The sequence below is a fragment of the Filimonas zeae genome (assembly GCF_014641615.1).
GTDB classification, from domain to species: domain Bacteria; phylum Bacteroidota; class Bacteroidia; order Chitinophagales; family Chitinophagaceae; genus Filimonas; species Filimonas zeae.
Genome location: NZ_BMIB01000002.1, coordinates 1,440,806 through 1,536,671, shown reverse-complemented (window position 1 = coordinate 1,536,671; position 95,866 = coordinate 1,440,806). Strand labels below are relative to the sequence as shown.

Here is a 95,866-nt window from a genome sequence, read left to right as displayed (position 1 = left end):
TTTCTGAGTTTTCCTGTTCCATCTTACTGTGTTTAAAGGTATTTCATATAGAAAACCTGTGACACAGTTTATTAAACAGACCCATTTCTGGGTAAAACAGAAAGCTTTCTATACAAACCAGAAATATTTCCGTTAAATCCAGAAAACTTTCCAGAATAATCAGAAATATTTCCAGCTTGATTATAAACATTTCTGGTTGAGACAGAAAACTTTCTAATTGAATCAGAAAGTTTTCCGGCTAATACAGAAATTTTTCTGACTCAGTTAGAAGTATATTTCTTGTAAAAAAAGAAGCTCCGCTCTCCTGTTTTCTCTCAAAACAGAAGGGCGGAGCCATAAATTATAGGAAAAATCAGGGACGCTGTACGGCTACCCGAAGCATTTTTAACCCGGAAATGCCCTGGAGGTCTTCAATTTCATACTGTTCTATTTCTGTAGCCAGCTGGTTGCGGGCCTGGAGAATTTGCAGGTATTGACGGTATTCCGCTTCCTCAGAGTCGTTCAGATACACAATCGTTATTTTACCGGTTTGGGTAATGCGCTCCGTGGTGTTTTTAATGCAGGCCTTATCAATTCGTTTTTTCACAATTTCAAAGCGGGCATTGTAGCTGCCATCTACGTCAAACCGTTTTTCATCCATTCTAAAGCGTATATCAATGGCAGAATGGTACACCAGAATCAGGCTGGTTACATCCAGCGGGCAGGGAAGGGAAGGTTTTAGCTGGTGGTGCAGCGCTTCCATTTCGCACAGTACCTCCAGCTGCCATAAACGCAGCTGATATAACCGGAGATGGTCGTACACTTTGTCCGGACATATAGAGCGACCCAGGTAAAGATTATGTTCTATACCGTCGGTTTTAAACCGCTCAAAGTAATGCGGATGTGCTTCCTGCGCCTCTGTTTGCCGGTTATCCAGGTGGGCAGCCAACTGGTCGTTTACCATGGCAATACTGGCCTCATACTTTCTGCGCTCCTGATGAAAGGAACCGGTTTCTTTTTCATTGGCCGTAAAATAGCTGCTGATAGCGGCACGCAACTGCGGGTGGTTGATGTTTTGCAAACGTGGGTGCACCTCTCTGGTAAGCCAGGTTACAATATATTGTTCTGTAGCTGCTTTAAGCGGTGTATGTAACTGCTGCAGGTAGTTGCTGATGGCTGCTGTTTCTCCGCTAAAATCTTCTTCCGGTAAATACTGAGCTATCTGTTGCAGCAAGCCGGCCAGTTGGTTTAACTGATATTCCATATCCAGCTGAATGCTGTTGTTGCGTGCTTCGGATGAGCCTTTGATGTCTATTTGCCCGTACAGCGGGTGTACATCTTTAAACACCACTTCCTGTAACTGATAGCTACGCCCCAGCTGCGATGCTAAAATGTAACGCTGCGCCTCTTCCTGAAAACGCCAGCGTACGCTGTTGTGTACTGTTGTGTATTTGGCTTGTATAACCGCCTGCACCTGGTTTTGTAGTTCTGCTGCAAGCCTTTCTGTGGTATCGGTAATAAATGGCAGCACCACCTCCAGCTTATTGGCGTTAATGCTGTTGAGGGCTTTGCTTCTGGTACTCACAACCTCCAGAATGCCAAACAGCTGCCCGTTTTTAACTATGGGGCATAGTATAAAGCTTTTAATACCCTGCTTTACAAAACGTGGCCCCAGTTCATTTTCAGGAAAAGCTGCGCGGTACTCGTCTATATCCGATACGGCAAAAGGTGTTTTTTTATGTAGCAGGCATTCGTTGGCGCGTGGGCACAGCAGCTTGCCTGCATCTTCGGTTTCGCGCTGCTCCAGTATAAAACTGGGCAGTTGCTGGCCAAACATATCAAAGCTGAGCGTATTTTCTTTTTTGTTGTATACGGTAAAGCCTACATCAATGTCTTTAATGCGGTATATAGATTGAAAGATAGAAGCAATACTGTCCCGGAAGCCTGAGGCATTAATACCTAATAATTTTTCTTTCAGAATAGATACTGCATTTTCTACCGTAGCATCGTACAACGTCATAATGGCAAACCCTTTCAGCACCCAGCTGTCTTTCGGAAACTTCTCTTTCCAAAGGGCCAGGTTATCATAACTGTTCCGCAGTTCATCAATATCTTCCGGGGTAAGCGGTACTGATTTTTCGGTAGGGTATATTTCTAAAAAGTCAGCATTGTATAAAATGCGGTAATGTTTGGTAATGCCGTCTGATGTAGGAATATCAAAAAACAGCGGCTTGCCAAAATCCAGCTGCGTGTTATAAAACTCGTTTAGTATAATACAGCAGCTTAGCACATAATACTGGTGATAATCAAAATCGCGGATGTTAATGTGAAACTCTTTACCTGCTGCTGCCAGAATATTTTTAAAGCGCTCTGAGTGGTTAAACACCACATCCAGAAAAGGAATGCTTATCGCTTTTATCTCGTTCAGGGTAAGTGCTTCCGGAAAATAGTCGGCCAGCAACCGGCGTATCAGTGGCTCGTTCTGTGTAATCTGCTGCACATCGGTAATACCGTTACGCAACTCCGGAAAAGGGGCTGCATCCTGTAACAGCTGCCGGGCGCGTGCGTTTGCTTCTGCATGCGGGTCTGCTGCCAGTTTTTCCAAACGGTCAAATACTTCCGGAAAACAAAGTTCTAAACGGAAAGGCGTATCAGTAAGCGAAGACAGCGGCATAGATTGATTGAGTTACGGGCATAAAATTAATCATTCTTTGCAGGTATGTTATCAGTTAACTGCTAACCGGTGCAGGAGGGTTACAAATGGTTGCGGGTGGCTACGGTTTAGGCAACAATTACTGGTGATTGTACAATAAAAAAAGTCCGGAGCATGTAAGGTTACGGCTCCGGACAAGATATATAAATGCTGTTGAAAGGGTAACGGTAAATCAGAATGTTCCTTTTCTTCCTGTATGCGGGGTAATATCCATGCTGAAATTGTAATGCAATACTTCTCCCTGGCGCATGCTGCGTTTGCCGCTGTAGTTATCTGCCAGTACAGATTTTCCTTTTATGCCAACCCATACACCACCTTTACCATTGTTGCTCCACGAAGCAGGAGTACTATTGCTGTTACGCTGGTCATCTTCCAGCAAATACCACATGCCTGCATTGGAGCTGCCTATCCAGGCACCACGGCCGTAGGCAACGGGGCCATCCCATTTCCAGTTAACCGTATCGGGGCGCACACCGCCTGCATAACCCAGCCCGGTAAAGTATTCACCGGTGGCAAAGGTGAAAGGCAGGTGCATTCTTATCTCATCCAGCTCTACGTTTTGCAGGGCGGTGAGGGTAACGTTAAACGATAGCTGGCTGTTGGCATATATTTTACCGGTAACGTCCATCTGTAAAAGCGGAGAGGTGTTAACAGCAGTCCAGATAGAAGAATCTGTTTTTTGCCGTAGGAAGGTGATGCCTTTGCTGGTAAAAGCAATGTCTTTATGTGTGGCGGCATTTACAATGTGAAAATGCACCTGCTCTGTCAGCATCGGATAAGGCGTAGTGTCTACACGGCTCAGATCCGGGCTTATGTAAGAAGTGATTTGTGCTGGAAAGCCGGATTTGTGCAGTTGTATTTTGCGGCCGCTGATGGTGAAGGTGGTACTGTCTGTCTGTACCATTTCAGAGAACGGAGTGGTAGCCTTTTCCTGCTTTTTTTTACGCTTTGCAGAAGGCTGTTCTTTAAAAGGCGTAAAGTCTGCCTGCGTCCAGGGCTGTGCTACTGCGCGGTATACAGAAGTATCTTTCTTTGAATGCTTACCTGCGGGGTGGGGGGACTGCCCGTAAGCTGCGGTAAATAAACCGGAAACAGCAAACGCTGCAATGTAAAGGCCTGGGTATTTTGGCAACATGAATCGGAAATATTAGTGGCTACAAATATAATAGCCCACCCATACTTTTCGGGCGTAATATTCGGTGTACGGCAAACAGGGGTTGCTTTTGCAGGCTGGTGCTGATTGAAGTGATACACAGCCGGCTGCTTTTTAATAGCCTGGCGATGAAAAGGTGGAATTGGCCGACGCTTTACTGCAGTAAACTACCAGAGCTGCTGCAACCGTTTACCTTTATTGCCTGCAATGCAGTTGCAGACATGAGAAAAACAAAAGGCCTGCTTTTTAGCTGCGGCCAATGCCATTCTATTGCTGCGCTGCTATTATTTATCTAAAACAACAAACAATGAAACTGCTGCTTTTAGGTGTGGCATTCATCAGCATTTTACCCGCGTATTCCCAGCAAACGCCTGTAGCTAAGGCTAATTATAAACTGGCTGCACGCTTTTCGCCCAAACGGCAGGATAAAATGGTGTTCTCCACTACAGTTACCCCTCACTGGTTAAAAAAGGATAACAGATTCTGGTACGAGTACGAAACCACCGAAGGAAAAAACTGGTACATAGTAAATGCGGCCATACCCGAAAAGAAGTTTTTGTTTGATAACGTAAAGCTGGCTACAGAGCTTACGAAAATTATTAAAGATCCGTTTGATGCGCAGCATTTACCTATTGATAGTTTACAGGTAAGTAAAGATGAAAAAAGCATCCGCTTTGAAGTAAGAAGCTCCGTAGATACCAGCGCTACCAAAAAAGGCAAAAAGGTTTTTTATTTCCGCTATAGTATAGATAGTAACACCCTTACGGTGTTAAACGATTTTACCAAGCCTAAGCATAAACCTTCCTGGGCATCTATATCGCCCGATGGCAAAACCATCCTTTTTTCAAAGCATTTTAACCTGTACTATATGGACAGGGCTAACTATGAAAAGGCGTTGAAAAAAGAAGAAGACAGCACCATTGTAGAAACGGCATTAACTACAGATGGCGTTGAGTTTAACGCCTATGGTGGCAGCATGGAAAATGAAAACAATGTAGAAAAAGAAAAGAATAAAAATAAGCGCAAACCTGTTCGCGTATATTGGTCGCCCGATTCAAAACACTTCGCGTATGTACGTACCGATTCGCGCAATGTAAAAGACTTTTGGGTTATCAACAGCATTGCAGACCCCAGACCTACACTGGAAACCTATAAGTACCAGATGCCCGGCGAAAAAGAAGCGCCGCAGGATGCTTTGTGTTTGTTTGATATGACTACGCATACCCAGCAAAAGGTGAATGTAGCTGCCTTTAAAGATCAGGATGTAACGCTCTGGTCTGCCCCTATAATAAAAGAAGAACGGGAGGAGGAAGAACGCCCCAACCGCTGGCTGGGTAACAACAGCCGCTTTTATATGGCCCGCCAGAGCCGCGACCTGAAAAAGGTAGATGTTTTACTGGTGGATGTAGCAAAGGCTTCTGTTACCACGCTTATAGAAGAGCGTTCTAACACCTATATCGACTTTCAGAGACTGGGCCTTGTGAATGATGGAAAGGAACTGGTGTTCTGGAGCGAAAGAGATGGCTGGGGACATTTTTATTTGTATGATGAAAAAGGAACCCTGAAAAACCAGATTACTTCCGGCCCATTTCATTGCAACGATATAGAAGGTATAGACGATGCCAGCCGCACTATTTATTTTACGGCCAATGGCAAAGAGAAAAATGAAGATCCTTATTACCGCCATATGTACCGGGTAAACCTGGATGGCAGTGGTTTTAAACTGCTGAACGATGGCAATTTTGAACATGCGGTAAATCTGAACGATAACAATGCGTTCTTTATTGATAACTATTCCCGCGTAAACACTATACCTGCTTCTGCATTATACAGTGTAGCGGGTAAAAAAGTACTGGACCTGGAAACGGCCGATCTGCGTTCGCTGTTTGGTGCCGGTTATAAATTCCCGGAAATATTTACCGTAAAAGCAGATGATGGTATTACCGATTTATACGGCGTAATGTACAAGCCATACGATTTTGACAGCACCCGTAAATACCCCATAGTGGAGTATGTATATCCCGGCCCGCAAACGGAAGCGGTAAATAAAGCGTTTGCCCGTGTTGCAGACAGAACAGACAGGCTGGCGCAGATTGGTTTTATTGTAGTTACCGTGGGCAACAGGGGAGGTAACCCCGGCCGCTCTAAATGGTACCATAACTATGGCTATGGCAACCTGCGTGATTATGGCCTGGCCGATAAAAAAACAGCTGCCGAACAGCTGGCCAACCGCCACAGCTATATTGATATTGATAAAGTAGGCATTCACGGCCATTCCGGCGGTGGCTTTATGTCTACCGCTGCTATGCTGGTATACCCTGACTTTTTTAAAGTAGCGGTTTCCTCTTCCGGCAACCACGATAACAGTATTTACAACCGCTGGTGGAGTGAAAAGCACCACGGGTTAAAGGAAATAATTGGCGATAAAGGCGATACCTCCTTTGTATACAGTATTGAAAAAAATGCCGATCTGGCAAAACAGTTGAAAGGGCATTTAATGATTACCACCGGTGATATTGATAATAATGTAAACCCGGCCAACAGTATACGCGTAATGAATGCTTTAATTAAGGCCAACAAACGCTTTGATGTAATGCTGTTACCTGGTCAGCGCCACGCTTACGGTAATATGCAGGAGTGGTTTTTCTGGGGCCTGGCAGATTATTACAGCCGCTGGCTACTGGGCGATTTTTCGCAACCGGTGGATATAGAGGAAATGAACAGGGATATGCCGCTTACCGGCAAATAAATCCTGCTGAATAGTAGTAAAAGCCCCCTGAATGGCCGCCTTTTTCTGGCAGCTGTTTCAGGGGGCTTTGCCTTTCATCCGTTCCAGCCGCCACCCGCTCATTTTTAAAATACGCTAACAAAAACAGTTCTAATTTAGCGTAACGGCACAAAAAAATGCAGGCAAAGTGATGAAAACGAAATGGCGCACCACAGAAGAATCAAAGAATTTCAGAGATAAAAAGTTTCAGAATTTATCGCCCACACCCGCTTTGGCAGAGGGCGTTTCTTATTCAACCGTATTACGTGAATACTGGAAAAAGCCCCCAACAGTAAACCCTGCGGCTCCTGTACCACATGTTGTTACCAATTTACGGCAGTTGAATACAGATGTGCCGGTGGTGGTATGGTTCGGGCACTCTTCTTACCTTATCCGTTATAAACAACTCAGCTTTCTGATAGACCCGGTTTTTAGTGGTCATGCATCGCCCATGCGCAGTATGGTAAAGGCTTTTGCCGGTGCAGATGTATACAAGCCGGAGCATATGCCGGATATTGATGTAATGATTATCACGCATAACCACTACGATCATCTGGATAAGCATACGATAGCCGCTTTACAGCACCGCACTAAAAAATATTATACCTCTCTGGGGGTAGGAAAAAACATAGCCTGCTTTGTAACAGGGGAGAAGCCTATACAGGAAATGGATTGGTGGGAAACCGAAACCATTGCACCGGGCATAACCATTACCGCCACACCGGCACGCCATTTTTCGGGCCGCGGGCTGGTAAGGAATGAATCGTTATGGTCGTCCTTTGTATTGCAACTGGATGAATACAAATTATACCTGGGTGGCGATTCCGGTTACGATACCCACTTCCGCGAAATAGGCGAAAAGTATGGTCCCTTTGATATGGCCCTGCTGGAGTGCGGGCAGTATAATACTGCCTGGCCGTACATTCATATGATGCCGGAGCAAACCGCGCAGGCGGCGATGGATGTAAAGGCGAAGGTGCTGATGCCCGTACACTGGGCTAAGTTCCGGTTAGCCATTCATCCCTGGAACGAACCGATACAGCGGGTAACTGCCGCAGCTGCCCAACTGAACCTGCCGCTTGCCACACCTATGATTGGTGAGCCGGTGTATGTGGGCAAAAGCTATCCCACAGGCCAGTGGTGGAAGTAAACATGCGTTAGCGGTATTTGTACCAGGCACCGGTGTTAAACAACAGCACGGTTTCCTCCGGTTGTATCCAGTCTTTTTCAATCAGTTTTTTCAAACCTACATAGGTGGCACTTCCTTCGGGTGACAGCAGCAGGCCTTCTGTTGCTGCCACTTCTTTCATACCCTGTTCCATTTCTTCTTCTGTTACGGTAAGGGCTATACCATCGCTGTGGTGCAGCACTTCCAGCATCAGGTCTTTCGCAAACGGTTCGGGTACCGCCAGGCCATAAGCCATAGAAGCACCTGCTTCAAAATCAGGGGCAATTTTGCCCTGCTCAAATAATTGTATCATGGGTGCGCAATTTTGTGTTTGTACTACTACCATGCGGGGCAGCTTACCGGAAATCCAGCCCATCTGCTGCATTTCTTCAAAAGCCTTCCACATGCCTACCAGGCCGGTGCCACCGCCTGTGGGGTATATAATTACATCTGGCAGTTGCCAGTTTAATTGTTCTGCTATTTCGTAGCCCAGTGTTTTCTTGCCTTCCAACCGGTAAGGCTCTTTCAGGGTAGACATATCAAAGGCACCGGTTTCCTGTACCCGCTGGCGGGCCAGGTTGCCACAGGCATTAATAAGGCCGTTTACCAGCATCAGTTCTGCGCCATACATACGGCACTCCTGCTGTAAAGTGGCAGGTGTATGGGCAGGCATAATTACTGTGGCTTTTATACCGGCTTTGGCGCAGTACGCACTTAAGGCACCGCCTGCGTTACCGGCAGTAGGTATAATGCAATGGGTAATACCTGCTTCTTTTGCTTTAGATACTGCCGCGCTTATACCACGGGCTTTAAAGGAGCCGGTGGGGTTAACGCTTTCATCCTTGAGTAATACGGTATGCTCAACGGAGGTTTTGGCCAGGTGATGAATAGGCGTCCATCCTTCACCCAGGCTTACTATATTGTTGGCATCAAATACCGGCAGCAGCGGCGCATAACGCCACATGCTGTATTCGTGTGTGTTAATGTCTGATTTATGAAATGTATAATTGTAGCGGGTTACCAGTGGCTGGTTGCAGCAGGTGGCATATGATTGCAGTGCCTCTATTGCATAAGGTTTTCCGCACTTTGGGCACTCCAGTGTGGTTGCCAGCGACAGATGTTTTACTGCTGTTTCCATAGCATAAAAGTAATCTGTGCCTATAACCTGGCAGATACCGTTAAGTTATAACCTATAACTATTTGTTATAGACTTTGCGCGCCTGTGCAATGAATTTTTTATTGAGTTCGCTGGTTTCGCCCTTGCGTTGTATAAAGTAAAAGCTGCGTTCAATATGCAGCCCTTCAAAGTGTACCTCTGTTAACTCTCCGTATTTCAACTCTTTAATTACAGAGCGTTGCGGAAGAAAGCCTACACAGTCCGATTCTATTAAGAAATTCTTCAATGCTTCCGTACCACCCAGGCGGGCTTTTACCTGCAGATCGTTCAAGCCTATTTTATTTTTTTCTAAAGCATATTTTAAGGCTTCCAGTGTACCGCTGCCACGCTCGCGCAGCGCTATAGACATATTTATTACTTCTTTTAAAGGATAGCTTTTTTTACGTGCAATGGCATTTTTTTTACTGCATACGGCTATAACACGGTCATTCATAAATGGGTGATACACCACGTTGGTAAGCTTTTCGCGGCCTTCTATAATGCCCAGGTTAATTTCCTGGTTCAGCAGGGCCTGCAATACAATTTCAGAGTTGCGGTTAAGCAGGTTTACTTCCATTTGCGGATAGTGCTCCAGGAACACAGACAACACTTTAGGGAGTATATACAACGCAATAGTAGTGCTGGCGCCTAGCTTTAATACACCTTTGCCCATGCTCTGGTGGCTCATAATACTCAAATCAAACTCCGTTTCTTCCTGTATGGTTTTTACCTGCAGCAGCCTTTGCAGTAACAGTTTACCGGCAGGGGTAAGTTCAATATGAATGCCCTTACGGTCGAACAATCTGGTATTGTAATATTCTTCCAGCGATTTTATATGCTTACTAATGGCAGGCTGCGATATAAACAGGGTATCGCTGGCTTTGGAGAAGCTTTTTTCCTTCGCCACTTCAATGAATACCTGGTGGTGAGTTGACAGCATAGGCTAACAAATATCACCTAAAAAAGGGAGATTTGTGCACTGTAACAGAAAAGGGAACACATACCATGGAGCAGCCGGAAGAAAGGGAACAGGTGTATATGATATATAACTTTGATGCAGCACAACTGGATAGCAGCTTTGTGCAGAAGCATTGTGCCTGCACTGTACCGTCGGAAGACCGTTCTTATACCGCTTTACAACCGGTGGATATAACTGTAGATACAGCCACTTTTGTAATAGCAGAAACTGCACACCTGGTATCTGTAGCCCGGCGGGATACTATACTGGCTGTATCCTGTACCTGCACAGAAACCAAAGCCAAACTATGTACCCACGGGGCACAGGTACTGGTAAATATTGCTGCAAGGGAAAGCCTGCTGATATTTTTTGATGATCAGCTGCGCGTGCAGAAAATGAAACAGTTTGCGGTAGCGTATGGCTTACAGCAGGAAGCCTTTCCCGACCGTTTTTTTAAGGTGGAATACCATAGCGGTAAAGCAGAGATAAAACCCCGTTCGCCAGAATTGTTTCCCATTACAGCCGATAGCACGCGCTACCTGCAGCAGCAGTTACTGGCCGCAGGTACCACACCGGGGTTGCTTCGCATAAAGCCTGACGAAAAAGAAGTGGTGGCAGTGGTGCTGCGGCAACACAGGTATTACCGGCATCTGGTGGTAGAGTTATATAAATCGGAAATGACCAAAGCCGGTAAGCTGAAAAATCCTATGCAGGCTGTAAACCCGCTGGATTATCTGTGGCGTACCGATCATGCACAGGAGGTAAAGTTTTTTACAGGGTTAAGCCGGTTTTTGAACCAGGCAAAGGATAGCGAAGCGGCAACAGATTTTAACGCGCTGCGGGCTATTGTTAAAAATCCTGCCGGATATCCTTTTTACCGGCATAACAGTGAGGCTGGTGATAACGTAACCGCCTCCAGCGTAGAGCCGGTTACTATAGGCGAACTGATACATCACATAACCGTAGTGGTAGATAAAAAGGGCAACTTTTACGAGCTGGCTTTACAGGTTACCATAGAAGGCCATGCGCTGGATTTTAAGGTCCTGCCTATGCAGTTTGATGCGTTTATAGTGGTAGCCAATACTTACTATTTGCCTGCTACGTATCAGCTGTTAAAGCTGCTGTTGTTTTTTAAACAGCATCACTACTGCCTTATGCTGCACGAAAGCAAATTCCCGGCTTTTCAGCGGGAGATACTGGAGCAGCTGGAAGATGCCGTTTCTGTTTTCTATACCTATATGAAGCCTGCTACCAGAGAGCAGTTGCAGGAGCAGGGAATGGATAAGCCGTATGAGAAAATGATTTACCTGAGCGAATCGGAGAACTATGTACTGGTTAACCCTGTAATGCGGTATGGAGAGGTAGAGATTGCTATACGCACCAAAAAACAGATTTATGCAGCCGATAATAAAGGCCATTTGTTTACGGTGCAGCGCGATGATGCCGCCGAACTGGCATTTACCGCTTTACTGATAAAGCAACATCCTGATTTTTTTGAACAGGTAGATAATGAGCTTACCTGGTTTTACCTGCACAAATCGCAGTTTTTACAGGAAGAATGGTTTTTAAATGTATTTGAACACTGGCGGGCAGAAGGGATTACCATTTATGGTTTTAACGATCTGCAGAACAACCGCCTTAACCCGTATAAAGTAAATATTCAGATACATGTGCTCAGTGGCGCCAACTGGTTTAATGCCAATATTGAGGCGGTGTTTGGTAAAAGAAAGGCTTCGCTGAAAAAGCTGCATAAAGCGGTAAAGAACAAAAGCCGGTATGTAGAGCTGGATGATGGTACCCTGGGTATATTACCCGAAGCGTGGATGCACAAAATGGCGGAGTACTTTAACGCCGGTGAAATAGATGGCGAAATATTGACCATACCTAAAATATGCTTTTCTGCCGTAAACCAGTTGTTTGATGAAAGCATGCTGGATGCGGAAGTACAGGAGGAGCTGAAGAACTACGCCCTGCGTTTTGCCCGCTTTGAGTCCATTGAAGAAATTCCGGTGCCGGAGGCCTTACAGGGCACGTTGCGGCATTACCAATGGCAGGGGCTTAACTGGTTAAACTTTCTGGACTCTTTTAATTTTGGTGGTTGCCTGGCAGATGACATGGGCCTGGGCAAATCTATACAGCTGATAGCTTTTATACTATCGCAACGCGAAAAGGTAACCAACAACACCAACCTGATAGTAGTACCTGCATCGCTGGTGTTTAACTGGCGGGAAGAGCTGGAAAAGTTTGCCCCTTCCGTAAAACTATACATACACCATGGTACAGACCGCGAAACAGACAGCAGTACGTTTGCTGCGTACGAAGTAGTTATTACCACCTACAGTACACTGGTATCGGATATTAAATGCCTGAAGTCTTTTACGTTTAACTATGTAATAGCCGATGAATCGCAGAATATAAAAAATGCAGAGTCGCAGCGTTACAAAGCCATGTGCCTGTTGCAATGCCGTAACCGCATTGCTGTTTCGGGCACACCGGTAGAGAACAATACGTTTGACCTGTACGGGCAGCTTTCTTTTGCCTGCCCCGGCCTGCTGGGTGGTAAACAGTATTTCCGCGACATATTTGCTATACCTATTGACAGGTTTAAAGACAATAAACGGGCAGCAGCCTTACAGAATATTATCAATCCATTTTTACTGCGCCGCAGCAAGCAGCAGGTTGCTACAGAATTACCGGAGAAAACGGAAATGGTGGTGTACTGCCCCATGGGCCCTGAGCAGCGCAAAGCGTATGATGCCAGCGAAAAAGAACTGCGCGATTATATTGAAGGCAAGGATGATGACGACATGCCTAAAGCAGCTATGTATGTGCTGAAAGGTATTACCCGGTTGCGGCAGATTTGCAACTCACCCGCACTATTGCCGGAAGATAATCTGTGGGGCAATGCTTCTTCCAAAATTGAAATACTGACACAGCAGCTGAAAGAGAAAACGGGCAGGCATAAAGTGCTGGTGTTTTCGCAGTTTGTATCTATGCTGGAACTGATAAAGACAGAACTGGAAAAAGAGAACATTGCCTTCAGCTACCTTACCGGCAGTACGGTAAACAGAGAGGCGGTGGTGAATGAATTCAGAGAGAAAGAAGAAATACGTGTATTTCTGATAAGCCTGAAAGCGGGAGGCACCGGCCTTAACCTTACAGAGGCTGATTATGTGTATCTGGTTGATCCGTGGTGGAATCCGGCGGTGGAAGATCAGGCAATTGACCGCAGCTACCGTATAGGGCAAAAGAAGAAAGTAATTGCTATTCGCCTTATTTGCCCCGATACGGTGGAGGAGAAAATACAAAAACTACAGGCCACCAAAAAAGAGTTGGTTGGCGACCTGGTAAAAACTGATGCTTCTTATTTTAAAGAGCTGGGCAAAAAAGACCTGCTGGCCCTGCTTAGTTAAATACAGTAATTCATTAATCGTAACCGGGTAAGGAGTATTCTCTGATATAGTCTCTGGGCGATTTGCCGGTAACCGTTTTAAACACGCGGTTAAAGTTGGTGATACTGTTAAAGCCACAATGGTAGGCTACGGTAGAAATACTATCGTACGTACCATCTGCCAGTTTTTTGCAGGCCTCGTTAATACGCACCTCATTCAGAAAAGCCACAAAAGTAAGGCGGGTATGTTTTTTAAAATAACGGCAGAATGCCTGTGGTGTCATGTGGGCATGTTTGGCAATATCTTCCAGCATAATATCGGTATCGTAATGCTGCATAATGTAGTTGTAAATATGCCCTATACGCAGCCCTTCGTGGTCGCTTACAGAAGACAGTCTGGAACCAGACACCAGCGGTTCCAGTTGCGTGGCACCCTGCAGCTGTTTCAGCAATTCAATAAAATGAATAAACTGATCTACCGGTTTGCTTTGCTGTATACGCAGCATACAGGCAGCTACTTCCGCCACCATAGTTTCGGGTAACTTAAAGCCGTGCTGATACTTGCTTAAAAAGGAACGTATGTTTTTCAGTTCTTCCAGGTTAAACACCGGCCCCAGCTTGCCATCGGGGTTAAAGAAGATGGTGAGCGACTGAATGGTTTTCTTACTTCTGCCGGTAAAGTAAGAAGGATCGTTTTTAAACAAATGCGGCTGATTGGCACCCAGCCAGAAAATTTCATTATGCCCAAAAGCATGCATGTTGTTTTCTGCTATTAATGTGCCTTCTCCTTTTTGTACCCAGGTAAGCTGTATCTCTTCATGCCTGTGTAAATGCGGATAGAAATGTGGCAGAATGTCTTTCTGCACAATGATGGTTTTATCATGTGCTACAGGTATGGTAAACTGAAGAACTTTCATAACTCATTTTTTTGTTGGCGGAACAGAAGCAGTTTTATAAGCAGAAATTAACCCCGTAAATGAATAGGTAACCGTTATGGGTTAAAATATGAAAGTAAATTACTAATAAATGCGAATAGCTGCCGGGTGCTGCCGTTTAATTTTGAAAAAAACATTTATGAGTCTACAGTGGAAGGGAGTGTTCCCGGCAATTACAACCAAATTTACTGCTGAGGGAGAATTGGACCTGGAAGGATTTTCAGCCAACCTTAAAGAACAACTGGCCGCAGGCGTTGATGGTATTGTGTTAGGCGGAAGCCTGGGCGAGGCCAGCGTAATAACTACAGCCGAAAAAGAACTGCTGGTAAAAACGGCTATTAGCCTTGCAGGCAACATTCCGGTGGTGTTAAACATTGCCGAAAGTGTTACCACAGAAGCAATACGGCAGGCTAAGCTGGCCGCAGAATGGGGAGCAAAAGGTTTAATGCTGTTACCGCCTATGCGTTACAAGGCAGATGACCGCGAAACCGTTACTTACTTTAAAGCCGTGGCAGCTGCTACCAGCCTGCCGGTAATGATATATAATAACCCTGTAGACTATAAAATAGAAGTTACACTGGATATGTTTGCTGAACTGGCAGAGATACCCAACATTCAGGCGGTAAAAGAATCGAGCAGAGACGTTACCAACGTTACCAGAATGATTAATCGTTTTGGCGACAGATTCGCTATTCTATGTGGTGTAGATACCATTGCTATGGAAGAATTGCTGCTGGGTGCAAATGGCTGGGTGGCTGGTCTGGTATGCGCTTTCCCCCGCGAAACCGTGGCTATTTACCGTTTAACCAAAGCCGGCAGAACAGAAGAGGCTACCAGAATATACCGTTGGTTTATGCCTTTGCTGGAATTAGATATTCATCCTAAATTAGTGCAGTATATTAAACTGGCTGAAGCCCAGGCGGGTATAGGTACCGAGTTTGTAAGAGCACCAAGACTAACATTGGTTGGAGAAGAGAGAGAACGCATTCTGAACGTTATCAATACCGCATTGGCTAAACGCCCGCAATTGCCCGATTACTTATCTATTACCATAAACTAATTGCTTAACAGCAACCGAACCGCATGGCAAACGAAGTATTGACAGATTATGTGGCTGCCGCTGCTGCAGTAATGCAGCAAGCGCAGCAGGCTTTTGAGGCATATAAGAAAGTAGATGCCCATGCAAGAGCGGTATTTCTGCAGCAGATAAGTGCTGCAATTGAGGCAGCCAGGGAAGAACTGGTTGCCGCCGCGCATGAAGAAACCCATTTGCCACTGCCCAGGCTGAACGGCGAAATATCGCGCACCACCGGGCAGTTACAATTGTTTGCCAACCTGCTGCAGGAAGGCAGCTGGGTGGAAGCGGCTATTGATACGGCAGACGATACGCGTACGCCTGCCAGGCCCGATATACGCAAAATGCTGGTACCTATGGGGCCGGTAATTGTATTCGGCGCCAGCAATTTTCCTTTTGCTTTTTCTACCGCCGGTGGCGATACTGCCAGTGCGCTGGCAGCGGGCTGCAGCGTAGTGGTAAAAGCGCACCCTGCGCATGAAAAAACTTCGCAAAGAATGTTTGAAGCTATACAGCAGGCAATTGCTACCTGTAAACTGCCTCAGCATCTGGTGCAGCATGTATCTGATACCGGCATACACCTGGCCAAAGCGCTGGTACAGCAGGAACTGACTACCGCTGTAGGCTTTACCGGCTCACTGGCAGGTGGCAAAGCTATATGGCGTTATGCCAACGAAAGGGAGCGCCCTATTCCGGTATTTGCAGAAATGAGCAGCATCAACCCCGTGGTTTTGTTTCCCGGTAAACTCAGGCAACAGCCACAGCAGCTGGCACAACAGTATGCGGCTTCTATCACGCTGGGCATGGGGCAGTTCTGTACCAACCCTGGCTTGCTACTGGCTATTAAAGGCGAGGGACTGAATGAATTTCTGCAATCGTTAAGCGATGAAATAAAAAGGGTAGCGCCCCAGTCTATGTTGCACGAGGGTATTTATAAGGCATGGCAGCGTAATGTAAACACCTTGCTGGAGCAGCAGGATGCAGAGTTACTGGTACAATCTGCCCAGGAAGCAGGTGCTATTGCGCCGTTACCGGTCATTGCCAGAGTGCAGGCACAGGCATTTATAGCCAACCCTGTTTTCAAAGAGGAAGTGTTTGGTCCGTTTTCACTGGTAGTGGAATGTGCAGACAAAGAGGAGTTGAAAGAAGTACTGGCGCAGGTAAAAGGCCAGCTGACTACCACCTTAATGGCTACAGAAGAAGATCTGGCTGCACATCAGGATATTGTAGAAATACAACAGTCACTGGCAGGCCGTATCATCATCAACAGCGCCCCTACCGGTGTGGAAGTTTGTGCTGCTATGGTACATGGCGGGCCTTATCCGGCTACTACCGATGCGCGTTTTACTTCGGTAGGCAGCACTGCTATTCAGCGCTGGGTACGCCCGCTGTGTTATCAGGGCTTTCCTGATGCACTGCTGCCCGATGCACTTAAAAATGCCAATCCGCTGAAGATATGGCGTACTGTAAACAATCAACTCACCAACGCCGCCCTGTAAATGAAAAAAACATTCTTCTGTGTAGATGCGCATACGTGTGGTAACCCGGTAAGGTTGGTAGCGGGCGGTGGCCCACTGCTGGAAGGGAATAACATGAGTGAAAAACGACAGCACTTTCTGGCACAGTACGACTGGATTAGAAAGGGGCTGATGTTTGAACCCAGGGGCCACGATATGATGAGCGGAAGTATTTTATATCCGCCGCATGATAAAGCCAACGATGTGGCAGTATTGTTTATAGAAACCAGTGGTTGCCTGCCCATGTGTGGCCACGGCACCATAGGTACTATTACCGCTGCTATTGAAGAAGGCCTGATTGTACCAAAGGTGCCAGGCATTGTGCGTATGGAAGCGCCTGCCGGCCTGGTAATGATTGAGTACAAACAGGAAGGCCCTAAAGTAAAAAGCGTAAAGCTTACCAATGTACCTGCTTATCTGGATAAGGCAGAACTTACCATAGACTGCCCCGACCTGGGCGAGCTGGTATTTGATGTGGCTTACGGTGGTAACTTTTATGCTATTGTAGATGTACAGAAGAACTTTAAGGGACTGGAACATTACAGTGCAGATAAACTGATTGCCTGGGCGCGCGAAATGCGTACCCGCATTAATGCGAAATATCACTTTGAACATCCTGATAATGCTACCATTAATGGCTGCTCGCATGTGTTGTGGACAGGCGCGGTACTAAACCCTGCTTCTACAGCGCGCAATGCCGTGTTTTATGGCGATAAGGCGATTGACCGCAGCCCCTGCGGCACTGGTACCTCTGCCCGTATGGCGCAGTGGTATACCAAAGGGCTACTGAAAAAGGGCGATGTATTTATACATGAAAGCATTATCGGTTCCACCTTTAACGGTACCATAGAAGAAGAAACTTCTGTAGCCGGTAAGCCTGCCATAAGGCCGGGTATAGAAGGATGGGCAAAAGTATATGGTTACAATACCATCACCATTGACCCAGAAGATGATCCGTATGCTTACGGATTTCAGGTATTATAACCAGTAAAACAATTCAACAGATGAAAGCTATTGTTGTTGGCGGTGGTATTATAGGTTTAAGCTCAGCGTGGTTTTTACGCGAAAGCGGCTGGGAAGTAACGGTGATAGATAAAGGCGATTTACTGGATAACTGCTCTTATGGCAATGCGGGTTATGTATGCCCCAGCCACTTTGTTCCCATGGCTACGCCGGGTATTGTAAAACAGGGCTTTAAATGGATGCTCAATTCGCAAAGTCCCTTTTACGTAAAACCCCGTTTGAACGCGGCCCTTATTCAATGGGGCCTGCAGTTTATGAAAAGTGCCAACGCACAGCATGTGGAAAAGAGCGCCGTTCCTTTGCGTGACATTGCATTACTAAGTAAATCTTTATACGATAGCTGGGCAGCAACGCCCGGCTTTGACTTTGCTTACGAAAAAAGCGGTTTGCTGGAAATGTTTCAGACCGAAGAAAATGCAGAACATGCGCATCATACGGTAGAGCAGGCAAAACAACTGGGGTTAGATGTTACGTTACTGAACAAAGAAGAAGTAAGCAGCATGGAACCCGGTACAGAACTGAACATCCGTGGCGCTATACATTTTAAGTGTGATGCGCATTTATATCCCGGCAAACTGATGCATAACCTGCTGGATAACCTGCAGCAGCAACAGGTGCAACTGGTAAAGAACCAGGAGGTAACCGGCTTTGAGAAAAAAGGCGATACTTTAAGTGCGGTACGCACCACCACGGGACGTTATGAAGCAGACCTGGTGGTAATAGCAGCAGGCTCGTGGAGTAAAGGCCTGGCAGATATGCTGCAAACAACGATACCTATGGTAGGTGGCCGTGGTTATTCTGTTACACTGGAAAGCTCAGGTTATCAACTGAAACACCCAGCTATATTAACAGAAGGCCGGGTGGCTATTACACCTATGGATGGTAATAAGCTGCGCTTTGGGGGTACTATGGAAATAACCTCTTTAAACGCGCCGCCTAACCTTAACCGGGTAAAAGGTATTCTTGCTTCGGTTAAAAACTTTCTGCCTCAGTTTACTATACCCATGCCAGATGCAAGCGCAGTATGGTATGGCTACCGCCCCTGTTCAGCAGATGGGTTGCCGTATATTGGCAGGCTGAAGAAAACCCCTAACTGCATTGTGGCAACAGGCCATTCTATGCTGGGTTTAAGTCTGGGGCCTGCTACCGGTAAGCTGGTAAGCGAGCTGGCTAACAACACGTCTACCTCTATGCCGGTAGATGCGTTTAACGCGGAGCGCTTTGCAAAATAAAATGTTTCTTTATTTTCAGAAAATATTGAAAGTTTGGAAAGTTTGCGGATATTTGTGGTGTAATCATAAACGCTACAAGTATGAGAACGTTAAAAGATCACCTCATTTTATACGATGCCGAATGCCCCATGTGCAACCTGTACACAGGGGCATTTGTAAAAGCCGGAATGCTGGACAGGAATGGCAGAGCAGCCTATCAGCAGGCGGTAACCACCTGCCCGCAGATAGATATTCAGCGTGCCGTAAACGAGATAGCTCTGGTAAACCGCAACACGGGTGAGGTTACCTATGGCGTAAAAAGCCTGTTTACTATTCTGGGCAATGCTTTTCCTGTAGCAAAGCCACTTTTTGCCTCACGCTTTTTTACGGCCTGCATGCGCCGCCTGTATGCTTTCATCTCTTATAACAGAAGAGTAATTATTCCCGCCGGAGAAAACGCACACACTTTTGCCTGGCAGCCCGCATTTCATAAAAAATATCGTATTGCTTATCTGATAGTAACCTGGTTGGTAACCGCTACTATTCTGGCTGCGTACTCCGGCACCATCGCTGCCCATATACCACAATCAGGCTTTTACCGGGAGTTTGCTTTTTGCGGTGGTCAGATATTGTTTCAGGGCCTGGTGCTGCTGAAAGTGCGTAAAGAGGCGGTATGGGATTATCTGGGTAATATGATGACGATTTCTCTGGCCGGAGGCCTGTTGCTGTTACCCGCGCTGCTATTGCATGCCAACGGAATTTTATCTGCTGCTGGTTGTGTAGGCTGGTTTTTAGCAGTAGCTGCCTGTATGTTGCTGGAACATGTACGCCGTACCAGCCTGTTAAAAGTGGGATACATACCCACGCTTACCTGGGTGCTTTATCGCATCTTACTTCTTCTTACACTAATTCTTTAACACATGCTACATCGTAAAATAGTACTGGCAGGTGGCAATGGCTACCTGGGGGGCGTGCTTGCGCATTACTATAGCACACGTGCAGAAAAAGTGATTATTCTGAGCCGGAAAGCTGCACCACCGCAGGGGAATATACATACCGTAGCGTGGGATGGCTGTAATGGGGGCGAATGGCAGGAAGCGCTGGAGAAGGCTGACCTGCTGATTAACCTGTGCGGTAAAAATGTAAACTGCCGCTATAACCCGCGTAACCGGGAAGAGATATTACAATCCAGAATAATACCCACGCGGGCATTAAGTAAAGCAGCACTGGCATGTAAACAGCCGCCGCAGTTGTGGATTAACGTAACTTCAGCTACTATATACCGGCATGCAGAAGACCGGCCGCAGGATGAGTATACGGGAGAGGAAGGTTATGGCTTTTCTGTGGACATTTGTAAAGCCTGGGAGCAGGCGTTTTTTGAAACGCCTTTGCCCGCCACCCGCAGAGTAGCTTTGCGTATGGGCATAGTGCTGGGCAGAAATGGCGGCGTGTTTCCCCGTTTACTCAATCTGGTAAAAGCGGGCATGGGCGGGCGTCAGGGCAATGGAGCACAATATGTTTCGTGGGTGCACGAGCAGGATGTGGCGGCCTGTACAGAATGGCTGTTACAGCGTAGTGATATGGAAGGCGTTATTAACTGCACAGCACCGGAGCCTGTTGCCAACCACACGTTGATGGAGACTTTCAGAACTGCGTGGGGTACGCCACTGGGGCTACCTGCACCTTTGTGGTTGTTACAATGCGGCGCCTGGTTGATAGGTACCGAAACCGAACTGATTGTAAAAAGCCGTTGGGTAACGCCTGCCAGGCTGCTGGCCGCAGGTTTCTCATTCCGCTTTCGTGTGGCAGCACACGCCATCAATGATATCCTTAGTATTCGCCTATAACTGTATTCTATGGCTTACATACAACTGAAAACGTTTATACAGGCTCCTGCGCAGCTTTGCTTTGATTTATCAAGAAGTATTGATCTGCATACACAAGGCATGCAGCACACAGAAGAAAAGGCGGTGGCCGGCGTTACCTCCGGCTTAATAGGCCCCGGTGAAAGCGTTACCTGGCAGGCGCGCCATTTTGGAATAAGCATGCGGCTGGCCAGCAAAATTACCGCCATGCGTTTTTCTGATTACTTCCGCGATGAAATGCAGGAAGGACCTTTTAAAAGCATGACGCACGACCATGTTTTTATGGAAGAAAGAGGCGGTACGTTGATGATTGACGACTTTGAATTTTACTCCCCCTGCGGCCTGGCAGGCAAACTGGTTGACTTTTTGATACTAAAGGGATACATGAAACGCCTGCTGAAAAAGCGTAACCACCTGATTCAAAGGGTGGCCGAAGAGCAGGCAAAGGCAGGTTAAGAGGTGAATTACTGCCTGAAAACGAGTATGTTTGTGCGTGTCAAAAACAATAGACTATAGCAGAGAATTCAGAAAGTTTATTACAGGGCAATACCTGCACTCCGGCGCGCGTGTAACCGCCGGTGTGGTTATACCCGCTATGGTATTGTACCATTTTGATCTGCTGGCTTTGTGGATGGCTATGCCATTAGGCGCACTTTGCGTGGGCCTTACTGATAACCCCGGCCCGCCGCACCACCGTAAAAATGGTTTAATAGCCAGTATCGCCATCAACTTTGTGGTGGCTATTATTACCGGATACAGCAGAGGCATTCCCTGGCTGCTGGGCGTAGAGATAATATTGTTTGGGATGTTCTTTACGCTGATAGGGGTATACGGTACCCGCATCAGCAGTATTGGCCTGATAGCTTTACTGGTATTTATTTTCAATATAGATAGTCACCTTGAAACGCATTCCATCTGGCAGGATGCACTGCTGTTTGCGGCAGGTGGTGTGTGGTATGCTTTCCTGAGCATGGTGTTGTACAACCTGCGCCCCTTTCTGCATATTCAGCAGTTGATGGGGGAGTGTATGATTGATACCGCCACCTACCTGCGTATTAAAGCAGCCTTTTATAAAGAAGAACCTGATTATACCGAACTGAATACAGAACTGATGCGTTATCAGGTACTGATTCAGCAGCACCATACTGATCTGCGGGAAATGTTGTTCAAAACCCGGCTGATGGTGAACGAGTCCACTACCAAAAGCCGCACGTTGATGATGATGTTTATGGACAGCATCGACCTGCTGGAAAGGGTGATGACCTCGCAGCAGGATTATGTGGCTTTGCATGAGGAGTTTGACGGGAAGGATATTCTGGATGACTATGCCTGGATGATTACCGCACTGGCAGATGAACTGCATGAGATAGGCTTGGCCGTACAAAGCGGCACCGGTTCCAGAAGCACTACCGACCTCACCGCTATGCTCAATGTAACCATGGAACATTTTTTTGAGTTGCGGAAAAAGTACCTGAACCCCAATACTATTGAAGGCGTAATTAAACTGCGCCAGATACTCTACAGCATTCAGGACATTACTGAGCGTATTAAAAGGCTGCATAGCCTTACCTTTTTTGATAAGCGCCTGGCCCGGCAGTTTAAGCTACAGGAAGACATCAGCCAGTTTATCACTCATTCTGAGCTGGACCCGAAAATACTCCTGGCTAACCTGTCGCTGAAATCGGCCAGCTTTCGCCATGCAGCCCGCGTAACTGTGGCGCTGATTATAGGGTACGTTATATCGCTGCTGTATCCACTGGGGCATGGCTACTGGATATTGCTCACTATTGTAACTATTATTAAGCCCGCATACAGCGTAAGCCGCCGCCGGAATATTCAGCGTTTATTTGGTACGCTGATAGGTGGGGTGCTAGGGCTTGCCATGCTGATGTTTATTAAAGACAGAACTGTGCTGCTGGTATTAATGCTGGTGGCCATGGTAATCTCTTATAGCTTTCTGAAACTGCAATACCTGGTAAGCAGTGCCTGTATAACGATATACGTATTACTAAGCTTTGCGTTTCTCAACCCTACGGGCTGGGAAGATGTATTAACAGACAGGTTTATTGATACCGGTATAGGTTCCGTAGTGGCTTTTGTGGTAGCACAGTTTGTATTGCCTACCTGGGAGCATGAGCAGGTAACACAGTTAATGCTGGATGCACTACAGAATAACCGTGCTTATTTTGATACTGCTGCAGCGTGCTTTACGGGCTCGCAGCCCGATGTAACTACGTTTAAGCTGGCGCGTAAAAATGCTTTTGTAGCGCTGGCCAACCTGAGCGATAACTTACAGCGTATGTTGAGTGAGCCTAAGGATAAGCGTCCTAAGTTAAAGCACTACCACCAGTTTGTAGCCACCAGTCATATGCTTACCTCGCATATTGCCGCCTTGTCTTACTACGCACAGCGCAATGCCAGTCAGTATGCTTCCAACGATTTTCTGCCGCTGGTGCAACAGGTAGATTTACAGTTTCGCCAAGCTACAGAAGTGCTGCAACATCATCGTTCAGTAGAAGTATTAAGTGTATCTGCCAAGCTGCCTATCAGTGATAAGATACAGCAGCTGTTAGATATACGCCGTAAGGAACTGGAGAATGGGAGAGACGATGAAATTATGAACACACGCAAAACCCTGTCGGATATGAAAACCATTACCGACCAGTTTGAACTGATCAGTACCATGACGGTGGATCAGATCAGAATTATTCAAAAAATAGTAGAGGTAGAGGAAGTGCCGGCTTAAGATTTCCAGCGGTAGCTGCTGATGTTAAGTCCTGCTAGGTCCAGTACACGATCGGTTACAGTAGCTGCCAGTTCTTCAATGGTTTTTGGAAGACTATAGAAGGAAGGTGTAGCAGGGCATATAATGCCACCTGCCAGTGTAACCGCTTCCATGTTACGGATATGTATCAGGTTATAAGGGGTTTCTCTGGCCAGTAATAGTAGCTTTCTTCTTTCTTTCAGCACCACATCTGCCGCACGGGTAATTACATCATCGCTGATGCCGTTGGCTATACGTCCCAGGGTGCCCATGCTACACGGGGCAACAATCATAATGTTATAACGGGCAGATCCGGACGCAAAAGGCGCATTAAAATCATACTTGTCGTAAAATTTTACCGGGTAGTTCTGGTAACTGGTATTGTTTAACTCCGTTTGCCATACCACCTGTGCATTCTTGCTCATAACCACACTTAACTCTTCCCACTGCTCAGGAATACTCAACAGCTTTTCAATAAGCAGTTTGGGATAAATGGCCCCACTGGCTCCGGTAATCGCTATCACAATTTTATTGGGCATAAGCAAAAGTACAATGAACAGTTCAATAGGGAAGGGGTATAAAAGAGAATCCCGCCACAAAGCGGGATTCATAAACAGACCTTCTCATGTGTGTTATAAAACTATTTGTACAGGAGTGCGTAGTACTCATCCGCCATACGGTTGCTCTCAAACTTCAGCACCACATCACGCATGCCGTTTTGTACCACCTGCCTCCAGGTATGGTAGTTATCGTAATACAACGGCAGTATTTCCTGCTCCAGTATTTCGTACAGTTTATCCAGATCGTACTGGTCCTGCTCTTCTGTACTCATTTTGGCATAGTTGCCTTTGGGTACCACAAAGCTGTTGTTGCCGTGGTCGGCAAACTCCGGAATCCAGCCATCATCGGTTGAAAAGTTAACAGCGCCGTTCATAGCAGCCGTCATACCACTGGTGCCGGAAGCCTCACGCGGTACACGCGGGTTGTTTAACCATACGTCTGCCGCCTGCTTCAGGCGTTTGCTCAATGCCAGCTCATAGCCGGTAAGTACCGCTACGTTTTTATAATTTTTGCTAAGGTTTACAAGGTTGTTAAACTGCGTAATAGCAGCGTAATCGCTTGGGTAAGGCTTACCAGCCCAGATAATCTGAACAGGGTGTTTGGTGTTAGATAACAGCTTTTCAAAACGCTCCATATTGGTGGTCAGAAAATCTGCGCGCTTATAGCCTGCAAAGCGGCGTGCCCACACAATGGTAAGTACATTGGGATCGAACACCTTGCCGCTTTGGTCGGCAACTATTTCAAAAGCTCTTCTTTTTAACCAGTGTTTACGGTCGTCAAAGGCAGCCTCATCATTATCATCAGAAAAACGATACAACTGCTTATCGGCCCAGTAGCGCAGGTTTTGTGCGTTGGTGATGGAGATGATTTCGCAGATGCCCGGATACTTAGCCCACATTTCGCGCGATACATGGCCGTGCAGTTGTGATACACCATTGGCCAGCTTTGCAAAACGCAATGCAGCCAGGGAGTGGTTAAACTGATCGTCCTGTATGCCTGTTAACTTACGCACCTCATCAATGCTGAGGCCGCAGAAATAACTCATTTTATGGCACAGGTAAATATCATGCTTTTCGTTGCCTGCTTCTTCGGGTGTATGGGTGGTAAACACCAGTCGCTCACGCAGCTTGTCTACACTCTTAAACTTGTTCAACAGATAAAAAGCGGCAGATAAACCATGTGCTTCGTTCAGGTGATAGCGGTCGGGGTTAAAGCCCAGCTCGTCAATAAGTTTAGCTCCACCCACTCCCAGTAATATAAACTGGGCCAGCTTGGTTGCTACGTTGGCATCATACAAACGATGCGTAATGGTTTGCGACACATAATCGTTCTCCGGCACATCTGTACTCAGCAGAAACATAGGTGCCGTGTTAAAGGTTTCTGGCGCCAGGTACAGGGCTTTTACCCAAACCGGTGCGTCGTGTATCATAATCTGGAAGCGGATGCCGGTATCTTCCAGGAAGTTGTAGATTTTTTCGGTCCAGGTAACCTGCAGGGTCTGATCCTGATTACGTGCCTGGTCGTAATAACCGAACTTCCATAAGATGCCAATGCCTATCAGGTTCTGGCGCAGTTCGTAAGCGCTACGCATGTGCGAACCGGATAAAAAGCCAAGGCCACCGCTATAGATTTTCAGGGGCTGGTGAACAGCAAACTCCATGGAGAAATAGGCTATCTTTTGGGCATAGCGTTCATTAACCTGGTAAGGAACCTGGAAATTTTTAAAATTCATTTATTACGGATTTAATAAAAAATCGGAGCGAATATAAAGGAAAATGACAAAGTGTGTTTTTGACACAATGTTTTCCCGGTGTTATTTTTTCTTTTTCTCTTTTTTCTTATCATAGCTGTCGTTAAACAGGCAGCGTATTCCACGGTGGTTGCCACAGCTGCCCTGCTCTTTTACAGTTATACGTGTATTGGTAAAAGCAAAATCAATAACGCAGGGGTCGCCATTTTGTTTGTATACGGCTTTTCCGTTGGCCGCTACTGTAAACTCGCCCTTTAACTCACCTGTGCAGGCGCCGTTGTTTTTTTCGAAGTGTATAAAAAACAGGTATTCCTGTGCATTGCGGCCATCGCGTACCGCAATAAAATTTTTCTTGTCCTCTACATAATCGCCACTGAACTTGTTTTTACGTGCCATTGTATCAATGGGATTGTAAATTTCGTTCACCTTTTTCTGCTCATCATTCGTTTCGTTAATCACGGTTAAAAAATCCGCAGAAGCATCTATATAGGCATAGCCGGTGCGTGTATACAGCAGTTGATTGGCAGAGGCAAATCTTTCTTTGTTTACGGTAAAAGTGGGTTCGCGGTTAATGCCAACCGTGTAGGTATAATCGTTGTTATGTCTGGCGGGAAGCAATTCCAGCGCTGCTTTAAACTCATTCTTTTTATCAAAAAAGAAGGCCGCCAGCGAGGTGTGTTTGTTATAGGTAAAAGTGGTAAGCAGATAGTTACCGTTGTCTTTTTCAATACGTCCCAGCGGGTGTATACGTGTTTTGGCTTTGGCCTTGCTGCCCCCTTCCAGTTTTTCCAGTATGCTATCGGGTATAAACTGCTGAATGGCTTTGTAAGGTATGGTGGTGGTATCTTTTAAACGGTTTATGTTGGTGTCTGCTACCGTATAAGGAAGGTTAATTGCAGGATATACGGCCAGCAGTTCTTTTGCGGTAACCGGTTTATCGCCACTCAGGCCGCCTTTTTTGTCTTTACAGGCAGTAACTAATAAAAGCAAAGAAAGAATAGCCAGGGTGGTTTTATGCATGATATTGAGTTATTTAAAGTTGTCCGGGGGATGGTTATTCTCCAAATATGATGATTTTTTTATTGCAATGCTGCATTTTTTGGGATAAGGTGTTTCGTATAAATAACTTAGATTTGTCTAACTATGAGTAGGCTTCCCTTAGGCAACAGCAATCAATCGTTAGGAGAGGTACATGAAAGCGTGGATGTAACGGCAGGAAAAAAAGGCTGGAAACGTTTTCTGGCTTTTATTGGCCCGGCTTATCTGGTAAGCGTGGGGTATATGGACCCCGGTAACTGGGCTACCGACCTGCAGGGAGGGGCGCAGTTTGGTTATAAGCTGATATGGGTACTGCTGATGAGTAACCTGATGGCACTGCTGTTGCAGGGCCTGGCAGCCCGCCTGGGCATTGTACGGCGGCGCGATCTGGCGCAGGCGAACCGTGAAGAGTATCCCCCCTTTGTTAACTTTTGTTTATATCTGCTGGCAGAGTTGGCTATTGCTGCCTGCGACCTGGCAGAAGTGCTGGGTATGGCCATAGGTATTCAACTGCTTACAGGCCTGCCGGTATTATATGGTGTGCTGTTTACCCTGTTTGATACTTTTCTGCTGCTGTACCTGCAAAAGCTGGGCATGCGCAAAATGGAAGCGTTTATTGTAGCGCTGATTGCCGTAATTGGTATTTCTTTTCTGGTGCAGGTGGTAATAGCCAAACCCGATATGGGGCAGTTGGTACAAGGCTTTGTACCTACCCGGCTTAATTCTGAAGCTTTATATATAGCAGTAGGTATTATTGGTGCAACGGTTATGCCGCATAACTTATACCTGCACAGTGCACTGGTACAAACGCGAAAGATTAAAAGTGATTCTGAAAGCATTAAGCTGGCGCTGAAGTTTAATATGATAGACAGCACCATTGCGCTTAACCTGGCTTTTCTGGTAAACACCGCTATTCTGGTACTGGCGGCTGCCGTATTTTTTACCACCGGCAACACACAGGTTGCCAAAATTGAAGATGCCCACCGCCTGATGGAGCCGATGCTGGGCAGCAAACTGGCTCCGCTGCTGTTTGCCGTGGCGCTGATTGCTGCAGGCCAGAGCAGTACGGTAACCGGTACCCTTGCCGGGCAGATTGTAATGGAAGGTTACCTGCGCCTGCGTATTAACCCGCTGTTACGTCGCCTGCTTACCCGCATGATAGCTATTGTGCCTGCGGTGGTAGTGATATTGATTTATGGCGATCAGGAGCTGGATGCGTTACTGGTGTTTAGCCAGGTGATACTAAGTCTGCAACTGGGATTTGCTATTATTCCGCTGATTCATTTTGTAAGCGATAAAAATACTATGGGCGCCTTCGCCATCCGCTGGCATGTAAAGGTGCTGGCCTGGCTGGTAGCTGCGGTACTTATTTTTCTGAATGTGAAACTGGTGGCCGATTCCAGCGTGGAGGTTTTTACTCAGCAGGGGCATTGGGGAATGAAAATACTGGTAGGGGCTGCCTGGCTGGCTTTTGCGTGGTTGTTTCTGGTAATGACCTTTTTGCCGCTGGTACACCGCCGCCGGCAAAGGGCCAGTGTAAACATGCACAGTGAGGTAACGCCGTTGGTAAACCTCTCCATTCCTGAAGTAAACACCATAGCCGTAGCGCTGGATTTTGGCCCGGCAGATGAAAAGGTAATTGCACACGCACTATCGCAGGGGCATGAACATGCTACCTATTTATTATTACATATAGTAGAAACCGTATCGGCCAGGTACCTGGAATCAGCGGCAGACGACTACGAAACCCGTAAAGATACCGAGCGGCTGAACTGGTACGCCTCTCAGCTGGAGGGAATGGGGCATAAGGTGCAGATTGCGCTGGGCTACAAAAACAGGATTCATGAAATTGTGCGTATTGTAAAAGATGCCAATGCAGATATGTTAATTATGGGCGCACACCGCCACACGGCTATAAAAGATTTTCTCTATGGAGCCACGGTTGACCAGGTAAGGCATAAATTAGCAATTCCTGTGCTGATTGTGAATTAATAACATGAGAGAGAACTTACATACACAACCTCTGGTGAGGGAGATTGCGCCGGCTGACAATGCTACCCTGGCGCAGATTATACGGCAGGTGCTTACAGAGTTTAAAGCCAATAAGCCCGGTACGGTTTACTATGATCCCACTACAGATGATCTGTTTCAGCTGTTTCAAACACCCGGTTCCCGCTATTGGGTGCTGGAAGAAAACGGGGTAATAAAAGGTGGCGGCGGCATTTTTCCCACCGAAGGGTTGCCGCAGGGCTGCTGCGAACTGGTGAAACTCTATCTTACCAACGACAGCCGGGGCAGGGGATGGGGCAGGTTGCTGATTGAGCAATGTGCCACGGGAGCGCAGCAGCTGGGTTTTACAGAGCTGTACCTGGAAACCATGCCCGAACTGAGTAATGCAGTAGCCTTATACCACAAATGCGGGTTTGAGCCGCTGGAAGGCCCGCTGGGGCAATCCGGCCATTTTGGATGCGATATCTGGATGCTCAAAAAACTGTAAAAAAGCACCGGTAACGTTTGCGGAAATGTATCTGAGTGCCGAATGGTACAAACCCCTACTTTTGTACCCGCTTTTAGTAACCAAAATCTTTTGAAATGGCTGAAAAAATCAAAGTGGCCAATCCGGTGGTGGAACTGGATGGCGATGAAATGACAAGAATCATCTGGAAATTTATCAAAGACAAACTGATACTTCCTTACCTCGAGTTAGATATTAAATATTATGACCTGGGCATGGAGTATCGCGATGAAACTAACGACCAGGTTACTATTGACGCAGCCAATGCTATTAAACAATATGGCGTAGGTATTAAATGTGCTACCATTACACCTGACGAAGCCCGTGTGGAAGAATTTAAGCTGAAGCAGATGTGGAAAAGCCCTAACGGAACTATCCGTAACATCCTGGATGGTACTGTATTCCGCGAGCCGATTGTTTGTAATAACGTTCCCCGTCTGGTACCTAACTGGACTGCTCCTATCTGTATTGGCCGTCACGCTTTTGGTGATCAGTACCGCGCTACTGACTTCGTTACCAAAGGCAAGGGTAAACTGACTATTAAGTTTGAAGGTGAGAATGGTGATGTACAGGAATTTGAAGTGTACAATTTTAAAGGTGATGGCGTTGCGCTGGCAATGTACAATACCGACGAAAGCATCAAAGGCTTTGCACGTGCATGTTTCAACCAGGCATTAAGCAAAAAATGGCCTTTATACTTAAGTACTAAAAACACCATCCTGAAAAAATACGATGGTCGTTTCAAAGATATCTTCGAAGACATTTATCAGAACGAATTCAAAGCCGCATTTACTGAAGCAGGTATCGTTTACGAACACCGCCTGATTGATGACATGGTTGCCAGCGCTCTGAAATGGAACGGTAACTTTGTTTGGGCTTGTAAAAACTACGATGGTGACGTACAAAGCGACACCGTAGCGCAAGGCTTTGGTTCTTTAGGTTTAATGACTTCTACTTTAATTACCCCGGATGGTAAGGTAATGGAAGCAGAAGCTGCGCACGGTACCGTAACCCGCCACTACCGCGAGCACCAGAAAGGTAAACCCACTTCTACCAACCCCATCGCGTCTATCTTTGCATGGACAAGAGGTCTGGAATTCCGCGGCAAACTGGATAACAACCAGCCGCTGATCGATTTCTGTCATGCACTGGAAGCAGTATGTGTGGAAACTGTAGAAAGCGGTAAAATGACCAAAGATCTGGCTGTTTGCGTACACGGTAACAAAGTAGAACATGGTAAACACTACCTGTATACGGAAGAGTTCCTGGAAGCTTTAGATCAGAATCTGAAAGTGAAACTGGGTAAATAACCCACTGTTTTATAAAGTAAAAAGGCCCGCAATTGCGGGCCTTTTTTATGCGGTGGTATGTAAAGTACATAGGAATTTTAAGGAGGCTGTGATAATATTTTTAGTATTTTGTAGTTATGTATACAAACTATGAAAACGAAGAAGATAATATTGCGCAGATTATGCTGCGTGAACCAGCAGCCATATATGGCATGCGCACTTATACCGAAAAAGAGTATCTGCAGCTAGAGCGTAGTTCCGATGTACGCCACGAATATTATCATGGAGAAGTGTTTGCCATGGCAGGTTCAGGCCTTGTTCACAACATCATTTTCAGCAATGTATTTACGGGCATAGGCGTGCAGTTAAAAGGCAGCGGCTGCAGGCCATTTGGCAGTGATATGCGTATTCATATACCTCAGAACTCGTTATTTACCTATCCCGACATTTCTGTTTTCTGCAATCATATAAAGCCTTCCAGCTTTGATGCTGATACGGCAACAGGCCCATCGGTAATATTTGAAATATTATCGCCTTCCACCAAATCATACGATAAAGGGCCTAAGTATAAACTGTACCAGGCTATTCCGGAATTGTTGCATTATGTTATGATTGATTCAGAAGCTATCAGCGTAACTGTTTGCAGCCGTGGTGGCAACCATTCCTGGTCAATGGTGCATTTCAACCATCCTTTGCAGGCTGCTTTTATCTCTTCTTTACAACTTTCCCTGCCGTTGAAAGAAATTTATGAAGGAACTTTACTGCATGAGCAACTATGATGTGGTAATTGTAGGTGGTGGGCCCATTGGTATGGCCTGCGGCATTGCGGCAAAAAAGGCAGGATTAAGTTATGTAATTATAGAAAAGGGGTGCCTGGTAAACAGTTTATATAACTATCCCCTGTTCATGACCTTTTTTTCAACCAGTGAACGGTTGGAAATTGGGGGCGCGCCTTTTATGAGCCTGGCACCCAAGCCCGGCAGGCAGGAGGCTATTGAATACTACCGCCGTGTAAAACAAATGCACGATCTCAATATCCATTTGTTTGAAAAGGTAGAAGCAGTGCAGTCCGCAGCAACAAACGGGGCGCGTTATACCATTACTACGTCAAAAGCTACTTACCATGCCAATAACGTGGTAATAGCTACCGGCTTTTACGATTTTCCTATTTACATGGATGTACCGGGCGAAGAATTGCCTAAAGTACACCATTACTATAAAGAGCCGCATTATTATGCATACCAGAAAGTGTTGGTGATAGGTGCCAACAACTCAGCAGTAGATGCAGCACTGGAAACCTGGCGTAAAGGGGCAGAGGTAACGATGGTAATACGGCAGCAGGAGATAGGAGCACGTGTGAAATATTGGGTAAAACCGGATATTGAAAACCGCATTGCAGAAGGAAGCATCAAAGCATATTTTCAATCTTCTATAGCAGCCGTTCGCGATAAAGAAGTGGATATTATTACGCCCGAAGGTATAGTTACCATAGAGAACGATCATGTACTGGCTATGACTGGTTACCGGCCTGATTTTACGATGCTGGAACGTTTTGGGGTGGAATTGTCAGCCGACTGGAAAAGGTGCCCGGTGTATCATCCGGATACTATGGAAACAAACCTGCCAGGCGTATACCTGGCAGGAGTGGTGTGTGGTGGTATGGAAACGCATAAATGGTTTATCGAAAACTCACGCGACCACGCGGATAAAATTATAAAACATATTACTATTTCATCACCTCTTCAATAACATGTCCTACACTGCCGTTGGGCATTTGAATGTGCAGTAACGCAGATACCGTAGGGGCAATATCGGTCATATAGGTTTCGCGGTTGGTAGCGCCGTGCTTAATACCCCAGCCATACCATACCAACGGAATATGCGAATCGTACGGGTTCCATAATCCGTGTGTGGTGCCGGTGCTGCCTACATCCATATAACCCGGCTTCAGCACATACATAATATCGCCGCAACGGGTAGGGTAGTAGCCGTTGGTAATTCTTTCTTTCAGGGTAGCATTCAGCGTGGTTTGTGCCAGCTTGCTGTATTCAAAAGCATTGGCTACACCATCCTGCTTCAACAGATAATCTATAATAAAGCTTTTAACATCATCACCATTCAGGTCAGAGCTGTCAATCAATCCGTGGTTCAGTACCAGTTGATAGTTGAATCTGCCCTTTACAATATTGCTTTTACCAAATTTGGTTTTCAGCGCTTCATTGATGTCTTTTATCAGCGATTCGCCAAAGCTGCCGCCGGGCAGGTTGTTCTCTTTAGAAAAACCGGGTACGTGTGCTACACCATGGTCAGCAGTTAAAAACACGGTATACTGGTTTTTACCCACCTGCGCATCTAAGTATTCAAACAGTTTGCCCAGTGTTTCGTCCAGTTTAATGTAACCATCGAGCTGCTCCCACGAGTTAGGGCCAAAAGTGTGGCCAATATAATCAGGAGAAGAAAAGCTTACAGTAAGAAAATCGGTGTTAGTGCCTTTGCCTAAGCGCTCAGCAGCAATGGCAGCTTTGGCCAGCTCTGCAGTAATGGTGTTGCCATGTGGGGTGGTAGCCAGTTTACCATAGTCTTTACCGGCAAATTGCGATAACGTATAAGGAAAGCTTATCGCATCTTTACCAAAAGGCTTGCCCTCATAATTCTTGATATCATCGGTACAGTACTGGGTGTATACTTCTTTGTTTAAAGAGAGGTTCCAGTTGAGGTTGTATAAAGAATCGGGCAGTTTGCGTTCGTTAAAGTTGCTCACCCATTCCGGCAGTTCCTGGGTATACCAGGTGCTGGTAATAAAGTTTCCGCTTTTGCTATCGTACCAGAAAGCGCCGTTGGCAGAGTGGCCAGCTGGCATAATAGCACCCCTGTCTTTCAGGGCTATACCAATTACCTTGCTGCTGAAATTGGTAGCAATGCGTAATTCGTCAGTTACAGTAGTAGTGAGCATATTACGCGGGCTCATCTGGCCTGCTGCAACGGTACTGCTACCTACGGTAGATACAGTAGCGTCATCTGCACAATACACATCTTTATTCAGCAGGTTATCGTACCAGTTGTTACCCACAACGCCGTTAATGGCAGGCACACTTCCGGTAAATACACTGGCGTGGCCGGCAGCGGTATACGTAGGTGTATAAGGAATAAATGTGTTTTCGCAGGAATATCCTTCATTCAAAAAACGCTTGAATCCGCCATTTGCTTTAAATACCGGATTAAAACGGTACAGGTAGTCCCACCGCATCTGATCCACCACAATTCCTACCACCAGTTTAGGTCTGGCAACACCCGTTGCAGGTTTAGCTGCCGATGCCACCGGCTTCTTCTGGCCAAACACGCCTGATCCGGCGGCCAGCAGAGAAAACGCTATAAGTACACTTTTTTTCATCAGGATGATTGTTTTTGGTTTCAGGGGCAAATGTATAGATAACCCGCCTGTTAATTCCGTTAACAAAAGGTGAATGCTTTATTTAGCCCGAATAAGTTATTTTTGCGCCAATTCTCAAACATAACCCCACAAACCTGACAACAAATCAGAAAACGTAAATACGTATGGCAGATATTTTTGAAAGATTGATTAAAAATTACGGCCCCATTGGTCAGCACCGTGAAAGAGCGCATGGATACTTTGCTTTCCCCAAGTTAGAAGGTGAAATCGGTAGCCGCATGAAGTTCCGCGGTAAGGAAATGGTGGTATGGAGCCTTAATAACTACCTGGGTCTTGCCAATCACCCCGAAATACGCAAAGCAGATGCCGATGGTGCTGCGCAGTACGGTCTGGCTTTGCCAATGGGTGCACGTATGATGAGCGGTAACAGTAATTTTCACGAGCAACTGGAAAGAGAACTGGCCGAGTTTGAAGAAAAAGAAGATGCCATTCTGATGAACTTTGGTTATCAGGGAATTATGAGTGCTATTGACGCAGTTTGCGGCAGGCACGATGTAATTGTGTACGATGCAGAAAGCCATGCCTGTATTATTGATGGTTTGCGTTTACACCCCGGTCACCGTTACGTGTTCAAACACAACGATATAGAAGATTTTGATAAGCAAATGGAGCGCGCCACACTCCTTATTCAAAAACAGGGTACCGGTGGTATACTGGTAATTACTGAGGGAGTATTTGGTATGGCGGGCGACCAGGGCAAACTGAAAGAAATAGTGGACCTGAAAAGCAAATATGAATTCCGTTTACTGGTAGATGACGCGCACGGTTTTGGTACCCTGGGCGAGCGTGGTGCCGGTGCGGGCGAATTACAGAACTGCCAGGCCGGAATTGACCTGTACTTTTCTACTTTCGCTAAGTCTATGGCTTCTATCGGCGCTTTTCTGGCCGGTCCGCGTGTAATTATCGATTATATCCGCTACAACATCCGCTCTCAGATATTTGCAAAAAGTCTTCCTATGCCTATTGTAACAGGCAACCTGAAAAGGCTGGAAATGCTGCGCACTATGCCTGAATTAAGAGCAAAACTGTGGGAAAACGCACTGAAACTGCAGAAAGGTTTAAAAGAGCGTGGTTTTGACACAGGCAATACCAACACCATGGTAACCCCTATCTATATGAAAGGTGGTGTGGAAGAAGCAACCGCTATGGTAATGGACCTGCGCGAAAACTATGGTATCTTCTGTTCTATTGTGGTGTATCCTGTTATTCCTAAAGGCCATATTATCTATCGCCTTATTCCAACCGCTGCCCACAGCGATGAGGATATACAGCGTACACTGGAAGCTTTCAGCGAAACCAAAGCGCGCCTGGATGCAGGAGCTTATAAAGTAGAAGCCATTCCTGATATGGCTGATGCCAGAAAATAGAAGCTGTTACAGCCATTATCTATAAAAGAAAATCCCGCCGGTAGTACATCAGCGGGATTTTCTTTTATGCGTTTATCTGCAAAGCGGAATTCTTATTCAGCCACTGCTTCCTGCGCTTCTGCGGGCGCAGCTGCTGCCTTCTCTTTGCTGGCTTTGGCAGGTTTGGGCGCAGGTTCTGCTGCCGCTTCACCAGTAGTAAATTTAACGTTCAGGTTCAACTCGCTCTCTGGCTCCTCAAAGCTGAATACCTGAGGTATATTCTGTGTGTTCAGTTGATACAATTCTTTGTAGCTGCTGGGGGCCAGTATGTCCAGTTTCACCAGTTCTTCAATAGCTGCTTCAATAGCCGCAGCGTCCAAACCGGTTTTTTCTTTTAATTCCTCTGCAGGCATACCGCTGTATTTGCCTACTTTTTCTGCCCTGGTGGCAAATTCCAGTACGGCCGAGCCGTTAGCAGAAAGAGGGTTTAATGTTTCCTTGATGAAGGAGTAAAGGCTCTTCAATTGTTCAGGGGTGACGCTAAAATTACCTTTCAATGAGGCTGCTTTCATACTAAATATTTTGGTATTGTAAAAGTATCGCTTTTATTCATTTGGCAAAATTGTAGCCGGAGTATTATTCCCGTTTTTGCGGTTGATTTTTGATTTAATAACATAGGCCAGCGTACCCGCTGCCGCTACCGCAACGCCAGACAGCATCATATACGGCCTGGTAGAATAAAATATACCCGCCCATATAAGTATAGCCAGTATTACCGGTATAGGATACAAAGGCATACGCCATTTAAAAAACGACCTGCCTTTGCGCTTGCTCAGCGCTATTAAGCCTATTGCCTGGGCTATAAACTGCACCAGAATACGCATAGCCAGTATAGCATCTATTACTTCTTTAATTTTAAACAGCAGGCTGAACACAAAAGCCACTCCACCCAGTACCAGTAACGACACATAGGGAAAGTTTTTGGTAGGATGCAATTTGGCAAACACAGAAAAGAAGGCACCATCTTTTGCCGCTGCATATGGGATACGGCTGTACCCCAACGTAGCTGAGAACACCGAAGCAAAAGCCACCCACAAAATCAGCATCGTGGCCAGGGTAGCTGCGCCTGGCCCGGCAATCTGCTGCACAAACTCGCTTACCACAAACTTGCTCTGGGTAATTTGCTTCAAAGGCAGCACCGATGCCACACTGATATTCATGAGTAAATACAGCACGGCAATACCCACAATGGAAATGAACATGCTGCGGGGAATGTTTTTCTCAGGCTGCTGTATCTCTCCGCCTAAATGGCATACGTTATAATACCCCAGATAACTATATACAGATTTAACGCTGGCAAAACCCAGTGCCAGCAAAAAGGCGCTGTTCAGTTCCAGCCCATCATTCATATGCTTTACCGGTTCCAGAAAACTGCCGTGCATTACGCCGCCACTGATAATCCATACCAGGGTAATTAAAACCCCCACCCATAATAACACACTTATTTTTCCAATGGTTTCTATTTTACGGTACAGCAGCAGTATAATGAATATTACCACTGTGCCGCTTAATGCCTTGCTGCCCCAGAAACCCAGTGGAAATATATAACCGGAATACTGCGAAAACCCTATGGCTGCAGAAGCTATTACCAGTGGGGCCTGTATCATGGTTTGCCATACAAACAAAAAGCTCATAAACTTACCCGCTTTAGGGCCAAAGCCTTCTTTAAGAAAGTTGTAGCTGCCACCCGCCAGTGGAAAAGTAGAGCCCAGTTCGCTCCATATCATACCATCTATAAACGACAGCACAGCACCCGCTATCCATGCGTACAAAAACCAGGGGCCATTCATTGTTTCAGCAACCACGCTTAATACTACAAAGGGGCCAATCCCCACCATATCGGTCATATTAATAGCAGTGGCCTGTAACAGACTTATTCTTCGGGAAAGTTGAGGTTCGGACATCAGACTGTAAAAGTAAACCGGAAAAATTAAAAAATTAAAACCTGAAAATGGTGCATATTTTGAGCATTCCCTGGTAACTTTTTACTTTTTAAGGCTATGAACAGACTATTTGATACAGTAGCGTGGAGCAACGGTGCTAATATTTACGAGGTGAATGTAAGGCAGTATACGAAAGAAGGCACCTTTACAGCCTTTGCCCAACACCTGCCCCGCCTGCGGGATATGGGGGTAGATATACTCTGGCTGATGCCTGTTACACCCATTGCAACAGAAATGCGGTTGGGCAGCCTGGGCAGTTACTACGCCTGCAGCAGTTATGTACAGATTAACCCGGAATATGGTACGCTGGAAGATTTTAAAGCATTGGTGAAAAAAGCCCATGAACTTGGTTTTAAACTCATCATAGACTGGGTAGCCAACCATACAGGCTTTGGCCACGAGTGGGTAAAAGATCATAAAGACTGGTACGTACTGGACGAAGCAGGCAACTTTACCGAGAAATACGGCTGGAAAGATGTGATTGATCTTAACTATAGTAACAATCACCTGCGTGAGGCGATGATTAACGCTATGCAGTTCTGGATAAACGAATGTGATATAGACGGTTTCCGTTGTGATATGGCGCACCTGGTGCCGCTGGATTTTTGGCTGGAAGCCCGCAAACGCTGCGATAAAGTAAAACACCTGTTCTGGCTGGCAGAATGTGAGGTGCCGGAGTATCATCAGGTGTTTGATGTAAGCTATGCCTGGCAGTGGATGCATGTAACGGAAAAGCTGATGCAGCAACATGCTGTATTGGCTGATGTGTTGCAGGTGCAGGAGCAATATGCGCATTATCCTGCCGGTTCACAAAAACTATTTTTTACTACCAATCATGACGAAAACAGCTGGAATGGTACGGAGTATGAAAAATACCGCGAAGCCGCAAAAGCCTTTGCAGTATTAACCTGTACCTGGCCAGGTATACCGCTTGTTTACAGCGGGCAGGAAATACCCAATAAAAAACGCCTGAAGTTTTTTGAAAAAGACGAATTGGAATGGACAGCACAGCCAGCGTTACATTCCTTTTACCAGACACTGCTGCAACTGCGTAAATACAATACTGCTTTACATAAAGAAGCAAGGCTGATAAAACTGCTTACCAATGCCGACGAACAGGTACTGGCTTTTTTATTGGTGAACGGCGCAGACAAGCTGCTGGTGGTTATTAACCTGTCAGCTGCCAGCCGCCTGAAAATAAAAGCGGAACATGTGGAGTTGCCTGGTAAGTATAAAAACGTATTCTCGGGCATAACACATACACTGGCAAATGAAGCAGGCTTTGAACTGCAACCCTGGGAATTTATTGTATACACTACTTAATACACGACTACAAATAACCATTATGCAAAAACTGCTACTGCTTATTACTGCCCTGTGCTGGGGCATAGGCTTGTCATGGGCGCAACCCAACGTAAAAATTAAAAAACGCGACCGCAAAAGGGATATAGAAATGGTAACCACAGAAGGCACCATCATTCTCCGTTTATCAGACTCTACACCATTGCATCGCGATAACTTTTTGCGACTGGTTAAAACGCACTACTATGATAGCCTGCTTTTTCACCGCGTAATACAGCGCTTTATGATTCAGGGTGGAGACCCGGATAGCAAACGCGCGCCCGCTGGTAAATCACTGGGAGATGGTGGACCGACATATACCATTCCTGCGGAGTTCAACCCCGCACTGTTTCATAAAAAAGGAGTACTGGCAGCAGCCCGGGAAGGCGATGATGTAAACCCGCAAAAAGCCAGCAGCGCCAGCCAGTTTTACATTGTACAGGGAAAAACATTTACAGATGGCGCACTGGACACCGTGGAGGTAAAACGCCTGAAAAGAAAAATTCCACCTGCTTACCGCGAAGTATATAAAACCACCGGCGGTGCTCCACACCTTGACATGAACTACACCATTTTTGGAGAAGTAATACAAGGCCTGGACGTGGTTGATAAAATTGCCGCAGTACCCACCAGCAAGGGAGCAGATGCAGACAGACCTTTGAAAGATGTAAGAATTATCAGCGTAAAGCTGATTAAAAGGAAGAAGTAACTGCGCCGCATTATCTCCACCTATAAGACTCAAAAACGGGTGTATCAAAAGCTGATACACCCGTTTTCAATTTATTAAGTAAAGGAAGCGATTATTGCTCTGGACCTTCACCTTCTTCCGCACTCAGGTTTAAAGGATAACCGTAAGTGCCTTCATAACCAGGATAAATACCTTCCAGTTGTACCTGGCCACCAGCTGCTTTTAGCAGATTGGTCAGATCTTCCAGGCTTTTTACTTCCTGACCGTTTACACGGGTGATAATGAAGCCGGCTTCCATGCGGGTGTTCTTTAATAAGCCACCGTTAATCTTCTTCACCTGAACACCACCTGCAATATCATTTTTCTGAGCAGTAGCCTTATCAATAGTTACCAGTTCTGCACCCAGTTTATTCACAATATTGGCGGGCTCATTTTTTACCACATCGTAGTTACCTTTCTGGTTTTTAAGGGTAACATTGGTGGTAATTTCTTTACCGTTGCGCACGTAAGTAACGCTTACTTTATCACCGGGTTTAAAGCGGGCAACCTGCTCTTGTAATTGCGGGCCGGTTTGTACAGCAACGCCGTTTACTTTAGTAATAAAGTCGCCTTTTTGTATACCTGCAGCTTTGGCAGCACCTTCCGGAGCAACGCCGCTTACAAATATGCCGTCTCCTTCTTTTACACCCTGTTGTTTCTTCTGCTCATCACTTAAACCTTCAGGCAGGAAGCTGATACCTATATAACCTCTCTGAACCGCACCAAACTTAATGATGTCGTTTACTATTTTCTTGGCAATATTTACCGGAATAGCGTAGGAATAACCTGCATAAGAACCGGTAGGAGAGGCAATGGCACTGTTAATACCAATCAGTTCGCCATTAGTATTAATAAGGGCACCGCCACTGTTACCGGGGTTAACCGCAGCATCGGTTTGAATAAAAGATTCAACCGGAGAATCGCCTTTGTTAATGTTAATAGACCGGGCTTTAGCGCTCACAATACCTGCAGTAACGGTTACATCCAGGTTTAAAGGATAACCTACTGCCAGTACCCACTGACCTAAACGGGTTTCATCGCTGTTGCCATATACCAGATAAGGGAAACGGGAACCTTCAATTTTTATAACCGCCAGATCGCTGTTGTTATCGCGGCCTACCACAGTAGCCTTGTAGCTTTTTTTGTTGGCCAGGGTAACGTTAATTTCATCGGCACCTTCCACCACGTGGTTGTTGGTTACTATATAACCATCATCGCTGATGAGTACACCGCTACCACTGGCTCTTTGCTCAGGAATCATTTGTACACGCGGACCGCCAAAAAAGTCGCTGAACGGATCGTCGTCGCCAAAAAAGTCAGACAACGGGCTTCTGCGTTTGGGAATGTTGTTGGTAACCTGCTTTGCTTTGGTGCGTGTTTTAATGTGTACCACTGCCGGAGTGGCAGAGGTGGAGGCTGCTGTAAAGTCAACAGGTCCGGCAGGTGCGTTTTTATCAAAGAAACCGGCATAGTTAACAGGCAGTTTGCCCGATTCCTGCGTACCGGCGTATTGTTTCTGCATCCACTTGCTATAACCCCAAACACTCAAAACCGATGTAAGTGCGCTGATAGTCACGATTAAAATAATGCTTTTGAGTTTCATTGCGTCTTTCAATTTAAGTGAGTCAAATAGAAATCTAATTTATTCAAATACTATACCTTTTCAATAGCAAATAAACGAATCTGTTTAATAGTCAGTTGGTTCTGATGGGGCTTTTAACAAAGAATTGACGAAGGTTGTCGTAGATGTGCTGTTATGTCAGTTTTTCCAGAAAAGCCATCGTGTCAACTCCGTCAGCATAGTCAGTCAGCGTTGGACGCTGTGCAGCGCCAAAACCGGTGTAACCATGTCCCACAATACACTGAATATCGTCAGAATTTGTGAGTTTTTCCCCTACCTCGCCTATGTTACTGTAATATTGGTAGTGTACCTGGCTTACAGGTGAAAACGGAGATATGTTTTCAGCAAGTATTACCGTACCATTATTCATATAGTATTTGCTGTTCATAATCAGCAATGCCAGGTGGTAATCGAAATTATGCTTGTATTTGTGGTTCTCTATCACAAAATCGTAGGCCTTCAGCGCTTCCAGCAAAGGAATAAAATCGTACTGCTCCGGCACATATAACTGGGTAATATTCCGGCAACCGAGGCCAAAATAGGTTTGGATATCGCCTGCCAGCAACGTTAGCTCCTGTGCTGTTTCCGTTCCATCCAGTACGGCTACCGAAGTTCGGTTGCGGCGGATAATATGCGGGTATTTGCTGAAATAATACTCAAAATAGCGGCCCGTATTATTGCTTCCAGTGGCAATGTAGGCGTCGCAGCCTTTAATAATTTCCGAAAAAACAAAGCGGTCTGCCAAACGGTCATCCCATTCCTGCAGTTTGTTCACCAGGTGGGGTATCAGTACATCATCTTTAGAAGAAAGTTTAATGTGCGCAGTATGCCCGAAAATAAAAACACTCAACAGATCATGAAACCCTACCAGCGGAATATTCCCCGCCATTACAATACCCACTTTTTTAGGGGCTTTATTTTCGGCAGGTACCTGGTACCGGGCTATCCACTTTTCCAGTTTTTCCGGTTGCAAAAACTCCTGTACAATATTATCGGTAGCCAGGGCTATATAATCCAGTGTAAACCAAGCGTTATTGCGCGATGCACGCTCTTTCGTCAACTGCCATTCTCCGGTGTTCGCCTGGAGGTATTCCCCCAGTTTGGCCAATAATTCTATTCTATTATGTATGTTCATTGCCAGTTATTTAAGTGTCATAACTCCTCCACATAGGAGGAGATTATCCTATTTCCCCGTATTTTTACACGCGCAAAAATATTCCTATTAAAATAACAAATACGGTTTTATATGTCGATTAAGATAACGGAAGAGTGCATTAACTGCGGAGCCTGTGAGCCGGAATGCCCCAACAACGCCATTTACGAAGGCGGTGTGGAGTGGGCAATTGCCGATGGCACCAGCGTTAAGGGCGCTTTTACTACTTCCGAAGGCACAGTGATTGATGCAAATGAGCGTTTTTCTCCTGTTAGTGTGGATGTTTATTATATTGTTCCTAATAAATGTACTGAGTGTCAGGGCTTTCATGAAGAACCACAGTGTGCGGCTGTTTGCCCGGTAGACTGCTGTGTACCTGATGAAATGTACAAAGAAACGGTAGAGGAACTGATGGCGAAAAAAGACAGATTGCACGTATAAGCAGGTTTTGCCTGTAAAGGATACGCACACATATGAAAGGCTAAGAGAAAATCGGTAAAACGAAGTCCTCTTAGCCTTTCTTGACTGTTGTAACAACGAAATTTTAATTGGAAACCGCTGTTCAATAGTTGTACCTTAGCCTTAATTGATTGTTGCTGTATGGCGACAAAAGTAACAGCGGGTGATATGTCCCGTTCAGAATGAAAGGTGAAGGGTGGGTGTGAGTATTCCCTTCACCTTTTTTTGTTATATTCTCCATTTCTTTTATTTCTTTGCCCAAAATCATCCATCCGGGAAAAACCCATCATTCTGTATGCAGAAGAAAATAGCATTAGTAACCGGCGGCTTTAGTGGTGAAGCCGAAGTAAGCTATAAAAGCGCCGTAACAGTTGAAAACAATATCGACCGTTCCAGATACGAGGTATACAAAATAGATATCAATCCGGAAGGCTGGTTTTACCTGCCTGCTACCGGCGAAAAGTCGCCTGTTAACAAAGCCGATTTTACCATTACCCATAACGGCGCTACCGTAAAATTTGATGCGGTGCTGATGTGCATACACGGCACACCCGGCGAAGATGGCAAGCTGCAGGGCTATTTTGATATGCTGAAGCTGCCTTATACCTGCTGTGATGCGGCTACCTCTGCCTTAACCTTCAACAAGCGTTATACCGTAGCTGTAGCTGCTTTTGGTGGCATTAATGTGGCTAAAAGTGTATTGCTGATTAAAGGCCGGATGGATAAACAGGAAGAAGCAGCGCAACTGCGCTTTCCCGTGTTTGTAAAACCCAACAACGGTGGCAGCAGCATTGGTATGAGCAAGGTAAGTGCGAAAGAAGAACTGCCTGCCGCCATTGAAAAAGCTTTTAAAGAAGATACGCAGGTATTGGTGGAAGAATTTATTCAGGGCCGTGAGTTTACCATTGGGGTGTTCCGCACCAAAGGGGAGATTATTACCCTGCCTATGACGGAAATACGTACGCAGAACGACTTTTTTGACTATAAAGCCAAATACCTGGGCCAGAGCGAAGAAATTACGCCTGCCGTGGTAGAAGAAGCCAAAGCGGAGCAGATAAGAGAAGCTGCCCGTAATATTTACAGCCTGCTGAACTGCAAAGGCGTAGTACGCATAGACTTTATTTATAATGAAGCCGCAGGTGTTCCGTTTATGCTGGAGGTAAATACTGTACCCGGCCAGAGCGATGCCAGCCTGATTCCGCAGCAGGTAAAAGCCATGGGCCGCACGCTTACCGACTTTTATACGGATGTAATAGAAGAGGCCTTTTTATAATAAGTGTTAACTTGTGATTGAAAACCGAAAATTAATACAGTGTTCAAATTTATAACGCATAAGCCCTTTTGGGTAAACTTACTGGTGGCGATTGGCATAGTAGTATTACTGCTGGTAATCGTTTTCAGCTCGCTCAGCTTTATTACCAAACATAACAAGTACGTTAAAGTACCTCATGTAATGGGCCGTAATGTGGATGAGGCGGAGCGTCTGCTGAAGCTACAGGGCTTTGATGTAGAGATTCAGGATTCTGTATATCTGGATGCTTCCCCACGCCTGTCGGTTATTAAACAACAGCCTGAAGGAGAAGTTACCGTAAAAACAGGCCGTACTGTATACCTTACTATTAACCGTGCGGTAGCGCCGCTGGTAGATATGCCGGATTTACGCGGTTTTTCTTACACCAGCGCCAGGCTGTATCTGCAAAGTCTGGGATTGAAAATGGGCGATACTTCTTACATGCCGGATATTGCTAAAAATGCTGTAAAAGAACAAAAGATTAACGGCAAGCCGGTAAACCCCGGCACCAAGGTTAATATGGGTACTTCTGTTGATTTTGTGTTAGGCAGCGGCGTAGGCAGCACAGAGGTAAACGTGCCTGATATGGTAGGTATGACGGTTTCTCAGGCTCGCGATTACGCAAGCTCATTAAGTATTACCATCAGTACTATTATACCGGAAGCGGATGGTGCTGTAACAGATCAGGAAAATGCATTTATTACCCGTCAGAAACCAGCGCCGTTTGAGTTGCTGCCGGATGGTTCGCGCAGTTATAATAAAATAAGGGCAGGGCAAATGATAGATATCTGGATCAGCAGCAAACCGGCTGCGGCAGATACCACGGTGCCTCATTAAATCTGATTATTTATTAATACCTAATATTTAATACAAGTATGAATACAATTACATTTGAAGAACTCAAACCACGGTTGGATGGTGGGGAGCAGGTAAATCTGCTGGATGTTCGTGAAGACCATGAGAGAGCAGAATACAACATCGGCGGCGCTCATATTCCACTTGGCAAAGTACAGATGATGCAGTTGGATGAGATTGATGGCTGGAAAGATCAGGAAGTAATTGTTTACTGTCGCAGCGGTAACAGAAGTGTGGTGGCTGCGATGTTTATGGAGCAGATTGGCTTTAAAAACGTGGTAAACCTTACAGGTGGTATGCTTAACTGGAAAGAAAAAGCTCAGCAACTGGAGCAACTGGGATAGAAGCGCTTACTGGGAGAAATTATAAAGGGTTGGATGTATCTGTTTTAAACAGTAACATCCAACCCTTCTTCTTTTAGCCTGAATTAAAACTTAATATTCACACCCAGCATGTAGTTAATACCTGCCATGGTAGCGTAAGAAACACCGTTGCCTACCGTACCATCATAAATACCCGGATAAGAAGAGCCATTGGCTGCATACTTTCTGTCGAATACATTATATACCTGTGCAATAAAATTCCACTCGTTAAACAGCAGGTGTTTTACGGTGTAAATAGCACGTGCGTCCTGTGTGTAATAATCAGCCAGTTTGCGGCTTTCGTTCTGCGTGTTATCCAGGTATTGCTTACCCACATATTTGCTCAGCAGGCTTATCTCCAGGTTCTTTACAGGCGTAAGGTTTATGCTGCCCGCTGCAATAACAGCAGGAGAGAAGGAGATGTTGGTGTTATTGAATGATTCGGCTTTCTGGCCAATCCATTCATCACCTGTATACTCATCGGTATAAGAAGTAAACTCTTTTATTCTATTACGGCTGAATGTAGCGTTGGCCTGTACGTTTAACCACTTGTTGATTACATAACCACCCTGCAACTCAATACCCGATCGGTAGCTGTTGGGGGTGTTAACGCGGGTATAAGCACCCACATCGTTCATTGAGCCGGTAAGTACCAGCTGATTTTTGTACAGCATGTAATAGAATGTGGCACCTACGTTGTAGCGGCTGCCTTTCTTTTCAAAGCCCAGCTCAAAATCGTGCAGGGTTTCTCTTTTAGGTTGCTGCTGTTGCTGTGCTTCAAAATCATCCCGGTTAGGCTCTTTGTTGGCCAGTGCATAGCTGAAGTAAGCATTCAAACCATTGTTGTTGTAGCTGATGCCTGCTTTGGGGTTAATAAAGTTGAAGGTTCTTTTGGTAAGTAAAGTGGGGTTGTCTTTAAAGCCATCCATATTGTACTGTACATGGCGGTATTGTATATCGCCAAATATGCTCAGGTGTTTGCCTACTTGCTGTAACAGCTTTACATAACTGTTCAGGTCTGTTTTACGGGCGGTAAGGTAATAGTAGCGATAGTCTTTAGGAAAGCCGATTGCTGACCAGATAACATCGCCATAGTGCTTGCCATCGTAAATAGTCCAGCTGCCACCGAAAGTAAACTCCGTTGCTGCTTTTTTAGATTGCAGCGAAAAGGTTTGGCCGTAAAAGTAGTTGTCCAGCCATCTGTCTCTTACCAGGTCTGTTCTGGTAATGGTGCCGGTATCTGCCCCAAAATTGGGCAGACCATAAGAAGAGAACTTCTGAGCGGCTTTATACTCTTCATAATAACCTCTGCCTCTGGTTAAAAAGGAAGCTACGTTTAACGTCCACAGATTGCCCAGGTTCTGATTGATAAACAGTTGATAATGATCCTGCTGATAGTTGTCGGTCTGGTTATCGTAAGGGGTGCCGGGCTTTTCCATACCAGCGGGGTTATAGGTTCTGTTGCCGGTAACCAGTACATCTTCCGGTACGCCATACCAGGCCTGATAGGTTTTTTCTTTGCCGGTAATAAGGTTAAAACGTACGGAGGTGTTTTTGCTTACGTAAGCACCGGTTAGGTATAACGCCTTCAGGTCAGAGCTGGCGCGGTCGATAAAACCGTCACTTTTCAGCCGGCTGATGCGTGCGTCCAGCGTAAAGTGATCGTTAATTAAACCGCTACCTACTTTAATGGTATTCTTCCAGGTATTGAAAGAGCCGTAGCTGTTGTTGCTTTCTGCATACACTTTATCTGAAAACTCGTTGGTGGCAATGTTTACCGTGGCGCCGAAAGCGCCGGCACCATTGGTGGAGGTACCTACGCCACGCTGAATTTGTATAGAGCTGGCGGAAGAAACCAGGTCGGGCATGTTTACAAAAAAGGTACCCTGACTTTCCGCATCATTATAAGGAATGCCGTTGAGTGTAACGTTAATGCGCGAACCATCGGTACCGCGTATGCGCATACCGGTATAACCTACGCCATTACCCGCATCGGAATTTACAATTACCGAAGGGGTCTGGTTCAGCAGCATAGGCAGGTCCTGCCCCAGGTTTTGTTTGGCTATATCGGCCTTGTCTATATTGGTTTTGGTAAATGGAGCACGGTCAGAGGCGCGTATGGCCCTTACTTCCAGTGGTTCCAGTAAATAATCCATTTCTTCCAGCAGTACCGTAAGCTGGCTGGTAGCGGCAGTAAGGGTAATAGTCTGGCGGATTGTTTTTTTACCTACGCTTTCCAGTAACAGCTGGTAGTTGCCGGGCTGGCCGGGGGTAAAAACAATACTGCCGTTGCTGTTGCTGATCAGCGTCCATTTTTTGCCGTCCTTGCTAATAGTAGCAGTAGCCCCGGCAAGGGGTTGGTTACGGGCAGTGGTAACTTTTAAGTCAAGGGTTTGTGCATGGGTAAAAGCGGCGGCCATTACAGCAGCCAGTGTTCCCGCAAATCGCTTCATGTTCCTGTTGGTTTGTTATGAATAAATCAGGGAACAGAATAGTACATACAGAGGAGAGAGGACATATACAACGGAAGCTGGCCTTTCCCTTCGCAGGCATTACCCTGTTCAGGTTCTACGGGTATTATCTCAGCCTTTTGTCTTGCAGACGCAAAGCACCCCGAGGAATGTTGTTTCCTTTTATCTGGTGGAACAACGCCGCAAAGTAAACGCAGAAATTTTAAAATACCTGTAACATTATTTTTTAATCGCCGTTACACCTATAAATTCGTAAGCATGAAACGCAAGTATATACCCCTCGTTTTTTTGTTCAGTTTTCTGACAGTTTCGCTTTTACACGCCCAAACCCTGGTGTACGATGCCAATGCAGAAGTACGGAAAGTGGAATCTTTTACCGGCATAGAAGCCAGCGGTGGTGTAACCGTATACATTATTCAGGGTAAGGAACAGGCAGTTGCCGTAAGCACCGGCGATGAGAAAAATCTCAGCCGTATAAAAACCGAAGTAAGAAACGGTGTGTTAAGAATACGCCCCGAATCCGGCGCTTGGAACAGCTGGAACTGGGGTAACAAAGGGGTAAAAGCCTATGTTACGGTAACTACACTGGAAACCATCGATTTTAGTGGCGCCTCTGCCGCCCGTGTAACCGGCGATTTGCAGGTGGGTACCCTTAAAATGGAATTATCCGGTGCCAGCTCTTTTAAAGGATCTGTAAAAGGCGGTACGCTTAAAATAGACGCTACCGGTGCTTCCAGCGCTACCCTGGCAGGTACGGTGCAGACTTTTAATGCTGAGGCTTCCGGTGCCAGCAGTCTGAAAGGGTACGACCTTACTGCGGTTACCTGTACCGTGGAGGCATCCGGCGCATCCAGCATTAGCATTACCGCCACCAAAGAAATTAATGCCGAGGCTTCCGGTGCCAGCAGTATTGGTTATAAAGGCGATGCGGTAATCAAACATATTGATGTAAGTGGCGCTTCTTCCATCAAGAGAAAAGACTAGAAAATATATTTTACTAAAAAGTTTTGCTGGTGTAAGATATTGATTTACATTTGCATCAGATCGCGAAGTAGAGCAGCGGTAGCTCGTCGGGCTCATAACCCGAAGGTCGGGGGTTCGAACCCTCCCTTCGCAACTCAGAAAAAGGTTTCCATTTGGAAGCCTTTTTTTATGCCCCTGCTTATAAGCTTATAAATTGCACCGCCCAGCTGGGCGGTGAGAAAAAGAAGTGGCCGTTTTTCGGGCTTTTTGAAATTATTCTTGGTGGTATGAAAAATAATCCTACATTTGCAATCCAAATCGCGAAGTAGAGCAGCGGTAGCTCGTCGGGCTCATAACCCGAAGGTCGGGGGTTCGAACCCTCCCTTCGCAACTCAGAAAAAAGGCCTCTTTGGGGGCCTTATTCATTTATAGCCACTGCAGGTGTAGCTCTTAAAAGTATGAAGGCAGGTTTTGTTAACATATTCGGTAAGCCCAATGCGGGAAAAAGCACCTTGTTAAATGCACTGCTCGGTGAAAAACTGGCTATTGTTTCTCCCAAAGTACAAACTACGCGTCATCGTATTAAAGGTTTTTTGACAGAGCCCGGTGAATACCAGATAATTTTCTCAGATACCCCCGGCATTATAGAGCCTAAGTATAAGCTGCACGAAAAAATGATGGGGTCTGTAAAAAGCGCGCTGGAAGATGCAGATCTGGCAGTGTTGCTGGTAGATGCGGGCGATAACCGGGAAGAAAATCATGAATTATTTGATTCGCTGCGTTTGAAGGTGCCTGCTATTGTGGTAATAAACAAAACAGATACCGTAAAACCGGGAACATTAGAAACCGTGAAAACGTTTTTTGCTGCCCAGCGTTATGCAAAGAAGGTAATTACCGTTTCGGCATTAAAACAGAGTAACCTGGATGAGCTGAAAAGCAGTATTATAGAATTGCTGCCGGAAGGTGATCCGTTTTACAGTGAAGATGACCTGACCGACCTGCCTACTAAGTTTTTTGTGGCAGAGATGGTGCGGGAAAAGGTTTTCCATTTGTTTGGCGATGAAATACCTTACCATACCGCAGTGCTGGTAAATGAATTCAAGGAAAAAGAAACATTAATAAAAATACAGGCAGATATAATTGTTCAACGCGAATCGCAGAAAGCGATTCTGCTAGGCGGGAAAGGGAGTATGATTAAAAAGATTGGTACCATGGCCCGGGAGGATATTGAACAGTTTCTGCAACAGAAAGTATTTTTGCAGTTGTTTATTAAAGTGCGCCCCAAATGGCGCGATAACGATCAGCAGCTGAAAGAATACGGATATCATTAATCGGTGAATATTAATTAAGAGTTTATGTCATTTACTGTAGCGATAGTTGGAAGACCAAACGTGGGAAAAAGTACATTCTTCAACCGCCTGCTGGAACAGCGTAAGGCCATTGTTGATGATGTAAGCGGCGTAACACGCGACCGCCAGTATGGTGTTACAGACTGGAACGGTAAAACATTTAACGTAATTGATACCGGTGGTTTTGTTGCCGGCTCTGATGATGTTTTTGAATCTGAAATACGCAAGCAGGTTAAAATTGCCATTGATGAAGCAGACGCCCTGATATTTATGACCGATGTGGCGGTAGGTATTACCGAGCTGGATGAAGCTATGGCCGATATGCTGCGCCGGTATAAAACGCCTGTTTTTATGGCGGTGAATAAGGTAGATAACAGCGAGCGTCAACTGGCTGCTACCGAGTTTTACAGCATGGGCTTTGATGAAATCTTTTTTCTCAGCAGTATGACCGGTAGCGGTACCGGTGAATTGCTGGATGCCATTACTGCACTGATTCCTGAGGATAAGGAAGATGCAGTGAATACAGATGCTGCCATACCTCGTTTTGCCATTATAGGGCAACCTAACGTGGGTAAATCTTCCTTGCTGAATGCCCTGATTGGCGAAGAACGTACTATTGTAAGTGATATAGCAGGTACTACCCGCGATACCATTCACACCCATTATAACTTATACCAGAAAGAGTTTGTACTGATTGATACTGCGGGTATACGTAAAAAGAGCAAAGAGAAAGACGATCTGGAATTTTATTCCATCATCCGCGCCATTAAAGCTATGGATGAAGCGGACATTTGCCTGCTGGTACTGGATGCTGAAAAAGGAATTACCGCTCAGGATATAAACATTTACTCGCTGGCTGCCCGCAAGGGGAAGGGGATTGTAGTACTGGTGAATAAGTGGGATGCTATTGAAGGCAAGGAAACCAATACCGCCCGCGATTACGAACAAAACCTGAAAAAGCGTCTGGCACCATTTAACGATATTCCGATACTGTTTATTTCAGCCAAAGAGAAGACGCGTATTTTTAAGGCTATTGAACTGGCCATGGAAGTGTACGAAAACAAGCAGCGCAAAATAACAACCAGCCAGCTGAACGAAATTATGCTGAAGGCGGTGCAGGCTTACCGTGCGCCGGTGGTACGTGGCCATGCTATTACTATTAAGTATGTAACACAGCTGCCTACACACACACCTTCCTTTGCATTCTTCTCTAACTTCCCGGATGATATTAAACAGCCTTATAAAAACTACCTGGAAAATCAGTTGCGTAAAAACTTCAATTTCCGTGGTGTACCTGTAAGATTGTTCTTCCGTAAAAAATAAGAACCTGAATTATAAATATTGTTTCCCATGAAATGTCTGTTGTTGGTGGTGGGTTTATCCGCAGCGCTTACCAGTTGCGGAAACAAAGAAGAAAAAGCCGTACAAGGTGATTCTAGCATAGTAGTAAATGCGGCTGGCGATTCAACTGTTGTTATTACTCCCAAACCCGGGTTAAGTGTGGCTGACAGCGCCCAACGTCTTCAGGAGAAAGATACCGCAGCTAAAATGATTGAAAATGCACCTGCTTCGGTAAGTATTCATCTGGATAGTATTCCGGAGCAGCAATAAGCAAGTATAACGTTCTGAAATAAAATTTGTATCAATCTGCTCCGTTTGGGAACAGAGTGATACAAAAGTAAAAGGCTGTATCATTCGTTTGATACAGCCTTTTACTTTTTGTAAACCCGTAGCAGCCAGTTAGTCTTATAAGTTAAGTTACTGGCCTTAGGGCTATTTATGCGCTGATTTGTTGTATTCTCTTGAAGCTTTTTACTTCGCGTTTCATACGGGCCAGCTCTTCCTGCTGCTGCTGAATAAAGCTGTTATCTTCCAGTTTACCAACTACCTTATCCATCTCCGCCTTGCTGGTGTATACCATTTTACGGAATTTGTTCTGATAGTCTTTGGCTCTGGAATCGTAAATGCCCTGGGTCATCCATTCTTTGGTAGCTATAGCTTTATCCGATAAGTCTGCATACACTTGTGTGTCTGCTTTCTTCAGGTTTATCTGCAAAAGCTCCTGCAGGCTGGCCAACGCATGTTTCAGCTTTTGTGCCGGGTATTTGCTGCCAGCCTCCGTATAGTACTGGTGAATGGCATCCCACGATTTTATTTTGTTCTCTTTAATCCTGGTTTTTAACGTTTGCACTTCCTCAGCAGGCATCAGTTGCCCGCCTATATTCATCCATTCTGTCCGGTTGCCAATAACAGGTAACAGGCTTTTTAGCTCTGTGAGCGATTTGGGTTTGTTTTCTGCGGCAAACACAAGTAGTTGCTGAATGCCGTAGTAAATAATCAGCTCTTTATAAATATGCCAGGCTTTGGCGGCTTTTACTATTACCGTTTTACGTTTTGCATTTTCAAAGCCTTCCGCCAGTACTTCCAGCTCATCAACAACCGGGTCGCCTGCTTCCAGCAGTTCTTTTCCTTTGGCTGCACATACAGCGGGTTGAGGGGCTTGTTTGCCCGGCTTCTCGCGCAGGTACCATGCCTTGCCTATAAAACGTTCCAGCAATTGCAGAGAATGGAATAATTCGTTAACGCTGTCAGGTGCCAGATAATCGTATTCCAGCAACTGCGTTTTATCTGTACGCTTATCACGGTCGCCATACTTCCATGCATTACGCTCCAGTGCATACATGTTGTACATAAGCCAGTAAGCCGGCATTACGGTAAGCTGGTTCAATGTTTCGTTATTACTAACCAGCGAAAAAGGCAACGGTATATCCAGCTCGTAACTGTAGTTGCCTTTTGCCAGAATGGTAAAGCTGGCAAAACGGGTATTGTGTTTCAGGCTTACAGACAAACCGGGCCAGAAGCCACGCCCCGCAATCAGTTCCCCATCGGGGCTGCGTGAGTTGTGGTTGGAGCCAATGGTGGCACCTGCGGCAATATTGCTTTGCCCCATAATAAGGGCCGCACATAAGAAGGAGTTGTTATGGTGCTGTTCGTGTGCCGGAAATATGAGTGAATTCAACACTTCGCAGCAGGAGATAGTGGCGTTACTTCCCAGATAAGAGTTGATGAGGCGCGCACCATACTTTAACTGCGAGTGAGAGGCCATTACAAAACGTACGGCTTTTACGCCATAGAAGATACGGCAACCAAACCCGATAATACCATTAACAATCTCACAACCTTCACCAATCTGCGACCTGCCTTCCGGGCCGGAGTTGATGGTGAGGTTTTTGAGTTTGTTGGCGCCTTTTATATAAGCGTCTGAACCTATCCAAACGTCTTTTATAATGCTGCTGTTTTTAATAACAGTTCTGTCGCCTATTTTACCGTAATAACCTCTTTGTGTTTTAAACTGCTGCTCTGTAAAGTTTTTAAACTGTTGCAGCAGGGCTTCATCGTCTCTGTATTTACTCCACAGGTACGCATCTCCGGGCAGCATTCCATTAAAGGGAATTACGCTGCGGCCACCGTTTTCATTACAGATTTCCATCCATATACGGATAGATTCGCTTTCGCCATCCTTAACAATACCGTTGCCGAATTTAGCCCGGTCGGTAGTGGTTAGTTCGTTAACATTTACAATAATTACCTCGTTGCCAATAATGTAATGCGATAGGTAGTTAACGTTGTCAATAACTACATTGTCGCCCAGGTCGCAACTGATAATAGTTGAATTGTATAAACCCACCGGCACTTTCAGATCACTGAATTCCAGGCAATAGGGCTCCAGTTTTCCTATACGTACCAGACCATAAAATTTGCAATGCTTAACCAGTTGTGCATTGAACGCATCGGAAACCAGAATGTTATTCCAGTTGTCGCTGGTATTGCCATTTCTTACCAGCACTTCAATTTCGTAAGCGCTGAGTTTTCTATAGTCAATACCGCTTCTGTTCTGAATATTACGCAGGTAATATTCATCTTTGTTTTTGGGAAGATACTCCGGTTTTATAAAGCCATATCCGATACTTTCAATTCCACTCTTCCTGATAATATTCTGAGGCATAGGCATCTCTTTTATTCAACTGTAACGCTCTTAGCCAGGTTACGTGGCTTGTCTACATCATAACCTTTGGCAACACCCACATGGTAAGCCAGCAGTTGTAAAGGCACTACGCTAAGCATAGGGGCTACTACTTCATGGGCAGGTGGTATAACAATAATGTCATCTGCCAGGGTAGGGGTAACCGTATCCCCTTCCGTAATTACAGCTATTACCTTGCCTTTGCGGGCTTTAATTTCCTGCATATTGCTCACCACTTTTTCGTGGTAAGAGTCTTTGGTAGCCACAAACACAACCGGCAGTTGCTCGGTTACCAGGGCAATAGGGCCGTGCTTCATTTCAGCAGCAGGGTATCCTTCTGCATGTATGTACGAAATCTCTTTCAGCTTCAGCGCGCCTTCCAGTGCCACAGGGAAGTTATAACCCCTGCCCAGAAACAGTGCGTCTGCTGCATCCTTATATTTTTCAGCCAGCGCTTTAATCTGGCTGTCCAGTTTTAATATTACGTCTACTTTTTCCGGAATAGCTGCCAGCTCTTTGCACAGCAACAGGTATTTGTCGCGTTCCAGCGTGCCTTTTTGTAAGCCCAGCGTAAGCGCAGCCATAGTAAGCACAGCTAACTGCGCGGTAAATGCTTTGGTACTGGCTACACCAATTTCAGGGCCTGCATGGGTGTAAGCCCCTGCATGTGAGGCACGGGCAATAGAAGAGCCCACTGCGTTTACAATGCCCAGTATAATAGCACCTTGTTCTTTGGCTTTTTCTATAGCTACCAGTGTATCCGCTGTTTCACCACTCTGCGAGATAGCAATGATTACATCGCCTTTATGAATGATGGGGTTGCGGTAACGGAACTCTGAGGCATATTCTACCTCCACAGGAATACGGCACAGCTCTTCAATAACATATTCAGCTACCAGACCGGCATGCCAGCTGGTGCCGCAGGCGATAATGATAATGCGGTTGGCGTTGATAATCTGCTCTGCATATTTCTGAATACCACTCATGGTAATATTGCCGTTTTCGGCATCCAGACGTCCGCGTAAACAATCATAAATGGTATGCGGCTGCTCAAAAATTTCCTTTAACATAAAGTGATCGTAGCCGCCTTTTTCAATAGCGGTAAGATCCATATCCAGTTTGGTAATGAAGGGAGTTTGTTTTTCGTTACCCAGATTTTTGAGAATCAGTTCGTCCGGACGTACGATGGCAATTTCGTAGTCGTTTACGTACACTACTTCTTTGGTGTATTCGATAATGGGCGAAGCATCAGATGCCAGGAAGTGTTCTCCTTTGCCAATGCCAATTACAAGCGGGCTGCCTTTGCGGGCTGCTATAATAGTTTCAGGATCTTCGTTGTCTATTACCAGAATACAATAAGCACCTACCACGCGGCGAAGTGCAATACGCACTGCTTCTTCCAGCGGGCACTCATTCTTAATGCGGATATCATCTATAAAGTTCAGCAGTACCTCTGTATCTGTGTCACTTTTAAATGTATAGCCTTTGGCTATCAGATCCTGCTTTATCTGAGCGTAGTTTTCAATAATGCCATTGTGAATCATGGCTATTCTGCCACTTTGCGATAAGTGGGGGTGTGCATTGCGGTCGTTAGGTTCGCCGTGGGTAGCCCAGCGGGTATGGCCAATGCCTATATGGCCTTCCATGTTTTTGCCTACCAGTGTTTCTTCCAGGTCTGCAACCTTGCCTTTCTTCTTATAAACATGTAATCCTCCGTTTAAAAGCGCTACACCAGAACTGTCATATCCCCTGTATTCTAATCTTTTTAAACCTTTCAGTATAACCGGGTAAGCCTGACGTGGCCCTGTGTAACCAACTATTCCACACATAGGTACATTTAATTTAGGGGTGCAATATGGCGCATTTTATTGTAATTAAAAACGCATGGAATTCTAAAAAGCGCGTTTGCTGGTGCATGTACGGCTTTGTGCTGGTTTGTTTGCAGGTTGTTTCGGGAATGAGGCTGTCTGCTCTGTTTTACAGCAGCAGCCCTTGCAAAAACAAATAAGCTACACTGAAATAAATAACCAGCCCCGTTACATCTACAAGCGTTGCCACAAAGGGGGCGGAGGAGGTTGCCGGGTCGGCCCCCAGCCGTTTTAATATCATAGGCAGCATAGAGCCACTTAACGAGCCCCATAAAACAACACCTATCAGAGAAAAGCCTACCGTAAAGGCTATCATAATATAATGCTCGCCATATAAACCGGGCGCAAAGCTGTGCCAGGCAATAATGCGGAAAAAGCCGATACATCCCAGTACGCAACCTAGCAAAAAGCCACTTACCAGTTCCCGCTTCATTACCAGCCACCATTTAGACAGGGTAATTTCTCCCAGCGCCATAGCCTGTATAATCAGCGTGGAAGCTTGCGAGCCGCTGTTGCCACCACTGGAGATAATTAATGGAACAAATAACGCCAGCACTGTGGCCTTGGCTATTTCATGTTCAAAATATCCCATGGCCGTGGCGGTAAACATTTCGCCTATAAATAATACAATGAGCCATCCAACCCGTTTGCGTAAAAGCTTCAGCAGCGGAATATCCAGATAAGGCTCGTCCAGTGCTTCTGTACCGCCTATCTTCTGCATATCCTCACTGTACTCCTCGTTGGCTACCCATAGCATGTCATCAATGGTTACAATACCCAGCAGCACGTTATAACTATCTGTTACCGGCAAAGCCACGCGGTTATTCATTTTAAACACCTGGCTGGCATGCTCCTGATCGTCTTCCACATTCAGGGCAATTACCCGGCCGTCAATCAGTTCGTCTATTCTTTTATCGGGTGCTGCAAGAATTACATCTCTTATCCGGATATCATCTACCAGTTCCCCTTTTTCGTTGATGACGTAAATAACATCAATGGTTTCGCTGTTTTTGGCAAACTTGCGGATGGTGGCAAATACTTCTTCTACTGTGTTATGCGCATATACATATACATAGTCAGGCGTCATCAGGCGCCCTACGCTGTCTTCCGGATATCCCAGCATAGAAAGGGTAATTTTCCTTTCCTCAGGGTCCAGCAGCTTAAGCAGATCGCGGATTACTTCTTTGGGCAATTCTTCCAGAAAATCGGTGCGGTCATCCGCAGGCAGATCATTCAGCAATTCGGCCGTTTTAAAAGAAGGCAGTTCCTGTATAATCTCCTTTTGGGTAGATACGTCCAGAATTTTAAATACACTGGAGGCACGGTGTATAGCCATATTGGCTATGATCTGTGCTTCATAGTCAGGATATTCGTTGATAAGATTGGCAACATCACTGATGTTCTGATGATTCAGAAAATCCCTGATCTGCAATTTATCTTCCGTAGCAATGGTACGCTCAAATTGTTCGTAAATGTCTTCCTGCTCCAGTTCCAAACTCATACCTGGTGGTTTTAATGCCTGCAAATAGCCGAATATAGCGGGTTGCAAAATTAACTCATTCAGCCGGTAAAACATGGCAGAATGTCATTTGTACGGATAAAGCAGGAACGGAGAGGAGTGCGTGTAGATTTACACAGCAAGGGTGGTAGTAAGGCAATGCAGTCTTTCCTTTACCTGCTTTATTTCCAGGTAGAGCTTTTTAATGAGAACAAACGCTTCATTGGAGAGAATAGCCTTGTGATAGCGGGCTTCTAACTCCGTCAACAATTTAGTTTCTGCTTCCATTTTTCCGGCATAAGATAATTGTATCATAGTACAGGTTTTTGAAGAAGTGTGTTTAAAGGTAGCCATTATAAAGGCTTCTTGTGTTGTTATAATATTAAAATGCGGCTGGCGCGTTCCCGGTGTTCCCGTTTTGGTATCATTATTCCGGAAATGGGAAAAATACAGTAAATGTTAAGAAAATGACTATTGATTTACAATAAGATAGTGAGATGGCACAATCATTGAAATTTTATGCTCGTCCGTTTTTAATCCGAAAGAAAACTGTAACACGTAAGGGCCGGCTGCTGAACCGGCCCTTTTTTATTTTACCACGATAAGGTATTATAAGGGCAAATTGCTATCCGGGAGACTTTTGTATACAGGTAAATCATTAATTTTCGTGCTTTAACAGCTTATTTGCTATGATGTTGCCTATTTTGTTTATTGCGCCTTCCCGTAAAGGGGGCAGAGGCGTATTTACCTCTGAAGACATTCCTGCTAACACCGTTCTGGAAATATCGCCTGTTCTTGTATTTTCTGTGGCAGACCGGGCCGCAATAGAAAAGTCTAAACTGTACAACTATATATTCGAATGGGGGCCTTCCCATAAAAAAGGCGCCCTGGGCATGGGATATATTTCTATGTACAACCACGATTACCAGGCAAACTGCGAGTATGAAATGGATTTTGATGGGGAGATGATGACCATTCGTACTGTAAAGCCGGTAAAAAAAGGGCAGGAGTTATGTATTAACTACAATGCAGACCCTAACGATGAAACCCTGGTGTGGTTTCATAAAACCGAAAAAAGCCGTAAATAAAGAAAGCCGCCCTTGCATGATGCGCAGGCGGCTTGTTCACCAAAACCAACTGTAGAAAAAAGATTGCTTACCAGTATTTATATCCCATCAGTCTGGACAGTTCAATTTTAGCCTGGCATAACTGGTATTCGTATTGCAATTGGGTAAACAGCGCACGCTGGTAATTACTGCTTGCATTGGTAATATCCAGATTGGTACCGGTACCATTCATAAAACGGCTGGCAGATATCTGCTGTGCTGTTTTGGTTTGCTCAATCTGTGTGTACGTGTTTTTAATACTGGACAAATTGGTATTGATATCGGTAAGTGTTTGCTGTATATCTTTCAGATAAGTGTTATTCATAGTGGCTATAGCCAGTTCGTTCTGGCGTATATTGGTTTCTGCCAGTTTAACCTGCTGTTTCATTTTATTGCCATTGTAAATGGGCACATGCAGGCTAACACCAGCTATGTAGTTAAACCGGAGTTTTTCTACAGTAGGCACATAACCGTTTTTATACCCGGTAGCACCATTCAGGTTTACAGAGGGCTTATCGGCCAGTTTGGCAATATCTCTATCGATTTGCGCCTGCTTAATTCTGTCCTGCGCCAGTACAAATTCCAGGTTATTAGCCTGTGCTTCGCCCAATGCTGCATTGGCATCTTTCACAGTTACGTCAAAATCAAACGTTTTGCCAGATGCCTGTTGTATACCGGTGGTATAGCTTAACAGGTTCAGTTGCTTCTGTAATTGATTCTGCAGATCTATTTTACGGTTTTGTTCTGCATCCAGATTGGCCTGTATATTCAGCAGATCAATTTTAATAGCATCGCCGTTCTTCAGCTTACTTTCTATTACACGTTTGTTCTCGTTCAGATAAGCAATAACGCTGTCTTCAATTACAATAGCTTTTTGAAAATATACCACGTTGTAATAGATAGCTGCTACCTGATAAGCCAGCTGCGTGCGGGCATAGTCTACATTGTCTTTGGCATATTGCAAATCGGTCTTTGCCTTTTCTACATTGCTTTTAATGCGTCCAAAGTCAAACAACTCGTAGTCTACATTAATAGAAGCGGCGCCACTGTGTACCGGTGCAAACTGAAACTGTTCTGTTTTACCATCTATTTCAAGCGGCAGGGTTATTTTGGGCCTGATGTAGTTGTAAGAGGCATTGCCACTTATCTCCGGCATTTTTATCTGTGCTATCTGTACGCGTTGCTCTGCAGATGATACTGCGTTTTCCGCTTCTTTCAGCTTAGGAAAGTAGCCGAAAGACTGGTTGATGAGTGATTTTAGTTCCGTGTTTGTCTGCACCTGTGCCTTAGCGCTACAGGCTAACAAAAAAGCGGAAGTAACTATAAATATCTTTTTCATTGTTTCTTTTTTAATTAGTGCGCTTCGGCTACAGCAGCTGCGGCGGCAGCTTCTTCTTCGGCTGATTTCTTTTTGGTTTTCAGAAACACAGCCAGCGGTAACACGATAATGAAGAACAGGGCGATAAGCCGGAAGGTATCCAGGTAAGACAGATAATAGGCTTGCCTGTCAACAGCACTGCTTATGATGGCATGTGCGGTGTGCGTGGCGGTAGTAATATCTGCGCCTGTTTTGCTGATGAGCCCCTGCGCTATGGCAGTGGTACGTTCTGTAACCTGTGCCGCACCATCTGTTATATTGGCTACCAGATCGGTACGGTGTTGCGCGTAACGATGGGCTATAAAGGTGTTGGCCAGCGCAATACCAAAGGCTCCGCCTAACTGACGTATCATGTTGTTGAGCGCTATACCTGCCGGATAATCTTTCGGTTGTAAACCAGCTACCGCCTGGTTAATTAAAGGCAGCTGTACCATAGATATACCAAATGCCCTTAGCGCTAACGGGAAGAAGAACGCACTGATACCAACTTCGGGGCTAACCCTTGCTGTAAGCCAGCAGTATGCTGCAAACAGTATCAACCCTACCACCACAAACCTAACGGCCGGAACGCCTTTGGCCATAGACTTACCAATAATAGGCATCATTAACACGCCAATCATAGTAGGGGCCAGTAGTGCCAGTCCCGTTTCGTAAGCGGTATACCCTAACACCCTTTGCGCCAGTACGGGATATACGAATACCGAAGTAAACAATCCTAAACCGGTAACAAAGGTGAAGATGGTGGTAAACGCCAGGTTACGATCGCCCAGTACACGAATGTTTACTGCCGGGTTTTTGATGCGTAGTTCGTACCAGATAAAAAGCGTTAAGGTTACAATAGCAGCTATGCCACAGATACGGATAGTTTCGCTACTAAACCAGTCTTCCGTTTCGCCACGCTCCAGTACATACTGTAAACAGCCAATGCCGGCAGCCAGTAGTAATATGCCATTGTAATCAATATGCATATTCTTCCGGTTTTTGCCTTCGCCGGGTTTCTTTTCTATGTATGTATAGGTAAGTATGGTTGCGATGATGCCTATGGGTAAGTTGATCATAAAGATCATGGGCCAGCTGAAATGTTCAATCAGGTAGCCACCCAATGTGGGCCCCAGTGTAGGGCCTAATACCAGCCCCATACCAAATAAACCGGCAGCCACAGGCCTGTCTTTTGGTTCAAAGGCATCGAATAATATAGCCTGTGAAGTGGAAAGTAAGGCTCCGCCACCTACGCCCTGCACAAACCGCCAGATGATGATTTCCACCAGCCCGTTTGATTCAGCACACATGTACGATGCCAGCGTGAAAATGACCATGGAGGCCAGGTAGTACCGTTTCCGGCCAAAGTACTCGGCCAGAAAGCCTGTAAGGGGTATAATGATAACGTTTGCTATAGCGTAAGAAGTAATTACCCAGCTAACATCTTCAATACTTACACCCAGGCTACCTGCCATATCGCTCAGCGCAACGTTAACGATAGAGGTATCTATCAGTTCCATTACCGCTGCCGATACAGTAGTTAATACTATAATGAATTTTGCAAATCCTTTAGCAGCCATGTGATGTTATTTAACAGGCACACTTACATCGGCGCTTAAGCCTGCACGCAGTATACCCCTGTATTTATTGATGTCTTTGATGGCAATTTTAACGGGTACACGCTGGGTAACTTTTACAAAGTTTCCGCTGGCATTATCCGGAGGCAGCAGGCTGAAACGTGCGCCGGTAGCTTCACTCAGGCTTTCAATAGTGCCTTCAATTTTCTGACCGGGGTACGCATCCAGTTCAAACTCCAGCGGCATGCCTTCATGAAACTGTCTTATCTGTGTTTCTTTAAAATTAGCTACCACCCAGTAGGTAGTATCGTTTACAATTGAAAACATAGGAGTGCCTGCCTGCACAAACTGGCCGGTAGTGATATTGCGCTTGCCTATTTTGCCAGCTTGCGGAGCAAATATTTTTGTCCAGGAAATTCTCAGCTTTTGTTGCTCAATAGCTGCTTTCTTGGCTTCCAGCGAAGCTTCTGCTTTTTTTATACCTGTAGCAATTACCGATACACGTGTTTGGGCACTGCCCAGATCGGTATTGCTGTTCTTTACCTGCTGCGTAGCCTGCTCGTAAGCAAAGCGGCTGTCGTCCAGTTGTTTTCTGGTAATAGCCTGGTCTGCAAACAGGTTTTTGTTACGGTTGTAATCTTCTTCTGCCTGTTGTGCTTTTACCTTGCTGAGGCTTATGTTGCCTTTGTTTACATCTAACGATACAACCGTGCTGTTCAGAGATGCTTTGGCATTCTGAATATCTGCTTCTGAAGCTTTTACATCGGCTTCCATCTGCAGCAGCTGGGTTTGCAGTTCTGCATCATCCAGTTCAACCAGTAGTTGACCGGATTTAACGCTATCGTAGTCGTTTACCGCAATGTGTTTTACATAACCGGCAACGCGCGGCAATACAGGGGTAATTTGTGTTTCTACCTGGGCGTTGTCTGTTGATTCGTGACTTAATGCATAAGAAATTTTCTTATAGCCAAAGAATGCGGCCACAAGCAGCACTATACTCACTACAATGGTGCGTATAAGCGATTTCTTTTTCTTTTCCGGGGTTACTTGATTTTCCATAAATGTGAATAGTAGTAATTAATATTTGTAGTGATATCGGGTATTATTTTTTAAGCAGATGCTCGTGCAACAGCAGCTTCAGGTGATTTCTTACGCGGTTTTTTACCGATTCATCTTCGTAAGGATTATAGTCAGGATCATCCGAGTTGGATAACATTTTTGAACAGTACCGGGTAGATAACAGTATCTGATTGATGGTACCTACCAGGGTAATGGTAGTAAGGCGGGGGTCTACTTCTTTAAAGTCGCCTTTCTGAATGCCTTCCTCAATAATATGGCTGATGGCCCTGCTGTTGGGGTAAATGATGTTATTTACAATGTGTGTTTGCAGCGTAGTGCGGGTGTGCGTAATTAACTCCTGCTGAATAAGCCGGTGGAAATTGCGGTGACCAAACAACCGGTCTATATACCCGTCAATGGTAGCGTCTATTTTTTGAATAGGGCTCAGGCTGGTGTCCTGAACCAACTCTTCCAGGGCCACCCGCGAGTGGCTGGCCTTGTACTCGATAATACTCTCAAATAATTTTTCTTTCGAGCCAAAGTAATAGTTAATCATGGCCAGGTTCACATTCGCAGCAGCTGCTATTTCTCGAATGGAGGTGCCTTCGAAACCCTTGGTGGCAAAAAGATCAATTGCGGTGAGAATGATATGCTCTTTTTTGTCTGCACTCATATCATGATTGAATTTGGTGCAACAAAGTTAAACGTTTGTTTGATTTTAAACAAACGTTTAATTTAAAAAGCTGTTTAAAAAAACATTAATGGGTCGAAAAATGCTATTAATGTGTTGAAAATATGTCTGTTACATTCTTCCGGATATTTTCTGCCATTTTTTTCAGCGGCAGATCGTTGGGGTCGTCTCCAAACGGGTCTTCAATTTCCTCGGCAATCAGTTCCAGACTGGCCATTACATAAAACACAAAAACTACCACTGCTATATTCAGATAACCGAGTTTAAAAGCAAAGCCAAAAGGCAGGGTGATGACGTAGAAGAAAATGAATTTTTTAATAAAAGAGCTGTAAGAGAAGGGGATGGGCGTATTTTTTATTCTTTCACAGGCACCGCAGATATCCATAAAAGACTGCAATTCCAGATTGATAACAATCAACTGATCGCCCGTAAGCGTTCCGTTTTTATACAGCTGATTCACTTTTGCCATCATCAGCGACATTACCTGGGCAGGTACATGTTTGGTGGTATCAAAATCGGGTATTTCCGGGTGTGGCTGCACATCCAGCTGAAGGCGGGTGGTTTCTTTCTGCAGGTGTGCCTGTAACTCAGAGGCAAACTGCGGAATAAGCCGTGCAAAAAACGAGCGGGAATGCGCATCCTCCGGTGGCAGCATGGTGTGCATTTTAATAGCCAGGTTGCGGCTGTTGTTTACCAGCGAGCCCCAGTTTTTACGCCCTTCCCACCAGCGGTCGTAAGCGGTGTTAGTGCGGAACACCAGCAGCATGGATATGGCAAACCCCAGCAGGTTATGCATCAGCGGTATGTTTTCTACAATACCTTTTTCTTCCAGGTGCAGGTAGGTTCTTTCCAGGTAGCTGATGAGTAAGGTGTATAGTGCTATGCAAAGCATTAGCGGAAACAACTTGCGTGCGGTATCCGCTTTGTGAAAGCGGAATAATCCAAGCCAGTCTTTGGGGTTATAGCTTATCATACTCAAATATATTCATCAGAATTGTATTTCAGCATCGCCATGTATAGGATATCCCTGGCAGGTAAGCACGCGGCCTCTGGCAATTTCGTCATCCATCAATACCTCGTTATACGCCATCCATATATCGCCTTTGGTGCAGGTGGCGGTACAACTGCCACATCTGCCGGCTTCGCAACTGTAGGGTAGGGGTATGCCCTGCGCTTTGGCGGCTGCAAGAATGCTGTTGGGGTACTGTACGGTAAGTTGATGTACCTGGTTGGCAATGTGTAGCTGTACCTGGTGCGGGGTAATATCGGGCGGCTGAGGTTTGCGTACCGGTTTAAAGGGGCTGAAATCTTCTTTTTTAATATGGGCCGCGGGAACGCCTTCTGTTAACAGGGTAATACTGATCATACGCATATATTCAAACGGGCCGCAGATGTAAAACAAACACCTGCTGAGCGGTACCTGTAATAACTTTACCAGTAGTTGCTGTAGCAGCCAGTTACTGAGCCTGCTTTTGTATACAGAGGGAATATTGCTTAACAGATACTCTATATGAAGGCGCTGCGGATATTGTTGCTGCAACTGTTGCAATTGTCGGTGAAAGATAATGTCTGCCTCGCTTCGGTTGCTATATACCAGTGTTATGGGAAAGGTAGTGGTGTGCAGGGCCGTTTTAACAAGTGAATAAACGGGTGTTATGCCACTGCCTGCTGCCAGAAAGAATAATTGCTCCGCAGATGTGGCAGCATGTTCCGGAAGCCGGAAATAGCCGCTGATACCGCTGGTGGTAAATATATCGCCTTCTCTGGTATGGTCCAGCAAATGTCGTGAATACATGCCGTTGGTAACCCTCTTAAGGGTAATGCGCATTGGCTCATCCAGTTCAGGAGAGGAGGAAATGGAATAAGAACGTCGATCTTCTGCACCATTATGCGTAAATACCAGGGTAATAAACTGGCCGGATTGATACGTTGGCTGCCAGCCATGTAAAGGTTGTAGCTCAAAGGTGACAGCTTCGGGTGTTTCCCATTGTATACGGGTTACCTGAACACTATTGTATACGGAGTTTTGTTGTATGCTTTGTGCCTGCATAGATTTACAAGGGTATTAAATTCCGGGTAAAATAAAGCCGGAATCTGCCTGTACAGATCCCGGCTATTTATCGTTAAAGCATAGCGGTAATTAACCTGCTACCTGCTTTCTGATAATGTTTAAGGCACCACCTGCTTTAAACCAATCAATTTGCTGTTGGTTGTAAGTATGGTTGGCCAGAATGGTATCAGAAGAACCATCTTTATGGTTTAACACCAGTGTTAATGGTTTACCAGGCGCGAATGAGGTAAGCCCAATCACATCTACTTTATCGCCTTCTTTAATTTTATCGTAGTCGGCCTTATCAGCAAAGGTAAGCGCCAGCATACCCTGCTTTTTCAGGTTGGTTTCGTGAATACGGGCAAATGATTTTACCAGTACTACGCGAACACCAAGGTGGCGTGGTTCCATCGCTGCGTGCTCGCGGGAACTGCCTTCGCCATAGTTTTCATCACCAACTACAATGGAGCCAATGCCTGCTGCTTTGTAAGCACGTTGTGTAGCGGGTACAGGACCGTATTCACCGGTAAGATCGTTTAATACGCTATCAGTTTTATCGTTGTAGTAGTTAACGGCACCAATCAGCATGTTGTTAGAAATATTGTCCAGGTGGCCACGGAACTTTAACCATGGGCCAGCCATAGAAATATGATCCGTAGTACACTTGCCTTTTGCTTTAATCAGCAGGTTTAAGCCTTTCAGGTCAACGCCTTCCCATGGCGCAAAAGGATCTAACAGTTGTAAACGTTTAGAAGTGGGAGATACTTCTACCTGAACATTGCTACCGTCTTCCGCAGGTGCCTGGTAACCCGGGTCATCTACCGCAAAACCTTTGGTAGGTAACTCATCTCCACTGGGGGGATCTAATTTCACCTGCTCGCCCTTTTCGTTGGTAAGGGTATCGGTGAGCGGGTTAAAGGTAAGGTCGCCGGCAATTGCCAGTGCAGTAACCAGTTCGGGGCTGGCTACAAATGCAAAGGTGTTGGGGTTACCATCAGCACGCTTTGCAAAGTTGCGGTTAAAGGAGTGTACAATGGTGTTTTTTTCCTGCTTGTCTGCACCAACTCTGTCCCACATGCCAATACAGGGGCCGCATGCATTGGCAAATACCGTGGCACCAATCTGATCAAACACACTGAGGAAACCATCTCTTTCAATGGTGTACCTAACCTGCTCAGAGCCGGGTGTGATGGTGAATTCTGCTTTTGTTTTCAGGCCCTTTTCAGGTACCTGTTTAGCCAGACTTACCGCGCGGGAAATATCTTCATAAGAAGAGTTGGTACAGCTACCAATTAAACCTACTTCTATTTTGGTAGGCCAGCCGTTAGCCAGTGCTGCTTCTTTCATTTTAGAAATAGGCGTAGCCAGATCGGGCGTGAAAGGCCCGTTCAGGTGGGGTTCCAGTTCGCTCAGGTTTATTTCAATTACTTCATCGAAATATTTCTTAGGATCGGCGTATACTTCTGCATCGGCATTCAGATGTTCTCTTACTGCGTCAGCTGCTGCTGCCACATCTGCACGGCCGGTAGATTGCAGGTAACGGCTCATGCTATCATCATAACCAAAGGTGGAGGTGGTGGCACCAATTTCAGCCCCCATGTTACAGATAGTGCCTTTACCCGTACAGCTCATACTGGTAGCACCTTCGCCAAAATATTCTACAATAGCACCGGTACCACCTTTTACGGTTAAAATACCTGCCACTTTTAAAATAACGTCTTTAGGAGCCGTCCAGCCGTTCAGTTTACCGGTTAGTTTTACACCAATCAGTTTAGGCCATTTCAGTTCCCAGGGTAAACCCGCCATCACATCGCAGGCATCAGCACCACCTACGCCAATAGCAATCATGCCCAGGCCACCGGCGTTTACCGTATGCGAGTCAGTACCAATCATCATACCGCCGGGAAAAGCGTAGTTTTCCAGTACCACCTGGTGAATAATACCCGCACCCGGCTTCCAGAAGCCGATGCCGTATTTATTAGAAACAGAAGACAGAAAATCGTACACTTCTTTGCTTTCCGCGTTAGCTACCGCAAGGTCAACCTTTGCTTCGGTTTTAGCGGTAATGAGGTGATCGCAATGTACAGTGGAGGGAACGGCTACTTTAGGGCGACCAGCCTGCATAAACTGCAAAAGGGCCATCTGAGCGGTAGCGTCCTGCATGGCTACACGGTCCGGTGCAAAATCAACATAACTTTTAGCACGCTCAAAATTTTCCAGTTTCTGATCGGAGTGCAGGTGGGCGAATAAAATTTTCTCTGCTAAAGTTAAAGGCCTTCCTAGTGCCTTACGTGCGGCTTCTACCTTGCCTGGCAAGGCAGCGTACACGCTTTTAATCATTTCAATATCAAATGCCATGACTAATGCTTTTGTGATAATCTATAATCTATAAAAAAAGTGTTCCAAATTTACGATAAAGGGAGGAAGTGTTCCTTCTATAGTTTTTTTACACTATATGAGCGGATTTTTTTATATTGCAGTTATGAATAAGTTGAGACATTTCATCGAATGGCAGGCATTTGGTGTATGTTCAGCGATAGGCGAAAAACTAGGTATTGCTACCTCCCGCATCAGAATGTGGTTCATTTATATATCCTTTCTGACGATGGGTTCCCCCTTGGTTGTATACATGGTAATGGCCTTCTGGCTGAACATAAAGAACTATATTTTGTCTGCCCGTCGCAACCCGCTCAAATACCTGTAAAACAATAGCGTGAATACCGACAATGTACTTAAGATTGAGTATGACCACATCGACTACGATGACCTGTTGAGGTATTATTCACGCATTTTCAAAACCAGGTACCAGAATAACATATTGGAGTTGCCCGTAGATTATGGTGAAGGGCGTATGCAGCTGCTGGAAATTCCCAATGGCCTGCAGTGTTTGCTGGGCGATTATAAAGTAAACCAGAACATGGTATTTCAGCGCACGCGCAATGAAATGCCTTTTTTTGTTTTACGGTTTGACGAGTTGAAAGAAGATGACGAGAATCCGCTGGCGCAACCACGTTCTGCTGCCTGTTTAACCAGCAGCAATTTTGGATCGCATATTATTTACGAAACCAGGGGCTCTAAAATAAAGAGCCTGAAGGTGAAGATTGGGGAAGACTGGCTGAATGAGTTTCTGAAAACAGAGCCGGCAGGGGATAAGCTGAAAAGCCACATTTATCTGCAGTCGTATGTATTCAGTTACGAGCCAATGGATAAGGAGTACAAAGAGTTGTTGAATCAGGTGCTGTATCCGGAATGTGACGAGCGTTTTCGCCTGTTGTATCTGCAAAACCGGGTAATGCTGCTGGTTGAACGTTTTTTTACGCACTTTATTCACCGCATGGAATCCAAGCCGGTGAATATTAAATTGCCTAACGGAGATATTCAGCGGTTAAAAGAAGCAGAGCAGGAACTGATAAGAGATGTAACTGCCAGTCCTTCTATCAGCGTACTGGCCCGCAGGGTAGGTATGAGTGAGTCGAAGCTGAAAGTTTGCTTTAAGGAGATGTACGGCCTTTCTGTATTTCAGTACTTTCAGCGGTACCGGATGCAAACAGCAAAGGCAAGGCTTATTTCCAGAAAGTATACTATTAAACAAATCAGCGAGGAGCTGGGGTATGAGAACGTGGCCAGTTTTTCTAAAGCTTTTTATAAAGTTTTTGATCAACTGCCAACAGATGTGGCTGCTGAATAAAGCGGCACATGTTTAGATTGCTTTCCAACCATTAATTATTTTCTGTGTTGACCTTACAGTACAATTCGGATAATTACGTTGACCTGCTACATGTGATTGCGGGTAAGATGCAATTGGCGCTTACTGACAATACGCTGTATTTTCCTGATAAATTTGGAAAGGGGTTTATGAAGGCCGCGCTGATGCCTCATAATATGTCTGTGCTTACAGGTGATTTAACGCCTGCTGAAGATATTGTGCTGGAGCGGTTTAGCGCCAATGCTACTTTTTACGCCCTGCATTTTGTAGAGGTGCCGGATTATAAGTCTTTTCAGGGTACATCTGCCAAAGACGATACTTCCATTTATTTTGATGGCAGCACTATTGCGCTTGTAAATGCGCAACTGGAGGCCCGTTATGTATTGCGTGGAGGAGTTAATGTGCGTTTTGTGCTGATGCTATTTGAGCGTAAGCTATTACTGCAATACATGGACGAGCAGGTTGTGGATTTGTTTCTGAGTACTTATTTTTCTAAGGTGCTGAAAAAAGGAAATACTACCCCTATTGATGCTGACTTCAGGGAACTGATGTTTGATCTGGTTAAGGCAGATGCGCATCATCCGCTGATTACACAGTATACTAATACCCGTTGTTTGTTGTTACTGGAACGCTTTATTATACGTTTTATGCACCAGAGCGAGCAGGAGCAGCAGCTTACCTTTAAATTAAATGCGGATGAAATAAGCCGGCTTATGCGTGTGGAAAGCAGGCTGGTAAAAGATTATTCGCAGGCTCCACCAACGATAGAAGTATTGTCTAAAGCAGCGGCTATGAGCCCCACCAAGCTGAAAAAAGATTTTAAGCAGTTATACGGGTTGCCTATTTACGAATACTATCAGAAAAACCGGATGAAGAAAGCACACAGCCTGTTGTCTGAAAATAACTATTCTATTAAGGAAGTAGGCATTATGGTGGGATATACCAATCTGAGCCATTTTGCGGTGAGTTTTAAAAAGGAATTCGGCATTCTGCCCAGTGAACTTTCTCACCGGGATGAAGTGTTGCCTATGGACGGAATGAGTGATATGGAAGAGGCTGCCCGCAAACAGATAAATTAGCCAACTGAGAAGGTGGGGTGGACAAGAGGTTGTAGTACTAAGTGAATGGCCTCTGAAAGTTTAAGGCTTTCAGAGGCCATTTTTATTAACAGGCGCGGCTTGGCACACAAGCTATCAGTACCTGTTTTGCTTGTATAAGCAGGTATGTTGTATAAGTTAGAAGATGCTGTTATATCACCGCCTTGCGCAGTTTTACCAGTTGCTCCAGCAAACCCTCCAGTAAATCCAGGCGCAGCATATTAGCGCCATCACTTTTGGCTACTGCCGGGTTGGGGTGTGTTTCAATAAACAAACCGTCTGCACCTGTAGCAATAGCTGCTTTGGCAATGGTACCTATCAGCTGCGGATTACCGCCGGTTACACCACTGGTTTGGTTAGGCTGCTGCAGGCTGTGGGTACAGTCCATTACTACCGGTGTACCATGTTCCTGCATCCAGGGAATGTTACGGTAGTCTACCACCAGGTCCTGGTAGCCAAAGGTGGTGCCTCTTTCGGTAAGCAGCACTTTGTTGTTACCTGCTTTTCTTATTTTGTCTACTGCAAACTGCATCGAAGGGCCATTCAGAAATTGTCCTTTCTTCACATTCACTACTTTGCCGGTTTCTGCGGCAGCTACCAGCAAATCAGTCTGGCGGCAGAGAAAGGCGGGTATCTGCAGAATGTCAACAAACTCCGCGGCAGGTGCTGCTTCGTCGTGCGCATGAATATCAGAAGTAGTGGGCAGTTTGTACTTCTGTCCGGTTTGCTGTAACAGCTTCAGCGCATTATCATCACCAATGCCGGTAAAAGAGCTGGCGCTGGTACGGTTGGCCTTACGGTAGCTGGCTTTAAACACGTAGGGAATTTCCAGGCGTTTACATATCTCAGAAACTTTACCTGCTACTTCGTCCAGCAGCGATTCGCTTTCTACTACACAGGGGCCGGCTATCAGAAAAAAATTATCGGGGTTATAAGATTGTTGTTGAAACAGGTCTTGTAAATATTGCGGTATCATACAACAAATGTATTACTTATCTGAATTTTACGAAAAAACCGAACATACGTTAACTTTTACTTTCTTTGCGGGCAATTAAATAACCCCATTTATGTCGGCTATAAAGGAAAAAGTACTGGTAATTGGCGCCAGCGGCCAGATAGGAGTAGAATTAACACTGGCCCTTCGCAAAATTTATGGTGGCGCAAACGTTATTGCGGCAGACCTTCGTGAAGAAAATGATCTGTTGAAAGGCTCCGGCCCTTATGTAAGCCTGGATATCATGAACAAAGAAATGCTGCACGTACTGATACTGCGTCAGAACATCACCCAGATTTACCTGCTGGCGGCTATCCTTTCCGCTACCGGAGAAAAGAACCCCAATCTGGCGTGGCATCTGAATATGCAGGGACTGCTGAACGTGTTAGACATTGCACGGGAAGAAAACCTGCATAAGGTATACTGGCCCAGCAGCATAGCCGTATTCGGTCCTACATCACCCAAACAAAACTGTCCTCAGCAAACCATTATTGAGCCTACTACGGTATATGGTATCAGTAAGTATGCCGGCGAGTTCTGGTGTAACTACTATTTCAACAGATACGGTGTGGATGTAAGAAGCCTGCGTTACCCAGGTTTAATCAGCTATAAGTCTGCGCCAGGTGGTGGCACTACTGACTATGCGGTGGAAATTTATCACGATGCGCTGGAAGAGAAATCTTACGAGAGCTTCCTGAGTGAGGATACTTACCTGCCTATGATGTATATGCCCGATGCTATACGCGCCACTATTGAGCTGATGGAAGCGCCGAAGGAGAAAATTAAAGTACGTACTTCTTACAATCTGTCGGGTATGAGCTTTTCTCCAAAAGAGATTGCTGCTTCCATCCAAAAACATATTCCTGAATTTACCATAAGCTACAAGCCAGACAGCAGACAGGCTATTGCCGACAGCTGGCCACAGAGTATTGATGATTCTGTAGCGCGTAACGATTGGGGCTGGAAGCCAGAGTTTGATCTGAATGGCATGACGGAAGACATGCTTAAGAACCTTACAGCAGGTAAATAAGCACAGAATTATACAAGCGTACGGGGTTGATTGGAAGGTAGGCCGGTAAAAGGGCTGATTCTTTTCAGATCAGCCCCGTATCATTTGGTATTAACAGTTCGCCGCAGCAATATCTGCCACTGTTCTTGTTTCCAGAATGGAAAGGGAAGCATCCCGCACATCACCCATCACTTTATTCAAACCACAGAACTTTTCGTCGCAGTTTTTACATCGCTGGTAAAAGTTAAGGCTTACACAGGGCAGTAGCGCAATAGGCCCTTCCATTAACCGCATAATCTTAGCCAGATAAACTGTATCGGGCGAAATAGCGAAAAAATAGCCGCCGCCTTTACCCTTTTTGCTTTCGAGCACCCCACCTTTTTTAAGTTCCAGCAGGATGTTTTCAAGGAATTTAAGTGGTATCTTCTTCTTTTTGGCGATCTCCGCTATCAAAACAGGCCCCTCATTTTGTTTCTGCGCCAGGTACATCAGTGCCTTGAAAGCATATTGGGTTTTTTTCGAAAGCATAAATAAATAGTATTTCAGTAATTAAAAACCAGCTTTTTTGGTAGGTTTGAACCGCTAAAATACATTTTTATGAACATGCGCCTAGTTATAATGTTCCTGTTGACCGGAACATTGTTTTTTTGCAACACCGGTAAAGCACAGAGACTGGTTTTTGTTTTTGCCAATGGTATGTATAATACACCGGCAGGAGATTTTAAAAGTGCGGGTTATAACTATGGTTTCGGTGGTGAAGCCGGGGCGGGCATAGGTTTACTGGGCAGCACCTTTCTTACCGGTAGTGTAGGGTATAACTCTTTTAACAGCAAAGCAAGCGGAGTTAAAAACCTGAAAGCTACCCCTATTAAGTTTGGGTTACGTCAATATCTGTTTGCCCGTATGTTGTTTGTAAAGGCAGATGCAGGCGTTGCGGCTGTATCTAACACAGGTGACGACGGTTCTAAATTTACCCTGGGCGCAGGTGCAGGTGTAAAACTGGCCGGCTTAAACCTGGGTATAGACTACAACACTATCCGTTTAAATCAACCAGGTGTAAACTGGGCGGGATGGTTTGCTTTCAAAGCAGGTTTTTCATTTGGTCTGTAGACCGTTACCCATTCAGAAATTATTGGGAGAGGGCGTATCAGAAAGTGATATGCCCTCTTTTATTCAGGGCGCCTCCGGGTATACGTTTAACCTGGCTCTAACAGACTGTTTACTTTTATCTGCAAACTTTAATGCGCTAAAGTGGGAGGTATACAGTAATAAAAAAAGCTGCGCCGGAATACAGCACAGCTTCCTGAATAACTTACTGTATAATTACAGACCGAGTACCTGTTTCATATTGTATACGCCCTTTCTGCCATGCAGAAATTCGGCGGCCAGTACGGCGCCACCCGCAAAACCTTTACGGTTGTGGGCGGTGTGAATGATTTCGATATCGTCGATGTCTGACTGGTATTTAATCTTGTGAGTACCGGGAACAGGATCGATGCGTTCGCTGATGATTTCCAGTTCGGTGGGATTGTCGCTGATATGGTTTACCCATTGCTTTTTACGGGTAATCTGCTGTAAAATCTGCTCTGCCAGGCTGATGGCGGTGCCACTGGGGGCATCTTTTTTCTGGGTATGGTGTATTTCTTCAGTGGTTACTTCATAGTCTGTGTGAGGGGCCATTAAACCCGCCAGATAACTGTTTAGTTCAAAGAACAGATTTACACCAATGCTGAAGTTACTGGCAAACAGAAAGCAGCCGTTTTTGACTACATTGTAATCAATTACTTCTTCCCAACGCTCCAGCCAACCGGTTGAGCCGCAGGCTACAGGAATGCCGGCATCCAGGCACTTTTTAATATTGTCTACAGCGCTGTGCGGATTGGTAAATTCAATAGCCACATCAGCCTTTTGCAGGGCTTCTGTAGTAAACTCTTCTGTATTGCTACTGGTAATTTTTAATACAATTTCATGGCCTTTGGCTACTGCAATCTCTTCAATGGCTTTTCCCATTTTACCATATCCTATTAAAGCAATTCTCATTACCTGGTATTTAAGTGATTTATTTTACCTGGGGCAGTGGTTTTAGTTTATGCTCCGGTTTTTTAAAGCTGACTGCCAGCCCTACGCTGGCTGAATTGGTACCTGTTGAGTTAAAGGTTGGTTTTATCTGTAAGCTTAAATCGTCGCTTACATCAAAGTGCTTCAGGTGGCCAAACACAGTAGCGTCTACCACGTTTACACCCCATAGTATCACAAACCATAGTACAGAGTAGTCTCTGTTCTGCCGGTAGAAGTTACGGGAGCTCTGATACTCAGAAAGGCCATAGGGTTGGCCATCGCTTCTTTTAACATCAGCAGATATAGCTCTTAATAATGCTTCGTCTCTGGTAATGTTGTATTGAAAAACCTGCTCGTAGGCGAACTTGGTTTTTTGATAGTACCGGTTGTTAAACTCGAACATAAGGGCAGGGATAGACAGAGCGCCCCATACAATAGGTATTTTCCAGTATTCGCCGTTGTAAGCCTGGCCCCAACCAGGTATCATTGCAGAACGTGCAGTAGCTTTACCCGGAGAGTGCGCTTTCTTTTTCATCAGCGCCTGGCTGGTATCGGGTGCAACCGTAGTGCGGTTGGTAATAACAGCAGGTACGCGGGCTGAGTCGGGTTTAACTGCTGTTGTGTCAAAGAGGCTTTTGCCCATTAACGTCTTTTTGGCATCCTGTGCCTTAAGCGCTATTCCGGTGCTGCAACACAACAGCAATATGAAAACAATTCTGGGTAACATTTTTTTGTTAGCTGGCCTGCACATTCATTTGTTCAAGAATCTTGTTCAGCTCCTGCAGTGAATAATATTCAATGGTTATGGCGCCGTATCCTTTTTTGTTGTGTGCCAGTTTTACTTTAGTGGCGTAATGTGAAGCTAAGTTATCTTCTATACGCTTATAGGCTGGTGGCAGGTCTGCTTTTGCAGCAACTTTAACATCAGCAGCTTTGTCGCCGGTTTTATACAACTGGCGAACCAGTTCTTCTGTCTGGCGTACGTTTAAGCCTTTTTCTTTAATCTGGGCATAAACATACAGCTGCTTGTCAATAGTATCTATGTTTACCAGCGCACGGGCGTGGCCCATGCTCATATTGCCGTTTCTTACAGCCAGCTGAATATCTGGTGGTAATTTCAGCAAACGGATGTAGTTGGTAACGGTACTTCTTTCTTTACCCATACGGTCAGCTACCTGCTCCTGGGTGTAAGAAAGCTCTTCCATCATACGCTTGTAGCTGAGGCCTATTTCAATGGCGTTCAGGTCTTCACGCTGTAAGTTTTCCAGTAAAGCCAGTTCCAGTAATTCCTGGTCGTTAGCCTGGCGGATATAAGCCGGAACATCTTTCAGTTCGGCTATTTTAGAGGCGCGGAAACGGCGCTCACCGGCAATCAGCTGGTACTTGCCGTTAGCCAGTTTGCTTACGGTAAGGGGCTGAATAATATCGTGAATTCTGATAGAGTTGGCGAGTTCGTTCAGTGCCTGCTCATCAAAATCTTTACGTGGGTTTTTAGGGTTAACCTGTATTTCGTCCAGCGAAATACGTGTAATGCCCACCGCCTGCTCTACTACATTGCTTTTTAAAGCTCCGGCACTGGTTTTCAGGTCAGAGTCAATGTTCTGCAACAGCGAGCGGATACCCTTGCCCAGCAATTCCTTATTATTATTGTTCTTTGGCGGCGTCATTATCAGATCAAAATTTTAAAGTCAAACAAACTAAAAAGACAACAGGCAAATCAGGCTACTCTATAATACGCTCTTCGTTCTTAATTTTCGTAAGATCGTTCTTCTGCAATACTTCCTTGGCAAGGTTAAGGTAGTTAACCGTACCCTTGCTTTCTGCGTCGTATAAAATAACCGGCTTACCTACGCTTGGCGCTTCACTCAAACGGGTGTTGCGGTGAATGATGGTAGAGAATACAATTTCATCAAAGTGACGGCGTACTTCGCTTACTACCTGATTACACAGGCGCAAACGGCCATCGTACATCGTCATCAGAATACCTTCAATCTGCAGGGCCGGGTTCAGACGGCTCTGTACAATTTTAATGGTATTTAATAATTTACCTAAACCTTCCAGGGCGAAGAACTCACACTGTACCGGTACTATTACACTGTCGGCAGCTACCAGGGCGTTAACAGTAATCAAGCCCAGAGAAGGAGAGCAGTCGATAATAATAAAGTCGTATTTATCTTTAACAGGCTCCAGAATCCCCTTCATTACATTTTCGCGGTTGGGGTAATTGATCATCTCAATTTCCGCACCTACCAGGTCAATGTGTGAAGGAATCAGGTCAAGATTCGGTATCTCGCTTTTGAGTATTACCTCTTCAGCGGTGGTATTGTTTACCATGCAGTCGTATAAACTGCTGGTAACGTTATGCAGATCAAAGCCCACACCGGTGGTGCTGTTGGCCTGCGGATCCGCATCAACCAGTAATGTTTTGTATTCGAGTACTGCAAAACTGGCTGCCAGGTTAATAGCCGATGTGGTTTTACCTACTCCGCCTTTCTGATTTGCTACACCAATGATTCTTGCCATGTAATTTTTGGGGTTGTTATTTGCCTGCTTGTCTAAACTAAATGTCTATTGTTTCACCTATTCCCGGTAATATTAATGTTTTTTCTGCTGCCGCAAACGATGCTTTTGCCTTTTCGGTGTCTATAGCGATAGGCGGGAAAGTATCGTAGTGAACGCCCACTACTTTGCTGCATTTTACAAAGTCAGCCGCACGGATAGCATCATCCACATCCATTGTAAAGTTGCCGCCAATTGGTAAAACAGAAAAATCAAGTTTTGCCCATACCGGAATCAGCTGCATATCCAGCGTAAGTCCGGTGTCGCCGGCAAAGTAAAAATTGCCGGAAGGGGTGGTAAATACAAAACCCAGCGGGTTGCCACCGTAACTGCCATCAGGAAAAGAAGAGGAATGCACTGCATTTACACCTCTTACCTGCCCAAACGGAAAGGAGATGGGGCCGCCATGGTTCATACCATGCACATTTTTAATACCCTGGCTACCCAGCCAGCCGGCAACTTCGGCAGCACCTACGCATTTGGCCTCTGTGTTAACCGCAATACGCACCAGATCGCCTATATGATCGCCATGGGCGTGAGAAATAAATATATAGTCCGCTTTGATGCTGTCTACATCAATATGCTTCGCTTTTCCATTTCCTGAAATGAAAGGATCGAATAAAACCGTTGTGTTCCCAATCTCCACCGAAAAACAGGCATGTCCGTAAAATGTCAGTTTCATAGCTCGTCAAATTTTTAATCGATTATTTCAAGGGGCGACAAAAATAAACGATTTTTACTCACTTATATCTAATGTTCGTTTGTGTAAATTTTAAGGTCTATGAGAAACTGGGGTAGCTGGTGGGGAGTGGCTTTGTGTATGCTGGCGCTGGATGTGTATGTTTTTATGGCTATCAGGGCTGTTACAGCCCGTTTTAAGCCGGTTGTTAAGCGTGTGTTATATATTATATACTGGGTAATTTCTGTGGGTTGCATTGTGGCAATTACCGTTTTCCCTTATATGCAGGGGGTGGGTGCCTCCCGTTTTTTCCGCAACTATGTGTTTGCCATTCTGATAGGTGTGTTTTTTTCCAAGCTGCTGGCGGCGCTGTTCTTTTTACTGGACGATTTCCGGAGGCTGGTACAATGGTTAATGCGCCGGTTTTTTCCACCCAAACCGGTAATGGATTCCGATGATAACCAGGCTATTCCGCGTTCGGCATTTTTAAGCTGGCTGGGGCTGGGCATTGGTGGCGGGTTGTTAACCTCGCTTATTTATGGTTTCAGCAATAAATATAATTATAAGGTACACAGGGTAAAACTATCTTTTTCCAACCTGCCGGTGGCGTTTAAAGGATTGCGGATTGTGCAAATCAGTGATATTCATAGCGGCAGCTTTCAGAATAAGCAGGCGGTAAATCATGGAGTGGATATGATTCTGGCGGAGAATGCAGACCTGGTATTGTTTACCGGCGATCTGGTGAACGACCGGTCGGAGGAGATGGATGGGTATATGGAGGTGTTCAGCCGTATTAAAGCGCCGATGGGGGTGTACAGTACCCTGGGCAACCACGACTATGGTGATTATCTGCAATGGCCCTCCCCTGAGGAAAAAAAGGCCAATCTTGACAGGTTAAAGGGCGTTCATGCACAAATGGGATGGCGGTTATTGATGAACGAGCATGTGGCACTGGAGCGTGGCGAACAGAAAATAGCCTTGCTGGGCATTGAAAACTGGGGTGCCAAAGGCAAGTTTCCCAAATATGGAAAAATGAATGAGGCCTATGCGGGTACAGAACAGTATCCTTTTAAAATACTCATGAGTCACGATCCCAGCCACTGGGATGCGCAGGTACGTCCGGAATATCCTTCTATTGATCTTACCTTATCCGGCCACACGCATGGTATGCAGTTTGGTGTAGAGTTGCCGCATCTGAAATGGAGTCCCATTAAGTATATGTATAAGGAATGGGCGGGGCTGTATACGGAAGGTAATCAGAAGCTCTATGTGAACCGTGGTTTCGGCTTTCTGGGGTATCCGGGAAGAGTAGGGATTATGCCGGAAATTACCGTGTTTGAGTTGGCGTAGTTGCAATCGCCTCCAAACGCACGGCCCCTGCTAACCACCTTGACGCACTTTAATTTACGGCCTCCTTTTTCTCCGGCGAGCCCTCCCGATTAATCCGCCAGCTCTGCCATTTGTTCGGCGAGCCCTCCCGGTTGTTCGCAGAGCTGTCTGATCATTCCGGCGAGCCCTCCCGGTTAATCCGCCAGCTATGCCATTTGATCCGCCAGTCCTCCGGTTTGTTTGCAGAGCTGTCTGATCATTCCGGCGGGCCCTCCCGATTGTTCCGCCAGCTCTGCCATTTGATCCGCCAGCTCTCCGGTTTGTTTGCAGGGCTGTCTGATTATTCCGGCGGGCTCGCCGGACATTCCGGAGGGTTGGGCGAAATGCCCGGTGAGCTTGCCCGGCAAATTCCTGAACTGGGACAGCAGGTTTCTGAGCTTTGGGGAGAACCCGGTGTGTACTATCAAAAGTTAGAAAAACTCACGATTAAAGTGCCTGAGTTCCCCGGAGTGCTGCCAGAGCCTGGCGGCGATCTTTACGGGCTGTAGCATCATATGCTAAAGCTTCCTGGTGGTTTCCTGCTGCGGCAGATTTTAGGTGAAGCGGAAACGGATTCGGAGTTGAGTGTGGGAGAGGCCTGTGTGGAATGGAAGCTACATAAAAAGTGGCTGTATCGTATTGAGATACAGCCACTTTTTTATGTATAAGTCACTTTTGTCAGTGACATTATTACTGCTTAGAAAGCAAAGCGGAATGCAATACCTGCGTACAGGTCGAAGCTGCTGCCGTTTGTAAGCCAGAAAGTTGGGTTTAAGTCCAGTGCCACGTCAATAGGAGCGCCATTGATTTTGTAGTCCAGACCTAAGGTGCCTTTGATAGCAAAAGCGGCATCGTTATCGCCAGGGCCGGTATAAAAGCCCAGGTTAGCGCCAGGACCGGTATACCATTTCAAACCGGGAGCACCCTGAATATCTCCTTGCCACTCGTATAAGCCTTCCAGCATAATAAAGTGATTTCTGAAGTACAGACCACCTTCCAGTGCGTTGGAGTTGCGCATGTTGTGTTTCACGTTCAAACCTCCAATAGAACCATCACCGAAGTAACCTTTAAAACCGAATGCGGTTTTATAGCTGCTTCCGGTTGACTGTGCTTTAGAGTCATTACTTAAGGCAAGGGCGCCACAGGTTAACATCAGGATAAGTACGATTTTTTTCATATCAGGTAACTTTTGTTAAGGCGCTTTAACCAAAAAGTTTGCCAGTTCTGTTACAGTAACCTGTCTTGTGCAAAAAGAGCAGCCTTTGGAAGCTGCTCTTTTATGAATTGTGAATAAGTAAGATTATAAACGTTGTAAAGCGTTGGAAATGATGCTGATACTGTCATTAATCTGTTCTTCATTAATAACCAGCGGTGGCGCAAAACGTATTTTATCGCCATGGGTAGGTTTGGCCAGCAGGCCCAGATCTTTCAATTCCAGACATAATGTCCATGCAGCTTCTGCATCAGGATGGGCAATTACGGCCGCATTCAGCAATCCTTTACCCCGCACCAGCTGAATATGGGGTGATTGCAGAGCCTCCAGGCGGGAGCGGAATAACTCACCCATAGCTGCCGCATTTTCTGCCAGCTTTTCCTCTTTCAGCACTTTCAGTGCTTCCATAGCTACGGCGCAGGCCAGTGGGTTGCCTCCGTAGGTGGAGCCATGTTCGCCCGGTTTGATGTTAAGCATTACCTCATCATCGGCCAGTACCGCAGATACAGGCATGGTGCCACCGCTGAGTGCTTTACCCAGAATCAGCATATCAGGGCGTACGTTCTCATGGTCGCAGGCCAGCATTTTACCCGTACGCGCCAGGCCGGTTTGTATTTCATCGGCAATAAACAGTACATTGTATTGCGTACAAAGTTCTCTTACGCGGGTAAGGTAACCAGCATCCGGTACTACTACGCCTGCTTCGCCCTGAATGGGTTCTACCATAAAGGCCGCTACATTTTTATCCTGCAGGGCTTTTTCCAGTTCAGGTATATTATTATAAGGTACCAGTTCAAAACCAGGCATATAGGGGCCAAAGCCTTTATAGCTGGAGGGGTCGGTAGAAGAGGAGATAGCCGCCATGGTACGGCCCCAGAAATTGCCTCTGGCAAAAATTACCTTTGCCTGGTTTTCCGGAACCCCTTTTTTATCGTAGGCCCAGCGGCGTGCAAGTTTAACAGCCGTTTCGCCTCCTTCTACACCGGTGTTCATGGGCAACACCTTGTCGTAACCAAAGTAGCGGGTAATAAACTCAGCGTATTCGCCCAGGAGATTGCTGTGGAAAGCGCGGGAGGTAAGGGTAAGCTTCTGCGCCTGCTGAATCAGCGCCTGAATAATGCGCGGGTGGCAATGTCCCTGATTTACAGCAGAATAGCCGCTTAGAAAATCGAAATACTGTTTGCCTTCTACGTCCCACACAAAAACACCTTCTCCTTTTTCCAGTACTACGGGAAGCGGATGATAGTTGTGGGCGCCGTATTGTTCTTCCAGACGCAGATAATGCGCTGATTGCCCGGCCATTGTTTGAGTAGCCATAAAACAGAATGTGTTAGAGAGTGGATGAATAAAATACAGGTACACGCTGTTACCTGTTATGATGCGGTTGCACTAAGGTTGATATGTAGAGGATTAATACCCTACGGGATGATTAAGCAAATCAAGATTATAGGACAGAAAGTGCTGCATGTGATACAAATATACAGGTTTTGGGGAAGAGGTAGGGAGTTTAAGCGTTGTGAGTTTGAAGTTGGGCAGAAGTTGGAAGTTTGGAGTTATTCCTGGTTTTATTGGGAAACGAACGCTAAAAAACGTAGCTTTGCCGCGAACAATTCATTTATTAAACGAGATGGGTTGCAAAAGTTTTCTTGTCCTGAATTATTTTCCAAATTATTCTATTTTTCTTTTGGTAGTTCGGTGGATTTGACGACCTTTGCCGTCCGAAAAAATTACTGTCATGGCTAGAGTATGTCAGGTAACAGGTAAGAAACCAATTGGCGGTCACTATGTTTCTCACTCAAACATTAAGACCAAACGTCGTTTTTTACCCAATTTACAGACCAAGCGTTTTTATTTTGCTGAAGAAGATCGTTGGGTAACTTTAAAAGTATCCACAGAAGCACTGAGAACTATCAATAAGAACGGTTTATCTACCGTGATTAAAGAACTGAGAGCGAAAGGCGAGAAAATCTAATTTTCCCTCAATAGTTCACATTCCATTCCGACAAGAAGTATATAATAATAAATTGCTTATACAATGGCAAAGAAAGGTAGCAGAGTTCAGGTGATTTTAGAATGTACCGAGCATAAAACCAGCGGTCAGCCTGGTACTAGCCGTTACATCAGCACCAAGAACAAAAAGAACACTCCAGAGCGTCTGGAGCTGAAAAAGTACAACCCCATCCTGAAAAAGGTGACTGTACACAAAGAAATTAAATAATACAACGGCAACGTTATAAAATAATCAGATCATGGCAAAAGCAGCTTCCAAAAACTCGAAGATTAAGGATGCGAAGGCTTCAGCTGAAGCTAAAAACTGGACCAAGGTTATTAAGGCTGTACGCAGCCCTAAAACTGGTGCCTATACCTTCAAAGAGGCTATCATACACAAAGACAAGGTTAAAGATTTCTTAGCTGAGAAATAATTGAGCTTGAGAACAGTAAGATATTAAAGAGCTTTCACGTTGTTTCGTGAAGGCTTTTTGTATTTAAATTTGGCATTATATAATATCCTGTAAATAGTACCGGTATGAGTTTTTTAGGCAAATTGTTTGGTAAAAAGGAGAAGGAAAGTTTAGATCAGGGGTTACAGAAAACGAAAGAGAGTTTTTTTTCCAAAATTACCAAGGTAATTGCGGGTAAAAGTACGGTTGATGAGGAGGTGCTGGACAACCTGGAAGAGGCGCTGGTAAGCGCTGATGTGGGTATTGAAACCACTATTGAAATTATCAAACGCATTGAAGCCCGTGTGTCTAAAGACAAATATGTGGGTTCAGGCGAGCTGAACAAGCTGTTGCAGGAAGAAATAGAAGCGGTACTGGTAGATGCACCTGAGCAGAGCTACCGCAACTTTGATACCCCGCCTGATAAAAAGCCTTATGTTATTCTGGTTGTAGGTGTAAACGGCGTGGGTAAAACCACCACCATAGGTAAACTGGCACATAACTATAAAAAGGCGGGTAAGCAGGTTATACTGGGCGCGGCGGATACCTTCCGTGCAGCGGCGGTGGATCAGTTGACCATATGGAGTGAGCGTGTAGGGGTACCTATTGTAAAGCAGGCCATGGGCAGCGACCCGGGTGCAGTAGCGTTTGATACCATGCAGAGTGCTATGGCCAGAGGAAGTGAAGTGGTAATTATTGATACTGCGGGCCGTTTACATAACAAAGCACATCTGATGGATGAGCTGGGTAAGATTAAGCGGGTAATTCAGAAAGTAGTTCCTGATGCACCGCACGAAGTACTGCTGGTGCTGGATGGTTCTACCGGCCAGAATGCGCTGGTGCAGGCCAAACAGTTTACCGCTACTACCGATGTAAGCGCACTGGCTATTACCAAGTTAGATGGTACCGCCAAAGGTGGTGTGGTATTGGCTATTGCCAGTCAGCTACAGATTCCGGTAAAATATATAGGTGTGGGAGAGAAGATAGATGATCTGCTGATATTTGATAAACACGAGTTTGTAGATAGCCTGTTTAAAATTGCCGAATAGCAATTAAACTTTTTAAGAAAAACACCGTTTATAATAGAAAAATCCGTTTTTTCACCCCAACAGCCCGTGATATGAAAATGAAATTGTTGCTGGGTCTTGGAATATTATTGCTAACTATTCAAAGCCCGGCCCTTAGTTCACCCGCCTTTAAGCACAAGGAATCTTCTGCTACGGTAGCAATTATGTCAAGACTCTGTTCTGAGATGAATTTTTCAGCAGACCAGAAATCCCGCATTACCGAGATTATCAATGTATTTATGGAAGAAAAAGCAAAAATTCTGCCATTACAGGAAACTGACCGGCAGGCGTATGCCGAAAAGCAGGCCAGTTACTTTAAAATACTGAAATCGAAGTTGTCTGAGGTAATGATGAAAACACAACTGAAGCAGTTTCTGCTACTGAAGCCCAGAGTAAATGAAACAGATAATGCTTTGTATGGTTTGTTTTACTAGCAGCTGCCGGACAACAAAACATATATAATAAAACAAAAATGTCCGTGAAGTACTTCACGGACATTTTTGTTTCTGAACGGGTTGCGTTAGAAAGTAAACCGTACACCCAAACCGCCCCAGCCACCTTCAAAATAGGTATGGCCAATCAGATTTAAAGAAGGCTGCCAGTCGATGCTTACGTTAATAGGCGCACCGGATATTTTGTAGTCCAGCCCCAATACACCATCTACCCCAATAGCAATGCCGCCGTTACGGTTGGGATATTTATCTCTCCAGCGGTCGTTATAAAAACCTACGTGAGCACCTGGGCCTACATACCATTTCAGTCCCTCTACATCGCTTATATCGCCATGCAGTTCGTACAGGGCAGTAGCGCGGAAGCCGTTGGTCCAGAAGTAGGCCAGTCCCTCCACTGCGGTGTTATCGTCCATGAAAGTTTTGAAAGAAATGGCGCCGGGGTACATTTTTACGCCGATAGCTGTCTGATAATCGCTGCCCAGGTTTTGCGCATGTGCGCCTGCAATGATGCCAAAGAGCATCACCATGGCCAGAAACGTTTTTTTCATCTGTGGTTGTTTAATTGTGAATATGGATTTATGCCTGTCGTTGATTACAAAGTTCTTTAATTCAGATAGTTATTCATCCGGCTATTTGCAGGAAACGTACCAGATTTCCGATTCCCCTATTTTAAACCTGAAACGCTACCTTTGCATTCTTTATTATGAAGGCGAGAACATTACAAAAAGATAAGGTTAACATCATTACACTTGGTTGCAGTAAAAATCTGGTGGATAGTGAAGTACTGAGCGGCCAGCTGAAAGCCAATGAAATAGATGTGGTGCATGAGAATACAAAGCTCGACCATAACATTGTAGTAGTAAATACCTGTGGTTTTATCGATAAGGCCAAAGAAGAAAGTATTAATACGATATTAGACCAGGTGGCCCTGAAAAAGAAGGGTAAACTGGATAAAGTATATGTAACCGGCTGTTTAAGCGAGCGTTATCGTGGCGATCTGGAAGCGGAAATTCCGGAAGTGGATGCCTGGTTTGGTACGTTTGAACTGCCGCTGATGCTGAAGCAGTTTGATGCGGATTATAAAACAGAACTGCTGGGTGAGCGTTTTCTGGCTACGCCAAAGCACTATGCTTATATGAAAATAAGCGAGGGCTGTAACCGTACCTGTTCTTTCTGTGCTATTCCGCTGATGCGTGGCCAGCACGTAAGCCGCCCCATAGAATCGCTGGTAGCCGAGGCGGAAAGCCTTGTACAGAAAGGGGTGAAAGAGATTATGCTGATTGCGCAGGAACTTACCTATTACGGTTTGGATATGTACAAAAAGCGTCAGCTGGATGTGCTGCTGAATAAACTGGCAGATGTAAAAGGGCTGGAGTGGATCCGCCTGCATTATGCCTATCCCAATAAGTTTCCGATGGAGGTACTGGATGTAATGCGCGAGCGTGAAAACATCTGTAATTACCTGGATATGCCTTTACAGCATGCCAGCGATAATATGCTGAGGGCTATGCGCCGCCAGAGTACGCGTGCAGAAATGGAAGACCTGATTGCCGCTATCCGCGATAAGAATCCGGGTATCTGTTTACGTACCACCGTTATTACAGGCTTTCCTGGTGAAACGCGTGATGATGTGGAGGAACTGAAAGACTTTCTGGAAAAGCAACGTTTTGACCGTGTGGGTTGCTTTACCTACAGCCACGAAGAAAATACCAGCGCACACGACCTGGAAGATAATATTCCGGCTGATGAAAAGCAGCGCCGTGCGCAGGAAATTATGGAGGTGCAGCAGGAAATCAGCTACGAAAAGAACCAGGAGAAAGTGGGCAATACCTACAAAGTGCTGATTGATAAAAAAGAAGCCGGCCGTTACCTGGGCCGTACCGAGTTTGACAGTGTGGAAGTGGACAATGAAGTGGTAATACAATCTGATAAGAAATTAACGCCCGGCGAGTTTGTGCAGGTGAAGATTACAAGAGCATACGACTACGATCTGGAAGGGGAAGTGGTATCGTAAGCATACTTTATTAACACCTTATTAAAGGTGGGTTGCAGTGTGGTAAGGTAAGCGGGCGTAGGTTTGTGCTATAAGAAGATAGGAACCGGATTTTGAGATTGAATTGAACTGATGCAAGATGGGCAATGAAACTTTACAGCAAATGATGCAGACAGATTGTACGTACGTTACCTACGATGAAACGGGGTACTTTAGTAAAATCGTTTCAGACTACCTTTCGGGTAATAACAATATGAAACCCTTTTACGAACACGAAGTGTCTGTAGCAGGTGTTCGTGCGGCTATTCAAAACCGCCGGTTGTTTAATACCAACAGAAAGCTGCTGGTACAGGTGCTGCAAGCACAATATGCCGGCCTTGAAATGGCCCCTTTGCTGCAGCAACATATACAGCAATTGGGCGAGGATAATACCTTTACCATTACTACAGCACACCAGCCCAATATATTTACCGGGCCATTTTATTTTGCTTATAAAATACTGCATACCGTTAAGCTGGCGGCCACGCTGGCGAAGGAACTGCCAGACTGCAACTTTGTGCCTGTGTACTACATGGGTAGTGAGGATGCTGATCTGGATGAGGTAGGCACTGCCACTATACAGGGAAAAAAATATCAATGGAAAACCAGCCAAACCGGTGCTGTTGGCCGCATGAAGGTGGATAAAGCCTTTCTGCAGCTGATGACGGAAATGAGGGGCCAGCTGGGGGTACAGCCATTTGGCGAAGAAGTAGTGAATCTGTTTCAGACCTACTACACCGAAGGCATTTCTATACAACAGGCAACGCTGGGGTTGGTAAACGCTTTGTTTGGTGAATATGGCGTGGTGGTTTTGGTACCCGATCATCCGGAATACAAAAGCGCATTTGCTCCTGTACTGGAGAAGGAACTAAGGGAACAATTTTCGCACAAAGCGGTTTCTGAAACACTGGAGCAGCTGAGTAAACATTATAAAGTACAGGCTGGCGGCAGAGATATTAATCTGTTTTACCTTACTGATACCGGCAGGGAGCGTATTGAATTTCCTGCTTTTACATTAGAGCAATTACTGGATGAGCTGAAAACGAATCCGGAGCGCTTTAGTCCCAACGTAATTCTGCGTGGTGTGTTACAGGAAACGCTGTTGCCTGACGTGGCGTTTATTGGCGGTGGTGGCGAGCTGGCTTACTGGCTGGAATTGAAGAAAGTATTTGCGGCAGCAGGTGTACCTTATCCGGTGCTGGTGTTACGCAATTCCTTTGTATGGGTAGAGGAGAAGCGGGCAGAACAACTGGCAGATATGGGGCTGGACCTGGCAGATTGGTTTATGCCTATGCACGACCAGATGAACAAGATTACCCGTGTAAAATCGGAAAATGCCACTTCGCTGGAACAGGAGCTGGCTGCTATGAAGCAGGTGTATAGCACCATAGAAGATGCTGCCTGTAAGGTAGATAAAAGCTTACATCAGCACGTACAGGCATTACGCACCCAAACAATGAAGAAGCTGGAACAGCTGGAAAAGAAAATGCTGCGTGCAGAAAAACGAAAGTTTGTCCACGAAGGTGAAAGGCTGGAGCAGATAAGAAAAGAGTTATTCCCTGATAATAATCTGCAGGAACGTGTAGAAAACATGTCTAACCTGTATGCCCGCTACGGCAAAGAAATGATGGATGTAATACTGCAACATTCTCTTGCGCTGGAGCAAAGGTTCGGGGTTATCACCATACGATAAATCGGTTTACCTGTTCCGGTACTGCAGATTACCGGAATATAGGCAGGTTGTAAGGTAATGCCGGAATTAAAAAGCTTCCCCGGTAAAGAAATAAAAGCCGGGCCCGTCCTGTGTAAACCCAAGATCAAACCGCAGGTAAATATCCTTTTTAGGAAACAGCAGGTATCTCAGGCCTACACCTGCGGACAGTTTGGTATTGCGCAGTTGAAACTGCTTTACCTCCGGGGCTACGCTTGCTGCTCCTGCAAATACAGTGGCTCCCCATCTTTTACTAAATGGTAGCGGCAGCATACGGTATTCTACCTGTGCCGATAACAGGTTTTTATCGCGGTAGCGACCCTGATAATATCCCCGCATCATCATATCTCCGCCCATCAACGCCATCTGGTTAAACGGCACTTCTCCCTGCATAAAGTTCCCCAGTACCTGCCAGGCTATTACATTGTTTTTACTTGTGGGGTGAAAGGAACGTATATCCAGGTTAATGCTGCTGAAATGGTGCTCGCTACCCAGTGCGGTGCGGTAGTTGAGAAAAGATAATTCTCCAAATAATCCTTTACGCACATTGAGTACGTTGTGCCGGGTATCGTACACCAGCGCCAGGCCTGCGCCCAGGTTGGTGGTACCATCGCTACCGGTAGGGGCTTCATGTGGCTGACCTTCGTGCGGTTGGTTAAACTTTACGCCAAATAGCTGCTGGTAATCTATCTCCGGCCCAAAGAACAGGTTTTTTACCACCTTACGTAACACACGCTGGCGCAACAGAATGTAGTTGGCATCAAATACGGCGGGGTTATCGGCGGGTGTGTTATGGCCTATACCATAGTACAGCAGCGGAAAACGCTGTATACGGGTACGGCCCAGGAAAAACCATTTGTCTTTATCGCCATAAATAGCATTATCTACCCACAGGCCGTACTGGGCTTTTAAGGTAAAAAAGGTAAATGCCTGTATTTCGCTCAGCCGGTTGAGGGTATCATTTTTAGCCCGGAACAACCATAGTGAGGATGCGCCTATTTCCACACCGGTTTCGGGCGAATAACCCAGGGTGGGGTACACGCGAAAGCTTTTCTCTGCCGCGTCTGTAGTATCGTTAAAAAAAGAATTCCATAATCTTTTGGGAAGGCTTTGCCGTGTTTGTTGCGCCATTGCGGGTGTAACACTCAGCCACAATACAGTAATAATGGTTGCTTTCCATGCCATACGCTTAAGAGATACATAAAACAGGCCATAAGTTGCATGGCCATGTACTTATTTGTATAATTTGAATGTGTTGTGGCAGTCAGGGTTAATGGAAGGGTAACTGCCATAACGGATGTTTATAATTCATTTTGTGTAACCACGCCGTTACTGTTGTTTATCTCGTCCTGTGGTATCAGCCACTGCCATAGATTGCTGCCGGCAGGCACGGTAAATATTTCTGCAAAACTTGCATCGTGGTTGGCGCCACTACGGTTCAGCGGCAGGTTCAGTCTTTTTAAATCCAGAAAACGAAAACCTTCTCCCCACAGTTCTGCGCGGCGCTGCATCATAATTTCCCCAATCAGTTCGCTATCAGTTCTGGTGGAGCGGGTGTAGGAGGGATCGCGCTGCACGGCCAGCAGGTATAAAGCTTGTTGTGCGCCGGCGTTATCGCCGCTTCTGGCTTTGGCTTCTGCTTCTATCAGGTACATTTCTGCAGCGCGCATATTAGGTACATCGCCAATGCTACTGCTGGTAGCGGTTAAAAACTTGCGGTTCATGTACTGCCTGCGAACACCGTTGGCTGGTATAGGAAAGGCGGTGTTGGTGCCTGTGGAATCCCACAACTGCTTGCGTATATCGGTAGCGGTAAGCTGGCGGTACAGGCGGGAATTAATAGCCTTGGGGTTGGTGCGTATATCTGCGGCGGCATAGTTGGCACTCATATACGCAAAGAAAGAATAGAAGTACGTGGTTTGGTCGGCTATCTGCTGGCTGCCCCATATCCATTCTGTATTATTAATATCGTTAAAACCTTTCAGGTAGTCAGTATTACTCATTAAGGGGTAACCTGCGCGTGCTTCTGCCGCCAGCTGCGCGGCAACCGCCCAGTTTTGCATGGTAAGTGCTACCCGGGCTTTAATGCCTTTGGCCGCCTGTACGTTAAAGTGCGATTTGTAGGTGCGGTTGTAGCCGGTAAGGTTTACTACGGCGCTATCCAGATCTTTATTTACCTGCGTGTAAATATCTTCCACCGTAGCCCTCGGCAGCGGTACTATACTGCTGGTAAGGCGCAGTGGAACACCAGCCTGGCTGTTCGGGTGCGCGTTGTTATCATATCGCTTGCCATACAGCTGTACCAGCATAAAATGCGCCCAGGCACGGTATACATAAGCTTCGCCTCTGATGGCTTTTTTATCAGCATCGGGGCCAGTGGCTTTGTCTATCTGCTCCAGAATCATATTGGCATTGCGGATGATCTTGTAGTAGAAGCGATAGGGGTAAAGGTCGGTGGAGCCGGTAACTGTGCGGTGCGATTTCCAACGGTAAGAGTTGGTAAACCAGCCACTGCCAGGGCCGGTTTTTACCAGGTCTTCGCCCATATAATCCAGATTAATCAGTACCGAACCCTGGCCACCCTGATCCTGAAAAGCATATTGAATATACAAAGAGCGGTGTATGCCGTTAACGGCCGTCCACCCGCCCGTAGTGGTAGAAAAGGTAGCGTCTACCGTAGCCCCATCGGTAGGAAAGGTATCCAGATAGCTCTTTTTACAGGAGCTTACCAATAGGGCTATTCCTGCAATGCTATATGTTATATGTTTAAACGCCCCCATGTTACATTGTAAGGTTTAAGCCAATGGTAAAGATACGTGCCGGCGCATAAGCATTAAATGCAACACCTGAATAGGCCTGCTGCGGGTTCATACCTTTGCGTGCGGTTATCCAGCCCAGGTTTTCGCCGGTAAGGTATACAGCGGCATTTTGTAAATGCAGTTTACTTATGGTGGCTGCCGGCAGTGAATAAGTAAGCGACACAGAGCGGAAGCTGAGATAGGAAGAGTTTACCAGAAAGCGGGTTGATTGTGCGCCGTAGTTACTCAGTTGTGCAAAATCCATACGGGGCACATTGGTTACATCGCCCGGTTTTTGCCAGCGTTGCAGCACATCGCTATGCAGTGCCTGCCCGTAGTTACCAGAGTTCATTAACGCGGCATAGGGGGCATCGTATGTTTTACCACCCAACTGACCGGCAATTAAAAACGATAACCGGAAGTTTTTATACGTAATGGTATTGCTGATACTGCCATAAAAATCGGGTATGGCAGTGCCTGCCCATGCCAGGCGTGCGTTGGAGTAATCGGTAGTAACCGTATCGCCTTTGGCGGTAATGCGGCTGTTGCCTGCTACAAACTTATCTGCCACATACAGGCCTGCACCGTCGGCAGGGTCTACACCGTACCACTGGCGCAACCAGTAATCGTATATAGAGCGGCCTACCATTCTTTTCCTTACATCATCAATAATCTCTGCCTGCGGCTGGCTGGTAATTCTGTTGGTAAAAGTGGTCCAGTTAACGGTAGTATTCCAGCTCAGGTTTTTCTTTTGCAGCCAGGTGCCGGACAGCTGTATTTCTACCCCCCGGTTATAAGCAGTGCCAACGTTCATGCTTTTGTAGTCAATACCAGACGATACGGGTAAAGGCACATTATACAGCAGGTCGTAGGAGTTTTTATTAAAGTATTCAATAGTACCGCTCAGTTTGTTTTTCAGCATGCTGAAGTCAATACCCACATCCAGCTGGCGGTTGGTTTCCCATTTAAGGTCTCTGTTTTCCAGCGATTGTTGCAGAGCGCCTGCTTCCAGGGCGTTGTTGCGGTTTAACTCGTACAAAGCCTGCCAGGGAAAATAGTTGCTGGTGCCCGCAGCGTTAAGAATAAAGTTGTTACCCACTACACCATAAGAGCCCCGTAGCTTTAACATGTTTATCCACGAAGCTTTTTGTAAAAACGGTTCCTGATCTACCCGCCAGCCGGCACCTACCGACCAGAAGTTACCCCAGCGTGCCTGTTGCGAAAAGCGGGAGGAACCGTCGCGCCGCAGCGATCCGGAAAACAGATACCGGTTTTTAAAGTCGTAATTAACCCGGGAAAGATAGCTTTCTGTGCGGTCTTTATAAGTATAAGAAGTAAGGTCGGTGGTAACCGTAAAATTAATCAGTTCGTAGTTGTTATCCAGTATCTGGTTAGAGCGTGCACCGTAGGAATATTTATAGGTGAAATCGTAATTCTCATGCCCGGCCATTACATCAATATGGTGTTCCAGAAACGATCGGGTATAGGTAAACAGCTGGTTAAATGTATAGCTGTTAGTGGTGGTGCTGGTATTGGTGGCGCGTCCGTTATCGCCTGCACCATCACCCACTATTTTATTGCTGTAAGTAGGGTTGTTAACGTTGTATATATCTGTGCTGATGTTGGAAGTAAAGTTGAGATTTTTGGTTAGTACTAGGGTGCCGTATGCACGTGCGCTGATGGTGTTGGTTTTATTGATGTTTCGGTTAAGCGCTGTTTCGGCCACTACGTTTCGGCCTGCTTTGCCACCAGAGGGGCGGTTCAGTCCTAATTCATATTGTTTCTGTCCTTTACCATCCAGCACATAAGCGCCCGATGCATCATGCTGATATACAGGATATATAGGGCCTATATCGCGCGTAAAAAAGAAAGGGTTTACAAAACTGTTAGTAGTACCATCGTTGGCGTTGTTACCGTTGGTAACAGCGCCTGACAGGTTTATGCCGGTTTTAAACCAGTTCAGCGGCTGGCTGTTGGCATTTACCCGGGCTGTGAATCTTTTAAAATCAGACTGGTTAATAAATCCTTTTTCGTTGTTGTAGCCGAGGGATATGTAATAGTCTCTTTTCTCTGCTCCTCCGCTGGTGGCAATGGAGTATTCCTGCCGTTTACCGGTGCGGGAAAGTGCTTTATACCAGTCCATATCTTCTGGGTACAGCAGTGCGGCATTGGGATTAATAGTGCCATCTTCCCGCACTATCTGGTTAGCCGGTACATTAAACGGATTGTTTAGTAATAACTGACTTATATCGGAATAAGCAGTTCCATTGTAATTCTGTTTACCGGTATTAGAGCCGCTGGTAAAACGGGGCCAGGTGCCGGAAGCCAGCTGGCTGGCTTCTGCCAGTGGAATGGCGGGTGTGCCGGTGGCAGCAGGGTATACCAGGCTGTTGCGCAGGGCCTCCCACATAAGCGGATAGTACTGAAAAGCGTTTACGCGGCTGTATTCCGGCATAGCGCGGGTATAAATACCATGAAAGGCCTTCAGCTGTACCTGATTATGGCTTCGCTTGCCTTTTTTAGTATTTATCATAATTACCCCGTTTACGGCTTTATTACCATACAGGGCCGTAGCCGCGGCATCTTTCAGTACAGAAATATTGTCTATGTCACTGGCATTGATGTCGGATATATTGCCATCGTAAATAGCGCCGTCCAGCACAATCAGTGGTGCATTGGAGGCACTTACCGATCCAAAGCCTCTGATGCGGATAACAGGGGCGGCACCGGGCTGGCCGTTGGCACTGGTGCTCTGCACGCCGGGGGCAGCACCTTCCAGTATGTTTAACACGTTGGTTACCGGGCGCTCTGCAATTTTTTCTGAGTTTAACTGCGCCACAGAGCCTGTGTACGAGCCTTTGCGTGTGGTGCCATACGCCACCACCACTATTTCGCTGAGCGATTCTGCAGTGGCTTCCATCATTATGCGGTAACGGGTAACGCCGCTGCTTACGGTTAGCTCGCGTGTTACGTAGTTGAGCGATGATATGTCCAGCGTAAAGGCAGGAGCAGTCAGGGTAAGGCTAAAGGTTCCGTCAGGCGCGGTAGTGGCCCCTTTACTGGTATTTCTAACCTGAACGGCGGCGTTGGAAATGGGTTTGCCGTTTTCGTCCACCACGGTACCGTGTATGGTAACTGTATCGGGCTGCCACGGCATGTAAGGGGGCGGGGCAGGTACGGCAGCTTGTGCTTTTACCCGGGTATCCGTAATGCCTATTACCTTATCACTCATCAACCGGTGGCTAAGGCCCAGTTGCTGCAATACTTTGTTCAACACTTTTTCTAAAGGTTCGGCTTGTGCTTTAACATCAATTTTTTTGTGCAGGGGTATAATAGCGGTGCTATAGGAGAAGTGGTAGCCTGTTTGGTTTTCAATGATGTTGAAAAACTGCTCCAGGCTTATTTGTTTCACACTTAATGTTACTCTTGCATCCTGTGCATTGCCCAATGTGGCCAATAACAGGCAACCGCAGAATAACAGCAAGGTTGTCAGTTTCATCATGCAAAAATAAGTTTTGGCCCCTTTTTATAAGGGGGAGGCCAGAGCATACGATTTTGTATGCCTTAGTTTTGGTTTTGTTCCTGTCAGGAATAGGATCTAAGCCCAGCAAACGTACGCTTTTTCCGCTAATAAAGAAGGGGATGCCTGGCGGCACCCCCTCTTGTTTTTCTCATGTATATACCCCAATTTAAAACAGAACCAGTTTACTCTTATCCTCCATTTTGTATTGGATCATAGGAATAGAGTATTGAATTGTTTCTATTACTTTTTCTAACGTTTCTCCGTCAAAGCTGCCGGTGTAGGGAATGCTTTTCAGCGCATCATTTTTAATAACAATGGTTACCCCGTACCACTTTTCCATTTTGCCGGCCACTACCTCCAGCTTTTCGTTGTTAAAAGCCAGTTTGTTTTCGGTCCATGCAGTTTCAGACAGGTTTTGTGTTTGTCTGTTTTTCTGCAGGTTTTCTACGTGCGGCACCTCATTTACTGCTATCTGTACCCCTGCATTGTCCTGGTTTTTGTTCACTACCAGTTTTTGCATGGGCAGTAACACGTAATCCTGTGCACCTTTATTTTTCAGGGTTACCTGCACTTTACCACGAATCAGTGATGTTTCATCTGCCACTTCATCGGGGTAAGCGCGTACGTTAAAAGCGGTACCCAGTACTGTTATATCCATGGACGTGGTGTGAATAATAAAGGGGTGTGAAGCTTTTTGTGCTACGTCAAAATAAGCCTCCCCGCTTAATATCACTTCCCGGTTGCCTGTGGTAAAATCTTCAGACAGTGTTAACTTACTACCACCATTCACAATTACCTGTGTGCCATCCGGCAAACGCAGGCTTCTTTTTTCACCGGTTGCTACTGTAAACGTTTCTGCCTCAGCGGCATCAGTACGTTGGTACAGCCATAAACCCGCTGCCAGCAATCCGGTTATAGCCGCGGCTGCTGCCAGTGTGCGCCAGTTAAACCTTGCTTTTACCACAGGGGCTTCCTGCTGTAATTGCCCGTCTATCTGTTGCTTTATTGTGTCCAGTTTGTTTTGCAGTGTAGGGGCGATGTTTCCATTTGCCTGCAAAGCAGTCCAGTTAGTTATATGTTGTTCCAGCAGTTGCTGTTGCGCCGGTGTTAATTCGCCCACTGCCAGTTGTTCCATCAGGGCTTCTACCTCTGTTTGCGAACAACTATTATTCAGAAAGCGTAAAAACGTATTATGAAATTCGGCCGGCTGCACAGTTCCTTTTATATAAAGACGCAGCTTTGTTTGCCGTCATCTGCTCCGGATGAAAAAAAAGTTAACTTTTTTTTGAAAAGGCTATAGCCCATTGAAAATGAGAACAATGAATGGAAAAAAACGGCGGATATGGCGGGTAGCTTTTACAATATGGTCGTTTACGGTAGAAACGCTGATGCCCAAAAGGGTGGCTACTTCTTCATATGTTTTGCCTTCCAGCTTGCATAAACGGAAAATTTGTTGCCGAACGGGGGGAAGGGTGCTGATGGCACGTTGAAGCAGGGTGCGGTTTTCTTTGGAAAGCAGGGTTTCTTCTATATGGGTGTAGTTTTCGGTGGCTACAGCGGTAATACGCTGGCGCAGGGCTTTATCCTGCTTTGCTTTCCGGAAAAAGTCATACACCAGGTTCTGGCTTATCTTAAACAGGTAACCGCCAAAACCTGTGTGTATGTCCAGTGTATCTCTTTTGTTCCAGATTTTCAGAAATATCTCCTGC

At 45.7% G+C, this 95,866-nt stretch carries 84 protein-coding genes, 2 tRNA genes and 1 riboswitch (1 of these 87 only partly in view); of the genes, 46 read left to right on the top strand and 40 right to left on the bottom strand.

The features are described from left to right. Window positions 1–352: 352 nt before the first annotated feature. Both IEY13_RS12995 and IEY13_RS12990 read right to left on the bottom strand, forming a co-directional pair. Entirely contained in the window at window positions 353–2,653 is a 2,301-nt protein-coding gene (locus IEY13_RS12995; RefSeq protein WP_188952623.1) for a GAF domain-containing protein, read from the bottom strand. A 211-nt stretch (window positions 2,654–2,864) separates the two neighbouring features. Beyond that, entirely contained in the window at window positions 2,865–3,827 is a 963-nt protein-coding gene (locus IEY13_RS12990) for a glycoside hydrolase domain-containing protein (RefSeq protein ID WP_188952621.1), read from the bottom strand. Between the two features lie 325 nt (window positions 3,828–4,152). Here IEY13_RS12990 and IEY13_RS12985 point away from each other — a divergent pair, with 325 nt between their 5' ends. Together IEY13_RS12985 and IEY13_RS12980 are read left to right on the top strand one after the other, a co-directional pair. Beyond that, window positions 4,153–6,594, top strand: a complete 2,442-nt coding sequence (locus IEY13_RS12985; protein WP_188952619.1) for a S9 family peptidase — start codon at window positions 4,153–4,155, stop codon at window positions 6,592–6,594. A gap of 169 nt (window positions 6,595–6,763) precedes the next feature. Beyond that, window positions 6,764–7,762: an MBL fold metallo-hydrolase gene (locus tag IEY13_RS12980; RefSeq protein WP_188952616.1), complete on the top strand. Its 999-nt coding sequence runs from the start codon at window positions 6,764–6,766 to the stop codon at window positions 7,760–7,762. 7 nt (window positions 7,763–7,769) lie between these two features. Here the strand turns inward: IEY13_RS12980 and IEY13_RS12975 are convergent, their stop codons facing one another. Both IEY13_RS12975 and IEY13_RS12970 read right to left on the bottom strand, forming a co-directional pair. Further along, entirely contained in the window at window positions 7,770–8,918 is a 1,149-nt protein-coding gene (locus IEY13_RS12975; RefSeq protein WP_188952614.1) for a threonine synthase, read from the bottom strand. 58 nt (window positions 8,919–8,976) lie between these two features. Beyond that, window positions 8,977–9,876: a LysR substrate-binding domain-containing protein gene (locus tag IEY13_RS12970; protein ID WP_188952612.1), complete on the bottom strand. Its 900-nt coding sequence runs from the start codon at window positions 9,874–9,876 to the stop codon at window positions 8,977–8,979. Between the two features lie 32 nt (window positions 9,877–9,908). On the opposite strand from IEY13_RS12970, the gene IEY13_RS12965 reads away from it, so the two are divergent. Beyond that, complete coding sequence (locus IEY13_RS12965; protein ID WP_229687846.1) at window positions 9,909–13,307, top strand: DEAD/DEAH box helicase; 3,399 nt, start codon at window positions 9,909–9,911, stop codon at window positions 13,305–13,307. Between the two features lie 13 nt (window positions 13,308–13,320). Here IEY13_RS12965 and IEY13_RS12960 read toward each other — a convergent pair whose 3' ends face one another. Then, window positions 13,321–14,202, bottom strand: coding sequence for an AraC family transcriptional regulator (locus IEY13_RS12960; RefSeq protein ID WP_188952610.1), 882 nt, complete (start codon window positions 14,200–14,202; stop codon window positions 13,321–13,323). A gap of 157 nt (window positions 14,203–14,359) precedes the next feature. Here IEY13_RS12960 and IEY13_RS12955 point away from each other — a divergent pair, with 157 nt between their 5' ends. The 8 genes from IEY13_RS12955 (at window position 14,360) to IEY13_RS12920 (ending at window position 23,657) form a co-directional block, all read left to right on the top strand. After that, complete coding sequence (locus IEY13_RS12955; RefSeq protein WP_188952608.1) at window positions 14,360–15,280, top strand: dihydrodipicolinate synthase family protein; 921 nt, start codon at window positions 14,360–14,362, stop codon at window positions 15,278–15,280. 23 nt (window positions 15,281–15,303) lie between these two features. After that, on the top strand, window positions 15,304–16,794 hold the full coding sequence (locus tag IEY13_RS12950) for an aldehyde dehydrogenase (NADP(+)) (protein ID WP_188952607.1): 1,491 nt from the start codon (window positions 15,304–15,306) through the stop codon (window positions 16,792–16,794). Further along, the gene (locus tag IEY13_RS12945) at window positions 16,795–17,796 is read left to right on the top strand and encodes a 4-hydroxyproline epimerase (RefSeq protein WP_188952605.1); all 1,002 of its coding nucleotides are present in this window, start codon (window positions 16,795–16,797) and stop codon (window positions 17,794–17,796) included. It begins immediately after the preceding gene. A gap of 20 nt (window positions 17,797–17,816) precedes the next feature. Beyond that, window positions 17,817–19,067: an NAD(P)/FAD-dependent oxidoreductase gene (locus IEY13_RS12940; RefSeq protein ID WP_188952603.1), complete on the top strand. Its 1,251-nt coding sequence runs from the start codon at window positions 17,817–17,819 to the stop codon at window positions 19,065–19,067. Window positions 19,068–19,147: 80 nt separating this feature from the next. Next, the gene (locus tag IEY13_RS12935) at window positions 19,148–19,963 is read left to right on the top strand and encodes a thiol-disulfide oxidoreductase DCC family protein (RefSeq protein ID WP_188952601.1); all 816 of its coding nucleotides are present in this window, start codon (window positions 19,148–19,150) and stop codon (window positions 19,961–19,963) included. A gap of 3 nt (window positions 19,964–19,966) precedes the next feature. Then, window positions 19,967–20,893: a TIGR01777 family oxidoreductase gene (locus IEY13_RS12930; protein ID WP_188952599.1), complete on the top strand. Its 927-nt coding sequence runs from the start codon at window positions 19,967–19,969 to the stop codon at window positions 20,891–20,893. A gap of 9 nt (window positions 20,894–20,902) precedes the next feature. Beyond that, the gene (locus IEY13_RS12925; protein WP_188952597.1) at window positions 20,903–21,367 is read left to right on the top strand and encodes an SRPBCC family protein; all 465 of its coding nucleotides are present in this window, start codon (window positions 20,903–20,905) and stop codon (window positions 21,365–21,367) included. Window positions 21,368–21,404: 37 nt separating this feature from the next. Next, a complete protein-coding gene (locus IEY13_RS12920) occupies window positions 21,405–23,657 on the top strand; it encodes an FUSC family membrane protein (RefSeq protein WP_188952596.1) in 2,253 nt (750 codons plus the stop codon). On the opposite strand, the gene IEY13_RS12915 is transcribed toward IEY13_RS12920, so the two are convergent. The 3 genes from IEY13_RS12915 to IEY13_RS12905 form a co-directional block, all read right to left on the bottom strand. Continuing rightward, window positions 23,654–24,214 (bottom strand): UbiX family flavin prenyltransferase, encoded by a 561-nt coding sequence (locus IEY13_RS12915; protein ID WP_188952594.1) that lies wholly within the window; start codon window positions 24,212–24,214, stop codon window positions 23,654–23,656. The genes IEY13_RS12920 and IEY13_RS12915 overlap by 4 nt on opposite strands. A gap of 101 nt (window positions 24,215–24,315) precedes the next feature. After that, window positions 24,316–25,968: an alpha-glucan family phosphorylase gene (gene glgP, locus IEY13_RS12910; RefSeq protein ID WP_188952592.1), complete on the bottom strand. Its 1,653-nt coding sequence runs from the start codon at window positions 25,966–25,968 to the stop codon at window positions 24,316–24,318. Between the two features lie 81 nt (window positions 25,969–26,049). Continuing rightward, window positions 26,050–27,006, bottom strand: a complete 957-nt coding sequence (locus IEY13_RS12905) for a hypothetical protein (protein WP_188952590.1) — start codon at window positions 27,004–27,006, stop codon at window positions 26,050–26,052. 123 nt (window positions 27,007–27,129) lie between these two features. Here IEY13_RS12905 and IEY13_RS12900 point away from each other — a divergent pair, with 123 nt between their 5' ends. The 5 genes from IEY13_RS12900 (at window position 27,130) to IEY13_RS12880 (ending at window position 32,577) form a co-directional block, all read left to right on the top strand. After that, the gene (locus IEY13_RS12900) at window positions 27,130–29,016 is read left to right on the top strand and encodes an Nramp family divalent metal transporter (protein WP_188952588.1); all 1,887 of its coding nucleotides are present in this window, start codon (window positions 27,130–27,132) and stop codon (window positions 29,014–29,016) included. A 4-nt stretch (window positions 29,017–29,020) separates the two neighbouring features. Then, a complete protein-coding gene (locus IEY13_RS12895) occupies window positions 29,021–29,521 on the top strand; it encodes a GNAT family N-acetyltransferase (protein WP_188952586.1) in 501 nt (166 codons plus the stop codon). Window positions 29,522–29,616: 95 nt separating this feature from the next. Further along, window positions 29,617–30,849, top strand: coding sequence for an NADP-dependent isocitrate dehydrogenase (locus IEY13_RS12890; RefSeq protein ID WP_188952584.1), 1,233 nt, complete (start codon window positions 29,617–29,619; stop codon window positions 30,847–30,849). Window positions 30,850–30,965: 116 nt separating this feature from the next. Beyond that, a complete protein-coding gene (locus IEY13_RS12885; RefSeq protein WP_188952582.1) occupies window positions 30,966–31,607 on the top strand; it encodes a Uma2 family endonuclease in 642 nt (213 codons plus the stop codon). After that, window positions 31,576–32,577 carry a YpdA family putative bacillithiol disulfide reductase gene (locus IEY13_RS12880; protein WP_188952580.1) on the top strand — a complete coding sequence of 334 codons (1,002 nt, stop codon included), beginning with the start codon at window positions 31,576–31,578 and terminating at the stop codon, window positions 32,575–32,577. The genes IEY13_RS12885 and IEY13_RS12880 overlap by 32 nt, the downstream gene beginning before the upstream one ends. Here the strand turns inward: IEY13_RS12880 and pafA are convergent. Then, on the bottom strand, window positions 32,555–34,219 hold the full coding sequence (gene pafA / locus IEY13_RS12875; protein ID WP_188952578.1) for an alkaline phosphatase PafA: 1,665 nt from the start codon (window positions 34,217–34,219) through the stop codon (window positions 32,555–32,557). The genes IEY13_RS12880 and pafA overlap by 23 nt on opposite strands. Window positions 34,220–34,383: 164 nt before the next feature. Here pafA and IEY13_RS12870 point away from each other — a divergent pair, with 164 nt between their 5' ends. Next, window positions 34,384–35,646: an aminotransferase class I/II-fold pyridoxal phosphate-dependent enzyme gene (locus IEY13_RS12870; protein WP_188952577.1), complete on the top strand. Its 1,263-nt coding sequence runs from the start codon at window positions 34,384–34,386 to the stop codon at window positions 35,644–35,646. A gap of 92 nt (window positions 35,647–35,738) precedes the next feature. On the opposite strand, the gene IEY13_RS12865 is transcribed toward IEY13_RS12870, so the two are convergent. Continuing rightward, window positions 35,739–36,197 (bottom strand): hypothetical protein, encoded by a 459-nt coding sequence (locus IEY13_RS12865; protein WP_188952574.1) that lies wholly within the window; start codon window positions 36,195–36,197, stop codon window positions 35,739–35,741. Window positions 36,198–36,230: 33 nt separating this feature from the next. After that, a complete protein-coding gene (locus IEY13_RS12860; protein WP_188952572.1) occupies window positions 36,231–37,589 on the bottom strand; it encodes an APC family permease in 1,359 nt (452 codons plus the stop codon). Between the two features lie 96 nt (window positions 37,590–37,685). On the opposite strand from IEY13_RS12860, the gene IEY13_RS12855 reads away from it, so the two are divergent. Further along, a complete protein-coding gene (locus tag IEY13_RS12855; RefSeq protein ID WP_188952570.1) occupies window positions 37,686–38,951 on the top strand; it encodes an alpha-amylase family glycosyl hydrolase in 1,266 nt (421 codons plus the stop codon). A 22-nt stretch (window positions 38,952–38,973) separates the two neighbouring features. Beyond that, window positions 38,974–39,678 carry a peptidylprolyl isomerase gene (locus tag IEY13_RS12850; RefSeq protein WP_188952568.1) on the top strand — a complete coding sequence of 235 codons (705 nt, stop codon included), beginning with the start codon at window positions 38,974–38,976 and terminating at the stop codon, window positions 39,676–39,678. Window positions 39,679–39,769: 91 nt separating this feature from the next. On the opposite strand, the gene IEY13_RS12845 is transcribed toward IEY13_RS12850, so the two are convergent. Next, on the bottom strand, window positions 39,770–41,299 hold the full coding sequence (locus IEY13_RS12845) for a trypsin-like peptidase domain-containing protein (protein ID WP_188952567.1): 1,530 nt from the start codon (window positions 41,297–41,299) through the stop codon (window positions 39,770–39,772). Between the two features lie 151 nt (window positions 41,300–41,450). Continuing rightward, complete coding sequence (locus IEY13_RS12840; protein ID WP_188952565.1) at window positions 41,451–42,452, bottom strand: acyl-CoA reductase; 1,002 nt, start codon at window positions 42,450–42,452, stop codon at window positions 41,451–41,453. Window positions 42,453–42,563: 111 nt separating this feature from the next. On the opposite strand from IEY13_RS12840, the gene IEY13_RS12835 reads away from it, so the two are divergent. The 4 genes from IEY13_RS12835 (at window position 42,564) to IEY13_RS12820 (ending at window position 45,419) form a co-directional block, all read left to right on the top strand. Next, window positions 42,564–42,911: a 4Fe-4S dicluster domain-containing protein gene (locus tag IEY13_RS12835; protein WP_188952563.1), complete on the top strand. Its 348-nt coding sequence runs from the start codon at window positions 42,564–42,566 to the stop codon at window positions 42,909–42,911. A 313-nt stretch (window positions 42,912–43,224) separates the two neighbouring features. Then, on the top strand, window positions 43,225–44,202 hold the full coding sequence (locus IEY13_RS12830) for a D-alanine--D-alanine ligase (RefSeq protein ID WP_188952561.1): 978 nt from the start codon (window positions 43,225–43,227) through the stop codon (window positions 44,200–44,202). 39 nt (window positions 44,203–44,241) lie between these two features. Beyond that, a complete protein-coding gene (locus tag IEY13_RS12825) occupies window positions 44,242–45,057 on the top strand; it encodes a PASTA domain-containing protein (protein ID WP_188952559.1) in 816 nt (271 codons plus the stop codon). 38 nt (window positions 45,058–45,095) lie between these two features. Then, the gene (locus tag IEY13_RS12820) at window positions 45,096–45,419 is read left to right on the top strand and encodes a rhodanese-like domain-containing protein (RefSeq protein ID WP_188952557.1); all 324 of its coding nucleotides are present in this window, start codon (window positions 45,096–45,098) and stop codon (window positions 45,417–45,419) included. An 83-nt stretch (window positions 45,420–45,502) separates the two neighbouring features. Here IEY13_RS12820 and IEY13_RS12815 read toward each other — a convergent pair whose 3' ends face one another. Further along, complete coding sequence (locus IEY13_RS12815) at window positions 45,503–47,890, bottom strand: TonB-dependent receptor (protein WP_188952554.1); 2,388 nt, start codon at window positions 47,888–47,890, stop codon at window positions 45,503–45,505. A 67-nt stretch (window positions 47,891–47,957) separates the two neighbouring features. Continuing rightward, window positions 47,958–48,063, bottom strand: a riboswitch (TPP riboswitch). 103 nt (window positions 48,064–48,166) lie between these two features. Here IEY13_RS12815 and IEY13_RS12810 point away from each other — a divergent pair. The 7 genes from IEY13_RS12810 (at window position 48,167) to IEY13_RS12780 (ending at window position 51,831) form a co-directional block, all read left to right on the top strand. Then, the gene (locus tag IEY13_RS12810; RefSeq protein WP_188952552.1) at window positions 48,167–48,892 is read left to right on the top strand and encodes a head GIN domain-containing protein; all 726 of its coding nucleotides are present in this window, start codon (window positions 48,167–48,169) and stop codon (window positions 48,890–48,892) included. A 61-nt stretch (window positions 48,893–48,953) separates the two neighbouring features. Then, window positions 48,954–49,025 (top strand) — tRNA-Met (locus IEY13_RS12805). A gap of 19 nt (window positions 49,026–49,044) precedes the next feature. Then, window positions 49,045–49,200 (top strand): hypothetical protein, encoded by a 156-nt coding sequence (locus tag IEY13_RS12800; protein ID WP_188952550.1) that lies wholly within the window; start codon window positions 49,045–49,047, stop codon window positions 49,198–49,200. Next, a tRNA-Met gene (locus IEY13_RS12795) sits at window positions 49,191–49,262 on the top strand. Before IEY13_RS12800 ends, IEY13_RS12795 begins: the two co-directional genes overlap by 10 nt. A gap of 67 nt (window positions 49,263–49,329) precedes the next feature. Continuing rightward, complete coding sequence (gene era, locus IEY13_RS12790; RefSeq protein WP_188952548.1) at window positions 49,330–50,202, top strand: GTPase Era; 873 nt, start codon at window positions 49,330–49,332, stop codon at window positions 50,200–50,202. Window positions 50,203–50,226: 24 nt separating this feature from the next. After that, complete coding sequence (gene der / locus IEY13_RS12785; RefSeq protein ID WP_188952546.1) at window positions 50,227–51,543, top strand: ribosome biogenesis GTPase Der; 1,317 nt, start codon at window positions 50,227–50,229, stop codon at window positions 51,541–51,543. 27 nt (window positions 51,544–51,570) lie between these two features. Continuing rightward, on the top strand, window positions 51,571–51,831 hold the full coding sequence (locus IEY13_RS12780) for a hypothetical protein (RefSeq protein ID WP_188952544.1): 261 nt from the start codon (window positions 51,571–51,573) through the stop codon (window positions 51,829–51,831). Window positions 51,832–51,997: 166 nt separating this feature from the next. Here IEY13_RS12780 and IEY13_RS12775 read toward each other — a convergent pair whose 3' ends face one another. From IEY13_RS12775 to IEY13_RS12760, 4 genes are all read right to left on the bottom strand, one after another. After that, window positions 51,998–54,226, bottom strand: coding sequence for a DUF4954 family protein (locus tag IEY13_RS12775; protein ID WP_229687845.1), 2,229 nt, complete (start codon window positions 54,224–54,226; stop codon window positions 51,998–52,000). 11 nt (window positions 54,227–54,237) lie between these two features. Continuing rightward, window positions 54,238–56,073: a glutamine--fructose-6-phosphate transaminase (isomerizing) gene (glmS, locus tag IEY13_RS12770; protein WP_188952540.1), complete on the bottom strand. Its 1,836-nt coding sequence runs from the start codon at window positions 56,071–56,073 to the stop codon at window positions 54,238–54,240. A gap of 148 nt (window positions 56,074–56,221) precedes the next feature. After that, window positions 56,222–57,613: a magnesium transporter gene (gene mgtE, locus IEY13_RS12765; RefSeq protein ID WP_188952538.1), complete on the bottom strand. Its 1,392-nt coding sequence runs from the start codon at window positions 57,611–57,613 to the stop codon at window positions 56,222–56,224. Window positions 57,614–57,742: 129 nt separating this feature from the next. After that, complete coding sequence (locus IEY13_RS12760) at window positions 57,743–57,925, bottom strand: hypothetical protein (RefSeq protein WP_188952536.1); 183 nt, start codon at window positions 57,923–57,925, stop codon at window positions 57,743–57,745. A 374-nt stretch (window positions 57,926–58,299) separates the two neighbouring features. On the opposite strand from IEY13_RS12760, the gene IEY13_RS12755 reads away from it, so the two are divergent. After that, on the top strand, window positions 58,300–58,698 hold the full coding sequence (locus IEY13_RS12755; RefSeq protein WP_188952534.1) for an SET domain-containing protein: 399 nt from the start codon (window positions 58,300–58,302) through the stop codon (window positions 58,696–58,698). A 67-nt stretch (window positions 58,699–58,765) separates the two neighbouring features. Here the strand turns inward: IEY13_RS12755 and IEY13_RS12750 are convergent, their stop codons facing one another. The 7 genes from IEY13_RS12750 to IEY13_RS12720 form a co-directional block, all read right to left on the bottom strand. Continuing rightward, window positions 58,766–60,055, bottom strand: coding sequence for a TolC family protein (locus IEY13_RS12750; RefSeq protein ID WP_188952532.1), 1,290 nt, complete (start codon window positions 60,053–60,055; stop codon window positions 58,766–58,768). 14 nt (window positions 60,056–60,069) lie between these two features. Next, complete coding sequence (locus IEY13_RS12745; RefSeq protein ID WP_188952530.1) at window positions 60,070–61,653, bottom strand: DHA2 family efflux MFS transporter permease subunit; 1,584 nt, start codon at window positions 61,651–61,653, stop codon at window positions 60,070–60,072. Window positions 61,654–61,659: 6 nt separating this feature from the next. Beyond that, the gene (locus tag IEY13_RS12740; RefSeq protein WP_188952529.1) at window positions 61,660–62,709 is read right to left on the bottom strand and encodes an HlyD family secretion protein; all 1,050 of its coding nucleotides are present in this window, start codon (window positions 62,707–62,709) and stop codon (window positions 61,660–61,662) included. A 43-nt stretch (window positions 62,710–62,752) separates the two neighbouring features. Further along, window positions 62,753–63,382, bottom strand: coding sequence for a TetR/AcrR family transcriptional regulator (locus IEY13_RS12735; protein WP_188952527.1), 630 nt, complete (start codon window positions 63,380–63,382; stop codon window positions 62,753–62,755). Window positions 63,383–63,488: 106 nt separating this feature from the next. Then, a complete protein-coding gene (locus IEY13_RS12730) occupies window positions 63,489–64,373 on the bottom strand; it encodes a bestrophin family protein (RefSeq protein ID WP_188952525.1) in 885 nt (294 codons plus the stop codon). Window positions 64,374–64,388: 15 nt separating this feature from the next. Beyond that, complete coding sequence (locus IEY13_RS12725) at window positions 64,389–65,450, bottom strand: flavin reductase family protein (protein ID WP_188952523.1); 1,062 nt, start codon at window positions 65,448–65,450, stop codon at window positions 64,389–64,391. 90 nt (window positions 65,451–65,540) lie between these two features. Further along, complete coding sequence (locus IEY13_RS12720; RefSeq protein ID WP_188952521.1) at window positions 65,541–67,808, bottom strand: aconitate hydratase; 2,268 nt, start codon at window positions 67,806–67,808, stop codon at window positions 65,541–65,543. Window positions 67,809–67,932: 124 nt separating this feature from the next. Between IEY13_RS12720 and IEY13_RS12715 the strand changes: the two genes are divergently transcribed. From IEY13_RS12715 to IEY13_RS12705, 3 genes are read left to right on the top strand one after another with little or no spacing between them, the layout of a single operon-like run. Further along, window positions 67,933–68,154, top strand: coding sequence for a PspC domain-containing protein (locus tag IEY13_RS12715; protein ID WP_188952519.1), 222 nt, complete (start codon window positions 67,933–67,935; stop codon window positions 68,152–68,154). Between the two features lie 9 nt (window positions 68,155–68,163). Next, window positions 68,164–69,138, top strand: a complete 975-nt coding sequence (locus IEY13_RS12710; protein WP_188952517.1) for a helix-turn-helix domain-containing protein — start codon at window positions 68,164–68,166, stop codon at window positions 69,136–69,138. Window positions 69,139–69,182: 44 nt separating this feature from the next. Further along, complete coding sequence (locus IEY13_RS12705; RefSeq protein WP_188952515.1) at window positions 69,183–70,235, top strand: helix-turn-helix transcriptional regulator; 1,053 nt, start codon at window positions 69,183–69,185, stop codon at window positions 70,233–70,235. A 169-nt stretch (window positions 70,236–70,404) separates the two neighbouring features. Here the strand turns inward: IEY13_RS12705 and kdsA are convergent, their stop codons facing one another. Continuing rightward, window positions 70,405–71,229: a 3-deoxy-8-phosphooctulonate synthase gene (gene kdsA, locus IEY13_RS12700; RefSeq protein WP_188952514.1), complete on the bottom strand. Its 825-nt coding sequence runs from the start codon at window positions 71,227–71,229 to the stop codon at window positions 70,405–70,407. Window positions 71,230–71,320: 91 nt separating this feature from the next. Here kdsA and IEY13_RS12695 point away from each other — a divergent pair, with 91 nt between their 5' ends. Beyond that, window positions 71,321–72,277, top strand: a complete 957-nt coding sequence (locus IEY13_RS12695; protein WP_188952512.1) for an NAD-dependent epimerase/dehydratase family protein — start codon at window positions 71,321–71,323, stop codon at window positions 72,275–72,277. Between the two features lie 90 nt (window positions 72,278–72,367). Here IEY13_RS12695 and IEY13_RS12690 read toward each other — a convergent pair whose 3' ends face one another. Continuing rightward, window positions 72,368–72,784, bottom strand: a complete 417-nt coding sequence (locus IEY13_RS12690; protein WP_146834616.1) for an RrF2 family transcriptional regulator — start codon at window positions 72,782–72,784, stop codon at window positions 72,368–72,370. A 69-nt stretch (window positions 72,785–72,853) separates the two neighbouring features. Between IEY13_RS12690 and IEY13_RS12685 the strand changes: the two genes are divergently transcribed. Continuing rightward, window positions 72,854–73,366 (top strand): hypothetical protein, encoded by a 513-nt coding sequence (locus IEY13_RS12685; RefSeq protein WP_188952503.1) that lies wholly within the window; start codon window positions 72,854–72,856, stop codon window positions 73,364–73,366. Between the two features lie 213 nt (window positions 73,367–73,579). Here the strand turns inward: IEY13_RS12685 and dapB are convergent, their stop codons facing one another. The 5 genes from dapB to IEY13_RS12660 all read right to left on the bottom strand — a co-directional run bounded on the left by dapB (window position 73,580) and on the right by IEY13_RS12660 (window position 77,555). Beyond that, entirely contained in the window at window positions 73,580–74,296 is a 717-nt protein-coding gene (gene dapB, locus IEY13_RS12680; RefSeq protein ID WP_188952501.1) for a 4-hydroxy-tetrahydrodipicolinate reductase, read from the bottom strand. 19 nt (window positions 74,297–74,315) lie between these two features. Beyond that, window positions 74,316–74,957 (bottom strand): DUF5683 domain-containing protein, encoded by a 642-nt coding sequence (locus IEY13_RS12675; protein WP_188952499.1) that lies wholly within the window; start codon window positions 74,955–74,957, stop codon window positions 74,316–74,318. 91 nt (window positions 74,958–75,048) lie between these two features. Then, a complete protein-coding gene (locus tag IEY13_RS12670) occupies window positions 75,049–75,981 on the bottom strand; it encodes a ParB/RepB/Spo0J family partition protein (protein ID WP_188952497.1) in 933 nt (310 codons plus the stop codon). Window positions 75,982–76,036: 55 nt separating this feature from the next. Next, the gene (locus tag IEY13_RS12665; RefSeq protein ID WP_188952495.1) at window positions 76,037–76,837 is read right to left on the bottom strand and encodes a ParA family protein; all 801 of its coding nucleotides are present in this window, start codon (window positions 76,835–76,837) and stop codon (window positions 76,037–76,039) included. 37 nt (window positions 76,838–76,874) lie between these two features. Then, window positions 76,875–77,555, bottom strand: coding sequence for a metal-dependent hydrolase (locus tag IEY13_RS12660; protein ID WP_188952493.1), 681 nt, complete (start codon window positions 77,553–77,555; stop codon window positions 76,875–76,877). 99 nt (window positions 77,556–77,654) lie between these two features. Between IEY13_RS12660 and IEY13_RS12655 the strand changes: the two genes are divergently transcribed. From IEY13_RS12655 to IEY13_RS12645, 3 genes are all read left to right on the top strand, one after another. Further along, window positions 77,655–78,902, top strand: coding sequence for a metallophosphoesterase (locus IEY13_RS12655; RefSeq protein WP_188952491.1), 1,248 nt, complete (start codon window positions 77,655–77,657; stop codon window positions 78,900–78,902). A gap of 110 nt (window positions 78,903–79,012) precedes the next feature. Further along, entirely contained in the window at window positions 79,013–79,429 is a 417-nt protein-coding gene (locus IEY13_RS12650; protein WP_188952489.1) for a hypothetical protein, read from the top strand. 6 nt (window positions 79,430–79,435) lie between these two features. Beyond that, a complete protein-coding gene (locus IEY13_RS12645; RefSeq protein ID WP_188952487.1) occupies window positions 79,436–79,588 on the top strand; it encodes a hypothetical protein in 153 nt (50 codons plus the stop codon). 29 nt (window positions 79,589–79,617) lie between these two features. On the opposite strand, the gene IEY13_RS12640 is transcribed toward IEY13_RS12645, so the two are convergent. Further along, window positions 79,618–80,097, bottom strand: coding sequence for a hypothetical protein (locus IEY13_RS12640; protein ID WP_188952485.1), 480 nt, complete (start codon window positions 80,095–80,097; stop codon window positions 79,618–79,620). Between the two features lie 123 nt (window positions 80,098–80,220). Continuing rightward, entirely contained in the window at window positions 80,221–81,450 is a 1,230-nt protein-coding gene (gene rocD, locus IEY13_RS12635) for an ornithine--oxo-acid transaminase (protein WP_229687844.1), read from the bottom strand. Window positions 81,451–81,868: 418 nt separating this feature from the next. On the opposite strand from rocD, the gene rpmB reads away from it, so the two are divergent. From rpmB to IEY13_RS12610, 5 genes are all read left to right on the top strand, one after another. Continuing rightward, window positions 81,869–82,105: a 50S ribosomal protein L28 gene (gene rpmB, locus IEY13_RS12630; protein ID WP_076382121.1), complete on the top strand. Its 237-nt coding sequence runs from the start codon at window positions 81,869–81,871 to the stop codon at window positions 82,103–82,105. A gap of 63 nt (window positions 82,106–82,168) precedes the next feature. Next, entirely contained in the window at window positions 82,169–82,351 is a 183-nt protein-coding gene (rpmG, locus tag IEY13_RS12625; RefSeq protein WP_076382120.1) for a 50S ribosomal protein L33, read from the top strand. A 31-nt stretch (window positions 82,352–82,382) separates the two neighbouring features. Continuing rightward, window positions 82,383–82,556: a DUF4295 family protein gene (locus IEY13_RS12620; protein ID WP_188952483.1), complete on the top strand. Its 174-nt coding sequence runs from the start codon at window positions 82,383–82,385 to the stop codon at window positions 82,554–82,556. A gap of 104 nt (window positions 82,557–82,660) precedes the next feature. Beyond that, window positions 82,661–83,623, top strand: a complete 963-nt coding sequence (gene ftsY, locus IEY13_RS12615) for a signal recognition particle-docking protein FtsY (RefSeq protein ID WP_188952481.1) — start codon at window positions 82,661–82,663, stop codon at window positions 83,621–83,623. A 71-nt stretch (window positions 83,624–83,694) separates the two neighbouring features. Continuing rightward, window positions 83,695–84,075 carry a hypothetical protein gene (locus tag IEY13_RS12610; protein WP_188952479.1) on the top strand — a complete coding sequence of 127 codons (381 nt, stop codon included), beginning with the start codon at window positions 83,695–83,697 and terminating at the stop codon, window positions 84,073–84,075. Between the two features lie 86 nt (window positions 84,076–84,161). Here IEY13_RS12610 and IEY13_RS12605 read toward each other — a convergent pair whose 3' ends face one another. Next, complete coding sequence (locus tag IEY13_RS12605) at window positions 84,162–84,641, bottom strand: hypothetical protein (RefSeq protein WP_188952477.1); 480 nt, start codon at window positions 84,639–84,641, stop codon at window positions 84,162–84,164. 155 nt (window positions 84,642–84,796) lie between these two features. Here IEY13_RS12605 and rimO point away from each other — a divergent pair, with 155 nt between their 5' ends. Together rimO and bshC are read left to right on the top strand one after the other, a co-directional pair. Further along, window positions 84,797–86,107, top strand: coding sequence for a 30S ribosomal protein S12 methylthiotransferase RimO (gene rimO / locus IEY13_RS12600; protein ID WP_188952475.1), 1,311 nt, complete (start codon window positions 84,797–84,799; stop codon window positions 86,105–86,107). Between the two features lie 142 nt (window positions 86,108–86,249). Continuing rightward, window positions 86,250–87,818 (top strand): bacillithiol biosynthesis cysteine-adding enzyme BshC, encoded by a 1,569-nt coding sequence (bshC, locus tag IEY13_RS12595; protein WP_188952473.1) that lies wholly within the window; start codon window positions 86,250–86,252, stop codon window positions 87,816–87,818. A 66-nt stretch (window positions 87,819–87,884) separates the two neighbouring features. Here bshC and IEY13_RS12590 read toward each other — a convergent pair whose 3' ends face one another. The 5 genes from IEY13_RS12590 to IEY13_RS12570 form a co-directional block, all read right to left on the bottom strand. Beyond that, the gene (locus IEY13_RS12590) at window positions 87,885–89,021 is read right to left on the bottom strand and encodes a BamA/TamA family outer membrane protein (RefSeq protein WP_229687843.1); all 1,137 of its coding nucleotides are present in this window, start codon (window positions 89,019–89,021) and stop codon (window positions 87,885–87,887) included. A gap of 116 nt (window positions 89,022–89,137) precedes the next feature. After that, the gene (locus tag IEY13_RS12585) at window positions 89,138–90,616 is read right to left on the bottom strand and encodes a RagB/SusD family nutrient uptake outer membrane protein (RefSeq protein WP_188952471.1); all 1,479 of its coding nucleotides are present in this window, start codon (window positions 90,614–90,616) and stop codon (window positions 89,138–89,140) included. A gap of 1 nt (window position 90,617) precedes the next feature. Continuing rightward, window positions 90,618–94,136 carry a SusC/RagA family TonB-linked outer membrane protein gene (locus IEY13_RS12580; protein WP_188952470.1) on the bottom strand — a complete coding sequence of 1,173 codons (3,519 nt, stop codon included), beginning with the start codon at window positions 94,134–94,136 and terminating at the stop codon, window positions 90,618–90,620. A gap of 187 nt (window positions 94,137–94,323) precedes the next feature. Beyond that, a complete protein-coding gene (locus IEY13_RS12575) occupies window positions 94,324–95,370 on the bottom strand; it encodes a FecR family protein (protein ID WP_188952467.1) in 1,047 nt (348 codons plus the stop codon). Between the two features lie 81 nt (window positions 95,371–95,451). Then, window positions 95,452–95,866 carry the 3' portion of an RNA polymerase sigma factor gene (locus IEY13_RS12570; RefSeq protein ID WP_229687842.1) on the bottom strand. Its footprint extends 155 nt past the window's final position, so only the last 415 of its 570 coding nucleotides appear in the window; the start codon falls outside the window, past its right edge; the stop codon is at window positions 95,452–95,454.

Coding starts and splice junctions, on each gene's coding strand:
- era (WP_188952548.1), top strand. CDS start 49,330: ATGAAGGCAGGTTTTGTTAACATATTCGGTAAGCCCAATGCGGGAAAA.
- pafA (WP_188952578.1), bottom strand. CDS start 34,219: ATGAAAAAAAGTGTACTTATAGCGTTTTCTCTGCTGGCCGCCGGATCA.
- IEY13_RS12640 (WP_188952485.1), bottom strand. CDS start 80,097: ATGAAAAAAATCGTACTTATCCTGATGTTAACCTGTGGCGCCCTTGCC.
- IEY13_RS12935 (WP_188952601.1), top strand. CDS start 19,148: ATGAGAACGTTAAAAGATCACCTCATTTTATACGATGCCGAATGCCCC.
- IEY13_RS12840 (WP_188952565.1), bottom strand. CDS start 42,452: ATGAACATACATAATAGAATAGAATTATTGGCCAAACTGGGGGAATAC.
- mgtE (WP_188952538.1), bottom strand. CDS start 57,613: ATGAGTTTGGAACTGGAGCAGGAAGACATTTACGAACAATTTGAGCGT.
- IEY13_RS12845 (WP_188952567.1), bottom strand. CDS start 41,299: ATGAAACTCAAAAGCATTATTTTAATCGTGACTATCAGCGCACTTACA.
- der (WP_188952546.1), top strand. CDS start 50,227: ATGTCATTTACTGTAGCGATAGTTGGAAGACCAAACGTGGGAAAAAGT.
- IEY13_RS12990 (WP_188952621.1), bottom strand. CDS start 3,827: ATGTTGCCAAAATACCCAGGCCTTTACATTGCAGCGTTTGCTGTTTCC.
- glmS (WP_188952540.1), bottom strand. CDS start 56,073: ATGTGTGGAATAGTTGGTTACACAGGGCCACGTCAGGCTTACCCGGTT.
- IEY13_RS12610 (WP_188952479.1), top strand. CDS start 83,695: ATGAAAATGAAATTGTTGCTGGGTCTTGGAATATTATTGCTAACTATT.
- glgP (WP_188952592.1), bottom strand. CDS start 25,968: ATGAATTTTAAAAATTTCCAGGTTCCTTACCAGGTTAATGAACGCTAT.
- IEY13_RS12850 (WP_188952568.1), top strand. CDS start 38,974: ATGCAAAAACTGCTACTGCTTATTACTGCCCTGTGCTGGGGCATAGGC.
- IEY13_RS12860 (WP_188952572.1), bottom strand. CDS start 37,589: ATGTCCGAACCTCAACTTTCCCGAAGAATAAGTCTGTTACAGGCCACT.
- rocD (WP_229687844.1), bottom strand. CDS start 81,450: ATGGCTACTCAAACAATGGCCGGGCAATCAGCGCATTATCTGCGTCTG.
- IEY13_RS12665 (WP_188952495.1), bottom strand. CDS start 76,837: ATGGCAAGAATCATTGGTGTAGCAAATCAGAAAGGCGGAGTAGGTAAA.
- IEY13_RS12900 (WP_188952588.1), top strand. CDS start 27,130: ATGAGTAGGCTTCCCTTAGGCAACAGCAATCAATCGTTAGGAGAGGTA.
- IEY13_RS12620 (WP_188952483.1), top strand. CDS start 82,383: ATGGCAAAAGCAGCTTCCAAAAACTCGAAGATTAAGGATGCGAAGGCT.
- IEY13_RS12890 (WP_188952584.1), top strand. CDS start 29,617: ATGGCTGAAAAAATCAAAGTGGCCAATCCGGTGGTGGAACTGGATGGC.
- IEY13_RS12880 (WP_188952580.1), top strand. CDS start 31,576: ATGAAGGAACTTTACTGCATGAGCAACTATGATGTGGTAATTGTAGGT.
- IEY13_RS12775 (WP_229687845.1), bottom strand. CDS start 54,226: ATGCCTCAGAATATTATCAGGAAGAGTGGAATTGAAAGTATCGGATAT.
- IEY13_RS12755 (WP_188952534.1), top strand. CDS start 58,300: ATGATGTTGCCTATTTTGTTTATTGCGCCTTCCCGTAAAGGGGGCAGA.
- rpmG (WP_076382120.1), top strand. CDS start 82,169: ATGGCAAAGAAAGGTAGCAGAGTTCAGGTGATTTTAGAATGTACCGAG.
- IEY13_RS12955 (WP_188952608.1), top strand. CDS start 14,360: ATGAGTCTACAGTGGAAGGGAGTGTTCCCGGCAATTACAACCAAATTT.
- IEY13_RS12660 (WP_188952493.1), bottom strand. CDS start 77,555: ATGAAACTGACATTTTACGGACATGCCTGTTTTTCGGTGGAGATTGGG.
- IEY13_RS12750 (WP_188952532.1), bottom strand. CDS start 60,055: ATGAAAAAGATATTTATAGTTACTTCCGCTTTTTTGTTAGCCTGTAGC.
- IEY13_RS12690 (WP_146834616.1), bottom strand. CDS start 72,784: ATGCTTTCGAAAAAAACCCAATATGCTTTCAAGGCACTGATGTACCTG.
- IEY13_RS12715 (WP_188952519.1), top strand. CDS start 67,933: ATGAATAAGTTGAGACATTTCATCGAATGGCAGGCATTTGGTGTATGT.
- IEY13_RS12930 (WP_188952599.1), top strand. CDS start 19,967: ATGCTACATCGTAAAATAGTACTGGCAGGTGGCAATGGCTACCTGGGG.
- IEY13_RS12735 (WP_188952527.1), bottom strand. CDS start 63,382: ATGAGTGCAGACAAAAAAGAGCATATCATTCTCACCGCAATTGATCTT.
- IEY13_RS12820 (WP_188952557.1), top strand. CDS start 45,096: ATGAATACAATTACATTTGAAGAACTCAAACCACGGTTGGATGGTGGG.
- IEY13_RS12720 (WP_188952521.1), bottom strand. CDS start 67,808: ATGGCATTTGATATTGAAATGATTAAAAGCGTGTACGCTGCCTTGCCA.
- IEY13_RS12670 (WP_188952497.1), bottom strand. CDS start 75,981: ATGACGCCGCCAAAGAACAATAATAATAAGGAATTGCTGGGCAAGGGT.
- IEY13_RS12815 (WP_188952554.1), bottom strand. CDS start 47,890: ATGAAGCGATTTGCGGGAACACTGGCTGCTGTAATGGCCGCCGCTTTT.
- IEY13_RS12780 (WP_188952544.1), top strand. CDS start 51,571: ATGAAATGTCTGTTGTTGGTGGTGGGTTTATCCGCAGCGCTTACCAGT.
- IEY13_RS12865 (WP_188952574.1), bottom strand. CDS start 36,197: ATGAAAGCAGCCTCATTGAAAGGTAATTTTAGCGTCACCCCTGAACAA.
- IEY13_RS12830 (WP_188952561.1), top strand. CDS start 43,225: ATGCAGAAGAAAATAGCATTAGTAACCGGCGGCTTTAGTGGTGAAGCC.
- IEY13_RS12580 (WP_188952470.1), bottom strand. CDS start 94,136: ATGATGAAACTGACAACCTTGCTGTTATTCTGCGGTTGCCTGTTATTG.
- IEY13_RS12685 (WP_188952503.1), top strand. CDS start 72,854: ATGAACATGCGCCTAGTTATAATGTTCCTGTTGACCGGAACATTGTTT.
- IEY13_RS12855 (WP_188952570.1), top strand. CDS start 37,686: ATGAACAGACTATTTGATACAGTAGCGTGGAGCAACGGTGCTAATATT.
- IEY13_RS12810 (WP_188952552.1), top strand. CDS start 48,167: ATGAAACGCAAGTATATACCCCTCGTTTTTTTGTTCAGTTTTCTGACA.
- rimO (WP_188952475.1), top strand. CDS start 84,797: ATGAAGGCGAGAACATTACAAAAAGATAAGGTTAACATCATTACACTT.
- IEY13_RS12970 (WP_188952612.1), bottom strand. CDS start 9,876: ATGCTGTCAACTCACCACCAGGTATTCATTGAAGTGGCGAAGGAAAAA.
- IEY13_RS12985 (WP_188952619.1), top strand. CDS start 4,153: ATGAAACTGCTGCTTTTAGGTGTGGCATTCATCAGCATTTTACCCGCG.
- bshC (WP_188952473.1), top strand. CDS start 86,250: ATGATGCAGACAGATTGTACGTACGTTACCTACGATGAAACGGGGTAC.
- IEY13_RS12885 (WP_188952582.1), top strand. CDS start 30,966: ATGTATACAAACTATGAAAACGAAGAAGATAATATTGCGCAGATTATG.
- IEY13_RS12945 (WP_188952605.1), top strand. CDS start 16,795: ATGAAAAAAACATTCTTCTGTGTAGATGCGCATACGTGTGGTAACCCG.
- IEY13_RS12940 (WP_188952603.1), top strand. CDS start 17,817: ATGAAAGCTATTGTTGTTGGCGGTGGTATTATAGGTTTAAGCTCAGCG.
- IEY13_RS12745 (WP_188952530.1), bottom strand. CDS start 61,653: ATGGCTGCTAAAGGATTTGCAAAATTCATTATAGTATTAACTACTGTA.
- IEY13_RS12605 (WP_188952477.1), bottom strand. CDS start 84,641: ATGAAAAAAACGTTTCTGGCCATGGTGATGCTCTTTGGCATCATTGCA.
- IEY13_RS12835 (WP_188952563.1), top strand. CDS start 42,564: ATGTCGATTAAGATAACGGAAGAGTGCATTAACTGCGGAGCCTGTGAG.
- IEY13_RS12925 (WP_188952597.1), top strand. CDS start 20,903: ATGGCTTACATACAACTGAAAACGTTTATACAGGCTCCTGCGCAGCTT.
- IEY13_RS12590 (WP_229687843.1), bottom strand. CDS start 89,021: ATGGCATGGAAAGCAACCATTATTACTGTATTGTGGCTGAGTGTTACA.
- IEY13_RS12995 (WP_188952623.1), bottom strand. CDS start 2,653: ATGCCGCTGTCTTCGCTTACTGATACGCCTTTCCGTTTAGAACTTTGT.
- IEY13_RS12730 (WP_188952525.1), bottom strand. CDS start 64,373: ATGATAAGCTATAACCCCAAAGACTGGCTTGGATTATTCCGCTTTCAC.
- dapB (WP_188952501.1), bottom strand. CDS start 74,296: ATGAGAATTGCTTTAATAGGATATGGTAAAATGGGAAAAGCCATTGAA.
- IEY13_RS12915 (WP_188952594.1), bottom strand. CDS start 24,214: ATGCCCAATAAAATTGTGATAGCGATTACCGGAGCCAGTGGGGCCATT.
- IEY13_RS12960 (WP_188952610.1), bottom strand. CDS start 14,202: ATGAAAGTTCTTCAGTTTACCATACCTGTAGCACATGATAAAACCATC.
- IEY13_RS12870 (WP_188952577.1), top strand. CDS start 34,384: ATGGCAGATATTTTTGAAAGATTGATTAAAAATTACGGCCCCATTGGT.
- IEY13_RS12760 (WP_188952536.1), bottom strand. CDS start 57,925: ATGATACAATTATCTTATGCCGGAAAAATGGAAGCAGAAACTAAATTG.
- IEY13_RS12655 (WP_188952491.1), top strand. CDS start 77,655: ATGAGAAACTGGGGTAGCTGGTGGGGAGTGGCTTTGTGTATGCTGGCG.
- IEY13_RS12740 (WP_188952529.1), bottom strand. CDS start 62,709: ATGGAAAATCAAGTAACCCCGGAAAAGAAAAAGAAATCGCTTATACGC.
- IEY13_RS12585 (WP_188952471.1), bottom strand. CDS start 90,616: ATGGGGGCGTTTAAACATATAACATATAGCATTGCAGGAATAGCCCTA.
- IEY13_RS12675 (WP_188952499.1), bottom strand. CDS start 74,957: ATGGGCAAAAGCCTCTTTGACACAACAGCAGTTAAACCCGACTCAGCC.
- IEY13_RS12905 (WP_188952590.1), bottom strand. CDS start 27,006: ATGCATAAAACCACCCTGGCTATTCTTTCTTTGCTTTTATTAGTTACT.
- ftsY (WP_188952481.1), top strand. CDS start 82,661: ATGAGTTTTTTAGGCAAATTGTTTGGTAAAAAGGAGAAGGAAAGTTTA.
- IEY13_RS12725 (WP_188952523.1), bottom strand. CDS start 65,450: ATGCAGGCACAAAGCATACAACAAAACTCCGTATACAATAGTGTTCAG.
- rpmB (WP_076382121.1), top strand. CDS start 81,869: ATGGCTAGAGTATGTCAGGTAACAGGTAAGAAACCAATTGGCGGTCAC.
- IEY13_RS12895 (WP_188952586.1), top strand. CDS start 29,021: ATGAGAGAGAACTTACATACACAACCTCTGGTGAGGGAGATTGCGCCG.
- IEY13_RS12975 (WP_188952614.1), bottom strand. CDS start 8,918: ATGGAAACAGCAGTAAAACATCTGTCGCTGGCAACCACACTGGAGTGC.
- IEY13_RS12645 (WP_188952487.1), top strand. CDS start 79,436: ATGCTAAAGCTTCCTGGTGGTTTCCTGCTGCGGCAGATTTTAGGTGAA.
- IEY13_RS12980 (WP_188952616.1), top strand. CDS start 6,764: ATGAAAACGAAATGGCGCACCACAGAAGAATCAAAGAATTTCAGAGAT.
- IEY13_RS12695 (WP_188952512.1), top strand. CDS start 71,321: ATGTCGGCTATAAAGGAAAAAGTACTGGTAATTGGCGCCAGCGGCCAG.
- IEY13_RS12950 (WP_188952607.1), top strand. CDS start 15,304: ATGGCAAACGAAGTATTGACAGATTATGTGGCTGCCGCTGCTGCAGTA.
- kdsA (WP_188952514.1), bottom strand. CDS start 71,229: ATGATACCGCAATATTTACAAGACCTGTTTCAACAACAATCTTATAAC.